Genomic DNA, 115,343 nt, shown 5'->3' on the forward strand with positions numbered 1-115,343 from the left:
AAATATCTTTACAAAAAAAACTTGTAGAGAAAAACACCTACTTTCTCTACAAGCTGAAGCTCAGTTTAACTGAGCTTTTTTACTGCATTAACTAACACAGTTTATATTTTATTAGTTTCAGAATCTGCTGCAATCAAGCAGTCTTCTCTTTCAATTGAATGGTTGTAATGCAAGTATTGTCACCTTCAAACGTGGATATCACCGACTCGGCTGATTTACCGTCCTGTGTGATGGTCACGTTGTACGTTTTTTCACGTGGTAGCCATAAATCGATAAATCCGTTGGCAAATGTTTTCATTGTTTCGTCGATAATCACATTGCCTTCCGCATCCTCAACGTATACGTCAAATTCCTCTTCCACCATTTCCCCCTGACAGCCCGTCAAGCTGTGAACGGCACACGGATGGGTCTGTTCAATGAATGGTGCGATAGAAACGAAAAACTCATCTTCAGGTAAATCATATGTTAACTCATTTGAATCGCTTTCGGTCACGATAAGCTGTTCCGAGTCAATCGAAGCGGCCTCGGCCGTTACATTGCCTAAGCTATAATCATTTACCAATTGTTTGATATCCTGTGCAGCTCCGTCATCGGAAACATTGCTTCTGCCAACTATCGTAAAGATGTAGATTCCCACCAGTACTACCGCTATGGCAATCGTAAATAGAAATATTTTCTTTTTCATATTATTCATCTCCTGTCTCTCTACGAATCACTTTAAATAGCTTTTCGTTCATTTTAACATATCCAAAATATATTCAGGGCTCAAACGATGAACATTCTATGTCGGCTTGGAATTCAATCCAACGAAAACCAAGCTAATGCGGAAAATGCCGATGTTCACTGTGTTTTTACCGTAGATCCCCTCAAATTCGCCATAGCTTAATGCTACGATGCCATAGTTCACAATTTCATCGCCATAGTTCACATTTACAGAAGTGAAATGATTGCTGCTGACAGCAAAATAAGTTGTAAACCATTGTAAAAAAGTTCAACGGCTAAATAAACTTAAAATACAGCTTTTTTCGTTGAATGAACATCGATGAATTATTATGTTCCCTTTGTTTTGCGCAAAAAAACTATCCATTTAAAAGAAATCGCTCAATTCAAGCTTCCTGGTACATTTCAATAATATCTACTTGAACCGTGGCTAACTGAATCCCCCAAAAACCCTTTCCATTTGGGAGAGAAGCCTAGGAATTCAAGCGCGTGTATCAATTTGGTAATTTACTTTTTTTATCCAGAAGAGTATATTATTCATGTAGTCCACTCTTTTAGGGAGAAATAATAATGAATATATTTACGAAGATTTTCAAAGTAAGTCATTTATCAACCATCAGAATTATTGTATTGCTGTATGTAGTAGCAGTGACATTATCTACAGTATTATTGAGTATCCCCTTCTTCCATAATGAAGGGGTAGATTTATCTTTTATAGATCTATTATTTACCGCTGTTAGTGCAATAAGTGTTACAGGACTAACAGTTGTTTCCACGGCAGATACCTTCAATGCTGCAGGGAGCATTGCCCTATCCTTTGTATTGCAGTTTGGCGGGATCGGAATTATGACCCTGGGGACTTTTGTATGGATTATATTAGGAAAAAGGATTGGATTGCGTGGCAGGCAGCTTATCCAAATCGATCAGAACAGAGCGACGTTGAGCGGTATTGTTATATTATTACTCAAAATACTTAGAACGGTCCTGCTAATTGAGTTAGTAGGCACCATTATCCTAAGCACCTACTTTCTTTCCTATTTTGATACCTGGCAGGAAGCTCTCCTTCATGGATTCTTTGGTGCTGTAAGTGCAACAACCAATGCTGGATTTGATATAACTGGTTCCTCACTAATACCTTTTGCCGATGATTATTTTGTGCAATTCGTCAATATTATTTTACTGACCTTAGGCGCCATTGGTTTTCCGGTATTACTCGAGCTTCAGGACTTTTTAAGAGGAGATTATAGTAAAGGGAACCCTAAACACAGCTTTTCCTTGTTTACTAAACTTACCACAATCACTTTCTTTGCCCTGATTCTTGTTGGCTGGCTGCTAATATTGGTAATGGAACAAAATGCACCTTTTTTTGCGGACAAAACATGGCATGAGAGATTGGCTTACAGTCTGTTCCAATCAGTTACCACAAGGAATGGAGGGCTAGCCACCATGGATGTAAGTGAATTTACCACAGCGACATTAGTCATGATGTGTGTACTTATGTTCATTGGTGCGTCACCAAGCAGTGTGGGTGGGGGTATACGTACAACGACCTTCGCTATCATGCTGCTGGCCATATATAACTTCGCCAAGGGAAGGCAGCGCATCAAAATTTTCGGGAGAGAGCTTGAGAATGAAGATGTCATCCGTTCATTTATTGTCATCACCACTGCAGGAATGGTATGTGTGACAGCAATCATACTCATGTCTTACATAGAACCTTTTTCATTGTTGCAGATCACCTTTGAGGTTTCCTCCGCATTCGGTACTACTGGTCTATCACTAGGGATAACTCCTGAATTAAGTACAGCAGGTAAATGCATCATTATCTTCTTAATGTTTGTTGGCAGGATTGGAATATTTTCATTCTTGTTCCTGATGAGAGGAAAAGTATCAAAAGATAGTTATCACTATCCTAAGGAGAAAGTAATTATCGGATAGTAAGGTGCCAATGCAGTTGATAATGGATTGTAATCTTATTAACAGTTAATTTTAATGTAAACTATGGCATTTCGGACGCTGCGGACGCCCGAAATGCCATAGTCTAAAGTATTTTAGCCATAGTTCTTCTCAAACTCACCGATGTTCACTCCAAAAATGCCATAGTTCACAATTTCCTCCCCATAGTTCACAATTACAGGCTAAAAATGCGGCGCATGCAGCGAAAAGTGCCTTCTCCCCACCGTTTTAACAGTGTAAAGCACTACGGAAAATTACCCCCAGCAATAAATTCAAATACATCAAGTTTAAATCAAAGTTTAACTACAGTTCTCCCCCGAATTTTCCCTTCCAAAATATCGCGGAGCACTTCTGGAAGCTCTGCTAGTGAAACTTCACTGACCATCTCATCATTTAATGCGGTTGGTTTCAGGTCATCACCGAGGCGATTCCATGCTTCCAATCGTTTCTCCATCGGGTACATCACAGAATCAATGCCAAGCCAGTTGATGTTTCTCGAGATAAACGGAATTACGGTTGTCGCCACTTCTATCCCGCCAGCTAATCCGCATGTTGCGACAGATCCGCCGTATTTCAATGAGGTAAGAATATATTGCAATGTTTTTCCACCGACAGGATCAATAGCAGCAGCCCATTTTTTCTCCCGTGCCGGTCGCGGTTCTGTCTCTTCTATTTCACTGCGATGAATAACTCCTTTTGCTCCCAATTGTTTTAAATAAGCTTCCTGATCTGCTTTCCCTGTACTTGCAACAACCTCATAGCCTCTGCCTGCCAGCATATTGACTGCAATACTGCCGACACCACCCGTAGCACCTGCAACTAAAACAGGTCCATCCTCCGGTTTTAAACCGGAATCCTCAAGCTTCGCGACCGACAAAGCTGCAGTTAATCCGGCTGTTCCTAAGATCATTGCTTCTTTTAAAGTTAACCCTTTTGGTAGAGGAACAACCCACTCAGCAGGAACCCGTGCAACCTCACTAAACCCGCCGGAATGTCCTGTACCCAGCTGATAACTGGTTACAATCACTTCATCCCCCTCTTTATAACGATCATCCGTTGATTCCATGACTGTTCCGGACAAATCGATTCCAGGTATTAACGGATAGGATTTTACCATCTGATTCTGGATGCCTACCAAGCCATCCTTATAGTTCACGCTAGAATAGGCAACTTTAATGGTAACTTCCCCATCTGGCAGATCATCCAGCGTTAATTTTTTCACTTCCAAATTCGTATGGTCCTCGATTTTATTCAGTACTAAAGCTTGAAATCTATCCATATTTATCCCATCTCCTCTACATATAATCAACCGTATCGTAACATATTCCCATTGGAAATTTCCGGGACGAAGGTTTGATTTCTTTTCACATATTAGGATTTATACAGTTACAGTAAGGAGGTGAAAAAAATATGGAAATAGGTTGATGGAGACCGAGTTGTGTTAAATAAAACTCAGGAAAGCACCGATTTATTTACTGAACAGCATAAGAAAAATCCTCTGCCCGTTTTCACCATCAATAAATTTCCTACTACTCAGAATTCAACACTCTACTATAATTAAAGCGAACAGTGCCAGGCACTGTTCGCTTTTTCGGTTAGCCGGACCGGCTTCCTTCCTGCTAAATTAACTTCTTCGATCATTCAGCCTAAAGTTATATCCTAACGTTTCTGACTTAGATGAAATCTTAAATCCCATTCCATTTTTGAAATCCAAAATAATCTCTTCCGGCAATGAAGCTTTTGATTGTTCAGGTACAAGGAAGTTAATCCCCTTTTCTGTGATTAGCAAATCATCTTCCTTTGCCTTCTCGATGGATAACTCTATTTCCGTTGCAATAGAGCAAGTACCTGCAAACTCAGCCAGAATTCTTATCCCTTCATTTTCAGTTAATGCTATTTTGGATATTTCTTCAACTGCATGATCGCGAACGTCTATTTTCATCATGCTTCCCCTTTCTTGTTTCCACATTTCTTATTAGTATTAGTTTACCTCATCAATCCAACAGTCAATCCTGATACGGCAGCATATCTAAAAAAATTACCTTAAGAAAATTTCTGTAAACCGGCCGATGACTGTGCACTTGCCAACCCGACAGCTTCAATGCCCTTCATAGTTGCCGGCGCCGACTTAGCGGGCAACAAGGAGCTGGTTTCCCTGGGCGAATCCCATCGTAAATACGAAATTTGTTCTAACTATTTACTGTAAATTGGATTATACAATCAGAATATAAATGCACCTATAGATTGTATACAATTTTTATATATTCTCCCCCCGTTTGCCCCAATAGTATTTACTTGATACAATAAATAAATTATCATGAGGATACAGGGTGTGATCATATGCCAAAAATAAGACATATTATCGTTTTGTTGCTGATTGCCGGAGCACTTTGGCATTTTTACGGAGATACCTTCCAGCGTTCCGGTGTAACAGGCGTTTATGAAGAAATTCAAACCAATGTCAATGAAATCAGACAAAATCCAAATGTCATTGCAGCGGTCGATACGATAAATCAAGAAATCCAATTATTGCTTGACAGGCTAACAAGCAATCAGGAAGATGACCAGCAAGCACCACAACCTGTTGCTGAAAGACCATCACTTGAAGCTCCCTCGGAACAATCGTTTTCCATCCATAATATAGAAATCGGCGATGACCGTTCCGATGTGGAAGAACAAGCAGGGGATCCAGAGCGTTCATCCATGAATGAGTATGGCACCGAATGGGTTACCTATCATGAAAATTATCAAAACTTTTTCATGGCTGCTTATGATGAACAGAATAAAGTTGTCGGGTTATACACGAATCAGGACCTGCTGACCTCAACGGTGGGAATTGACTTTAACAGCACAAGGGAGTCTGTATTATCAGCTCTGGATGAGCCGCTTAAGGCAATACGAAAAGGATTCACCAATTACCAGATTGAGGACAATGAGGAACATGATACATTTTTGATTGATAACAATTATGTAACTGTCTTTTATGATAAGCACCAAGACAATACGTTCACAGCAATTCAGATCATTCATGCCGATCTCGAACAGCAAAAAAATGCATATTATGCCGAGCCCAGTGAAGCGTTAAAGGAAGGATTGGAGTATCAATTATTCGATCTGACAAACGCCGCAAGAGTTATCCACGGGTATCCCGTACTGGAATGGCACGAGCCATTGCGAGCAACAGCCCAGGCTCACAGTTCGGATATGGCTGAAAACAACTATTTCAGTCACACAAACCTGGAAGGACAATCACCTTTTGACCGCATGGCCGAAGATGATATTGCCTTCCGAACAGCCGGAGAGAACCTTGCAGCCGGACAGCCGAGCAGCATTTTTGCACATGAAGGCTTGATGAACTCCTTAGGTCACAGGGAAAACATATTAAAAGAAGATTACGAAACCCTTGCTGTTGGTGTCTCCTTCGGGGAGGATGCCGTTCCTTTTTATACGGAGAATTTTTTGACGGAATAGCTGGGTCTTCTAAAAAAGTGCCTGTCCATGAACCGCTTTTGACAATAAAGCTGCTCATGGACAGGCATCTACTTTTTATCATTGTTGTAAAACAGATTAGACAACTTTTATTTCACTCCAGAATTTTCTATATCCTTCTTCCTCCTCTCTACTAAGATCTTTTAGTCCTTCTAAAGCATTTTTCATTAGTTTATCTAATTCTTGGGTTTTTCTTTCACTCATCGTGGTCACTTACTTTTTATGAATTATTATAAATACATCAGAATTTTTTATTTTGCTAGATTGACCGTATTACCAGCCAAATTTATATTAAAAACATCCATTGGAGTTTATAATTCCCAAAACGATCCTTTTCTCCTTTAATATGTTATATACCACTCCATACCTTTATAGTTTGCCAAGATTAAAATCTATCTTTGATAATCGAAAGGCCAAGCTAACAAAAAGGAATAGCTCTTAATCAGTTTTTACAATAAAATAAATATGTAAGCTGTTATTCATATAAGGGGGAGCTAGCAATGTATGACACAATTGTAATCGGAGCTGGTCAGGCAGGTCTTTCAACAGGATATTATCTAAAACAGACCAATCAGAAGTTTATCATAATTGATAAAGGCAGCGAGGTTGGAAATAGCTGGAAAGATAGGTACGACTCATTAGTTTTATTTACACCTCGTATATATAGTTCCTTACCTGGAATGCCCATTAAAGGAAAAAAACACGGCTTTCCTACTAGAGACGAGATTGTATCTTACTTTAAAACATATGTTAACAGATTTAAAATCCCAATTCAATTTAATACAGAAGTTATAAGTGTTGAAAAAATGAACGGTAATTTCTTTCTTAAAACAAATAAGGATGAATATCAGGCGAAAAATATCGTAATAGCAACTGGAGCTTTCCAGACGCCCAAAATCCCTTCATTTTCAAAGAATTTGCCAAATAATATCCATCAGCTTCATTCGTCTCAATATAAGAATCCAAATGAGATAAAAGATGGAAATGTTTTGGTTGTAGGCGGAGGAAATAATGGTGCACAGATAGCTGTTGAGTTGTCTAAAGAAAGGGATACCTATTTAGCTTGCAGCAAGAAACCAGGATTCTTACCCCTCGTATTTTGGAATAAAAGTATCTTCTGGTGGTTTGATAAATTAGGAATTCTAAATGCAAATAATACTTCGTTATTTGGAAAGCTCATCCAAAAAAAAGGAGATCCCATATTTGGATACGAATTGAAAAATGCAATAAAAAAGAAAGAAGTAACCGTTAAAAAAAGAGTAATTGGCAGCGAGCAAAACAAAGTGATCTTTGAAGATTCAACTGCATTGGAAGTTAGTAATATCATATGGGCTACAGGATTTAAAACTGTTCTACCTTGGTTAAAGATAGATGGTGTTTTGGACGAAAAAGGAAAAATAATGCATCATCGAGGTGTCTCAAACATAAAAGGAGTATATTTCATTGGCTTACCCTGGCAGTACCGGCGTGGGTCGGCATTAATACAAGGGGTGGGATTTGATGCGAAATATATTGTAAGGCAAATAATGAACAATGAATAACTTCTTGAACGAGAGCGCCCCCCTTCAGGAAGACGCCTATAGTAATCATATTAATCTTTTTTGTTTGAAGCTGATGCTCTGGTAATCGATTGTTCCTGAGACTCATGTTGTTTCTGGTTGCATTGACTGGCTCTGAAGGGAGTCTTCCTTACTCAGGAAACATAATAAAGTGAGATAGCTTAATTACATTCCTTTTATGTAGAGAAGTAACCATTTAATAAACGCGTCAGGTATTTTCAGTTAATCGTATAAATTCCTTTACATCTTTAATGCATAATCTAAGCCCCTTCTCCCAAAATAGCTCAGAAGTAATATCTTCTTCCAGATATTTCATTACCAAATTTTCTGTTGACATTCTCCCTGAATCACGTAGTAAAGCAAGGTATTCCCTTTCAAACTCTTTCCCTTTTTCCTTTGCCTTTGCATAGATACATAGAGAAAATAAATATCCGAATGTATAAGGGAAGTTATAAAACGGAGATTTGGTAATATAATAATGTGGCGTCCAGACCCACGAATAAGCTGAGGCATTTCCAAGAGAACCATTATAAGCCTCATTTATCGCTTCCTTCATTAAAGTATTTAATCGCGATGGTGTTACAAATCCCTGTTTTCTTTCCTGGTAAAAATTTTGCTCAAATAAAAACCTGGAATAGATATTCATAAAGTTCATTACACTGCGTTTTAACTTTTCATCTAATAAAAAAATCTTCTCTTCATTAGAAGTTGTCTTTTCAATCGCTGCATCTAATACAATCATCTCTGAAAAAGTAGAAGCAGTTTCCGCCAAACTCATGGGATAATGCCTGTTCAATCCATCAACATCTTTCATAGCATAATTATGGTAAGCATGTCCTAGCTCATGAGTAAGAGTTAATACGTCATTTATAGATCCACCATATGTCATGAATATTCTAGACTCTTCTATTAGAGGGAAGCCTGCACAAAATGCAACAGCCGATTTATTTGAACGGTTTTCTGATTCAACCCATCCCTTTTCAAACGCATTTAAAGTGAAGTTTTCTAATTCTGGTCCAAATTCACTAAGGTGCTTAATTACAAAATCTACAGCTTTTTTATAGTCGATCTGTTGCTTATTTTCTGTTATAGGAGCCCAGAAGTTATACGCGTTTAGTTTTGTTTCACCAAGCATTTCAGCCTTTTTATCTAAGTAATCAGTAAAAGTTTTTTTGTGTTTATTAACCGCTCCCCACATTGCATCCAAAGTATCTTCTTCTATTCGATTATCTATTAACGGCTCTTTTAATACATTTTCAATTCCTTTATTTTTATACACTTGGAGTCGAAAACCAGCAATGTGATTCAGAATTCGTGAAAACAAATCCTCTTTCTCTTCCCAAGTTTTCTCTAATGCCTCGTGTGATTCTTTGCGCACTTCTACATCTGAGTGTGACCTTAATTTTATTGCCTGACCTACCGATAATTCATTTATTGTACCGTTGATTGAGACATGAACTTTTAGTTCACTTATAAGCGCATTGTAAAACTGCCCCCAAGAATGATAACCATCAATCATTAGATCAGAAACTAATTTCTCTTCATTTTCATTTAGCTGATATTCACCTTGTTTCCTCCATTCGTTTAATATGAACTTATAATTACTTAGCAAATTAGAATCTAACAATTCCTTCCAAAACTTTCCCTCTATACTTTGAAGGATTTTTTGTGTTTTATGAACAAGTGATTCAAAACTAGCACCAATGTGTCCAATTTCACTTTGAAGTGATGTAGCTTTTCGTTCTTTCGGGTTCTGTGCTAACAAGCATATAATAAAAGAATTAGCTTGTGATAAATGAATTCTAAGGGTACCTATATATTCCATTAACTCTGCAACCTTTATTGAATCAGCAACATTGTGTGGAGGCTGAAAGTTACTTACTTTTCTATGTAATTTATTAATTTTAATTTTCAATTCTTTTATGTGTTCAAGTAATTGATGTGATTCACTACCACCAGGAAATAATTTATCTAAATCCCATACCTCTTGATACTTAGTGTCTTCCATTCTTTTTCTCTCCCTCAAAATCGTCGTATATGGTCACTTTCTAAGTGTGACAAATAATAATTTGTTCTTTCACTAAACGTCTCCTTGGAGAAATAGTATCCTATGTCATTGATATATTTATTGCTATTAAAAGGGCTAAATTAATGATAGCCCTTCAATAATAACGCAACAACCAAAAAATGTTTAAAAAAATAAAATATTCTTGATAGTCGCATTTTGAACTCTTGACACAGTGTGCTCAACCAGAATTTTTTATCTGAAGTAAGAAACATTTCGTTCTGTAAAGTTGTACCTCATACATTTCTTCCATACTTCTTAAATAACGTGTCTTTACACTCATCCCAATCAGGAATAGTTTCTGCATCCCAATTCACTGATTCTAATTCATCTGCAATATTTCGTGATATTTTCATTGCCTTTAAATGATTGCCATTATTTCGAAATACTTTCATATGTTCCTTACTTTCCCATACTGTCAATGTCCAATAGGTAACCCATCCTTCTTTATTAAAAGAAGAAAATTTTAATCCATCTGCTTTTCTTGACTGAATGATTGATTTAATTGTATAAACAAAAAAGCGTGGTAACTTTCGCTTCCCTTTTAAATGCAACCTAGTAACTGAAATAAACAATTCGCATTCCTCCCTCCACATAAAAACATATAATAGTTATATTCCACTTATATGTTTGAAAATCCTTTGTACATGTTTATGACTTTCGCCCTCTGCCATTTATGTACTGATGACCACATTGTTGTGTTATAACACCCGTTACGTGAACGATTAAAAAGTTTGGTTATTGGTATGATATTGAATTGGATGCAAGATAAAATATCATAAAGAAACTAAAAATAACGTAGTATGCTTGTAACGTTTGAACATTGAGTTGCAAATGTCACCCGTACTATTAACCTTTAATAATCATACGGATCTTTTAGATTAAATGTTTCATTAAATTCTCTTTGTTTGCTTATTAAAAATTTACTTTGACAAACGTTGGGCCAAAGATTCGATTATTTTGCTGCTGGACAGGAGAGGAGAAAAAAAATTCAATAAAACTATAAAAGGACTCCCATATAGAGAGTCCAATGCATGCCAAAAATCTGGAGATGCTTTTACTTAATTCTAATCTCTTGCCCTGGAGTCATGATTGTTGTCATCAACGGTTCCTTTTCCATCCTTGTTCTCTACCGATTCGTCACCAACAGCACCTACAGCAGTACCAAATGGATCTAGAGCAGTAGCTATAGTGTCTCCAGGAAAAGCACCTACACCACTTCCTACTGACTTGCCAGCATTGTTACCGCGACGTTTGCGTTCGTTGTTATCAGCCATCTATTTCACTCCCTCTTTTTATTAGGGAAGTGCTTTTTTTAACAGCACTGTCCCCTAACATATTTTGTCCAATAGGAACAATTTTACGAGGAGGGATTGATAGTCAGCATCAGTAAGTATTTTCTTCCTTCTACTCTTCTGTATGCATAATGGGAGAGAACCCTTTCCAGGCGGGAGAGAATACGCTTCACTCGAGACACAGACTCTGCCGGGCGGGAAAGACCAACATCACTCGGGAGAAAACCACAGTGAGAAGGTTATAGTGACCGGAGATTTCGAAAATCTACTGTCTAATTCCTTTGCCTTCAGCCAGTTAAAAAACCGAACAGTGTCTGGCACCGTTCGGTAATAAGAACTATTCCCAGCTCATTGTCGGTAAAACTACTGTCCTTCCAGAGTTGCTTCCGCTTCTTCTGTATGCTGAAATTGGGGTGTGATGGCGATTGTCTTCCCGATTTCAAATTTTTTATCCAGTGGAAGGTGAGCAACGATTATGCTACCATCGTGTTCAATGGAATAATGATACTCCTTCCCTTGAAATTGTCTCGTCATAATTTTTCCGAGAATCTGATTTTCTCTTGAATCTGGTATGGAGAGAGAGATTTGCTCGGGTCGAATCGGGAAGAAATTCGCTTCTTTTAATTGCTGTGAAATCCCGTAATCTTTCCAGGTTACCCCTGTTGGCGAATGCTGGAATGTGGAGCCGTCCCAAGACCCTTTAAAGAGATTTGCCTTTCCAACAAACGTTGCTACAAATGGCGTCTTGGGATGGTAATAGATTTCCTCTGGTGTTCCAATCTGTTCAATTTCCCCTCTGTTCATCACGACAATTCGATCTGCCATAGCCAGTGCCTCTCCCTGATCATGGGTTACATATAATATGGACGCCTTTGTCAGTCGATGCAGCTTTTGGATTTCATGGCGCATTTCCATCCGTAATTCTGCGTCCAGATTGCTCAATGGTTCATCCATCAGCAGCAGCTTCGGTTCCGGTGCGATTGCCCTTGCTAACGACACGCGCTGCTTTTGTCCACCGGAAAGTTCACCAGGCATCCTTTTTTCAAAGTCACAGAGCCCAACAGTATGTAACACATCATCGATTCGCGCAGCTGTCTTTCCTTTTTCTTTCCAAGAAGGATCAACAAACCGGTGATGGTCCATCGCAAATTGAATATGTTCCCGCACATTTAAATGCGGCCAGAGTGCGAACGATTGGAAAACCATGCTAACATTGCGCTGTTCCGGCGGTGTAACTTTTCTTGAGTTGGCAACCTCCTTCTGATCGATTTCAATCGTTCCATCTGTAGGAGACTCAAAGCCTGCAAGCAGACGAAGCAAGGTTGTTTTCCCACACCCGGAAGGTCCAAGGATAGCCAGGAATTCTCCCTCTTTGATGGTTAAATCTATATTCTGAAGTGCCTGAAATTTTCCAAATCGCTTGTTGACTTTAGCTAAGGTCGTACTCATCCTTTATTCATCACCTTTCTCTTCCATAGTGCTTGACCTGCAAACAGGGTAAAGTAACCGACGATAATCAGTCCTACAATTAAGCTGGAAAAGGCTGTGGAATAGAGCGTATATCCCGATTGCTGGAAGCTTAAAATAGATACACCGATAGTCTCCGAATCCGAAGAATACAAGAGAGAAGATACGGTCAGTTCCGTCAAGGCACTTAAAAAGACCAGCATCGCACCACCAAATATTCCTGGGGCAATCAGCGGTACCATGATTTTCTTCCATTTTCCGAATCCGTTTGTCCCATTGATTCTCGCTGCTTCTTCCACCTCGATATCCACCTGCTGAAAAGCCGTTATTCCGCTACGCACCTGCAAAACAAGGAATCTCGTGACATAAGCGATGTAGAGAATTGCTGCTGACCCATAGATTCCTGGGTTCCAGCCGGGAATAGGCTCCATCCAGGCAAATATCATCGCGAGAGCAAGTACCGTCCCAGGTAATGCATATGGAATCGTTATCGCATTTTCCATTAACTTGATTGCTGTATTCGCCCTTCTGACGCGGAAATAAGCAAAAACCGTCCCTGCAGCGATTCCAATGATGGTTGTGACACCAGCCAGTTTCACACTGGTCATGATCGCATCCAGAGTCGAATCCCTTGTTAATATATACGAATAATTCTTCAAAGAAAAATTCTCCCAGACAAAATCAAGTCCATAGGCCTTTAGGAAAGACGTCATAACCATGGATAACAATGGGAAAATGCTTGTCATGATGAAAAACAGCCAAATGATGGTTTCAACCAGCCATTTCTTTTTCCCTAAATAATAGCGCGGCTGATGATCCACCTTCATTGTTTCAATCCGTTTTGATTTTCGCAAAACCAGCCATTGCAGACTGATTCCGATTATGGCAATAGAGCCAAGGATAACAGAAAGCACTGCAGCCTCATTGAATGCAGACGTTCCAAAGCCGATCACCTTTTGGTAAATATATGTCGACAACACGGAAATATTGGCTGGGGTTCCTAAAAAGGCAGGAATTCCGAAATTATCCAACCCACCGAGGAATGCGATGAAGGAACCTCCAACAATTCCCGGTAACGCCAGAGGTAATACAATCTTGGAGAACGATGCCCACCTTGAAGCACCTGAAACCCGTGCTGCCAGTTCCATTTCCCGTGGGATTTGCCGGAACACATTTACTGTGAATAAGTAAACAAGCGGAAAATGACTGATCCCCATGACGAAGATGATTCCCGACATACTGTATAAATTCCAGCCAGTGATCGGAATCGACAGGGAATCAAATAAGCTTTCCAATAATCCTGTTGGACCGAAAAACTGTACCCAAGCCAAGGAAGTTATGTAAGACGGAATAATGAATGGTAAAAAGATGAATAGCTGGATAATCCTTTTCAGCCGGATATCTGTATACGCAACAATCCAGGCAAAAGCAGTTCCTAAAATCAATGAAATAGCCGTTGAACCAATTACAACTAATAACGTGTTTTTCAATACCCGCCAAGTTCTGCTATCTGTCAAAATATCTCGATAAAATTGCAGACCAAATCCTTCACCAAAAGCTATGCTCATTAGCACCAGTCGGATGATTGGAATGACAAAAAAGATAACCACCAGAACTATTGCAATTATTTTATAGAGCATGGGATGAACGAATAGAGAGGAAATGGCGCTTCGCGGCATTTCCTCCTGTTTCAACTCATGATTTTTGTCTTTGTTCATAACTAGTATCACCCTACAGTCAAGTTAGACGTTATTCTGAAAATAGTGCCTCGAATTCTTTTTTATCTGCTTCCCGGTTTTGATATAAATCTTCAATCGGAGCTTGAAGGACATCGAATTCATCCAAAGCTTTCAATCCTTCTGGTGCTTCAACACCTTCACGGATCGGGGTATAGCCAATTTCTGATTGCAGCTGCTGTCCTTCCTCGGAAAGAACGAAATCAACGAATGCTTTTGCAATAGCTTCCTCTTGTGTGTTTGCCATAATACCAATCGGTTCTGTTATAACTGGAACACCCTCTTCCGGATAAACCAGTTCGACTGGGGAACCATCATTCGCAGCACGGGATGCGAGATAATCCACAACCATCCCATATGTCTTCTGACCGGAAGCCACATTCTCGATTACTGCACCGTTTCCTTCTGTAATCATCGGATTGTTTGCTTTGATACCTTCATAATATTCCCACCCAAAAGCTTCATTTCGCGTAATGACACCAAGATTATATGCCGCTGCACCAGAGTATAGTGGACTTGGCATAACTACTTGATCCGCAGCTTCTTCAGATGCCAGCACATCCCATGAAGCTGGCATTTCAGAGACATTTTCAGTGTTGACCGCAATACCGGTTGCCATGATCTTAGTTCCTGTATACGTTCCATCTTCATCAACAAACTCTTCTGGAATCGCTTCTGTCTCTGGAGAAACATACTCCATCAGAAGATCCTGTTCCTTCAATCCTTCAAATGTTACAGCATCAGCAACGAGCAGTAAGTCTGCAGCAACTTCTCCGGCCTGATTTTCCGCATTGATCTTACTGATTACTTCCTCTGTACCTGAACGGAAAATATTTACTTCAACTTCTGGGTAAATCTCATTGAACGCATCTACCAGCTGCTCCGCATCCACATCCGGCTGAGATGTATAGAATTCAATTTCCCCACTTGATTCGGCGGATGACCCGGCTTCAGCATTCCCTTCATTCGTTGAACCAGAGGAATTTGTCTCCTCCTCAGAACTATCCCCACAAGCACTAAGTGCAATAAAGACAATCGAAAACATAAGCGTTAACAGAACTTTTTTCATTTAAATTCCCTCCTGAGTATAATTGATCTTATGGAACCAACGGCTGATCTGATCGATTTTCCTTTTTTGTGTAAGCTTTATATCGATTGGCGAAACCGTGACATAGCCTGCTTTCAGCAACTCATAATCTGATCCTTTATTTACTTTCAGTTCTTCATAATTATCCTTCAGCCAATAATAATCCTGTCCTTGTGGGTCTATTAATGGAACAAAATTATAGCGTGAAATGGACAAATCCATCGGGACTACACGAACACCTTTATAGAGTTCTTTGGACGTATACGGCAGGTTCACATTGAGCATGACATTTTTCGCTATTTTATTTTGCAGAATCACCTCCACAATCTGGTAAAGCAGCTGTTTCACAATATCGAATTTTATTTTTGACGTTTTGAATGTTTCCAGTGAGACCGATACGGAGGGAACCTCATACAGCATGGCTTCCTGTGCTGCGGCAATTGTTCCTGAATAATACATATCCCTCCCCACATTCGGCCCGGCATTGATACCGGAGAAAACGATATCAGGCTTCTCCTTCAACAGTACTTCCATAGCAATTTTCACACAGTCAGCAGGGGAACCATTGACCGCGTATGCCTCAACATTGTTCTGTATGAAATCAACTTTTTTAGTTTCAATGGCTGTCGTAGTGTGATTTTATGACTATAGGCACTTTTTTCCGTATCCGGGCAGACGAGGACAACCTCTCCAAAATGAGAAAGTAAATCAGCCAGTGCCTCCACACCCGGTGCAAAGATGCCATCGTCATTTGTAATCAATATTTTCAAGCGTGAGTCTTCCTTTCTGTCCAACCAGCCTCCCGCAAAAAGCTCAGGTGCTGTTTTAAAAATGATAATTCATGACCGGTATCCATCCCTTCCAGCACAACAGGCAGATTTGTTTCAGAAAGGTCATTAAGTACGTGTGGTATGTCAATGGCTCCCTTTCCAAGTGGCACATGGAATTGATCCCTGTTCGAGTCACTCAGATGGATACTGTTCACCCGCTCCAGCTTGTCCATATAAGCCAGGCTGCTTTCCGACAGGGGTGTGTGCGCAATATCCAGTGTTACATATAAACCTTCGCCAACTTGGGATGTAAAAGCATTCATTGTATTTGGGTCGGTAAGCATTTCCTTCGGTATCTCCTCCATCAATTCCTGGGAGATGATGACCTGTTTCCCCTTCGCATAGTCTACGAGTTCTTTTGTGTTCCGTACTAAAAGGTCTCGATGCTCATCCTGCAAATAGCTTTTTACCGTGAAGCGACCAGGATGAAATGTCATATGCTCCACCTGAAGTACCTCTGCCAAATCAACCGATTTCTTCAATTCTGCCAAGGATTGTTCGCGAATCCCTTGATTGAGCGAGCAAATATTCAAGTCCCAACTGGAAGCATGCAGCGTAAGCGCAAGCCCTTTTTCCTCCGCAAGAAGACGTATTTCCTCTGGATTTGCATGATGATAAAAGATATGCTCTGCCCATAGTTCCACACCCTGCAAACCCTCCTCTTCGGCGATAGCCACTGCTTCTAGCGGATGGAAACTCCAGCATAGTGTGGAAGCCATGTAGAATCTCACAATGACACACCCACCCTTTCAAGCCAGTGCTCCTTGGTCTCATCATCCGGTTGAATGCTGCCAATCGGAAAGGGATTCCGAGACTTAGGTCCATGAGAATCCGATCCACCTGACTTCAGCAGCCGATGTTTTTCGGAGAATTCCATCCAATAGCAGACATCATTCTCGCTATGCTTCGAATGATAGACTTCTATTCCGTCAATCCCGTATGCCAGAATAGCTCTTTCATCGAAAGAAAAAGAATACGCCCCTGGATGGGCCAGAAAAGCCTTCCCGCCACATGCATGGATCAAGAAAACCGCATCTTGTGCAGAGAAGGCCTCCCGGTTTACGAATGCAGGCTTTCCTTTAACCAATAAGTTATGATAGGCATCTTGCGCAGAATGGAAATAACCTTTCTCTACCAATGCCTGTGCAATATGGGTGCGGACGATAATATCACCAGGGGCCTTTTTCAGAACATCAGTAAACGTCACATTATAATTAAGCATCTGGAGTTTTCGGGTAATCTCCTCAGCCCACATCTTGCGTTCTTCCTTACGCCATTCGATGTGTCTGACCATTTGTGGGTGATCCGGATCAAAAAAGTATCCAAGTATGTGCAGCTCCCCATCAACACCATCTGTATTCAATTCAATCCCGGGTATTAAATGAATCCCAAGCTCCATAGCCAATTCCCGAGCCTGATGATAGGCGCCAATTTCATCATGGTCTGTAAATGCAAGCAAACGTACTCCTTTCAATTGTGCGGCTTGTAAAATTTCCTCAGGCGTCTGCTCCCCATCGGAAAATGTTGAATGTATATGTAATTCCATTAGGCTCATCTAATCCCTCCCTCTTTACCTGACTCCATTATAAATTACGTATGTTAAGGAAGATTAAACTCGGATTGAAGAAACGTTGGAAGTTTTGTAAATTGGCTTTACAATGGATGATTTTGCTAAATTTCTAATTTCTATCTGATAAGTTGATAGAGAGTCTATGTTAGCGGTTACTTTCCAATTGGGAAAATATGTATGTAAATAGAATGTGTAGATTTTACAGGGAGTTAATATAAAGTGAGGGTTTGGGGTAGTAATTCGCATAGGTGCCTGTCACTCCCCGGTTTTTGTTGAAATTTGTCGAATAACAGAGTGACAATCATTCTTAAAACATCAATAATTAGAGACTTTTCAGTGTCTCGGGGACCGGCCATGCTGTCTGGAAATCAGGTATCTTTATTATCTTCAAAGCAATTAAACTCAATAAAATTTGAAAAGAAGCAAGGGAAACGTCCCATGCTTCCCTATGCGAAAAAGTTTTCGGCTTTTTCCAGTTGTTCTTCCTGGTCTGGAGTCAGGTCATGTTCATCGACGATTGCATTGATTGGGCAGGCTGCAACACAGGCACCGCAATCGATACATATGTTGGGATCAATAAAGAATTGATCAGGTCCTTCTTCAATACAATCTACCGGGCATATTTGTGTACATTCAGCTGCTTTTTCATTACCACATGGTTCTAATATGACAAAAGCCAAAGTAATCCTCTCCTTTTTTTATTTTTACCGCCGTTTCGATGATGGGAACTCCTCACCTATTAAATAATAGGACCGGTCCCCCCCTGCTTCCTGCTATAAAACGTTTGACAAAGGAAGCAGGAGAACCGTCTCCGTTACTCTATATTTAAAAATTTCAGTGCATTAAGTCCGTGGATTTTTGCTTTTTCTTCTTCATTTAATGTTGTTAATTGATCAACAACGTTGCCTGATGGAATCTCCCGCAGCAGGAAAGGGTAATCCGATCCGGCAATGATGCGGTCTGATCCAAATCTATCAATCATAAACTGCAGGTTATTTTCATCATAGACAAGCGAATCATAGTAAAGCAGTTTCGCATAATGACTTGGAGCTTTCTCGGTCTTCCTGATCTGCGGCCATACATTCCAGCCCTTATCCATTCTGGGCAGTAAATACGGTAACGAACCGCCTCCATGCGCAAAGCAAACTTTTAAATTCGTGTTTCTGTCCAGCATACCGCTCATAATGATGCTTCCTGCTGCCAAAGCGGTTTCAGATGGCATTCCGACCATGTACATGAAGTTATGGCGTGGCATTCGCTCTCTTCCAAGTGTTTCCCATGGATGTACAAACAATGGCACTCCTCTTTCATTTGCAGCTTGGAAAAATTGCTCCAAGGTTTCATCATCCAGATTCTTGCCGTTTACATTACTCCCTATTTGAATCCCTTTTAATCCTAGCTCGTCCATGGCTCTTTCCATTTCTTTTATCGCCAGGCTTATGTCCTGCAAAGGAACCGTGCCCAGCCCAATAAACCGCTTAGGGTTTTCATTGGTAATCGATGCAATAAAATCATTTTGGAATCTTGCCAGTTCCAGGCCTTTTTCGGGATCTGACCAGTAACTGAAGGTAACTGGGATCGGTGATAAAACCTGGATATCAATGCCTTCTTTATCCATATCACTTAATCTTTTTTCTGTATCCCAGGCCTGATCAGTTATTTCCCTGAATTTCTTTCCCTTCACCATAATATTGGCACCGCATTCACATGTTCTTTCCAAAATTGGCCAACGGTCATCTTCATATTTTTCCGCTAAATCCAAAAATTCCTCTGCTATGATATGGGTATGAAAATCTACTTTTAAATTTCGCTGCACAAGTGAACTCTCCCACCATTCCGAATTTTTATTTTCCCTGCAATCATTATTCTCCTATTTTCGCCCCATACGTTAAATAGGTTTCCGGTGGCGTGCTTCCCCACATTTCCAGTCCCAATTGACCAATTTCAGAAGACCAGCCAATAGGTTCCCAATCCGGTGAAAACATGAGAAATCCTCCAGTCCAGATTTCCACCCGATGTCCCGATGGTTCGAACACATAGATGAATTGTGCTCCACTAGTTCCATGCTTACCAGGACCCCACTCAATTTTTATATCATTCTCTGCCATGATATTTGCAGCACGAATCAGTTCATCACCAGAATCCAGGTAATAGGCTAAATGGTGGAATAGGGCACCATTCTGATTGGAGTTTCTCATCAAAGCAATTTCGTGGGCAATATTCGTTCTGCTTAACCATGACCCCAATCGGACATCCTCTTTATTCTGAATATAGTATCGATGGTGAATACCAAGCAAATCCGTCCACCATTCCTGTTCCTTACTCACATCATTCACCATTATATTTACATGATCAAAACGGCGCGGAGCCACTCCTCTTGCCGGATATTTGCTTGGATGGCTGGGCAGTTTGGAAATCAGTTTTGGATCGTTTGTTACAAATTTATCCTTTTCCCAATACAATTCAACAGGCAATCCGGCAGGGGATTTAAAATGAATGGCGTCCCCCAGCGCTTTCTTTTGGCCGCCTTCTACCCATTTAAAATCAATATTCATTTCCTTTAATTGTTTTTCAAATAGTTTAAGAGATTCTTCGGAGCTCACACGCCAGCCTATGCGGTTTACCTCGGATTCATTGGATGCTTTTAAAACAAGTGTGTGATGATCAAAATCCTGCCATGCTCTTAAATAAGCGCGGTCGCCCTCTTCTTCTGTGAGCACAAGGCCCAGAACCTCTGTAAAAAACCACAATGATTTTTCAAAGTTCGTTACACTGATTTCCACATGCCCGAGATGTGCCACGGTACGCAGTAATTTTTCCAGTCTTACCTGTGTTGATTCCTCACTTAAACTAAAAATATCTTCCTTCACCTTAGACATACCATTTCCTCCTAATTAGCTGTATATTTTTCATTGCATTTATTCTTTAATACGATACTGCCTCTTTTTTATTCCGTTTTTCCTTCCTGCTCATAATCGAGGTGCTATGCGCGCCATGCAGGGATTCATCCGGATTAATGTAAACCTTTGCATTACTGACCGCAATAGGTGCCTCCCCAAAACCGGTTGCCATTAATTTAACCTTCCCCCCATATGTGGAAATATCTCCAACGGCATAGATGCCCTCTATACTTGTTTCGGCTCTGGAGTTTACCAGAATCGAATTGTTCTCAATATTCAGTCCCCAATCACTGATCGGCCCTAAATTGGAAACAAACCCATAATTCACAATATAATCATCTGCAGCGAGCTCCACCATCTTATCGCCTTTGGTTTCTTTCAGTTTAATGGTCTCAATGGTTGACTCTCCCACTATTTCATTGGGAACGTAAGGTGTTAAAATTTGCACCGAAGAATCCTTCAGCTGTTGAACACTATGCTCATGCGCCCGGAATCGGTCCCTGCGATGCACAATGGTAACGTTTGAGGCGATTCCATCGAGCATCAATGCCCAATCCACCGCTGAATCTCCTCCACCGAAAACAACCACGTCCCTATTTTGGAAATCATCCAAGCTTTGAATCCGATAATGCAGATTCGACCCTTCGTATTTTTCCTCGTTCTCCAGTTTCATGGTTCTTGGCTTAAACGCTCCGTTTCCAGCTGTTATGATGATTGTTTTCGAATAGTGTATTTGACTATTGGTCTTGATGATGAAAATATCTTCTTCCTTGGTAACCTCTTTTACTTCTTCATTCAAGCAAACTTCATTTTCGAACTGGCCCATCTGTTCAGTCAGCCGGTTCACTAAGTCGATTGCCTTTATTTTTGGGAATCCAGCTACATCATAAACGTATTTCTCAGGATAGATTGCCGCAAGCTGGCCGCCGAGCTCAGGCAGACTTTCTATAATTTTCACACTTGCCTGGCGCATACCTGCATAAAAAGCGGTAAACAACCCCACTGGACCACCGCCAATGATGGTTATATCATAAACTTTTCGTTCCTTATTCATCCTGCATACCTGCCTTTCCGTAATCCTCTATAAAATCAAGCTGATCTTTCCTTGAGGTCTTAAGCTGTCTAAGTGCAGGATCACTTTTTTGCTTTTAATCGCAAGCTGACCATTCTGCTGTACGATTTCAAATTGCTGTCTCCCAACAAAACTGTCCAGCACTTCCCTTTTTGTTCGGTATGTTGTAAAATTGCATTCCGCTTCAATAACTTCCTGATCCAACTTATCAACGATAATATTATGATAGTTTCGGATGGTAGTAGAGTGCGGGTATTCTACATGCGCTTCCTTCTTCAGTAGCCTTTCTGCCCTGTCCTGCAGTCTTGTGCGGCTATCATGGATATAGAACAACGAATTTACCGGACTTGCTTCCGGTTCACCAATCGGCGGTACAATATAGGTCCCATCGTCGGTAAACAATTCCGCCCACTCTGTCAATTTCCATTCATCCAATAATTTCGCTTCTTTATATAGAAAGTCAACTACATCTTGGCGTGTGACTGTCATTTATGTGCAACCTCCTTTTGAAGGACTGGCTTTAGTATCTTGTTATATTGCCTCCAGAAGCTTCTCATTTGCAGTTCATCTGTTGCCAAAGCACCATCTTCCCTTCCCATTCCTTTGGAAATATCATTCCATTCAACTTCCTGATTGTTGTTGTAAGCTTCCTGGCATAGTTCCAGTGCTTCATTATCGTCCGGCGTAGCGAAACCGCCTGGTCCTAGGAACTCTAGGAAGTTGTTGTTTCTGGCCAGTCGATGTCCTTCATCTTCTCCCTTAGGTGCCAGTGCATAACCGGAAACCTCCATATAACCCGGAGAAGAAGGGTAAAAGGTTCTTGCCGTAACAGCCATAATGTCATTAATGACCAGGTTAGGGAAAATAAGAATATTACGGTTGTAGTTAGCAATCCGTTCTGCTCGCTGCTCCCCATACCGTTCAATTAACCTTGCTTTCATATTCTCCATATCTCTTTTCAGATTTTCATCCCATATTGGTGTCCATTGTGCAACTGGCCTTCCCCATGGAGCCACATATTCGATGACTGCATGCCCATTGCCTAATTCAACGCCTTTTCCTTCCAATTGTACCCGCTTGAGATCAGGATCCTGAGATTGCTTAATATCAAAATACGTCTTGTGTGTAGGCATTCCATGATATAAATCAACACTATTTTCTGCCAGAAGCTTCCAATTGGCTCTCACACTGTATTCCTGTACTCCACCCAGGACCTCCATGCCAAATTCCGACTGGTCTACTACCAGATCAATATATTCTTTTGCATTTCCTAAATATTCATCTAGAGAAATAGCGTTATCGTCAAAGTTAACAAACAAAAACCCACGATAGCTCTCCATTCGGTTAACCGCTTTCATGTTTTTCGTTCCTTCTGCATTAAAATCTTCCGGAAAACCATCTTTCCCTGGCATCCCTACCAATTCCCCATCATTTTTAAAGCTCCACGCATGATAGAAACATCGGAAAACTCTCGAATTTCCTTCGTTTTCCCGGCAAACGAGCGCACCGCGATGTGGGCAGGTATTATATAGAGCCCTGATTTCACCATCCTGGCTGTGTACAAGCAATAAGTTACGGCCACCTACTTTTTTGCGTCTGTAATCTCCTGGTGTAGGAACTTCCGTTTCGTGGCCGATAAACAACCAGCATTTGTTAAATATTTCAGCTCTCTCTTGGGCTAATACTTCGCGATCAGTAAAAACACTTCGATGAACAAGAAACTCACTTTTTTCCATATTTTCCTGAATCAAATTATTCATAAAAGCTCCTCCTCTAATTATGTGTTAAAGCATGTTGCTTCCACCATTCACACTAATAACCTGACCCGTAATAAAGCTCGCCCCATCCGTTGACAAGTACCAGACAGCATCCGCTACCTCCTCCACTGTCGCAGCTCTCCCTTTGGGAATAATTTCGATATATTTATCCACTAACCGGGAATCCCTGTCTCTTATCCTGTCCAATGCTTCACAGTCAACAGCAGGTGGTGCAACAGTATTTATCGTGATATCATCTTTCGCAAACTCCCTCGCCAGCCCGGTTGTCATTGCATGGACGCCACCTTTTGCAGCATTATATGCCGCATGGTCCCATAAACCATTTCTCACTGAATCTGCACCAATATTGATAATTCGCCCATACCCGGCATCTACCATGTGTGGCAAAACCTTGTAACAGGACCAAACCGCTGTCCACAGATTCCTATTGATTGTTGTTTTCAGAGTTTCAGGAGTCTGTTCCAGAAAAGGTAAAATGACACCTCCGCCAGCATTATTTACCAGAATATCAATCTTTCCCCAATTACTGATTGTTCGCGTAACCATTTCCTCCACATTCACTTCTTCTGAAAGGTCTCCAGCATAGTAACTGACCTCTGAATTTGTCAGCGCTTGCATTTCCTCGGCTGCTTTCTTTGTACGTTCCTTGTCCGTACCGCTTATTAATACATTTGCACCTGAATTGGCGAGCTTCAATGCAATCGCATAACCAATACCACGAGCAGATCCTGTAACAACAGCAACTTTTCCTTCTAACGACTCATTCAACAATTTATCTCCCAATATAATCCCTCCCTTTCTTCATTTTGTAAGCACTTACATGACGCAGCAGGATTTACGCCTGCTCAAAAATTCCAACCTCTGTTTTCCTGCTTACATTTATTATAAAAGTCACATTCTTCAGATACCAATAGAATTAAATTTTGTTTTAATACCCTTTTCAAAAAATATTTTATAATCCAATTTTTCTGTTATCAGAATTGACAACACCTATTTTTTTCACCTATTATTAATATAAACAAGCAAGCTCTTCCCCTAATTACAGCAGTTTGTAAACGCTTACTATATCTCTTTTCATTTAAATAATTAAAAATAGTATAATCCTGGAGGAAATAAAATGAATGAAAGCCAATTACAGACCTTCCTTACTGTAGTCAAATATAAAAGCTACTCAAAGGCGGCAGCCGCCCTCCATGTTACCCAGCCAACAGTCACATCCCGAATCAAGGCCTTGGAGGATATTTTGCAATGCGAGCTTTTTGAAAGAATTGGTCATGAAATCTTCTTGACTAAAGAGGGGAATATGCTTGTTGAGTATGCCAAAAACATTCTGATCTATATAAAACATTCCAAAGAAATTCCAAATCTGGTTAAGGACCCTGTTATAAAGGTTGGTTTTTCTCCCGGCTATGCCTATTCTTTCATTGTGGAAGTACTGAAAACAATTAAGGAAATTGGCGATATAGACATTCAGATTCTGGAAGGATACGATTCGGTAGATTTAAATGAAAGGGCTTTATCTGGAGAAGTGGATTTGATCTTTACGAGGAATGTTCTATCAAACAATCAGGACATTGTTTCTGAATATCTGTTTGATAATCACATTGTGCTTGTCCTCCCAAAAAATCATCATCTAAATCAAAAAAAGCCGATCCATCTGGAAGACTTACATGGTCAAACTGTAATAAGCTACAGACGGAATTCTGCATTGTGGAGGTTGATTGATCAACAGTTAATGGGAGTCCAAAATATCACACGAATCGATGTGGAGAATAATGAAATGCTTGTACAAGCCGCTCAAAATGATATAGGGATTGGCATCACTCCTGAACTGGGCATTGATAAACGATACAATGATGAGGTGGAAATCCGTAAGATCACTGAAATCTACAATATACCAAATCAGGTCTATGTCCAATACCGTAAAAGCTCCCAGATAAGAGACCTTGCCAAAAAAATCACCTATTCCATCATCAGCCATAAATATGGATAGAAGCATGGGGACCTCAAAGTTTCCGACAAAGGAAGCAATAGAGTCCCCATGCTTTTTATTAAAAAAAAGAAAGTATAAATTTTTGGCAGCAAATAACCTTTACACATAAACAGCCGCGTCCAGCTCCGGTTCCTAGAAACTCCTGTCATAAGCAATGGACATTCCAAGCGCCAAAACCATGCGCTTTCCAGTCCCTTGCTTATGCATGCGTTTCTGAACAGTCACCTCCGCTTTTGATCGTCCAACTCCAGCGCCTACCCCCTCGAGGTCTTAAGTAGAAACTACCTGTGGCAAAGAACGCCACTGGTAGTTTCTACTTGGGCCCACAGGACGTGGGTCAGTTCGGCGTTGCCACAGGATGTGGTGTTATTAGCCGAACTTCCTTTTTTGTCGGGGGTGATCAAGGCGCTTGCGCTTTTGTTCTATCTTCCCAATTTTTTTGCTGATGTGCCACCAATTGCCCAGTTTGTTTTTGGCACTTCAGAGACAATAACACGTATATTTTCTTTTGGAGCATCCAATGATTCACTGACGGTTTCAGTGACATTTTTCATTAGCGTCTCTATTTTCTCGGGAGACCTGCCCTCCATAATTTGGATATTTACAAGCGGCACTTGCTTTACCTCCCTCTATTAACTAATTTGGTTATTCTTTCACAAAAAAAGATACATCGCCTAAACCACCATATTTCGCCTGTACAAAATCTCCCGGTGACAGCCGAACAGCAGCTGTAATCCCACCGGTTAAAATGGGCTGGCCAGCTTTAACTTTTTCTCCTTTTTCAGCCAGCATATTGGCAAGCCTCGCTACGGAGTTAGCTGGATTTCCCAGTACCGCCGCCCCTGCACCCAATGATTTAATTTCGCCATTAATGGACAAAGTGACACCGACAACATCCAATTCCAATTCTTCCGGCCTTCTCAAATAGGTTCCAAAAACAGCTCCTGCAGCAGATGTGTTGTCTGCAACCACATCAGGCAACGTGAAATTGAAGTTCTCATAGCGGCTGTCAATAATTTCAATGGATGGGAAAACATACTCTGTCGCCCTTAATACATCAAGAGGAGTAATGCCCGGCCCCTCCAAATCCCTATCCAGAATAAATCCAATTTCAGGCTCTACCTTTGGATGGATATAGTCAGCTATGGAAATGGAATCCCCTTCTTCCACAACCATATAATCAAAGACATAACCATATATCGGGTTATCTACATTCATTTGCTTCATCTTAGCTTCACTGGTAATTCCCATTTTCGGACCAATGATTTTATGTCCTTCTTTCAATTTCTCACGGATCAGTTCCTCCTGCACGAGATAACCTTCCTCTATAGTAAGCTCCGGGTATAGTTCCGCTGTTATTTTCGTGATTTCCCGTTTTTCTTTTTCAGCATTGTGTACATAAGTGGTCAGTTCTCTAATCAGATCTTTATCCATATCCTCACTCCCCAGTATCGTGCTTCCTATTTGACAAAAACTATTTCGCCGGCGTAACTGCAGTTTTTGAAAGTTCTGCTGCCACATCGGTTATCATATCTTCCTGTCCCCCGACTATTTCCCTTTTGCCTAATTCAACAAGGATATCTCTGGAATCCACCGAGAATTTTTCAGATGCCCGTTTCGAATGCAGCAGGAAACTGGAGTAGACCCCTGCATACCCCAATGTCAGGCTGTCCCGGTTAATTTCCTGTGGTTTCGGCAGAATCGGCGCAATAATGTCCTCGGCTATGTCCATCATCTTGTACGTATCCACACCCGTAGGTATCCCCATTTTTTCCAGGACAGCAACCAGTACCTCTGTTTGTGTATTGCCGGCACCTGCCCCTAGACAACGGATACTCCCATCAATCCTCGTAGCACCTTCCTCAATCGCTGCCAATGTATTCCCCATTGCCAATGATAAATTGTTATGCCCATGAAAACCTATGTTAACCTTTAACTCCTGACGCAGCGCTTTAATCCTTTCCTTCACTTCATGTGGCAGCAGCGCACCAGCAGAATCGACAACGTAAACGGTATCAGCACCATAGCTTTCCATTAATTTTGCCTGTTCAACCAGTTTATCAACCGGTGCCATATGGCTCATCATCAAAAAGCCAACCGTTTCCAATCCTAACTCTTTTGCCGTTTCAATATGCTGCTTGGAAACATCTGCTTCTGTCACATGTGTGGCAATCCGTGCCATTTTTGCCCCCAGATCTGCAGCTTTTTTCAAATCATGGATTGTACCGATGCCGGGAAGCAGCAATACTGCAATTTTCGAAAAATCCGTAACGGAAACAGCAGCTTCAATCAATTTAAGTTCATCTGTTTTCGATAAACCATATTGTAAGGAAGAACCTCCAAGTCCGTCTCCATGTGTAACCTCGATGTATGGAACACGCGCCTCATTCAGAACTTTTGCAACCGATGTCACCTGGTCCACCGTATACTGATGGCTTATCGCATGACTTCCATCCCGTAACGCAACCTCGGTAATTTTAATCCCCGTTTCATTAGCCATATTCATCCCTCCTTAAGCCTGTTTTACTGCAGGCTTTTCACGATTTTTTGCAAACTCTTCCGCCACTTTTACAGCAGCAGATGTCATGATATCCAGGTTACCGGCATATTTCGGTAAGTAGTGTCCTGCCCCTTCAATTTCAAGGAAAACGGTTACTTTATTTCCGTCAAAAATTGGCTCTGTCCGCAACGTATATCCCGGCACATAAGCTTGAACCTTTTCGACCATTTCGTTAATCGAGTTTACGATTTTTTCTTCATCCATTTTATCTTCAGCTACAATCGCATGGACTGTATCACGCATCATGATAGGCGGTTCGGCAGGGTTAAGGATGATAATTGCCTTTCCTTTTTTGGCACCGCCAACCAGCTCAATTCCTTTAGCCGTTGTTTCTGTAAATTCGTCAATGTTCGCCCTTGTACCAGGTCCGGCACTTTTGCTTGCAATGGTGGCAACAATCTCCCCATATTCCACTTCTGCCACCTGATTAACCGCATGAATGATCGGAATAGTAGCCTGACCGCCGCAAGTAATAAGATTGACATTATCCGCATCTAAATGCTCGCCCAGGTTTACGGGAGGTACAATAAACGGCCCGATTGCAGCCGGGGTCAGATCAAGTATCCGTTTGCCAAGCTGTTTGGCGACTTTTGCATTGTGGATATGCGCCCCTGCACTTGTTGCGTCAAAAATAATATCCACCAAATCCGGCTGATCCAATAATCCTTCCACACCATTATCAAATACCTGAAGTCCCAAATGTCTGGCATGCTGCATGCCGCGTGAGGAGGCATCAATACCCATCATTGCCGTTAATTCCAGCACGTCTGATTTTGTTAATTTCACCATTAGATCAGAACCGATGTTACCTGAACCAATTATTCCAACCTTTACCTTCTCCATCCATTTTCCCTCCTTTGTTTTGTTGCAGCACAATGCTAATCCCGCTAATGCCTATATTCATACCGTAAAAGAAACGTGTACTTCACCAAGGTCGGCAAATTTAGCATAGAACTCATCTCCCGGCTCCGCTTCCACTGCAGCTGATAAAGCCCCGGAAAGGATGACCTCGCCTGCTTTTAAAGGAATATGATAGTCTGCCAGTTTGTTGGCCAGCCATACTACACATTTCACAGGGTCTCCCAAAGCGGCTGCTCCGACTCCCGTATTTAACAGCTTGCCATTTTTATAGAGTGCCATTCCCATTTGTTTCAAATCTACATCCTCAATCTTTAATGGTTTCCCGCCAAGCACATATAAACCGGAAGAAGCATTATCAGCAACCGTATCTGCCAAAGTGATCTTCCAGTCCTTAATTCGGCTGTCTACAATTTCAAGTGAAGGAACAACTGCATCGGTAGCTTTTATTACATCAAGAGAAGTAACGTTCGGTCCGACTAAATCTTCCTTTAGAATGAAAGCTATTTCCCCTTCCACCTTAGGCTGAAGGACCCGTTTAAAGGAAATGGATCCGCCATTTTCGCACTCCATCCCGTTCAGTAAATGTCCATAGTCAGGTTCATTTACACCGAGCATTTCCTGCATCGCTTTTGAGGTCAGACCGATTTTTTTGCCGGTGACCCGCTGTCCGTTTTCAAGGTTTCGTTCAACGGTATGCAATTGTACCTGATAAGCATCATCGATGGAGAGTTCAGGATCCAGCTCCGTAATGGGCTGAACCCCTTCCCCTTTATTCCAGGCATCAGCTAAGTGCTTTGCGTGGTTTTCTATTTTCGCAGTATCTTCCGTTTTCATAGATATCCCCCTAAAGTTTGACTGTAACGTTTGTTAACTCTGAATAGAAGTCAAAGCTGTGTGCGCCACCTTCACGGCCGATACCGCTATGTTTCATGCCGCCAAACGGGGTACGCAGATCACGAAGAAACCAAGTGTTCACCCATACCATACCAGCTTCAATTTGTGCAGACAAGCGGGTGGCACGTTTGATATTGCTGGTCCACAAGCTGGAAGATAAACCATAATGGGTATCATTGACCTGATGCATTACCTCTTCCTCTGTGTCAAAAGGTGTGACCGTTACTACCGGTCCAAAGATTTCCTCACTAACACATCTCGAATCATTTTCCAGACCTGTTATAATAGTTGGTTCCACGAAGAAACCTTTATCTAATCCCTCTGCGACCTTCCCGCCAATCAGAAAGTTTCCACCCTCTTCTTTTGCGATATCCAAGTAGCTGAGCACCTTCCGATAATGTTCTTCACTGACCAGTGCACCAACTTTTGTTTCGGGATCGAATGGATCGCCTACCTTTAATTCCTTGGCCCTTTCTGCAAACTTTTCCAGGAATTCATCATAAATCGGACGTTCCACATAAATTCTTGAACCGCACAGGCAAACCTCACCCTGGTTGATGAAGCTTGATTTTAAAGTGGTCTCGATCACATCATCCAAATCGGCATCGGCAAAAATGATATTTGGATTTTTGCCGCCAAGTTCAAATGACAATTTTTTCAAGGTTGGTGCAGCAGCCTTCATAATGGTACTTCCTGTCACCGTTTCACCTGTAAAGGCAATCGCGTCGACATCATCATGGGAAGTAATCGCTGCTCCTGTCTCACCAAATCCATGGACCATATTGACAACCCCATCCGGCACACCTGCATCCGAGCATATTTGGGCTAAAACGGTGGCTGTCATTGGCGTTACTTCAGATGGCTTCATGACGACTGTATTTCCCGCTGCAAGTGCCGGCGCAAGCTTCCAGGTCATGAGCAGCAGCGGAAGATTCCACGGATTAATCAATCCAACAACACCAACCGGACGACGCACCGCATAATGGATAGCAATATCATCCTGTTGGTAGGATTCCGTTCCTATCGAAGTCATATAATCGGCAAAGAAATGGAAATTATAGGCGGCCCGATCAATATCAACCTTTTTGGAAAGCCATATCGGTTTACCGGTATCGAGTGATTCCAATGCTGCCAATTCATCTTTTCTTTCCAAAATCAAATCGCCAACTTTGCGGATTATCGCCGAACGCTGTCTTAACGGCATGTTTCCCCATTCACCTTTAAGTGCCTTCCTTGCGACACGTACTGCTTGATCAACGTCTTCTTTTCCTCCTTCTGCAACGACTCCCAATACTTCTTCGGTTGCCGGATTGACATTTTCAAAGTTTTTTCCATTGTTTGACGTTACATACGTACCATTGATGTAATGTGAACAATCAATTGGTTGTACTTCTGTTCTCGTTTCAGTAGTTTCCATTGTGAAAGCCTCCTGTTTTTTTCGGAAAGTGTTTAACATTTCCGGGATTAATCCAAAGCCAAAAGGAATCTGCTTTAAAAAGATACAGTAAAACAATTCACCATCAGCTTTAACTCCATTATAAGTTTGGAAAACAACCTTCGAAAGTCCACAGTTCCTCTATACGCAACAAAACATAAATAATTTAAAATAATTTGTGAATTTTATTTAGAAAACGCATTCAATATTGTATAATTACTATAATATCAGGATATTAACCTGAATTTATATGTTCCTTTATGCAGAACTAATTAAAAAGAGGTGAAAGATATGCCAAAGAAGAAAAGTGAACCACAGACCCTTTCTTCCGTTAAAAACGCTTTACGTATTCTAAAGAGCTATTCCACGTTCGAACCGGCAAAGAAAGTCAGCGAACTCGCTGAATCACTTGGCCTGGCGAAAAGTACAGTCAGCCGCTTAATGGCAACGCTCGCCAGTGAAGGGTTTGTGATAAAAGATCCAAAGACCAACGCCTACCGTCTCGGCATTTCCGTTCTTACGCTTGGCGGAATTGTAACCAACAATCTCGAAATCCATAAGGAAGCTGCACCCGTTCTGTATAAATTGGTAAACGATACTGGAGAAACCGCACATTTAGCCATCATGGACGGGCTGGATACCATTTATATCCATAAAGAGGAATGTCAGCACCCGGTTCGTATTTTAACGCACGTCGGAAGGAGGAACCCTTCCTATTGCACCAGTTCAGGGAAAGTGCTGCTTGCTTTCAGTGAAGAACATATTGTAGAAGATGTCATTCAGAATGGATTGATTCCCTACACAGAGAATACCATTACCGATCCAAAGCGTCTGTGGGAGGAACTCAGCATAATCCGGGAACAAGGATATGCAGACAGTACGGAGGAGTTGACAGAAGGAACAAAATCGGTTGCTGCACCGATACGGGATTACACAGGAAAGGTTGTCAGTGCTGTAAACGTCGTCGGGCCCATCCAGCGTATGAAGGAGCATAAGCTTCCACATATTGCTAAAAAGGTCATGGAAGCCGGGAAAGATGCTTCAGCAAGATTAGGATATGATGCAAGGTATTTCTAGGTGCCTGTCACTTCCCGGTTTTTGTTGAAATTTGTCGAATTACTTAAAGTTTCGAACGAACAGTGCTGAACAGTGCCAATCCCTACAAAACTTAAACGAGGGGAGATTGGCACTTGAATTCTGAACTTTTACCGCATGCTCTATCCCAATGAAGATGAACAGTGCAATTAGGAAAAAAGTTTATCGAATATCATTGATAGATTAACAAGTAAAGGAGAATGAATAATATAATATTAAAAGTAATTCTTATACTCCAGTCAATTTTCTTGTTGCAATAAGATAGGTGCTTCTATTAGCTGGTTTAGCTAAAAAATAATAGTAGCTGGGACATAACTAAAAGCAACATTACTAAAAGCAGATGGTTTCAAGATAAGCAAGCTTTTAGAAAACTTGTTTGTCACCAAACCTTTGGTGACAACCTTAGTTGCACTTATGCAGGTTGGCAAGTTTATAATTTCCTACCTTCTAATAAAGAAAAATCCGAACTCATTCGAATTCTTACTGAAGAATTCTGAATCATAGTTCGGACTTTTCTATAACTAAAACCCTTTTGTCCCAGCCTCATTTTACTGATCTGATCTTGAAAGATGAGCGTCAAATAAATCTATAATTTCCAAAAATCTCTCAGCTTCTCTAAATGTATGATCTGCTAGGAGTGGATGAATGTTACTTTTAATACGACAAGCCTCAATTAAATCTCTTGCTGTTTTCTTAAAGTCTCGTAAGGAAACTACTGAAACTCTGTTTTGATCCAAAAATTGATCCAGTATTGGAACAGTTTCAGAATGCGGGCGCATGGAGTCTAAATCTACAGCTTGGAAAACCAGTTGATCAAAATCATGGCTAAATTCTCTTGCCTGTTCTACCAGCTTTCTTTCGGAAGGATCTAAAAGATGTCCGATAAATTTAGAATGGTCAGCCATAATCCTTAAGTAGAATAAATTTTCTTGAATGATGGTATCAGGTTCAGGGGCAAGTTTTCCTTCGTTGAGGTCTTTTATTCTATTGGCAAAATAAGCTGCTTCTCTGCTGATGTGGTCAACTAATAATGGAAAGTTATTTGATTGGATTTCACAACGTAAAGTTAATCCTAAAACTTTTCTTTTGTAACTCCAAATTGCAACAGCAGCTTGATAAACCTCACTGTTAAAAGCTTGAACTTGACGTAAATCCGAATTCACAGTAAACCTTGCCAACTTTTCTTCTATTCGTTCAAAAAGAGTGATGAACTGTTGGGCTTCTTCAATCAATTGGTTCTGCTCATAGGTAAATCCCAAGCTTAAAAATAAAGCGTGCTCCTTCATAATCCTAGACCAAAAATGAATTTCATCCAAGGATCTCCTAACGATTAGATTCGTCATTACTCCCCTCCTTGCTTCACACTTCCTCCCTAAATATATGTATGTGAATTTGTCCTTATTCTTGCTTTTCTATAGAACTATTTGGTATTATTTCGCTGCTTTTTCAGGTTCTTGGCCACTTAGTTAGATCATTTGAATCTAACTTACTTCTTAACCTAAATGTTTACTTTAAGTACACTTTTTCATAATATCCCATAATAATTTTTAATTATTTATATAGATTCAGTTACACGTACATAATTAAGTAAGTCTTATACACCGAAAAACCCCTTCAGATAAAAAATCCAAAGGGGCAAAGCTACGCAACTTATTTAAAAGGTCCCAACTTCATTCAAACCATCTCATCTTTTATATACAGCGTGACTTTAATTCAAACCAACGTTTAATGGTGAAAAAATACAATAGATATCCTTTCAGGTGGAAAAACAAGGGGATTATTATTAAGAGAGCTCACAAAGAATTTTTCTATATTCGCCAATACCACCTATATGTGTTCTGTTCACCACTGTTGGAATATAAACTGTCCCTCATCCTGCAACTTAATATGTCCTGAACTCCTTTTTCGCCAACCCATATCCCTTGTACGCTTTTATCCATACTCTCCATATCATTTCCAACATCTTCCTATCCACAAACTGAACTAAACTTCTCCCCGAGCTTTTTCTTAAAGGTTTATTCTACTCCTCCTACTTTAAGAATTAACGCGGTTAAAGCATCAATTGTAATCTTGTCTGGAAACAATTCAAATCCAGATGGGTCTGTCACCTCTGTAATACCTGATTCATCACTGTCAACAATTACTTTCCCTTCCCTTAAGTCATAATCAGTAAGGGTCAGTGTACGTTCTTTATCATCCGCATTGATGAAGACATAATATGCTTCTCCCCCGGACGCTTCAGCGCGGTAGCCAATAATCAAATCCTGCTCCTTTATTTCTGGAGCATCGATTTTCGTCACGTTGGCATTCACTTCATCTCTCGTACCCAATGTAAATGCATCGGTGGAACGTCGCAATTCAATGAGCCCCTGGGTATAGTTTCTTGTCTGTGTATGGATTGGGTAGGCTTCTGCATTTGTCGCTATTTCCCAATCAAACTTATTCACGGCATCCGACGAGTCATACGAATCATGAATGAAATATGGATACTCAAATGGGTTACCCTCTGAATCAGTCATAAATGTCGACTTGTATGGCGGCTGATCAACAGGTTCCTTGTAATCTTCATGCCGGAATTGCTTTGTACGTCCATATTCCTGACCGGCATGGAGGAAGGCTGTTCCTTGTGATGTCAACACAATGGTGTTCCCAAGCCGAATGCGTTTATGGATCTCTTGTTCATGGTCTTTCGGATCTTTCTTAATCGACTGCGCAATAACGTCATGCAGTGTCAAATTGTCATGTGCGGCAATATAAGATACAACATCGCCGGGGTCATCTGCCAGGAAATTATGCGGATTAGCTGTGACATTATCGAAAATCTGCTGGATATTCCTTGGCCCGCCGGTCAGAAAGCGTGGTTCCCCTTCAGAACCAAAACCAGACTTCAGTTCATTTCTTATTTCATCGGAAAATGATGCAACGCTTTCTGTATGCTGCATCCAATCCTGATCTGCCGGTATGACATCTCCGCCATTTTCATCCCCTGCATACGTTCTCCATCCCTCACCAATCATGATGATGTTCGGATTCAGTTCTTTTGCTTTGTCATATGCCAGTTGGATTGTTTCGGCATCATGGTCTCCCATCATATCAAATCGGAATCCATCCACTTTAAACTCATCCACCCAATACGTAATCGAATCAACAAGGACTTTTCTCGCCATTTCATGTGTCGTACCAAGACGTCCTCCTCCAAAACTTTCTCGCGGAGTGCCATCTGCATCCATAAAATGGTAGTAATTTGGCTCCAGATTTTCAAAAATATCCACTTTTGCTGTATGGTTATAGACGACATCAAGGACGACACCCATATCACGCTTATGGATTTCCTTAATCAAAAACTTAAATTCTTTAATTCGTTGCTCGGCATCATCCGGATCTTCCGAATACATGCCTGTCAATGAAAAATAACTATGTGGGTCATAACCCCAATTATAGTTGTTGCCAGTAGATGAATAATCAAGCAATCTCTCACGTTCATTTTCATTCACATTATAATAATTCATTACTGGGAGCAGTTGAACATGGGTAACACCTAATTCCTCCAGATAATCCAGTTTCTCAATAAATGCAGCGAACATTCCAAACTCGGAGTTCAGGTCATCCGAAATGCTTAGATCGGATGTATAGTCACGGACATGTGCCTCATAAATGATGGCATCCTCACGTTTTTCGAATCCGTCAATATCTGCGTAACGGAGTGTCGGTCCAATTTTTGATGGATCGACGATAGCTGCTTTTCCAACCGCAACTTCATCTGCCGTTTCGACATTCCATGTTGCCATTGATTTTGCATATGGATCCAGGGCGAATACCTTTTCCCCATTCCGCTCCATTTCGTAATGATAATAATATCCGGTTAGATTAGGAACACCGGTATTGCCTTTATTCAGGGTGACCTCCCAGACGCCATGATCACCTTTTGTCATCGGGACAGGATTGCCAACAACTTGATCTTGATCATTTTTATCGTACAAAATGACTGATACATCATCCGCACTTGGCGACCAAACCTTTAACGTAGCGGATTTATTTTTGTTCAAGGTCGCTCCCAGGTCATCGCCATTATAGCTGTATAACTCATCGGTAAGCTTATAGCTCTTATTCACCTGTACCGACTGGTTCATAAAAGCAGCAAGATATGGTGCATGTTCCACATCAAAAGATCCTTCCAGATGAACGGTCTTACCATCCTCATCCTTTGTAATCGCTCTTATTTCCACATCATTTCCGTCCTTATCCTTCAACGCCATTCCTTCCCTAAGTTCCTGTTCGGAAAAGTCAGCAGTAGAAGAAAAAGTCAGTTCGATTCGGTCTAAAGCAACGAGTTCACCATATTGTATTCCTTCCTCAAAGATATAATATGGATTCGTATAAACAGTATCATCCCCCTCTTTTAAGAAAATTTGGTTATGCACCTCTAGCTCGGCAAAAGACATATCTTCCGTTTGACGGCCGCCATTTTGTCTCTCCACCAACAGGAATCCGATTTCTTCTGCATGTTCAGCAAGATTAACATCGACATATGCACCGTATTTTCCTACTTGGTCATTTGAAAATGCATGGGCACCCATAGGCCAGTTTTCGCTTGGCTCGACTACATCGCCCCATGTCCAAACCCCCCATGGCTCATAGACATTTTCTCCACTCATGTAATTGATTCGCAATTTGTCCAGACCGAGATCAGCCGGTTCATATACCGATAGCTGTCCTTCTTCCGATAACCAGATTTCATTCATTTCAGGTGCCAGAATATCAACGAAAATATCAGAGGTCACATTGGAGCCATTCGAATGGTTAACAAGCATTCCAACTGTCTCTGCACCTTCTGAAAGCTTGATGTCGACATAGGCACCATAATCGGTTCGAGGATTATCCGTGAATGGAGAAGCCCCATAAGGCCAGCTCCCATTTTGATCTGATGGTGTCTCCACATCTCCCCAGAACCATAGTCCAAGTCCTGTAAAATCATTGTCTGGCCGTTCATAATGAACCCTCAGTGTGTCCTCTGGAATTTCTTCCGTTTCCTGTATTCCATCACCAATGATTTTCCCATTTGCAGCACTCAGTAGCACAGTCCCACCATCAGCCAGTGATGGCAGTGTGACGGAAATCGTATGATTACCATCTGCTCGATACACGTCACCCGAGTAATGGTCCGTCACGATGGTTTCTTCCGAGTCCACAGCCAATGTTACTTCTTTTTCATCGTTTGAGACATTCATGCCTACATACACGGAATCTTCCTGATGGGTGCGTTCAGCCACCAGAAATTGTTCCGCATCCGATCCTGCAATGTCGTCTCGTGAACCACGTGAAAGCACCTCAGAAAATTCTTCCCTGAAATCCAATACCTTTTCATAATGCGCTAAAATGGCATTATCTTCCGTAAGCGCCCAATCCATGTTGTACCGATTATCCTGGAATGGGTAGTTATGCTTCCCGCTCAAGCCAAGCTCTTCCCCATAATAGATTACCGGCTGACCTTTCGCCGTGAGTTGCAATGTGGCTGCTGCTTTTAACTTCCCTTCATCACCACCAACGGAATACAAAAATCCGTCTTCATCATGACTGCCGAGAAATTGTCCGAGCGTAGCCGTATTGGATAAGCCGCCGTTTCTGCTTTCAAGGAGTTGGTTCGCATCCTCCATATCGCCATTTACAAAATCCCTGGCAATAGTCTTGAACTCAAAATCGAGCAGGGAATCCATTTCTCCTGTCTCTAAAAAACCAAAGTCTTCATGCTGACTTGCTCCCCATGCCTCCCCAATCATTTTGAAGGAAGGATCTTCAACTGTCAGTGCGTTCTTAAATGCTTTCCATGTCGTGTGGTCGACATGCTTGACTGTGTCCACTCGGAAATACGAAATCGCATTGCCATTTTCCGTTCGTGATTTTGCAATCCAGTCTTTTTGCCAAGCAATTACCTGTTCCCGAACTGCCGGGTCTTCTGTTATAAAGTCCGGAAGCCCTGCCAGTTCCCCTGTCACCTCATCACTGCCAACATCACTTCCCTGTCTTAGAAGCGAATTGTACAATGTTCGCTCTTCATCAGACGGATATCCTGCAGGCTGTTCGGCTTCCGGAAGCTCCCCATCCATTTCCTTCAACCCATAACCGGTATGATTGAGAACAACATCAACCATAATTTTCATATCGCGGGCTGCCGCTTCATCAATCAGCTCATGCAAGTCTTCGATATCTCCAAAATGTGGATTTAAATTCTCGAAGTCACTACCCCAGTAGCCATGGTAACCATAGAATGGCTGATCCGGATAAGCATCCTGAGTATTGTAACGGACATCATATCGGATATTTTCTACAATGGGACTGATCCAAATCGTATTGACCCCAAGTTCATCCAGATAATCCAATTTTTCAGTAATCCCTTGTATATCACCACCCTGGTATGTCCCATGTTTACTTGTATCATAATTTAAACCATAGGGGGCATTGTTCGATTCATCCCCGTCAAAAAATCTATCGGTTAAAAGAAAGTAAATGACTGCTTCATCCCAATCAAAGTCTTCGCCGTCTGCAAACTGACGTGTCTCAACTTCTATCGTTACTGTCCCGTTATGTACGTTGCCGAATTCATCCACGACAGTCAGCGGGATTTCCTTTATGCCGGCAGGTACATCCTCTTTGACAGCAATTGTCATTTCATTTAGTTCTGGGTCAATTTTTAATTGCTCAGGTCCACCGAGTGATGATGTATCGGCAAAAATTTCCCGGACCCCGGCACCGGTCTCATTTTCGATATCCAATGATAGAACTGCATTTTCATTATAATCGATTGTTTGAGGAGATATCGTCCCAGAAACAGCCATATCCACTGCTAGATTTTTAATGACAGATTCCTCATCATACGGATCGGTTACTTCTTCCGTTTTACCTTCTTTCGTTACCAGAAATGAATAGGTATAGGTGCCTTCCGGAAAATCGGCATATACATATTCATAGCGTTCGTTCGCATCATCATACGTCATTTCAAATGTATCGCCTGCAACCTTCAGTTCTACTTTTCCCAAGCTATCCATCTGATCATTTAGATACAAACCGGAATCACGATAATAGAACGTTGCATCTCCATTGTTCATCTGTGCCCTTGGAATTTCAGGAACAATATGAACTTCCTCATCTCCCTGTCGGACAGATACTTTGGTGATTGCTTCCTGTTGATTCATCTGGATGAACCGATCGATATGCTGGCCGTTTGGTTCACGGTCACTCCAATCTTTTTTACGAACAATAAATCCTATTTCCTTGGTAGAAGGAGCTACCTCAATAAAAGCTGTTGCGCGTCCATTTTCAAATTCGGTAAAGTCAATATTATCCTCCAGGACCCCTGTATTCCAAACCCAAACATCCCAATCATTGTAGTTCCCATCCTCCCGATCATACGTCAGGCGGACAACCCGGGTATCCGAATTCGAATCTGCATAGGCCTGCTGAATGGGAATAAACGGCAGTGTGACACTTAATAGCATCATAAAAATTAGAATTAAGGCAGTAAATCGGCGCTGTAAATTGTTGTGCATCACATTTTCCTCTCCCTTCCTGTTTTAATTCGTTTCTATTGCAAAGCGCAATTGCGCAAACGTTTGCATTAACAAGAATAAAAGTAGATTAATATTTTTCAATTATAAGTTGCAACAATTGCAAACGCTTTCTTGTATTATTACACACTCCTTTTCCGTAATCAACATAAATTTAGTCGACTTTAGATTATTATAACTATTCAAAAAACACATCCGGATAATAAAAAGTACACTATTAAACTATCTGGCTATAAAAAGAATTTTTTCATACACTTCCAATTTATTCGGGTACTCATCAGCTTTATGAATAACCTTTCCATTGGCCAGAGGAATCAGGTCACCTTCCACAAATGTAAAATCCAACCCTGATTATTGACTTTTCTCAATACTGGAATTAATATGAAATTAGAGTATAAATATCTTTCAGTCACCAATTTCAACAGAAATGAAAGGGGTTACATAAATGTATAAAAACGACTTTTACACAAAGGAGATTCACGGCGATTACGAGATTTATAATGTAGGTGATTTTGATTTAGAAGATGGTGGGAAAATACCTGATTGTAAATTGGCATACAAAACTTTTGGAGAGCTGAATGAAGCGAAGGATAATGTGATTGTCATACCTACTTGGTTTTCTGGGACAAGCAAAGATTACGAGATTTACATTGGAGAAGAAAGAGCACTGAACCCAACAGAGTACTTCATTATCATTATTAATCAAATTGGCAATGGACTCTCCAGTTCACCACATAATAGTCCCGCTCCGATTTCCATGAGTGATTTTCCGAAAGTCAGAATAGCTGACGATGTCCGTGCCCAACATCAACTGATCACGGAGAAATTCGGAATTAAAGAAGTAGCGCTTGTAGTCGGTGGGTCTATGGGGGCACAGCAAACGTATGAGTGGGCAGTAAGATATCCAGACATGGTAAAACGTGCTGCTCCTATTGCCGGAACCGCTAAGAATACCATTCATGATTTCCTGTTTACCCAAACATTGATGGACGCCATTACCTCTGACCCCGGCTGGAATAATGGGAACTATAACTCCAATACAGAAGTGGCAGACGGTTTAAAAAGGCATGCAGATATCTGGTCAGTGATGGGATTGAGCACCGAATTTTATCAGCAGGAAAAATGGACCCTTTTCGGCGTTGAATCTGCAGAGGAATTTGTAACGGGATTTCTCGAGCCCTTTTTTCAAGGAATGGACCCGAACGCTTTACTGACGATGGCCTGGAAGTGGCAGCGTGGAGATGTCAGCAGGATGACAAATGGTAACCTTAAAGAGGCGCTTGGCAGAATTAAAGCAAAAGTATTTGTGATGCCAATCGATGAAGATATGTTTTTCCCTCCAAGAGACTGTAAAGCAGAGCAAAACATGATTCCGAATAGTGAATTAAAGGTCATCCATAGCATCGCTGGACACTTTGGATTATTTGGCGGTGAAGGCTCTTATTATCATGATCAGATTGATAAACACCTTCATGAACTGCTTGCCACTCCAGTTGCGGATGGAATTTATTAATTAAATTTACTAGTGCCTGAAAAAGTCAGTCAAACTTCGGACTGACTTTTTTAATGGCTTCAGGGTCACGGGAAGCTGATCTGTCTCGATTCAACCTCTATAAATCCCACAACAGTTGCACCACTGTGAGAGTGCTTGCTGGATTCGTAAAGCGCTGGGATACTAAAAATTCCCTTTTTCTAATAGGGGTATTACGCTGTTATAGTTTATTTTATCGTGGTGGGCGGTTGACCATCTTCCTATAGAGGGGAGGTGGTAAGATGACGACATAAGAAGCTTTAAATCTAGTAGCGCAATTTAGTCTCATATAGCGGTTCTGTCTTTTATTGTATCTATTGTCGTTTTTTTACACAAAAAGAAGTAACCGCCCACTCTGACTAAGATGGCGATTACTTCTTTGTACAACATCATAACTTGGTCTTCCGCTCATTATGCGGTTTGTAGTTGCCGGTACTGAGTAGTTACAGCTACTCAGTATCTTATTCTTATTATAGAATATATTTATTTCATTATACTGTCAATTTATTGGAAACATATAAATGCCTATACAACCGACAACGTTTTTTCAGCGATGGAGCTTTTTCGGTAAAATAAAATTCAAACCAGTTATTAATCGAATAGGCTACCCGATAATATCATTAGACAATGTCAAACCAAAACAACCCACTTATTCAATGCTCTGTTTTATTTTTCATGAAGATGGATAACCTATTCCACATATTGATCTGATTTATTATTATACTACTGCAGATCCAGATAATAATTACAAATCAGTAATCCTAACGTAGCACATTCAACTTTGAAAATAGTAATGGACCGCTTCGTCAATTAGTGACTTATGACAGGTGATCCACTGTCAAGTGTAAATTTAGCTATCTGTACAAAATTCAGACCGTCAACGAGCTTCGAAATCCTCTAGAGCTATAGTAAGATGACGCTCCATTGTGATATAAGAAGACGTGGCCATAGCGCCAATCACAAAAAAGAGCACCGCCAAGTTCCCTAATATCAGAGGGGGTTTGCACCCAACTCGACGTTTTCTTATCGAAATGACCAAGTTCCTGCAATGCTCGATACTGTTCTTCCGTTAAAAGTTCAACGCCCATGGCAGCTGACATATCCATCGCATTATTTTCTGGTTTATGTTTTTTTCTTGACTCCAGCCCTTCCCGGTCATAGCAGACACTTCGGCGACCTTTAGGACTTTCTGCTGAACAATCATAAAAAGTGTATTCGTTCTTCTTTTGATCATGATCAACTACATCCGGTTCACCGCCAGTTCTTTCCATTTCATTGAGCGACCAAAGTTTTTCCGGACTAGCTTCCAGCTTTGCCTGGACTTTATCCCATTCCAGACCTTTATGGCGATTCATGTTTTTCTCAAAACGGGCTTTCAACACGCTAAGTAATTCTTCACGTTGTTCTCGTGACAACTCCTTTTCATTGCTGATTCCGTTTCCCTCTGCCATGTTCATTTCCCCCTTATTGTTAATGGTTTAAGTATTCACAAATAATTCTTTTATAGTAAATCGTTTTCTGGTACTGCTTGGAGGGAATACGATATACCCCTCTCTATAAAAATATCTTTGGAATCCTACCATAAATTAATCTGAAGTTTTACTTGTAAAAAAACCACCTCAAAAATGAAAATCCTAATTCACAGAAGTCCTTTGTCTATCCCTTTATCTTGACGGTCTTGGCGGTTCACACACATCACATTTACGCTGGTTTTTGTTTTTGAATTTCGTAAATGTCTTTTCAAAATTGTTCCCGCATGAACATTTAAATAGCAACTTTTGGGAATAACCGTGATATTCCGTTGACAACAGCCTGCTTTCCGAATTTTTCTCAACAAAATCATTTATTTCACTGATTGTCCATCGTTTATTCATCTCTTGCACCTCCATATTTTATCCTAGACGGAGGCTTTTCTTAGCATCCGTTCAATTATGAGAAAGTCTTAATTTCCCTTAGCGCTTTATTATACCATGAACGGCTGCACAACCAAACAAATCGTTAACGTGTATGCATACGAAAGCGTTTCCGATTGAGAGCATATAAAATAAACGAAGTTTCATTTATCCATCAAAAAAATTCCAGACCCAATGCAGTACAAATCTAAAGTACTGTGGATCTGAAATTTTTATTTCATTAAATAAATTCCTCTGTGAAAAAACTGGCAACGGAAATCTTCAGCTTAAATTTGACTATAGCCGTTAGTAAGTTAGAACACTTAAAGCAATGTTATCAAGCAATGTTATTCTTCCATATTTGTAATCATCTCATTTACTTCTGGTGCTGTTTCAATTAAACCAGCCTCATACATCCAATCTCTTACTTCCTCCCAGTTTTCCTCGTCTTGTGAACCAAACGCCGCTCCCTTATCAGCCATTTTAGGCAGCAGGATTTCAAGGCTTTCCTTTTCCACCTCTTCCACTAATGGGAAGCTCGCTTCTTCTTGATTATTTAATAATATGGTCAGTGCTTCCTCCGGATTTTCTTTCATAAATTCATATCCTTTTTCAGCACCTCTCCAGAAGGATTGAATCGCCTCTTTGTCTTCTTCCCACGTTTCATCAGCTGTAACGAGGACAATTTCATTATAGGAAGGCACCCCATAATCGACAGGATTGAAATGACGGGTTTCATACCCTTCATGTTTTAACACAGGTACTTCATGGTTAATATAGGCTCCAATGACCGCATCTGTATTTTCTGTGACAACGGCAGAATTCAGATCAAATCCGACATCAATCATTTCGACTTTACTGAAGTCTCCCCCATCATGTGTAACCATTGTTTCCAGCAATACCTCATTTAACGGAATTCCTGGATAGCCTACCTTCTTACCTTCCAAATCTTTCGGCGACTGTATAGGTTGATCCTCAAGGAAGACAACATGATTTAGGGGAGAGCGGACGATTGATGCAATGGACTTGACTGGAACATTCTCATTTGCCTGAGCCATAATCACATCTGGTTGATAATACAATCCTAAAGTTACTTGACCAGCAGCCGTAAGGTTTAGCGGGTCTGTTGGATTTGTCGGGAATTGAATATCAACCTGTACACCTTCTTCTTCAAAGTAGCCTTTTTCTTGCGCTACATATAAGTAGCTGTGTACAGCATTGGGATACCAATCGAGCATAATACTTACCTCTTTTAGTTCGTTGCCTTCTGATTCCTCATTGGCACTCCCTGCAGGATCCGCTTCTTGGGAAGAATTGTTGCCTCCACAAGCAGCCAGTAATAGAATAAATAATAAACTAAAACAAATCATCATAAATTTTTTCATCGTTACCTTCTCCATTTCAAACATATTTTTTCCAAGCCTGATACAAGTAAAAATAACAGAATCCCAACGAGCGATAATAAAACAATCGGTGCAAATACAGATGCACCATCAAACTGAGTCATCATCCGACGGCTAAAATAACCAAGACCCGCCTGTGCTCCCAGCCATTCTCCGATAGCTGCGCCAATGACACTGAACGTAACAGCTACCTTTAAACCGGAGAAAAAAGAGGGAAGTGCGGTGGGTACATCCAATTTAAAGAAGATATCCTTTTTGGATGCACCCATCGTCAATAATAATTCTTTTAATTCTTTGCTGGAGGAACGCAGCCCATCAAACGTGCTTACAGTAATGGGGAAAAAGGTAATTAAGAATGTAACGACCACTTTACTCCAAATCGAATACCCAAACCAAACGACAAAAATAGGTGCTAAGGCAATGATTGGAATGGTCTGTGAAACGATGATAATCGGATAAAAGGTTTTCTCCGCAACCTTGCTCCTATTCATCCATACAGCCAGCGCAATGCCTATGATGATAGAAGCGATCAGTCCAATTGCCATAACGGATACCGTGGCCGGGAGATGTACAAACAGCAATACAGACCTTAACTCCCATAGCTTCCATAAAATATCTGTAGGCGTCGGTAATATGAAACTTCTATTATATACGCGGGCTCCAATTTCCCAAACAATCAGTATGACTACCACAAAGCTGCTGGATAATACATAGGAATGGAGATTTTTTTTCATACTTCCACCCTCGAACGAAGCTTTTCGATTAATTGTTCTTTTAATTCAACCATATCCATTTGGCTTAAATCGCGTACGCTTCGAGGACGGTCTAAAGGAATCTTGACCTCTTGTATGGACGTATTCGGCTTTTGCTTTATTATTACAAAAATACGGTCTGACAAAAATAATGCTTCATCCACATCATGCGTAATAAATAGAATCGTTTTCTTCCATTTCTTCCACTGGTCAAGTAACCACTCCTGCATGGTCAGTCGGGTGATAGCATCCAAAGCACTAAATGGTTCATCCAATAATAAAATGTTTGACCCGCTTAGGATCGTTCGTAAAAAGGATACCCGCTGTTTCATTCCTCCTGAAAGTTCACTCGGCAAAGCATTCTCCACACCTTTCAGCCCAAAATCATCCAGCAGTTTCCGTACATGGCTTTTTGCCTCTTCCCTTTTCATTCCTTTTATTTCCAAAGGCAATACAGCGTTATCCATCACCGTTCTCCATGGCATTAACAGATCCTGCTGCGGCATATAGCCGACCTTTCCTAAACGGTCTGTCATTTTCTTTCCGTTCAATAAAATATCACCGTTCACAGGTTGTTCAAGTCCTGTAACCAAACGAAATATGGTGCTTTTCCCCGAACCACTGGCCCCAATAATACTGACAAATTCACCATCTTCAACACTAAAGTCGATACCTTCCAGAATGGAATCTAATGAAGTATTGTCTTCCGATGGATAGTGAAAAGTAACATCCTTAAACTGTAAAACCTGCTTACTCATCTGTTGGCCACATTTCTTCGTTATAAGCCATCTCCCAGAACATATATTCATAGCGCGTTGTATTTAAAAAGATCTTTTCTAATTGCAGCAGTTCCCTTTCAGACTTTCCATCTGTTTCTTTATCCAGCAAATCGATGCACCACTGGGCTGACTGGCCAAATTCCTTAGAGCTGTACATGGTAATCCATTCTCCATAAAGTTCGTGGTCTTTTGCCCCGGGAATTTCGCTAAGCTCTTTCCCTATTTCCCAATAACTCCACATACATGGAAGCAGGGCAGCTAATAGGTCAGCCAGTGTTCCGTTTTGTGCGGAATGAAGCATATAGTGTGTATAGGCTAACGTAACCGGTGAAGGTTGCGCGTTTTCAAGCTCTGTATTCGAAATTCCAAAGCGGGCCGCATAGCTGCGATGAAGGGACATCTCCTCATTCATCGTAGAATGCAATAAAGCTGCAAATACAGTCATATCCTCTAACTCATTTGCTTTTACTGCACCTATTGCAAACAGCTTCGAGTAGTCAATTAAATATAAATAATCCTGAATCATATAGAAACGAAATTTCTCTTTGTCCAGGGTACCTTCACCCATTTCCTTTACAAATGGATGGGAATGATTCTTACGCCAAACAGGCTGTAATTTTTGATGCAAACGTTCTGAAAACCTCATGGATATTCCTCCGTTCTTTTAATTTCGTTTAATATGTCCTTTTATCGAACTATTTGGCTGTATGGCACCATTTATAAATAAACGTTAAGATGGATTTCGTATACTGAGCCAATTGTTCAACTGAAATTTCTTCATTGATGGCATGGGCATGCTGCAGTTTACCGGGACCATATATAGCAGCCGGTATCCCCGCATCTCCAAACCAGCCGCCGTCTGTTACAGTAGGGGAAACATCGACGATTGCCTGTTGGTTTAAGATACTTTTATGGGCATCCATCAAGGTATGGACAGCCGGGTGGTCAGCATCCACTTCTAAAGAAGGAAAGATCTCACCACGGTCTTCAATCATGGACGAACCACCCCACTCAAAGACCGGTGGATTTTCTCTTAACCATGGATCCGCATTTGCAACAGATTGAATATGGTCCTCGATTTCTTTTGTCACTTGTTCATAGGTTTCATTCGGATAAAAGTGAACGGTAATCCATAAGCGGCATTCATCTGCAATAAAAGCCGCATGTCTTCCACCTTCAATGACAGCGGGATTGATTGTGTTCGTTCCAGCCGGATACCCTGGATAACTTTTCATAACTGCCCAATGTCTTTCCAGCTCCTGCAAACCTTGAATAACCTTGGTCATTTTTTCAATTGCGCTTGCTCCAAACAGTTTTCCACCAGGATATATCATTTCTCTGCGGGTAGCATCGTGATACGTTCTTTTACTTTTAACAGTGATCCAACCGGTAATGACTCCCCCTTGGCCTTGAATATGTAAATCACTTGTATCCACAACAACCGCAAAATCAGCTGTATAGCCCCGTCTGCAACACTCCAATGTTCCTGCTTCCCCAACTTCCTCACCAATCACCGATTGAAAAATCAGATCGCCCGGCAAATGAATTCCTGATTCATGCAGTAACTGAATGGCAAATAATGCCCCTGCCATTCCGCCTTTCATGTCTGCTGCACCTCTGCCAATCACAACCCCATCTTGAACAATGGGAAGGAATGGATCTGAATTCCAATTCTCATCTTCGTCTACCTCTGCAACATCCATATGGCCATTTACAATTAAACTTTTATACTGATTCGTACGTACGCCCTTCAGAACACCGACAACATTCGGATCCCCAGGATATACATCCCATTTATCAATAGAAAATCCCTTTTCTTCTAAAAATGAAGCGATAAATTGCTGAGCTTCTTCGGTATTTCTGGCCGGTGGTGCTGGCGTTTTATACTGAATTAAACGTTCCAGCAGCTGAATCAGCTCTTCTTGACGAAATTCAACCTGTTTTACCAACTCTTTTAACCTATCTTCCATCTACAGACCTCCTTAAACATGAAAAAAACCACTTCTATTGAAAGAAATGGTTTTGAGTTTCATTGTATTGTTTAAAAAAATACCTGATAAATAAGGTATAACAATCAATTTATGTACCACTTCCCTTCGCTAGTATTACCTAGTGCAGGTTCAAGGGTTAAGACAAATGTCTCTCTCAGCTTTTAGCACCCCTAGTGTTATCGTGTATGAAATTTTCTACTATTACATGTTCACATAATTCTAACATTAAATCAAGGGTTTTATTCCGCTATCCTCTCAACAGGACTGCTCCCTGTTATGGAAACCGCATGATTTTCCTATGTTGTAAGCTAGCTCACGAAGGTCTTCGTCCATGCTGTAAGGTTGAATAAATAAAGTCAGCATTGAAAACAGCACCAGTCCCCCACCACTTAAATGCTTAGGTCGATGGGGAACTGGCACTTGAATCCTGTTGCGGTTGTATGGGCATACCTCTTTTTTAACGAGAAGGAAGCAGCTCTTTTTCTTTCCCTTTATACTGTTGAATTGCATTCCGATAAATCTTCTCCACCTTTTTTACAAAAGCAGCAGAAGAATAGTTGGAAATGATATCTAATCTAGCATTTTGGCTGATAAAATCTCTGTTCTCCAGTAACGTTTCCAACCCTTTGACAAACTCTTCGTATGAAGAAAACTGCCATCCATTAACCCCATCCACGATTACTTTCTCCAAACAGGGATCCTTTCGGCAAAGGGCAGGAATCCCGTTTGCCAATGCTTCTAAATAAGTTAATCCTTGGGTTTCGCTATTGGAGGCACTAACAAAGACATCTCCTAATTGATAATACGCAGATAGTTCTTCAGGGAGGACCATCCCTGTGAAAATCACTTTTTCGGAAAGTCCCAATTCACTAACAAACTTTTCCAGAAAACTGCGATGTGGGCCATCACCGACGATTAACAAGGTAATATTGCTCGTTCGTAAGATTGATAGAAAACGTAAAATCTCTTCCAAATTTTTTTCCTTTGCCAGTCGGCCAACGGATATAAGCACTTTGTTATTGTTCGGGATACCGATCATGTCTCGAAGTTTTTCTTTTTCAGTGCTTTCTATCTCTTTCACATATAATCCTAAATTCACTCCAGTAGGTACGACATGAAGCTGCTGGTTGACACCATACCCCTCTAACAAACAGCGTACCTTGTCCGTGGGGACGATTACACACTCGGTATTCTTGAGGATGGACTTTGTAAATCGTGCCGCCATTGCCTTGCCCCATTTTTTATTAGGTGAGAAATAATGCGTATAATCCTCGTATATGGTGTGATATGTATGTACAATTGGAATATGAAGTTTTTTCGCTATATGCCTGGCCATTTGAAATGTGCTGAATTCACTTTGCGAGTGGATAACGTCCGGCTTCCATTCCATTAGAGATTTGAGGTAAATATTTTCAGTGGTTAGGGCCACTCTTGCGCCCGGATATATTTTATCAATTCCTAAAGATCCTATATAGGTTACACCATCATTCTCAACTGAACGTAACTTTCCTGACAGTGTCAATATTCGTACGTCATGACCAAGATTATTTAATTCTTGATGTAAATTCACAACAGATGTTACTACCCCATTAATTACCGGAGAATAACATTCCGTTGTAATTAAAATCTTCATTCTATACCTCCCTTTTGTGTGAAAATTTAAGTTAATTATACAAGAAACTCCTTAATTTTTACTTAAGATAAGGTTAAAATATCTTTACAATAGGCAATTTTCCAAAATTATTAAACAATCTAAATTTTAGTCTCGCTTTTAAGCTTTATTATATCACTTTTTTAATCATAATTGAAAAACATCTTTAACCCGCCGATTTTCTTTTAGGGTGTCAATACACTAATATTTTATTTTATTCTTGAGGGGCTCTAATATCCTCTTTCTTCGTAAGTTATCCGATTATAAAAATTTCTTTTGTTAACCTTCCACAAAAAAATGAAGAGAGAACATCTTTTTTCTTCTCCCCTATGATGTTTATTTCAAAGCCAAAAGTGAAACAGTAAACTATCAATAAAAGGAGTGTTCATATGACAACCTACAATAAGCTCGTACGCGACCGTATCCCGGAAATCATCGAAAGCTCTGGTAAAGATTGTAAGACCGATACACTTAATCAGGATCGTTACATTTTGGAACTGAAGAAAAAACTGCTGGAAGAAGCGGAGGAATACCAGCAGGCAGCATCCAAGGAAGAGGCATTGGAAGAACTGGCTGATCTGCTGGAAATTATCAATACGCTCGTACAAGATGTCCATGGATCCACTATGGAAGAAGTAGAAAAGCTTCAATCTGATAAAGCTGAAAAACGTGGCAGCTATAAGGAGAAAGTCTTTCTTGTGGAGGTTGAAGATTAGATACGAATTATTCGTTTGAAGAGATTCCACTTTAATGAGTGGGATCTTTTTATGTGCTCTAAAGTGAAAAACCTTTATGTAACTTCTGTATGGATCCCCTGTCACTTTCCAGACTAACTGTGCAATACACATAATCGCTCGTGCTTACACTACTAGAATAAGTTTCTCCGTTATTTCGCCCCGCCCATACCAATCCGTGAGTTACAGTAAATATCAACACTAGAATGCACTTGAATTCTGAAATTATCTATTCAAGAAATAAAATTGTTATTTAGGAAAACGACTTTTATTTCTCCCTTTTGCTTTGAAACCAAATTTTCTTCATCTTTTATTGTCTATTTCGCTAAAACACAAGGTTTTTCTCTGTTAAAAATACAACTTTCACATGATCTACACACGCTTCCCAAACGGCTAAAAATCATTTATACTATTGATGCAAGGAGGTGAATTACGTGGAACAAGAAACTATTCTAAAAGAAATTTTAAACGTTTTAAAATTACATGGAGACCAAACGAATAACAGATTCGAGCAGATCGATCAGAGGTTCGAACAAATCGATAAGAGATTCGAGCAAATTGACCAGAGATTCGAGCAAGTCGATAAGAGATTCGAGCAGATCGACCAGAGATTCGAGCAAGTCGATAAGAGATTCGAGCAAGTCGATAAGAGATTCGAACAGATGGAAAGTAAGTTCGATCAAAGATTCGATCGGTTAGAAAAAAAAGTCGATGGAATTCGGGTTGAATTAACTGAAACCCAGGAAACGACCGATTTCATGTTAAGTAAAACTGCACAGCATGAGAAAAAGCTCCGCCAACTTTCTGAGCAACAACACCAGTAAAATTCCTCGCACTTATTCTAGAATCCAATACAATCCTATAATCATGCCGAACAATGCAGGGCAATGTTCGGTTTTTCGTTTTATATCCAATACCTTCTCGGATCCTATATACCTGTCTCCCACCTTTCCTGATTCCCTCCACTAATCCATCAACCCTTGTTGAAACGCATAGCTTGTAAGCTGTACGCGGTTATCCAAATGAAGTTTACTTAATATGTTTTTTAGGTGACTTTTAACCGTATGTTCTGAAATAAAGAGAGTGTCTGAAATTTCCCGATTGGACAAACCTTTAGCTACCAACTGGAGCACTTCTAATTCCCGGGTGGATAAAGGCGTTTTCTCCTTCGTTACTGCCTTGCTTTTCGGAAATTCCTTTAAAATTTGAAAGGCAATTTCTTTGGACATCGGGACTTCATCCACAGCAAAGGCTCTTAAATGATCACACCATGCTTCCGATTGAATATTTTTTAATAAATAGCCTTGAGCTCCTTTCTTTAAGGCATCGAACAAATCTGTAATATCATCCGAAACTGTAATCATCACAATTTTTACATAAGGGAAATTAAGTTTGATTCTTTTGGTAGCCTCTAACCCATCCATTACTGGCATTTGAATATCCATCAGAATAATATCAGGCATTAATTCTTCCGTAAGTTTAATCGCTTCTTCCCCGTTCTTCCCCTCTCCTATTATAAGAAAGTCCTCGTGTTCCTCTAAAATTTCCCGGATTGCTTCTCTTGCATGTGCATGATCATCAACGATTAGTATTCGAAAAGGCTGCACCTACTTAACCTCCTTTTTTATTTCCATAATGGTTTCATTATCTATTTCCTTTAGCGAAAATTCCCATTCCATATCTCTAGCCCTATCTTGAATAATTTGGAGTCCATAGCCTGTACCCGATTGAGTCGTATCGTTTGTAAATCCTATACCTCGGTCCTTAATTTGGCATATCCAACCGTTATCCAGTTCCTCTGCATGAATCCAGACTTGATTTGTCTTTGCATGTTTAATGACATTCATTACGGCTTCTTTTATACATGCAAACAGCTCTACTTTTTCTTTCGATGATAATGTATCTTCTCGAATTCCCCATTCTAACTGAACATCCATTAATTGCTGTCTCTTAAGTTCTGTTACATACTGATAAATCGTTTCAGTCCAGCTAAAGGCATCTTCATTGGGTACGTATTTCAAGTTTGTAATGACTTGACGCGTGTCCTCGTGCATATGCTGTAAGGTTTGCTTTATCTTTTTAAAATCCATATCCTGTTCCAGATGATTCTTTCTTCCAAATTTATTCATTTTCACAGATAATAAAAATAGCGATTGGGCAATGCCGTCATGCAGTTCCCTTGCTAACTTTTCCCTCTCTACAAGCGCCGCTTCCTTCGCCTTTGTCACCCTTAGCTCTTCTTGCATTCTTTCTAACATGGAAAACAAGTGCCTTAAAAAGACGAGTGTTACGATAAATACTAATACAGGAGAAAGAATATTTCCCATCTCCATCGAAATATATGAAAGGAGAAATTCATGTCGAATATACTCCCATAGGGCGATTGTAATCGTTGGCAGAAATAAAATAAGCCACTTAATTTGTTTATAATTCAACTCTTCACCACTTCCTATATGTAAAATGTGTCTATATTTTATCATTTAATCTAACATTTATATCAAATTTGCGTTTAAATCACTCTTTCGAGGTATTATGCACGATTGATCATTGGATATATAATGAATTACAGGTAACTGAAATTCTATTTTAATTGCAGTTACGGAAACATGTAAGGGAGGAATTAATTTGAAACGTATATTCAGTGCAGCAATAGCAATCTTGCTAGTGACGTGTTTTTCGACTAGTGCGGTTGCCCACTCACAATTCCAAGGATCAAATCCGGCAGATGGTGAGGTTGTAACAGAGCCATTGAGTGAAATCGAGCTTCAATTTGATGGTCAAATTGAACAAGGCAGCTTTATAGATGTAACTTCAACAAAGGGAGAAGCTGTAGAAATAGAAGATATCGTTATCGGTGAAGGCACATTAACAGGTACGGTTGTTGAGCCGCTTGCAAATGATGAATATCAAGTGAACTGGAGTATTATTAGTGCAGATGGGCACCCGTTGGAAGGTGAATTTTCCTTTACGGTTGATGCCGAAGTTCCTGAAGCTGCAGAAGAAGAATCATCTGAAACCGAGGTGATTGAGGATGAAGAAACCGAAGAACCATCTGAAACAGAAACAGTTGAGAATGAAGAACCAACAGAATCAGCAGAGCAATCAAATGAAGAGGAAGAGTCATCTTCTATCATGGTCATTGTCATGGTTGCTTTAGCTATCATTGTAATCGCTGGCTTCATCTTACTTACTAAAAGAAAGAGATAATACATGGACATCGTCGTAATGATCAGTCAGGTACTTTTATATGTATGCTTTTCCATCTTAGCAGGAGGTTTTCTGCTTCTGCTTATTCCTAGCACCTATCGACCGGATGTAAATATCCCAACGTATTACTTACTGTTAAGTGCCATCACGGTACCCATCTTTGCTTTTATTCCGGTTCTTGATACGACATTATTTATTGCTCAGCGCCTAGGCTTTGGGGAAGCCTTACAAACGGTTTTACTAACCTATACGGTTGGGAATGCATGGAACTTTACCTTGATTGGTTCTGCTTTGTTAGTACTCATCATTGCTTTGATGGAATCTAATGAAAAACGCATTTCCTCATTTATAGCCTTATTATTGACATTTGGGCTTATGTTAACTATTGCCTGGTCAAGCCATGCGGGCGCAATGGATCCAGCCATAGGAATTATTGGACATTTTATCCATTTAGCAGCTATCAGCATTTGGGTTGGTGTTGTACTTGTCGTTGGCTGGTGTGCGACCAATCATCATCATTGGCTGAGATTTTTAAGCTGGTTTTCAAAACTCGCAATTGGCTGTTTAGCAGCTACAGCGCTCAGTGGCATACTATTGATGGATATCATGGTTGATGGGTATATGGATTCGTGGATGGTTTCGTATGGACAAGGTTTATTAATGAAACACTTATTCCTGATTCCGCTTCTTTTTTATGCATTGCTGAACGGATTAGTTGTAAAATATTTCATATCCAAAGACGTTGCATTTAATCCGATTCCATGGATTCGTTTAGAGGGCATTATTTTATTTGCCATTTTTACGATGACAGCTATTTTCACCCAACAATCGCCACCTCATGGCAATAACTTAACAGATGATGCCGTGTCACCTTTATTCCGGCTATTTCACGATGGCATCATTGATTCTGGCAGTACAATTGGCTTGACGATCAACATCGATATCGTTTATTTCTTTTTACTGGCCCTATTATTGTTAGGATTAATGATATTCTCGATATACAAAAAAGCTTCGATTGTGATCGCTTTTCTCCTCAGTTGCCTGTTAGTGGTGAATATATACATCATGTTGATGATATCTGTAGTCGTTCGCTAAAATGCAAAAATTATAGAGACATAAAATGGTCCACGGTATCTGCCCCGGTGGACCATTTAGTATTAAAATCCTTAAGTCCAGAGGAAACAAGTGAACTAGGTGTCAGCAGTACTTTAATTGAGTTAAGCTTGTACAGAAGCTTGACTGACCCATTAATTTCTTGACTATCTCACTTTTTGTTTTCTCATCCATTGTGTGGCTACCCATTTTTCTCCTGCGATGACGGGTGCTCCGGCGTGTAATGTTTGTTCATTCAGGTGTTGATCGGTATAAAAGTATTCAAAGTACACTGCCATCCCCTTTTTCGGAGAAACGGAAAATCCGAGTTCCGGAAAGATGGTTTCCCCTCCCTGGTCGACATTGTTTAAGTACATGACCAGTGTGCTGATTCGGTTATTTTTGGAAGCTTTGCTTTCAGCTGAAAAGTAATCATAATGAGCTTTGTACTCCTGTCCGGGTGTATAGTTCAGAATTTGAAGCCCTTCTGCGTGTTCAACAGGGATGTTCATAATGCTTGCTGCCCGTTTTTCAATGGCCGTCAGAATATCATGTTTTTCATTAAAAAACATCCCGCTGCTTGTTCGGATCTCATTTACTTCCCGGGAATCTCCAATTTTTGAACGATGCATCTTATCTTTTGATAACCGAATGAGTTCGTCGCATTCTTCGTCGCTCAAAACATTCTCTAAAACTACCACGAGCGGTTCTTCCAGGCGGGCAACGATATGAATCTCCCGATCTTCTGTTTGAAATCGATTTCCGACATGATGAAAAATGGTTTGTTCCTTTACCTTTGCCAACGTAAATCGACTCCTTCAATGATTTTAATTCCGGAACGGGGTTTTGTATCTGGTGTGACGTTCTATATTATTATACTTTAATTTTCCTGTTTTTAGTAAAATAAGGTGTATTTCGAATGATTTATTCTTCTTCCAATAGTTTTATAATGTACTAAAAATGCCCTATAGCTAATTAAACACTACAGAGCACCAGATAAGTCGGAGGCTAACACCATAAGCACAGATTCCCTACGGATAACTAAAATATTCTAGTAGTTTGTATCCGCTTTCTACGTTAAGTCGCTGGTGAAGAAGCAGCTGCTTGATCGGCCTTCACACAATCAATCGCGACGACAAGTGCAATAAGGCTGGTTTCCATCTCTTCATCCACTATTTCAACCTTGTAGCTATCCCCCCATGTGAACCACTCCTTGCTCACTTTTCCGACAACTTCCCCATGCTGGTACACCTGAAAGTTCATGTCCCACCAGTTGCCCTGCACTTCAATGCCTGCCGCATCAATCGTATAGCGTGCTTTAAAGAATGAAGGCTCCTTCTTGATTGTAAACAGCTCTTGGCCACCTACCGACACAAAAAATTTAGGTAAAAAGCTGAATGTCTTTTTCGTAATAAGTGCAACTTCATCGCTTGATTCATTCATAATGGAAAAAGTCTTGGGAACCCGCATAAAACTGCCCTCCACATAATAAACATCTTTCTCCTCTTGATCCTTAACCGTAAACTTGCCACTTAGACTGAATACCTTCTGTTTTATGTATAGCTGCTTCATACTTTTCCTCCTTTGATATGTGTCTACATGAATATTTATTCTATTTAACTGCAATACATTCGAATTGAATTGATAGCGGATATTATATAATACTGAAGTCACCTCTAAAAGGTTTCATTCCTATATTGATTTTATCAAGCATGAACTCGGCTTTGGTATAAATTTCCCGTAAAGCCTAATTTATTCAAACCCGCAGAAAAAAGTCACAACGGCGTTGGAACTAAGCCTTTTGTGACTTCTGAAAAAGCGTATGGGAAAAAAATCAATGAATGATTACCCTTTATATTACGACCTCTCTTAGAAGCAGCTCCTCCATTTGCGATACAAGCCATACATCTCATCATTTCTTATTCAAAATAATGATAGCCCCACCATACCCCAATACACACCATATCAATAAGTTAATGTAGTTTCCTGCCGTCGCCTCAAAGGTGGACGCAGCCAGGGACGCCCGCATCACTTCTGCCATCGAGTAGATTGGCAGCACTTCATGAAGGGCCTGAAGCCATTCCGGCAGTCGCTCCATCGGAAAATTAACTGGCGAAAACATAAGTGCTCCGAAGACAACGACCTGTGAAATACCAAGTGATGCTGTTGGTGACAAGAGATAGGAAAATCCGTATCCGACACCAATGGAAGTTAATGCAATCATGAGTAATGCTGGAACAACCGTCCAAGAGATATCGTACCCTGGACGAAACATAAGGTGTGCGACAATCGTGGAAGCGACAATACCTGGTATGGTGATTAATAACCATAGCGCTGTATCTGCTCCAAGAATGACGGAACGTTTAACAGGCCATGTGCGCATAAACTCCATATATCCATCTGATTTTGCAGTGCCAACCTGTTGCGGCAAAATAACTAATCCCGTAAAGATTAGAATGATGGTTGGAGCTCCTGTTGCCAGAAACAGAATGGTTGCCGTGTCCGGTGATGGGATAAGATACGTAAATCCGATAACAATTCCGATCGATATCAATATCTGAATGAGGGCTATAAAAACAAAAAATCCTGCGTTTCTGAGAAATTGCATTTGAAAGACATATTTGTAATGGCTCAAAAGATTCATTTCTGCACGACCACCTTTTTCGAAGTTAATTCAATATAGGCATCCTCAATGGTAGCTGGAGACAAGGAATAGTCCAGAATAAGTCCGTTTTCCACTTGCCTCTCTGCCCATTCAATCGTTGAGGATACTTCCCTCGGATCCATAGCGAAAATTAATCGAGATCCATTTCTATGGGAGGAGAGTGCCCAGCTGGGAATTTCCAGGTCTGACTCACTAGCTAAACTAAGCTCCATTCGCATTTGGTTACTTACAGAACTTTTTACTTCTGAAGGTGTCCCCTGCGTCAGAATTTTCCCCTTATCGATAATCGCCACACGATCAACTGCCTTTTCAGCTTCAAGCACATTATGTGTCACTAAAATAACCGAAGTACCATCATTTGTCAGATTACGTATCACTTGCCAAAGATACCGCCTGCGAACCGGATCAACATCATTTGTAGGCTCATCGAGTATCACTAATTTACCAGGGGCAATCACTGCCATACAAAAAGCGGTTAGTCGCTTAGCACCACCCGATAATTTCTCACCTTCTTTATTTGCCCACTCTCCCATATCCAATGTTTCAAAAAGCATTTCCACCCGCTTCGGGTCAAACTGTTTCCCTGCACGCATTTTCCCCATAAGTGTAACTGCCTGTTTCGGGGTGAGAAAACCCAGTGGCACCTGGGACTGTGGCTGGACGGAACAAATCGAGCGAGCCCGGGCAGGTGACCCGATTACCGATTCTCCTAACAGCTGAATATCACCACGATCAGGGGTTATTAACCCTAATATTTGGTTCACCAATGTCGTCTTCCCAGCTCCATTCTGACCGAGAAGCCCATATATTTCACCTTCCTGTATACGAAGTGAGACATTATCATTGGCAACCATCTTGTTTCTCCCTCGGCCAGAGAACACTTTTGTTACAGCCTTCACGTCAAGAACCATGTGTTTCACCCTCCTTTGCAATAGCGACCCGTTTGATAAAATCAATCACATCTTTATTCATTGGATAAAAAGCGATACCTTCCTGCAGGTTTTGCAGAGCTTCCCACATATTTACAAGCAATTCTTCATCCTGCCCAAACATTTTATCTGCTTGGTCTGCCCAGCTTATAACAAGCTGCTCGGCCTTATCTGAGTTTGGATCGAGATGCAGGTTATTTCTAATATCACCAACGACCTTTAACCATTCCTTGATGTCTTCCTCACTCATTTGTGCGGCATTCATGTCCATAATCCTCTTCATTTCATCTTCGTTCAGATATTCCTCATATGGCTTCAGGGCATCTCCAGGATCTTGTTGATACAGCTTGATCATACTGAAAATGATTGGCCAATTGATTTCCCCTTCAAACTCAATGGAATATGATACGCCAAGAAGTGCTTGTTCTAACATTTTTAAACGTTCCTGTTCGCGTTTAACCAACTCCAATTGGTGCTGAATCGACTCCTGCCAGTTTGCCGTTGAATTTTCCAATATGTCTCTAATTTGTTCCAGTGAGAATCCCATATATTTTAAAGCTAAAACACGTTCTAACCGCATCACATCATCTTCACTATATAAACGATGCCCACCACTCGTTTTTGATGAAGGCTTAATCAAACCAATTTCATCATAATAATCCAATGTCCTTACTGTTACCCCTGTGCTCTTTGACAATTTCCCGATTGTATACATCCCCTCACCCCTCCTCTACTTTCTTAAGTATAAAACAACACGTTACGTGAGGTTCAAGAGGTAAATGCGGGAAATTTAAAATTTTACAATATTTTAATACAAAAAAAAGAGTAATCGTATCAGATAAGTGATGACGATTACTCTTGCTGGACTTGCAGATATGGGGCTTTGCTGTATCTATGAAAATTTTATTTGTTCAATCGGAGCTGAAACGGTCAGACCGTCTCATTCAGCTCATCCATTATACTGTAAACCATGTCCCAGTTTATAAACATTTCCATCGCTGTCTTTGTAGGCATAGCTGATTCCTTCTGGCATATATTTATCTTTATCATAGCCTGGAACATCATTTCTAGATACACAATTACCATCTTCATCGACGGCAATCACTTCTTCACTTGCTGGTAATGTCAACGGCAGGACACCTGTTGGCTGATTGTTTCCAGCAATAATTTCAAGCTGTGCTTTGAAGAATGTATCGTACCCGGCAATCAAGGCATCTGCCAATGGTTCTACATTTCCTAGAAGCCATGGCAAGATAACATTTACACTTATAATGACTTTTCCTCCGCGGTTACGGATGTTCTCTGCCACTTTATTCAAATGCTCCAACTCACTTAAAGTAGTATCTTGATATGGAGAACCATCCATCGCTTTTAATGATTTATTTTCACATAGACCGAGCTCTAACAATCCTGGTGTTGCATTAAAATAGGTGCCCGATTTCGGCTGCAGGAACAATATGGCGATATCCGCTTCTTCATACGCGTCGGTTAACTCAAATTGACCTAATTCCTTCGCATCGGCCAGTGCCTGCTCCGTATATGTCGCCGCATGTTCTGTATCCTTATGATAAGCTTTTATATACACTTTTTTACCTTCCAGCTTGTCTGCTGTTAATGGCAACGTTTCATTTGAATTTTTCAAAATGGTAACTGATTTTTTGTGTGCTTCATATGCTGCATCCCAGTGTGCAGGTGTATTTACTACCTTATCCGCATTTTCTGGTGAATTGTACGTGCGATCATCAAACAGACCTAATGCAAACATTTCTGTGAGCAATCTTTCATTTGCTTCATTGATCCGCTTTTCACTGATCCAGCCACGATCTACTGCTTCTTTCAGGTTTTCAATATCATTTGTATCTGCGATGATATCTGTTCCTGCATTAACCGCTTTAGCAAAACGCTCTGCCACACTTAAACTTTCAACGCCCCAGCTCATATTGTTAACGATACCGCTGTCACTGTTAATATAGCCTTTGAAGCCCAGTTTTCCGCGCAGAATATTTTCAAGGAAATAATGATTAAATGCAAATCCAACCTCTTCGAATGGAATATCCTTACCTTCAAATTCCTGATACACACTCTTCTTGATGCTTGGGATTGAGTAATAAGGCATGATGGAAGACGTTCCATGTTCGACAGCTGCTCTAAACGGTGGCAGATGATATTTTTCTAGACTCCCCGGAGTGGGATAAAGATTCCATTTTCCTTCTTTATAATGTGGATCAAACCCATTTTCCCTTGGTCCTCCCCCAGGGAAATGTTTTGTTGTCATCGCAATACTGTTTGTGCCTAACGTTTCCCCTTGGAATTCGTCAATAATACGGCCAATTGCGTCTGCAATAAATTCTGGATCCTCTCCAAATGTACCATATGTTCGCTGCCATCTTGGATCTGTGACCACATCCGCCATATACATATAACCTTTTCTTAAACCGGTTGCATTCCATTCATCGTGGGCAATTTTGGCAAATTCACTGATGATGGACGCATCCTTACCATTTTTAATATCACCCATCGCTGCTGCTGCAAGACCCAATGTGCCTGGCCATGTGGAAAAAATACCAATTGCATCATTCATTCCAAAGATAGATTCACCATTTTCATTTCTTGAATTGGATGTAACGATGACTGGAATACCCAAGCGTGTTTTCTCTGCTAACTCATTCATCGTATTAATCCATTCCGCTGTTTCTTGCGGGCTAAAATTATCTCGTAAAATGAAATGACGTAAATGTCTATCTTCAATGGTATGCGTCGTTCCATATACTTTGCTGGTGGCAAAGATACTTTCTCCCTTTTCCACAATCCCTTCATCTAACACACCATCATGGCTAGTTTTGCTCTTATCTTCCTGATAAAGACCCATTCTGCGCGTGTTAATCAGCATCATACCAATTTTTTCATCGATATTCATTAAAGAAACTAGATTTTTCGCGCGTTCTTCCGGGCTTAATCGCCAATCTTCATAAGGGTCAAGCTTTCCATTGTTATTTAAATCTTTAAATGTGAAACCATCTTCTTCAATAAGCTGCTTGTTTCTCACTTCCAGTTTTGGTTGTTTGTCTTCCATGCGAGTTCATCCTCCTATATTTTTTATTCTGATTGGAATACTATCCAGTTGCAAAGGTGTTACATGGCTTCAAAATAAACGGTTTCATTGTCTGTTCATAGAACCCTCCTCCAACATCCTGTTATAAAGCCAGTTTCAATAAACTGTTTTCCGATGATACGGACGTTTCTTCTGTAACATCGATATGGGCATATTCCTCTGTATTTGTAATGACGACTGATGTCGTGATGTCAAACCCAGATTTTTCAATGTTTTCCATATCGAATTCTAATAATAGATTACCCTTTTTCACTTGATCCCCTTGCTTGACATGGACATTGAAAAATTGCCCATTCAGCTTCACTGTATCTATACCTACGTAAATTAAAATCTCTGCGCCATTGTTGGAAGTGATTCCAATCGCATGCTGTGTAGCGAATAAGGTCGTAACTTCACCATCCACAGGGGCGTAGACTTTCCCTTCTGCCGGTTGGATTGCAGCTCCTCTTCCGACTGTATTTGTAGCAAATAGCGGTTCATTCACTTCAGATAAAGGGATGACATTCCCTTTTAATGGACTGGAAACTGTTTCTGGCTTGATCACCTTCAGGTCAAAGGTATCATCATTTTTACTTTGAAAGCCAAGGACAAATGTAAAGGTTAATCCTAACACAAAGGCTGCTCCGGTTCCGACTAAATGCTGACTGATAGGTGAGAAGGCAGGTATGGACAGTACACTTGGAAGTACAAAATCATTCATCACGACACCAAATGCTCCATTGATCGCCCCTCCGATTGCACCGGCAACAACGACATAAATAATCGTTTTTCTGTAGCGCAAGAGAATTCCGTAGTAAATTGCTTCTGTCGTACCAGCAAGTGCACCTGGCAGGATCCCGCTTGCGGCAAGTGACTTCAGTTCATTGTCTCTCGTTTTGAAAAATATGGCTATTGCGACCGCAATTTGAGCAAATACAGCTGGTGCTGCCATGCCGATAATTGGATCAGGGCCATTTGCCAGGTTGGCAATAGCAAGTGGAATGATTGTCCAGTGCAATCCTGCAATGGTAAGGAATGTCCACGCACCGCCGAGAACCGCTCCTGCCAATAGGCCGCTTTTGTCACTAAGAAAAGTTATAATGGCACCAAGACCTTCTCCAACTAAATTTCCAAAAGGACCAAAGAAAAGCATCGTTAATGGCACCAGGATAACCAAAGATATAAGCGGGTTGATAAACATTTGGATATCTTTATATATAATTCTTTTCAAAAACTTCTCTAACCCTGCATAAACAAACATTGCAATAAAAATCGGAAATACGGTTGAGGAATAGTCTGCCAAATTAACAGGTAGACCTAAAAAGCTGATTGTTTCGACACCCGCGTCGACAAGGTTAATTATTTCAGGAGTTAAAAGAGCTGCTCCAATTGCTCCCCCGACATAGCCATTCCCGCCTAGCTTTATTGCGATTGAAATACCAAGAAAGACAGGAAGGAAATAAAATATAGAATTCCCGGCAGCAGATAAAACAATATAGGTACCGCTTTCACTTGAAAGCCAGCCAAGCTGACTTAAGACAGATAAGGCTGCTTTTAACAGACCTGCACCAGCAAGTACGCCAATGATTGGGGCAAAACTCCCGGAAATCACTTCGAGAACTTTAGAGAAGTTCGACTCTTTTTGTTCGACATCATTCTGACTCATTATAATGTTCCTTTCTTTTTTTCTTGAATGGAGATGCAAGAATTTCTGCTATGCTATTTTCTCCACTCAATTAATACGCTTACAAATTAAATTGTATTATTTTCTGTGAAATACAATGGTAATAAATTAAATTGTATTTTATTTTGAATATATCTCTATATTAAATTGATTTTTTGTTTATACATAGGATAAAATTAACGTTAATCGGATAAAAACTACATATTTGACAAATTTCGCATTATGAAAGGAGATGATAATTGTGTACTCAAAAATAGTTTCTACTGCAATAAAGATTTCACACCTTACGCAATTAAATACATATGTAGTTGATAAGAATGGAGATGTTGTCTACCACGACGCAAAAGTCTCCGTACCAGACTACATGCCCGGAGCTAAGCATATGGATGTCTTGGAGTTTTTTCATAAAATGAAAGAAACAAATCAAGTCTATACCTATATCAATCCTTGGGGACTATCCTATTTAGGTTATTCTTTTTTGGATCAGAGAGAATTTTACGCAATCATCATTGGCCCCTATTTTGAAGTAATTCCGGATATATACGGTTTAGTAATGCAATACAATCTCACCATTCAACAAAGCGCTGATTTAAGAAGTGTTATCGAAAAAGTAAACGTTGTAACCGCTGAGCAAATAAGCAGTTATGAGGCAGTGCTTCAGCTGTTTGACTCGATGAAAGAAACAGAGACTACCCCTTTGATGATTTACTCGAGTGAAACTAAAGAAAGCAAAGATATGGATGCTAAAGTGGATGATGAGGCTGATCTGGTGAAATGGAGGTACAGTATTGAAAAAGATTTTATGCATGCAGTTGAAAAGGGGAATAAAGACGAGGCATTGAAACTGATTAGTTCAGATAATACGCTATTCTCTTTTTCCGAACGATATCCAAATCAGCCCCTCCGCCGACTGAAAAATTTAACAATCGTTTTGAATACATTATTGCGCATTGCCGCGAGAAACAGTAATGTTCCCGCGATATTAATCCATCGTATCTCAGAAAGATTTTCCTTTGAAATTGAAAACGGCGAAAATATTGCAGCGTTACGTCGAATTCAGGATTATATGATTGGAGAATACTGTGACTTAGTAAAGTCAAACTCTCTACAAAATTATTCTCAGATGATACAAAGAGTAATCGAACATTTAATGAGCTATTATGATCAGCAAATTGATAAAACAGAATTAGCTGCATCTTTTCATACCCACCCAGGAAATCTATCAAGAAGATTTAAGAAAGAAACGGGGATGACGATTACCGAATATCAACAAGACCTTCAAATCAACCAAGCGAAACATTTATTAAAAACAGAAAACCTCCCCATTGATGAAATTGCCTGGATAGTCGGATATAAAGATCCCTCCTATTTTGGAAGAGTATTTAAAAAAGCAACAGGTTATTCCCCTTCTGTGTATAGGGAGAATGCTTTTGAAAATATGTAGACTTCGGGGCCAGAACCCGAATAATCGAAAGTTTAAAGGGAGGAGCATTCCAAAATTTGGTGCTCCTCTACTTCAGTACTTTTGCTGATTGACTCTGGTGGCTTTTGGGCTCTAGGTAAGATGTCTTCCTCATAAATTGGTGCCTGTCCCCCCCCAAGCGCTTTACAGCATTAAAGCGATGACTAGATCTACAGTAAAAAATGTTCACTCTCATTATCATGTTTTTTCGTTGCTTCTTCTATAATATCATCTAACCTGCTGCCATTTACTATTAAAAAAATGTTCTTTCCCAACTCATCATTAACAGAAATGACACTCTATTTCCTTCTCAATTATTATCTAATAACTAAACAGTAACCCAAGTATTTAGCCATAGAGACATTCCCGAAAGTTTAACTTTCTACTGTTCGGACTGGCCAATTCTCACATACTTTCGTAAGTCTGCAAGCAGTTCACCCCTACAATGGGCTACGTGACCAAAATTATTCCTCTTTCTCTGTTCCGTTATCTTTGATATAAAACAAGCGGGATAAAACGATACCCAATACACCAATACCCATAAATAATCCAGCACGGACAATGAGGTCAAGGAAGGCTAGATCGATAACTACAAGCTTAACAAGTGTCAGAAAAAGTAGCCCAATGCCCAAAAGACGGACAGATTTCTTCTGATAGACAAACCCTGCAATCAAACAGCCTGTTGCATAGAGAGCCCAGCCAATCGATATGGACATCACTTCAATACTCACTGATTGATTGACGGTCAGTGCTGTAATAAGTTTTGTAATAAAGGTCAAATGAATCGTTACGTTTACTGCTACCACTCCCATATGAAAGTAGCGATTGATTTCTGTCCGTACCAATTGATACAAAATATATAAAGAAATAATCACCCCAATCCATAATAAGGTTTCCAAACTGATAGCCTGATAGAGGATTGGTATTTTCATTAAAAACAGGACATGTGCAGCAAGCAGGACACCTGTCAGTATTTGCTTCACATGATTTTCTATAAACGGTTTTAAGAGAATATGCATGGCATAAAGGGTTCCAATCAATAAAAGCATGTTGAATAAATCCCAACTCCATAGGTCATACAGCGGATCCGCAACAACCATGAATGCGGTTGAAAAATAAATGATCAGTCCGATAAACCTTTGTGCGAAAACATGGAAATAGTACCCGATATACGTGGCGAATAAACCTACAATCAAATACATGGAAAAAATCATATCCGGATTATTCAAGCCTTCAAAAATGATGCAAGACAGACCAATTGTTGCCAGGACAATGGACAGCGAAAATAATTCTTCCCTTTTCCGCAGATGGGAATAATAGGCAACGGTCCCATATCGAATGGTGGCAATGACCAGATAGAGCAGATAATACAGGTCTTGATCGATGGCACCAAAACCGCCTTTTGTCCATAGCAATGTCGCTATAAAACTGGTAAACAGAACTGGAAATGTCCCTCTATTATTTATCTTTTTTAAATAGAGGGTCCCAAAGATCAATTCATGTTGGATCAACATACCGACTGCCATCCAGACGAAAACAATCGAATCATATTGGAAAGCAGACACGGACAATGTTAGAAAGACAAGATGAAGCAGTACTGCAGCAATATAGAAAAGCTTCTTATATTGCATGCGAACGGCGAAAATTAATAATGCAATATAGAAAAGCAATTCATAGCCAATCACAAGAAGAATCTCATTTGTATCTGTCTCTCCCTGTACAAGAAATGGGATTAAATAGCCAAATACCGACATCATAATCCCCATTGCCTCTGATTTATGCCGGTGGGCTAAGTAAATTCCCATGGCAACCCAGAGAACATTCAGGAAAAAGGCTAACCCGGCTGGAATCATGCCATATAAAATGTGCATTGCAAATGTTGACAACAGAAGAATCGCAACAGAACCGGATACAAGCACCTTTCCTAATGCATGATGATTGCGCTTGATTTGTTTCTCGCCGATGTATAAAAATAAAATTGCAGCAAGAAAACCAATAATAACCCGATTCGTCTCATTTAATATTCCTGCATCGACCGCTACTTTAAACCCCCAAATAACTCCTAATAATAGAATGAAAATAAAAATTCTTGGCAGCCAGACCCTGCCAATCAGATTTTCCCAATCAACCGGCTCCTTTCTAGGATCCATTGCAGTTTTCTTCGATGTTTCAAAAGATTTGGGCGGTTCGGTGGTTCTTGGCTTTAAAATCGGTTGCTTATATTCAGTTGTATGAAGCGTATCCTCTGATTTTGGCTCATGCTTCGGCTTAATTGGTTCTTTCTCAACCAAACGTTGCTCTTTCAGTAACTGAACATCCAACTCAAGTTGCCTGATTCTCTGCTCTAGCTTCATAACTTTTTCATCTTCCATGAGCTTCCCCCCCTGACAGTTCCTGTCACCACCCGAATATCGGTGTAAAATGTCAAATGATATTGAGAATTGTGATACATATTTTTAACTGTATTTTTAGAATTTACTGATCAGTTATATTTTACCACCTTAGCATATACATTCATAGGTACAGCAATGAAACATAAAAAAGATCAATAAAATAATCTACTGCTCAATCAAGATTATCAAAACAGCAACATAATCTATGTTGAAAATCGTTTAAGGAAAACAAAGGAAGAGCTATGAGCAGGTAAGGTGAACTTTGTGATTACAACCGACGGGATAGAAAATGCGAGCAGGGGATTTATGTATGAGAAAGTGGATAGTCTGATAAGAAACAAGCAGGAAACGTATAACTGGGAATTTATATTTCCAGGGGCAAACATCGATGCAGCAAAGGAAGCAACCAGTCTCGGAATCAGCGTGGAAAATGTTTATGACTTTGAAGCATCCAGTGATGGTGTGGATAAAATGTACAGCCTCGTTCATGAGGAAATAGCTGTTAGAAGGAAGAAATGGAAATAGATCGAATTTCAAGTGTGATGACAGACGGATACTCTGACATCTTCTGCAATTGTCTTACTGATATGAATAAGGCATTGGATAATTTTAACTTAAAGCCACTGCTGGGTTAAATGGGATAGCTGTTCATTAAAAAATAATTAAAACAAAAACAAGAAATTCTTCCAATATATAATCATTTAGACACCATTACAACAAATATTTATAAATACTTACACCATTTTAAAAAATTCTGCATCCAGTATTCAGTGCCTGTCCCCCACCGCATTACAGTATTAAAGAGATTGGGGACAGGCACTTGGATCCCCGGGGCCAGACCACGAATCTACCAAAGTTTAAAGGGAGGAGCATTCCAAAATTGGGTGCTCCTCTACTAGAGTACTTTTTGCTGATTGACTCTGGTGGCTTTTGGATCTAGGTAAGATGTCTTCCTGGGCTTGTTGGCAAAACTGAATTATACCGAAGATAATGGAAATACGATATGGCTGTTGTATTTTCAAAAAGATTCTCATCAACTCAATTTCCTAGTATATCTGCATTTCGGATAACTACTACATCCCATAAAATCCCCATACTTACCTTTTCTTTTTATTAGATCTGAATGGCATTTCGGGCATTTAGTTTTATCATAATAGGTTGCTTTTCTTTTGACTGTATCCAATTTGACTGTATTAACATGCCCTTTACTTATTTTTCTTTTAACCTTTTTATCAGTAATTATTAGCTTCTCCAGCTTACTGTTTATTTCCTGTAATTGATCGTTGCTAATTATTTTAGATTCCTTCTTTTTAATTGTCTTAATCAATTCTGTAAAATGAATAACTTTTGCTCGTGTAAAGACTTCCTTGAACTTAAATGTGGATTGGTTAGAAAAAGCAATAATAGAACTAAACAACTGCTTGTCTATTTCAAGGTAATTTTCTAATGACTTGATATGCCCAGCATTTTGCCATATTGGATTAAACAGTTTTTCTTTTCGCTTATAAATTACTTGAGTCCAGTATCTATTCTTTTCATTCCCAAATATCCATCCATTGTAATGCTTTGTTTCTATTACAAAAATACCGTACGGAGATGTAACGACATGGTCTATCTGTGTTGTTTTATTTTCACCTGTAGGAATGTACAGATCATGATAGATTTTGTATTCATTTTCATCCAATTTAGCGAGTATTTTATTTACACGTTTCTCACCATAACTCCCCTTGATATTTGCGAAATTCAACTGGACATAACCCAGAAATAAGAAAAGCAATATTAAAATTATGTATATTAACATCTATGATTACCGCCTCATCCAATATTTCTTGTAAACCTTCGAAACTAATAACCAAAAAACTCAAATGCCGCGCCGACAAGACTGTATAATATAATCTAGTACGCCTGTATTCCAAACTTCAACAACTTCTTAGGCAAGATATCATCCAAGTTCTGTATATCTGCATCTTGCAACTCGATTAAATTAAAACCATATTTTTGGTAAATCTCCAACTTTTTCTGTTTTCTTTCCGCATATTTGGGATCACTTTCCAATCCCCAGTATTCTATGTAAACTTTTCCTACTGGTAAATAGAAGTCTGTATAAACATCTTCTTCAATTGGTAGCTTTCTTTCATATGCATGAGCAATCTCAGACATGTATAACCAATTATCTATCAGCATTTCAGCTCTGGATCGCACATAGTGACCATCAGCACTTCTGTGGTTAGCTATAAATTTTTCTCGAAATCCTAATGATTTACTCTCTTCAGAAGCAGTTGATGGTTCAGTGGTTTCTGTACCCTGTAACTCATTTATGGTTTCTACTAATCTTTTATTTTGTAGAATGCTTTTGGGCCAATTAACATAAGGTACACCTGTTTTATCATATTCTAATTGTTTACCGCCTATACTTAACCCAAGCTTTGTCACTACCCAGCCTTTTACCGATTTTTGTACAAATCCCAATTCAGAAAGAATAGGATTCATTTTAAATTTAGAAACGCCAAAATGAGTACTTAATGCTGTAGCGTTTAATAATGGTTCACTACTAGATTGAAACATGTTATCTGTCTTTATTTCTTCATTCCAAGCTATATACTCTCCTATTCTTGGGTGTTTCTTTGTAATGCCACCCAATTGTTTGCCCCTTTCAGTTAAAATCCAATTATCATTAATTCTTTCTATATAGTTGTTATCCAGTAAAATTTGAAATACATCTTTAACTCCCATTTTTAATTCTTTAGAAAGCGCGGTGGTTGATAAATATTTTGTTTTGTTCGTTATAGCCATGAACATCCCCCTATTTACAAAAATTTCCTCATTTTATATTACTTCTTATTCTGTTATCGGACAACCAACTAAGAAAATTAACATGAATTCTACTGTTTTACATTTCATAGTTACAATTTGACTGTCTTCAATTGTCTAAGTTCTTGCTGCTCATTAACAAAATAACAAAGCAATAGTTTTATAATCTACTAAAAATGCCCTATAGCTAATTAATCGCTATAGAGCACCTATAAAATATATACCTTCCTTATAAATTCCGATAAAAAGGACTCAAATTCATAAACATTTCTTTCAAGTTTTCTTCATCTACTTCACGATTAAACAGATATTCCAGTAGTTCTTCTTGTCTTGCCTGACCGAGACTCAACCTATACAATTGTAAAATTTTCATTAAGCGATTATATTTGTCTCCATCTTTACTATAAGGATACAAAGGTACAATTCTTTCAATCTTAATATCTTGACTATCTGGCAGTGACCAGAATGGTACTAATTCAGATGACCTCTCATCCCGTTCGGTTTGATTAGCATGGTCAAACATTTCGCCCCAGATATCCGAACCAAACGCTATATTCCCATATTTATTGGCGATATTCTGGCGAATTGCAAACGATTTATAACGGTTAATTCTTCCCTCACGTTGTTCGAGATCAATTGGATTGGATGGTAAATTCCAATGAACGATTTTTCTACAATAGTAATGAAAATCCAGTCCTTCTTGCCCGACAGATGTTGTGGCCAGTACAAAAGGGCGAAATGGAGAATTAAACGCCAATCTAACATTTTGTTTTCTGTCATGTGCTTTTGCTTCATTACGATTATTCGAGAAACCTACTGCATAGCTCGTTCGCATCTTAAATGATGACGAATCATTATTTCTTTTTGGAGTGGTAACTGATATCCGATTTTTAAAATCTGAATAAGTATCAACATTATAGCTTGCTGTATGCGTTTCGAATGCCTCACTCATAACGAGTAATAATTTTTTATCACGGAAAGCTTTTTCTTCCTTCTTTAAACCGCCTTCTTCTAGTAGCATGTGGGCGTACTCATCAAGCATTGCTTGAATATTCCCATCCACACAATATTTTAAGACGTTTTTCCAATGGGATGGATTAAAGTCTTTCTTCTTTCTTCCATACTGTAAATCTACTATCGCAATTGCTTCCTGTGAATTGAATCTATCCATTATAGTTTTTGCGAGACCCACAGCATATGAAAGCGAGTCATGATTTACACCATCAAGCATGCGGATGCTGCATATAGCAGGAGAACCCAATGTCATGTGAATAAGAACTTCTACTAGATCATCAGGTCGCTTTCCGAGTACCGGTATTTCTTCTTGCTGATATATACGTTGTAACTCTTTGAAATGCTGTGTAATAGATTTATCATCGTTTTGGTTGTCATCATTTTCTTCTAAAGAAATAAACTTTCCATTTTCAAACCATTCCTGTATTATTGGCTCTTCTAAATCAAACAAAAGAGGAGCCATGTAATACCATCTTTCATCGTAGCGAGTATCTGCATTCTCCGGCAGTCTTTCTAACCTTTGTATAATACTTTCTTTAATCTCTTCCTTTATTTCAGCTAACGTTAATTGTCTATCAAGTACTTCTACCGGTTTAAAAAGTTTTGCTAAAGATATGGAAGGATATAAAAGTGTTAAATGATTCATATTGGATGGCGAATTTTTCCTCATAACAAATTTTAAACGTGGCTGAGGGAAACGCCTTTCAGAAGTATATTGGTAATTGTTATTTTTACGCTTTTTCTTTTTGCTTATCCTTTTAACAAGTTTACCTACAGTTAGACGTTCTGACTCATAAGAGAGAAGTGTAGCGATTGCCCTTGGAGCCATTTCCCATGCGGAAAATACAAGTACTTTTGAAAACCTGGCATGACCAAAATAGCATCCACCAAATTCATAATAAGGAAGTGATGGTGGAATCCACATTAAATTCTCAGCACCGTCAGGTATAGCAACCTCCTTTAACTTAGTAAGCCTAGCATTTGTTTCTGGAAGCTTGTTATATCTATCAACAATTTTTCTGTCAACCCAAAGATTCGGTTTATTGGCTACAGTAATTTTTGAAGGATTATTTCTAAAATACTGCGTAACTTTCTGCTTCAATTTGTATTTTTCCATATACGACATAAGGAATGGTGCTGATTTCACATAATCTACCGGGAGTTTATCCTGTATATCTGATTCCTGCAGAAGGCTATCCACATTGATGTAAGACAATATGTCCTCTTCAGTGATTTTCAATGTCTCCGCCTGTTCTGCTATTAACTCCCCAGATCCATCAACCAACATTCGTTCCGTCCTTGCTACGCCTTTATATAGATTCTCTTCCGCTTCTTGTTTCTGTGCACTAAGTACCGCAAAGTCCACATTGGTAAATTGGCTTAGTGATACAGAATAATCCCCCCACACTTTTTTAAACTTTTGTTGCTGATCAGGGTGGTTTTCAAATAAAAAGTTAATTACTTGGAGGAATTCATCATAATGGTCATCTGTCCCTGATTCAGATATTTCCTCCAAAGTAGAATATAGCTTATAAGGTGTAGCTGATAGCAAAAGTATTTTTACTTTATCCTCGATTGATTTCGGGCTATTGAAGAACTTTCTGGCAAGTATGGCAGTTTCACTCTCTCCCTCAGCATTAACGAGTTCTGGGAAACGCTGAAACTCGTCCATTATGACAAGGTCTGCATCCATTATTTCCACACTGATTTCAGCCATCATTCTTCTTAATAGATAAATGACATCATTTGCGCCTTGGACTCTTTTTCCCGGCATATCTATCTGCCCAATTCGCTCAAAAACTTCATACATTTTCTTTAACAATTGTGGATTCGCAGCAAAAAAATTATCTATCTGTTCTAACATGGATCGAAGGTACTGACCATTACTCAACTCATTTACAGATACAACCTTTTTTTCATAATAATTCTTATGCCATCCCCAGCTCTTTGTTGCTGTATCCATCATTAATAAATTCATCTGTTTTTGATATTCTTGAAGTGGCTCATAGCGTTTCATGAAAGCATAAATTAATGCTCTCTCATTTACACTTCCACATCCTGATGTCATATCAAAAGAAGTCATCGGAGTTAAAGGAATTAACTGAATATAACTCTCTTTTAATAATGGATCATTATTGTTCTCATAAATCTTTAAATGTTGCATGGAGAGTCTTGAATCTGATCCATCTTCAACAGAAACTCTTTGATCGATTTTTAATTTACCTAGATTTTGCCGAGCAATGCCCTGGTTAGAACATACATAGACAACTTTGAATAAAGGATCCTTTAATTCTTCTTGATGATACCTAGCAATTTTTGCGATTACACCTCGAGCAATCAACGTCTTGCCAAGGCCAACTTCATCAGCAACCAGTACACGGCTAAAGTCATTAATAAACAATTCATAGATTCTATCAACGGTTGCTTTTTGAAAATCTTTTAACCCAGAAAGGATTTCCTCTTCTTTTTCGATTAAATTAATCATTTTTTCCACCTTTTCTGATCCGCGCTTTTGAAGGTTCTATATAAATGCTCAAAATCATCAGGAATAATCTCTTCATCGTCTATCACTTCGATTATATGTTCAACATCAGATAATTTTTCAGGTGTCCTTGAAACTGCTTTTAACATGTTCTCATATAGTACCGGACCATGATTAGCATCAAACTCCCAGGATCCATAAGTTGAATTTCTATTTTCAAATTGTTCGAGGGCTGCAAGCAAAAAATCGTCAGCTAATAAAAATGCGACATATTTCAAGAACGTGGTCGGATCTTTTATGACTGATCGGTAGATTTCACTGTTTCTAGATATTGGGATACCTTCTGTGTTTATTTTAACAATACGTTCAACTTGTTCTCCATCTATTTCTGCTATAACTCTATAAAACTCTGTCAGTTCGGTAAGCCCGAGATTATCAAATGTGGTTTTCTGCTCTAGTTTCTTTTGCTGCTTACTCAATAACGGACCAATGGTAAGGCTAACTTCTTCAGGAATATTTTCAAAATCAATAGATAGTGAATAAGAATCATTATTGTTAATCACCGTTGCCGTGGAATCAATTCGACAAAGCTTTTTTATGAATTTTTGCAGCTGATCATTTAAATCAGTTTGCTTTTCTTCCCTCTCTGGAAGTGCTGTTATTTGTTCAAAAGGATTGTCCTCTTCATCTTCACCAAAAAAATCCTCCAATAAATGGTAGAGTCGGAAACCATACTTTTTATATTTCAGTTTTAAAAGAAATTCAACATTTCCATGGAAGGCATAATGCGAGCAATTAGCGGAACCTATATAGAAATGGTGGTTATTATATTTACTTCTGGCAAATAGCTTAGCATGAATATCCTGAAGCTGCGCCATTTCCTCCTCATACTCTCTCTCTTCCTCACTGATAGTCTCTTCCCCTTCAACAATCATTTCCTTTAAAACATAGATTTTAAAATTATCTAATATGCTCTCACTCAGTTTATGCAGCTCCGTTCTTCTTGTAAGAAGCACACCTTTTTCATCAGAAAGTCTATGGATTTGCAACTCTTTTAAGGTACTTTCACTTATAAATGGTGACATAACAATTAATTGATGATAAGAAAAATCGAAAATTCCTGTATTTTCTTTTCCATAACCGTCTATCCCAATTGGAAGAAAATCAAAGTCCGGAAAATTCTTTCCTGGTTCAAAATGAATATATTCTATTTCAGAAATAAGATCTCTTATCTTTTCCGTCCTATTTTGATTTGTTGCGTATTGTGTTAGATAGTTTAGAAAATCAGCCAATGGCTTTGATTTATCACTTAACTCCTCTCTCTTCTCTCCTTCCAATGCCAAGGCAATATCCCAGCTGCGATCGAAAGTGAGATTACGGGTCAAAACAAGTAGTCTATATAACTTATTACCATCTTCATTCTGATACTTTACAAGCCAAATTTTAGGATGAAAGGACCGTTCATTTTTCAAAGCTACTTCAAAAACACTGTCTTCAAGCAAAGCGAAAATTGAATTTCCGCTTTGAGGCACTTTAATTTGACCTGCTTCACAAAAGATAGCGTATTTGTCAGAAGTCCTGCGTAAAGCTTCCAGAATATAAATTGGTTCCTCTCTTAACGTCTGATCCATTTCTTCTGAAAGTCCTAAAGCAAGTGGCACACCTATAAGCGCTTCCAAATCAAGAGAATAGGTTGTACCAACTGCAAAGTCTACTTCAAAACCGGCTGGAGGCTTCAGCATGTCACTATAGTTAAGCCGATTTTTATCAGGTTTAAGCATATTGTTCCTCCAATCCATTAAAGATATCGTTAATTAGAATTTTCGCGTTACTGAAGCGATAATCAAGCTTTGGTGTTCCAACCCAGTTACCATCATAAGAATAAGCCTTAGTATTATTCAGCTTTGCCCGATCTCTTGATTTCAGTTCGATTTCCCGCTTTATGATTAATTGATCTAATTCATTTTCATCGCCCTTGACTACCGCATCCTGCCAACCCTTTAAAAAACGCCCTAAACGAACATTTTTTATTTCAAGCAGACGAAGAACTTCCTGGTAAGGAAAATATCGAAATTGTTCTTTTACAAATGAGCTATTAATCCATTCAGTCCACCTATTAACCGCTCTCTCGTTTTCTCCATTGGAAAGAATCATGTTATAACGTATATTAGCACCAGCCATGAATTTATTGAATGAATTGGCAAGGTAAAAATCGTTTCTTATATGTTCCGGAAGTGTGAATACTTCTCCAATACTTGCAAATTCTTCAATTTTATTAACGTCTGCAAGATTCTGTTTTAGCAGGAATGCAAATAAACTATCCTCTGAATTTGGTGATAGTGTAATTCGATCCTTTAAAAATTCCGCTTCCTGTTGATTTAGTTCAATTGTCAAATTTTCTTTCCAATCCGACTCCGGGAATATACAATGCCAAAAAACACCAGCATATTCTGTACTCCCAGTTTCTAACTCATCCGTCTCATCAATGCCTAATCTTGATGCAGAATTCTTATTTTGTTTAATTGCAATTAATGACTTTGCATAATTATTCTGGGTCAGATTTCCATATTTGAAAATCTCAAAAGTTCGAAAGCCATTCCAATAGATACTGGATGGTTTTCTTTTAAGTTTTTTACCTGAACGTCCCCCAATCACACCGTCGAAAGTCCCCTTCTTTAATACATCTATTAATTCGACCTCTATTTCAAATAATGTATCGAGGAATCTTTGAGGATTACTGAACGCTCTTTTTTCCAACTCCATTAAAATATAAGGTACGATAAAAAAATACTTCGCTCTTGTTTGAAGTGTTGATGTTCCAGGAAAGAACTTATCTGCAAAACCATCTCTAATCAAACCAATACCCAGTTCGTCCACAGCACCTTTTTGTGAAAGTAAGTCAAGGACTGCCATCGCTTTGTTTTTATGTTCGTTTGAATAATCAATCCAGCCGATCTGTAAAGAATTCATATTCGCAGGAAAACTCCTTTAGTATATATTAGTGTTAGTCCGGCGATTAATCTTCGCCTTGTCTTTTTAAGAAGTTCAAAGTCTTACCCTGTTTGTTCTTCTACTCTAGCCAGCCGTTCGCCGTCTGGCTAATACGTTTCCTGGTGCAGCACTTGGCGAATTAAAAATGTAATTTTCAGTAAAGCTTAATACTTTTCCATCTACCACTAGGGTACCATTTTCAATTAATTCTTTTCTAATATTTCCAATCGTAGGACCAACTGTTTGGGATTCAATTAAATTACAGACAGAGTTCTTCAAGACAACAAATCCCTCATCTGTATATTCGCCTTGTGCACTGGCATCTTTACCTTTACAAATAAAAAATCTCTTTCTTTTCATTACTCACTACTTTCTCGAAAATGGGGTAACCTAAAGTAGACAGCAGAGTCTTCATTGTTTCAAAGTTGTCCATTGCCATCATTGGTTCTGGTAAGTATGATTGAGATGGAATATTTCCATTTTCAAGTTCATATCTTCAAATCTGTAACGCTTCTTTTCATCTAGTTATATAGTACTTCTTATTTATCGGGCGTACAACTATCCTTCTTGTACTAAAAGTGTACTTTTCTTATTTGCTAGACAATATCTTTTTCTATAAAATAAAACTAACAAACAACAAAGGAGTTCCTACATGCCAACTTACAATAAACTTGTTCGTGACCGTATCCCGGAAATTATTAAAAACTCTGGTAAAGACTTAAAAACAGAAACACTAAACCAAGATCGTTACATTCTGGAACTTAAGAAGAAGCTATTTGAAGAGGTAGAAGAATATCAGGCAGCAGCTACGGAAGATGATGCCTTGGAAGAAATGGCTGATGTGCTTGAGTTGGTGCATGCTTTAGTTCATGTTCATGGTTCTTCAATGGAAGAAGTGGAAAAAATCAGAGCTGAAAAGGCTGAGAAACGAGGAGGCTTTGATGAGAAAGTATTTCTAATAGAGGTTGAAGATTAATGACTGATATTTCGTTACACACATCTAACCTACATAAGCAATTATTAGAAGATATACAAAATTCCTCTACGATTTACGTCCTGACTTCATTTATCATGAAGTCAGGTGTAGAGGTTATGTTTAACGCTCTTCAAGATGCACTTGCTAAGGGCGCAGATGTAAAGATATTAACTGGTGATTACTTATATGTAACCCAGCCTATAGCATTAAAGAGATTGTTAGATTTGCAAGGTGATAATCTAGAAATAAGATTATGGCGCAGTAATGGAATCGCATTCCATCCAAAAACATACATTTTCAAACATCAGGAAGATGGAGCGATTATAGTAGGTTCCTCTAACCTATCACGTTCCGCTTTAACAAGCGGTGTTGAATGGAATTTGAGAATGCAGCGGAATGCTTCAATCCATACTTTTAACGAAGCAATAGATCTCTTTATTGAATCTTTTTATGACAACCAAACAATTGAAATAAATCACGAATCACTTAAATATTACCAAAAGTACTATGATGATTTTCACGTTAAGCACGCTAACCTAGTTTCAACGTGGACCAAACAGGAAGAAATAGAGTTGACGTTACCTGCAGAAGATGAAGTATTACCACAGGAAATCTCGGATAATCCTGTTCCATACACATCTGAACTTGTACCTCGCCAGGCTCAGTTGGAAGCTTTACAGGGGCTAGAACATACGTTGGAAGAAGACTATAACAAAGCGATGGTAATTATGGCTACTGGTCTTGGTAAAACCTATTTGGCTGCTTTCTTTGCACAACGATTCAACAAAATATTATTTATTGCCCACCGTGAAGAAATACTAAGACAGGCAAAGAAAAGCTTTGAACAGGTCCTCGGAAAATCTGGTGGACTCTATTACGGTTTAGAGAAAGACCCTAAGAACGATATGATTTTTGCATCCATCTTCACCCTTAGTATCCAGGAACAATTGCAACTATTTGATCCACGAGAATTTGATCTGGTGATTGTCGATGAATTCCATCATGCTGCTGCAAAAAGTTATCAAAAAGTAATCGATTATTTTGAACCAGACTTCCTTCTGGGCCTAACAGCAACTCCTGAGAGAACAGATGGACAAGATGTGTTCGCCATTTGTGATGGTAACGTCGCATATGAAATAACTTTCATCGAAGCCATACAACATGGATGGTTAACACCATTTATTTACCAAGGGGTAAAAGATGATATTGACTATTCCCAAATTAAATGGCTCGGAAAACAATACGATCAGCATGAACTAATGATTCAGCAATTGCAAACTGATCGTGCAGAGCAAATATTTCAAAAGTGGAATAAATTTAAGCAAACGCGGACGCTAGCATTTACATCTTCCATTCAACAGGCAAATTTTCTATCAAACTATTTCAATGAACAAGGATTTAATTCTATTACATTAACTTCAGCCACAAAGGACTTATCCCGTTCAGAAGCAATACGGATGCTTGAAACAAATGAAATTGATATTATTTTCACCGTTGATTTATTCAATGAAGGTGTGGATATTCCATCTGTAGATACATTGCTTTTCGCAAGGCCAACAGAATCTCTCGTTGTATTTACCCAGCAGATTGGACGGGGCTTGAGAAAATATGCGGGCAAAGAAACTTGTGTCATCATTGATTTAATCGGAAATTATCGCAATGCAGACACAAAGCTGCATGTATTTAATGAACAGCTACCAACGGAAACAAGAACTAGCCCAAGTGTTGAACCAGTAGTACCTGCATCCTGTGAAATTCATTTTGAAACAGAGGTTATCAATCTACTAGAGGAAATGAGAAAGAAGCGCAGTTCAAGAAAAGAAAGAGTTTTTCTAGATTATCTTAAAGTAAAAGAGAAACTGGGCAGAAGACCAGCATATAAGGAAGTACATTTACTGGGTACCATTAACTCTAAAGAGTATCGGCAAGCATTCAGTGGCTACTTTGCCTTTTTAAATGAATATGGTGAACTTACCGATCATGAAGCAGAGGTTTACAAGAAACATTACCGTTGGTTGAACAAAGTAGAAAAGGAGCAAATGTCCAAATCTTATAAAATGGTGGTATTGCAATATCTGCTAGATAAAGGGCCTGCTGATTGGCTTAAAAGCGTAACTCCAGAAGAAGTGGCTCCCTATTTCCACCGTTTTTATATGGAAAAAAAATATCGGAGAAATGCTGACTTTTCCAATAAAAACACGAAGAAGCTTTGGGATTATGATGAAGCAAAGGTAGCAAGATTAATTGCTGATATGCCTATGTCTAAATGGGTTGGAAAGGATGAGCTTGTTTATTTTGAGGATAATCAGTTCGGAATGAATTTTGAAGTTGATGAAAGTGATCGGGAAGTTGTGCATGAAATGACTGGTGAGATATGCGAGTATAAGATGCATTGGTATTTTGAAAGGAAAGTAGAGAATAAGTAATAAATGGCTCAATTCGGGAACTGAGGCATTTATATCGTTTCAGAGTTCTACTCCAATCCATTCACAATATAATTATAAAGCTTACTTTCAACCGGTTGTTCCATTACCATATTCATGTGAACTACTGGCTTATTATCTGCCATTTTATCCTGCTGCACTGTTTCTTTATCTGGTTTTACTTCACCCATATAATAAAATCCAGTTCCCTCATCATCATCTTTTTTAACAAACAGATGAACGTCTATGTTGTTTTCCTCTGCATGAATAATTTTTTGGACTTCTTCTGATTGCAAGGTTCTATTACTTCTTGTATACCATTTAAATAATTCAGGACTAATGAATTCATCTCCATAATCAACACTTGCTTCCACTTCACTATTTTTATGATAGGTTACAAATATTGGACATGTTTGGTGTTTTGGTTTGTAGCCATACATGGTGGAACTTTCATCATTATCCCAGTTTAATAACTTACAAGAATCTTTTCGAGAGTATTTCTTATACAATGTTAGAGACTTATCAGAATCATACTTTTTACTCTTTTCAATTCCTGTTTTAATAACATCTTCAATTAAAAGCTTAAAGTAACTATTGTTTTCAAGGCTTTCTTTAATCTTGCTGTTAAATGAATAGCTTCCATCAATGAATTCTACAATTGGATCTAGACCGTACTTTTTTTGATCATTTTGTGAAAAGAAAGATAAACTAAGGATTCGATGTACTGAATGTAGCGTTACTTGATCAACGATACAGTTAGACTTCTCGAGTGTATGCAGATAATCCTTGTTCGTAGTTTTCTTATGACGTACTAATTGATCGAGTAAAATTAATTCGTGTTTTCGTTTACCTGGAAGAATTTCAATAGAAAGCATTGTTAAAACACTATTTTCATAACCATTGAGACTAGGCACTTCTTCTTTTAGCTTAAGCAAAAACTGATAATAGTTTTTATATTTATCCGCAATAACAACTGGATCAATCGAATGGTTCTCTATAAAGTCATAAAGATATGGTACTGTACCTATTCTATTTTTTAATTCTGTATAGGCATCTTTCAGCACTTTCATCGCTGTTAAATTACTATTATTAATCGATTTAAAGATCTGCTTTTTAGCAATTTCTTCAAAATTAATTGTGGAAATACCTTTGATATAACTGGTTTCTGCGGTAGCCTTTCGAATATTATCTTTGTTCTGTGTTTTATCCCCTGAAAGAGCTACTGGAATTAAATAGTTATTTTTGTAGTTCCCTATAAAATCAATGACGGTAACAAAATCTTTTGAGTCATGCTTTCTAAGTCCTCTTCCAAGCTGTTGAATAAAAATAATACTCGACTGTGTTTGACGTAGCATTACAACTTGGTTAATACTCGGTATATCAATTCCTTCATTGAAGATATCTACCGTAATAATATAATCGAGACTACCGTTTTCTAAACGACTTACATGAAGCAACCTATCTTCTTGGGAATGATCTCCAGTTAGGGCAACTGTGCGGAGTCCTTTATTATTTAAAGCCTCCGATAACTGTACAGCTTCCTCTTTTCGACTACAAAATATTAATCCTTTTACACGCTCACCTGAAAAACCATAATAGTTAATCTTGTCCATGATATGATTTACCCGTTCTTCCGTAACAAGATGAGAAAGAATTGTTGCATCATCAATTAGCTCGCCATTGTATTCTAAGTCAGTTACCCCAAAATAATGAAATGGACAGAGCATATCTTCTTCGAGAGCTTCTTGTAATCTAATTTCATAGGCAATGTTGTAATCAAATAGCTCGAAAATATTAAAGTCGTCTGTCCGTTCTGGCGTTGCTGTCATTCCCATCAAAAACATTGGTTTAAAATACTCTATTACTTTTAAATATGATTTTGCACCTGCTTTATGAACCTCGTCGATAAGGATATAATCGAATTCTTCCGGATCAAATTGATCGAGCATATTTTGCTTAGAAATCGTTTGGATTGTTGCAAATAAATATTTTGCATCTGTCTGCTTGGTGGATCCTGATAATATTCCAAAATCCTTATCGATACCGCCCGTAATGAGTTGAAAATCTGACTTAGCTTTGTGCAATATTTGTTCTCTATGTACAATAAAAAGCATTTTCTTAGGCGCGAATTTTCTTACATCAAAAGCAGAAAGATAAGTTTTACCTGTCCCAGTTGCAGAGATAACTAATCCTTTATTATTTCCACCATCACGAACCTCCTGGATTTGTTCCAGTGCAGCAATCTGCATTTTGTTTGGTTTGATTTCTAAAGCCTCTTTTAGTGGATTCGCCTTGTATTCAGCAGGTAATTCAATAACTTTCTCTGCCTTTTGGAAGTTCACTGGCGTATAGATAGTCTCGTAGTTTTTAATCCATTGGTCTGTTAATGGTTGTGCCTCATTCCAAACATCTTCAAACTGTGACTTAAAATGGTTGATTACTTCCCCATTTTCATGAGATGAAAGCTTTACATTCCATTCATGGTTGACTTGTAATGCATGGGCAGTTAAATTAGAGCTTCCCACAATTAACGAATAATGATCACTATGTTTAAATATATACCCTTTGGAGTGAAATCCTGGTATATCTGTCATTCTTACTTCTACATTCGTAATCTTCATTAATTCCTTAAATATTTTTGGTTGATTAAAATTAAGAAAGGTAGATGTTAATATTCTGCCTTTAATTCCCTTTCTATTTAAATCAAGTAAATGCGATTTAAGGGTAGCTAGCCCACTTTCCGTGATAAAAGCAACCGAAAAGAGAAATGAATCGCAGCTATCTAGCTCCCCTAAAAGCGTTGTTAGTACATTTTTATTCTGACTAGTATTATTTATCAATAATTCCGGTACGTATCTGCTAGACTTGTTGTGTTGTTGATCGATAAAACCTTTATGTAATGAAGCCTTTAAATCTTGGATGATGTCCTCCATAATTACCACCAATCATTTCCAATTTATAGATTAATTTTACTACTCGATCAATTAAACTGCAAATCTTTCCATTATTATTCAAAAACCTACCTCAAATTGAAGTAGGCTTTCTAATATATTTAAATTATTCTGCTGTAAGTTTCTCAATCGCTGGTATATCCGCTGGGGCCCATTCCAAGGATGGAAGTTCTTTTGACGGTAACCATTTGATAGCAGCATGTTCCGTTAATACAGGATTTCCCTCCAGCAACTTACATTTATATGTAGTCAAATGAACAATACCAAAATCATATTCATATACTGTATGTTCTACTTGCTCCCCTATTTCAATCTCACAATGCATTTCTTCATTAATTTCCCTTTTCAAAGCATCTTGAGGAGTTTCTCCAGCTTCTATTTTTCCACCCGGGAATTCCCATAAATACGGCAATGATTTATCTGGGCCTCTTTGGGCACATAGAATTTTATTTTCTTTTATGATTACTGCTCCTACCACGTGTATATCTTTTTTCATGAGTTTCTCCTTTGTTAGAATCTTAATTAGTGACTCTTGATTCTATTACATTTCATTGATTTCTTCAAACAAATATCCCATTAGCATCTCAATTTCCTTTTTCAGATAAAACATTCCTTATGAGAAACCGCGCATAGTACCAATAGACTCCAGACCTGGACTTATTACCTACTTGCATTCACTCGTAGAATTGCTATATCTTCACACACTTATTTATCAATTGATACACAGGTATATCCCATTATGTCTATAGTAAGTTTGATACAATAAACCTAATATCTTCGCTTCCCAGCCGATTTGTAAAAAGTTCATACTCCCCGTTAAAATTCCTTTAGTATATTATTGTGTTAATCCGGAGGTTAGGGGATTTAATCTTCACCTTGTCTTTTTAAGAAGTTCAAAGTCTTCCCCTTTTCGTCCTTCCACTCGAGCCGTTTGCCCGTCTGACTAATACGGTGCCAGCCGCAGCACTTGGCGAATTAAAAATATAATTTTACATAAATCTTAATTCTTCTCCATCTACCACTAAAATATCATTTTGGGTTAATTCTTTTCTAATATTTCCAATTGTAGGAGCAGCTGTTTGGGATAAAATTAAATTACAGACAATTACAGACAGAATTTTTTAAGACAACAAAGCCCACATCTGTATATTCGCCTTGTGCACTTGCATTGTTCTGGTAAGGATGATTGTGGTGGAATATTTCCATTTTCAAGTTGGTATCTTCCAATCTGTAACGCTTCTTTATAACATATATGGAATTTTGTAAGCTTCCCGTTCTAGAAATTGCGACTAAAGGGACATTCCAAAAATCTTTCTCTGAATCCAGATTATGCTGGTCTTTCCAAGCAACTCTCAACTTTACTTATACACTTTTGCTTTTTACCAAACAAAAAATTAACCCCCTACATTATTAACCTCTTCACATTCACTGACTTCCTTTAATTTATTTCTTCGAAATAATATTAATTGCACTATTCTAGTAGTTACTTCTTCAATTTTTATACTAGTTGGTGATCCATTTGGCATGTATATTTGTATTGTCTTGCCTAACATTTGAATACTTCCTTCCGTATCTTTAACTTCTTAACTGCATAAGCTATTAAAAGACGATGGCTATCTCACATTAACATAACCTTAATGGTGGAAGGAGCCTGGAATTGAGTATAACAATTAATGCTAACAATTATCTACAGCTAACTCTATTGTTCTCTCTAACCTTTTTATCGCTTCTATCTCCCTTAAAACATTCATTTTTTCGTGACAATTAGGACACAAAGCAACCGTATTATACACAGAATCTAGACCACCTTGAGATAATGGTTTAAGATGATGTGCGATTAAGTAAGGCTCACCCTCTTCATTTAAGAATGGAGCAGGCTGCTCACATAATTGGCATTGACCATTTGCCCATCTTTTAGCAAACTGTGAAACGTATGGATCAAACTCATATGTGAATGTAGTTGTTTTTCTCTTTGATATTTTTTTATTTGCTGCTTTAGCTCTAATTGCTAATTGATCTTCACTTACATTTTGTACTTTCTTCATTTTTTGCTCTTGTTTTTTCTTAACAATTTTATCAGGTAAAAGAATTTTTCTTTGTTTTGCTTCTAACTTTATAGGAAATACCCAAACTAAGCGTAGGAAGCCTTTATTATCTACTTGCTCTTCCTGATAAGGTTTTTCCGCCAGGTATACTTTACCAATATAAATATATTTTTGAGGAACGAATACTTCGAATAAGTAGATTTCTATACTATTATTTCTTGATTCAGCTAATGTCTTGTTTTGAGATGTTAGTGTTTGATTACCTACTTGTCCCATACCTGTGTAATGGAAAATATTACCTTCCCATCTATCTTCGTACAACGCTTTGGTATGATTAGAAACCAGTACAAGTGAGTTCGTTTTATAAGACCTTCTCATGCCACCTTGTGGTGAACAGCCAAATACATCAGTAATATCATTATTTGAAAATGTAATCCCGGGCTTCATCTCTTCTATTTCCAAAATATACCACCTTTCTATACCTATCATAACAAAATATTCAAGTGAAAGGACTAATTTGTATAAATGAATCAATTATAATTATTCTTGAATCCTTATTTCTTCCAATTCTGCAGAAAAGGAGATGAAATACTAAAGAAATTCACAAAACCATCGCCTCCCCCAATACTCAGCCAACCTTCTCTCCACCCCCTCCTTCAACACTGCCAAATTCCCCTGCCTATCCATACCTTGCTTCTGCCCACTCATCATCTTTTTCTCCCGCTTCCGCTCCCTAAACCAATCCGTAACCACCTCAACAGCCCCCTTACCACCACCATCGTTATAGTTTACCGATCCACGTGATTTCTGACTATATTCCCGTCGATACTCCGCTTCTTCTCCCTTAGCAACGTCCACACACAAAATACCCCTTCTTCCTCCAGGCATCAAGAATCGCTTTTACATATCCCCAGTTCGTTCTTCGAAGTTCCAATGCACGTTTCAAGGCATACAAAACTAGCGACTCGCCTAAATCATTGATCCAATGAATGATGTCTTCCGCTACATACGGGGTTACCACACCAAAGTTCTCCTGGAAAAATTGAATCGCGTCGGGTGCATTTATTGTATTGTTTTGTTTAAATAATGGGTCAGCATTCTGGCTCACATAGTGATCATTATTGTGGTTCAAATTGTGGTTCACACAATAGACTGCACTGCTTTCCTCACTATTATCCATTTCGAAAACCTCATCAATTTCCTCACTCACCATCCTATCCAACGAAACAATGTGATAAGAAGCTGCTCGATTTCCCACCCGCGATTTCACACGAATATATCCCTTCTCCTGCAGTTCTCTCCGCGCCCGTTTAAACGTGGTGCTGACTGTCAAATTTGCTTTATAACAAAGCAAGGACATCGCAGCAGTAAACTCCTTTCTCCACCCTGTACGATTATTGACATGCATTAGTACATGCCAAAGATTCGCTGCCGAAGCTGACAGCGGTTTCGTTTCCAAATGATTATAAAAAGCATTGACTTGTTTGATGTAGTTCATCAATTCCACCCTTTCAAATTGATTGATTTTTTATGTGCTGCTAAATTTTTGATCTACTAAATCCGTAAACAACATTCGATAAGAACCCGTAGTGCCAAACTGGTTATTTCCTTCGCGCTTCCAGTAGTATATCGGGGATAATCGGTATTGAGTTTGACATATGACTCTTGCGGCTATATTTGCCGCTCTACAGTTGCTTCTTCGATTGGTTCGTGGCTTTTGTCTTCTTCTTGGAGTGTTCTTGATTTCTTTCGCAGTAAATCGATTAATCGATTGCGGATGGTGTAGTTGAAGTAGGTTGCGAGCGGGCCTTTGTCTGGTTGGTACTTCTTGTAAGCAGCCCACATGGCATATAATCCTTCCATATGATGTTCCATTGAAGGACCATGGGCTCCCTCCTAATCGTTGCATCTGGTAATAGATCCTTCGTTCATTCCGCTTGAAAATTTACTCAAACAATTGGTCATTAACCTTCTTCACTTGTTTCATATCCCATCTTACGCATAAAGTTACTCTTTACCCCTTAAAGCCAATTGATAAATATATTCTACCTAACAGCTCAAAAATCTGCATCTAGCCTAACTTGTCAATTCTATTCTCAAAATTGAATTTTCCTCTAGGCAAAATAATGAAATACGCAAAAAACCCCCCTTGAAAAATCAATTTTTCAAGGGGGGTTGCAAGTTAGCTACTTTTTACAAAAATAAACGTTACGTATATGCGTACCACCTTATGGTTTGATATATGCTATTTTTATTTATTAACCATGACATCTCACCATGATTGTTCCTGGGGGAAATAGCTTCCCTCTTGACGGGAATCCTAGCAAGACCTCCCCGGGTAAGAACTATAACTTTCCTCCCATGTGACTGTTGTATGTATAGAGTTCGAGTAGTATTGGACTTTGATTCGTATGGCAAACTCGTCCGTTCCAAGTGTAAAGTTTATTTCACCTTTACGTAAAAAAACAGGCGCAATTCATATAAATGCACCTGTTTTAAACTATATTTACTTACTATCCTCTTAGTCCTGATCAAACCAAAGTAGTTCTTTGTCATCGACATCCCCATTATAATTGATTAGAATCTCTTCTCCTGCCTTTATATTGTGAAAGCATAAAAGTTAAATGTGTAATTTCTAAATTTAATTTCATACGTTGCATTCGGTTCATAGGAATGGTTAAACAACATTCCATAACCAAGAAGGATAGCCGTATGATTTAGGCCATATTTAAAGGCGTAATCTGCGAGTAAGGTTTGCTCAATGTATGGATGCTGGTCATTTGGATAAGCAATGACAGGTGCTTCATGTAAAAGCTCCCCTTTTTTGATAGCACGTGTAGCAAATACTCCTCTATTTAATCCCCCATCACTTAGTGAAGATGTTTTTATCTCAATCATGTTGTTAGCCTACTGTAACATTAATTTTAAAGTTGTGCTCATTTTAATAAGCAAAAATCAATACCTGCCCCCCTACTTGGAAGCTAAAGGCGGATTCGTTTCCAAATAATTATAAAAAGCATTGACTTGTTTGGTGTAGTTCATCAATTCTACCTTTCAAATTGAATGTTTAATATATGATTTCTTTCATTCTGCTACTAAAATTGATAGGCTTATAAAAATAACACTCTTAATCTCTTATTTTCACTTCATCTCCAATTTCAATAGTCATCAAATCTTCCCCGAGTACAACCTTCCCATCGTAAATTTCCTTGGTCCTATCTACTATAGTAGCTTCATGTTCAGGTAAGAAGGTTGCAATATGAGTATATACAGCAAGTTTAGGGTTCACTTCATTAAATATTTCTCCTGCTTGTTCCGGAGTGGTGTGATAGGCCTCAATGTTTTTATGAGCTTCTGATTGATATTCTTCTTCTGGACCTTTTACTACCACGACTTCCTGAATTAGTAAATCAGTACCCTTTGCATATTTAATTAGATTTTCAGTATATGTGGTATCTCCAGAAATAACGACTGAATGTTCATTGTAATTAATTCTATAACCCAGTGCCGGCTTCATGAGACCGTGGTCAACATTAAAAGCAATAACTTCCACACCATTACTTTCGTATACTACCCCTTCTTCGACTTCATTGACTTCTGCATCCAATCCTGTTGCACCTTCCACCTTTTTTCTGGTTTGGATATCTACTTCAAATGCTTGGATTGTGCTATTTACCATATTCTCGGTTCCTTTTGGCCCCCAAACTTTAAAGTCACCTTCTCTATTTCCCCTTGGGTCAGGCACGGCAGCTGTTATTAGTAAATCCGCAAATCCAACTGTGTGGTCATGATGCAGATGAGTAACAAATAATTTATCAATCATTCCTGGGGCAATATCAATCTGATCCAATCTGAGGGCAGCCCCTCTTCCAACATCAAAAAGTAACCTTTCGTCTCCAGCTTCTACTAAAGTGGCACTACCAAAACGATCCATAGATAAAACTGGTGATCCAGTTCCAAGAAGCGTTACCTTTATATCTGCGTTTCCTTCTGCCCCAAATGTCCCGTTATTATTCTTGGCCGTATCCTCATTTTGTTCTGATTGGGAATTACTCTCCTCGGCCGATACTTTCACCTGTTTTTCTTTGCCTTCCGTTTGACTCTCTGTTACACAGCCACCTAACCAGAGGAAAGGAATAATGCAAATTACCATCAACCATCTATATTTGTTTTTCATCTGTTACACTCCCATCAAATTTTGTATCCCAAAATCAATAAATGGATCAAGCCAACTCTTTAGGATTAATGAACTCTCACTTCCAATGTCTCTTTAAATTCCACAAATAACTGGATAGACTCCGGATTTAATAAGGAATCGATGTTAACTGCTTCTTCCTTTGGTACACCCATTAAAATCTTCTTGATTGGTACTTCTATTTTCTTTCCGTTTAAAGTCTTTGGTAGATCTTCAACCTTAATTATTTTATTTGGAATATGTCTTGGTGAGCAGTTTTGTCGTATGGTTTGTTTAATTCTGGTTTTTAAATCGTCGGTAATTTTCACTCCATCTTGTAACACAACAAATAAAAGCATGAATGATTGCTCTGGACTTATCGGAATATCCAAAATTAAACTATCCACTATTTCCGGCACACTATCCAGAGCACTATATATTTCACTCGTACCCATTCTAATGCCGCCTCGGTTAATGGTAGCATCGGAACGGCCAAAAATGATTCCTGTACCCCTTGAAGTAATTTGAAGGAAATCACCATGTCTCCAGATTCCAGGATAAAGATTAAAATAACTATTCCTATACCTTTCTCCATCCTGATCATTCCAGAAATAGATAGGCATGGATGGCATTGGCTCTGTGATTACAAGCTCACCAATTTCATCTATGATTTCGTCTCCTGCATCATTAAATGCCTTCACTGCTACGCCAAGTGCACGAGCTTGTATTTCACCAGAATATACTGGTAACAGTGGGCTTCCACCTAAAAATCCCGAACAAATATCCGTACCGCCGCTGGTGGAATAAAGCCATACATCTTCTTTTACCTGCTCGTAAACCCAATCAAAGCCAGATTCCGGTAATGGAGAGCCTGTTGACCCAATGGCTCTTAAGTTAGAAAGATCATAGGTTTCTTTAGGTTTGATCCCTTCCTTGGAACTAGCCATTAACAGGCTGGCACTCGCACCTAATACGGTCATTTTGCTGGATTCTGCAAATTTCCAGAGGGTCTCATAATTTGGATAGCCCGGATTACCATCATATAAAAGTATGGTTGATCCTGTTAATAGACCACTTACAACAATATTCCACATCATCCATCCTGTTGTGGTATACCAAAAGAATCGATCACTTTCCTGCAAATCATTTTGCAGTCCGTGGAATTTTAAATGCTCAAGCAATATGCCCCCATGCCCTTGGACAATCCCTTTTGGTTTTCCGGTTGTTCCAGAGGAATACAAGATCCAAAGCGGATGATTAAATGAAAGCTGTTCAAAGTTTAATGATGCTTCACGGTTTTCTTTTAAAACTTGATTCCAAAGTATTGTAGAATGATTCTTTGTATCTACTTCCCTTAGATCCTCACGTAAATAAGGGATGATAACCGTTTGTTCCAATGTAGGCAATTCCCCTTGAATTTGTCGTATATACTCAAGACGGTCATATTGCTTTCCATTATATTGATAGCCATCAACAGCAAACATTGCTTTTGGCTTTATTTGTTTAAATCTATCAATGACACTCTTCACACCGAATTCAGGTGCACAACTGGACCAAACGGCACCTATACTCGCACATGCCAAGAATGCTGTGATGGTTTCATGAATATTAGAAGAATAAGAAACAACGCGGTCACCTGGTTTGATTCCGATTGATTTCAAATAAGCCGCGATAGAAGCTGTATTTTGCTTCAATTCTTTCCATGTCTTTACTGATTCTGGTCGTGTTTCTGATTGATATATGATAGCTTCTTTATTAGGGTTCTGTTTTCTAAAAATATGTTCTGCATAGTTTAAGGTTGCATTTGGGAACCATGTTATGTCAGGCATTTCTTCACCTGATAAAACAATATCATCTTTTCTTTCTCCTTTAATTTCAAAATAATCCCAAATTGCTACCCAAAAATCTTCCTTTTCATTAACCGACCATTCCCATAATTGGTTGTAGTTTTCAAAGGTTAATCCCTTCGCTTTCCGAAGCCAAGTCATAAATTTATTCATATTGGACCTTTCTTGCATTTCTTGTGAGGGCTGCCAAAGTACTCGTTGCTGTACTTCTTCAGTCACTTTCATTACCCCTTCCTAAAAAAAGAAAATCTATAAATATACTCTGAATAGCTTCACTATGAAACTTACTTAAAGATTGTGAGAAGCTTTTTAAGTCCCCTCCAACCGAAAAAGTACTTCCTTCACCTGTAATTGCTATTGCACAGATGTTTTCACTCCCAGAACATCCAATAGCAATATTCATCGGTTCTTTCGCCATTTACAGATCAATCGCGTTCCCTTTATTCGGGCGAGTTAAGGGTCACAATTCCTACATAATTATTTACTGTTAAATTAACATGGTTATTTTCCACAATATAACTCCTAACGTGCACATAATTTTATTACTACTACTAATATTTAGTTCGATACATTCTCGATGGTCATTGCAATGCCTTGGACTCCACTAATACAAAGGTAGTAAGTGTTCAATGATTTAATGAGCGCAATTATATATAAACTAACTAGATTACCTTTTCATAATGCTGTACTTTCGGAACACTCAAATAAAAAGGGCCGAGAATCTTCTTCATTTCCTCGAATTCTGATGTGTTTTTAAAGTCAATTACATGATCTTCTACAGAATTCCAGGAAACAGATACCAAATACTTATTTTGCTGCTCCACGCAACGATTTAGTTCCGCACCATTGTAACCCTTAGCTGTTGTCATGAATGCCGTTGCTTGTTTAAATGCCTTTTCAAATTCTTCTTCATTCCCTGATTTTACTTCAAGCATGAAAATTTCTTGTACCATTCAAACCATCCCCTTAGATTTTTGCTAAATCTAACTGAAATTCCGTTCCCCAAACACTTAAACCTTCCCACACTTTTGGTTTATACGGCATTTCTGTATGCCAAGGCCGAGGCTCGAAAATACCGAGTTCTGGAACAAACACATCCATATCGGTGTATAATTCCACAACATTATCTTCTGGATCCCGATGATAGGTTGCAATATTACTCCCAGCTGTATGACGAGAAGGTCCCCATATGATTGGAATTTCGTGTTTAGCTAGTAAATCAGATGCAGCATATTGATGACTAGCATCCTTTACTTGAAAGGCAATATGATGTAATCGTGTATCATTTGCTGCAATAATGTTTATGACATGATGATCTGTGTTACAAGTCAAAAAATTAGCAAAATTTTCACCGATTTTATCTGTAAAAGTAAATCCTAAAACATCATGGTAAAAAGTAATTGTTTCCTCATAATTATTTGCTAAAAAGGCTACGTGGCCTAATTTTAATGGATTGATTCCGAGTCCGGAAAAACCGACTGCTGGTTGATTAATTTCTGTAAATAACTCAATTGTATTACCTGATGGATCATTCAATTCTATGAATCTTGATACTCCCGGTTTTACATCTTCTTGTATTCTTGATTCTATACCTGTTGCTATTAATTTTTCTTGTACTTCGTCTAATGACAATCCTCCATCTAATTGATATCCATAGCTTCGAATCGCCTGCTTGTCAGAAGGAGTAATCACAATATTGTGATGGTCGTAACCATTACTTAGATAGGTAATTCCATTCTGTTCTTCTGTAATGCGATATCCCATGATTTCTGAATAATATTCCACCATATGAGCAGGATCTTTTGAAAAGAAATCAACATAAGCTAATCTAAATACATTAACGGACATACATAATTCCTCCCTATTTATACATTTTTATTTGCTATCTAATTTCAATTCATTTAATATTAATGATAGGTTTCCAAGACCTGTGTGCATGAACTCGTAACGTATACTTTTTTATTGGAAAGTTACGATGTTCATGTATTTTTTAGATGATTAGATACGTCTTTCATGTTGTTATAAGGTGCCAACTGTAGATTCCTTATGGTCGAGAGATGCTTTTAAACTAGCTATGACATTTGGTAATTCTTTTGCCTGGGAAATGCACCCAAAAATATTGAAATCTGGTCGAACAACAAGAGCCTCTATATCATTATTCTTAAAGTAACTTTCATAGTTTCCTTCAATATCAATTACCTCTTCCGTAGATTCCACATTGTTAGTGATATTTACAAACTTTGCTCCAATTTTCTCCATAAATTGAATTTGTTCTTCACTCAAGTATTGTTTTAGATCTTGTTTCCATCCCATCACCATCCAACCATGACCTACTACGTTATCATAAAGATCTGTTTCACCTTTATATTTCACGATATTCTGCAAGGATAATTGGCCGGTTAAGCTACTCTCCTCAGCTTTATAGAGTATTCCGTCCGTAATAATTGGGAAATCGGGAAATGGAGGAATGTTTCCAGTTAGAAACGCTTCATCTCTCTTTTTTGCTTCTTCTTCATCTGTTGTACAAATCATTTTCCCTAAATAAATGGCAGCTTCAATAAGTTTTATCATATGCGGTTTTCTTTCTTCTGTATAAGTATCTAGCAATGAGTCATCTGTAATACCGCGTAAGACCAGATCCAACTTCCACGCAATATTATTGGCATCTCGAATTCCTGATGATAATCCTTGCCCCATAAATGGTGGGGTTAAATGCGCAGCATCACCTGCTAAAATTAATCTTCCTTTTCTCCATTCATCTACCCATTTCGCTTTAAAGGTATAAACTGTATGTCTTTCTAGAATCGCGTTATCAGGGGTAACATTCCATGGTTTTAAAAGTTCCCAACAAACTGCTTCCTCTTGGAACTCTTCTTTCGTTTCTCCTGGAAGTAACATAAATTCCCATCTTCTTCTACCAGGACCACCGGAAACCCTGGTAGTTGGCCGTTTAGGATCACAAATTTGCAGATTCATGGGGGTAAATTTCATTTCTCCCTTTGGAATAATATCAACTACAAGGAAATCATTGTAAAATCCTAAATCAGTAATGGAGTGTTCCATATTTTCCCTGACAAAACTGTTTGCGCCATCACAACCAATGACATAATTTGCAGATACTTTTACGACTTCCCCATCTTTAGTTTTGAACATAGCTTCAACATGGTCATCATATTCGTTAAGGTATACTCCTTGCCAACCTAAGCGGATATCAACTGTAGAATATGATTTACAAGACTTATCCATCAATTCTTCTAACTCTGCTTGATTAAAAAGCATGTCTGCAGGCCAACCAGAAATTCCATCTTGAGACCAATCAATTTCTAGGAGAGTTTTACCTTCACCGTTACACCAAACATAATTATCTGGTACTTTTACAGATACTTTCTTTATCTCTTCATCTGAAGCTATCGTCTGAATTGCTCTTGTAACTTCATGATCATATTTTACTGCTCTAGGTAATCCATAAGACATGTCATATTTCTCAAAAATGCCTACATTCCATCCTTTTTTTCCAAGTAAGCAAGAAACCAGCTTTCCAACCGGACCATATCCAATTACGACCACATCATACTCCAATGTTTTCATCTTCTTCCTCCTAATCTTTTTTTACGTATGACAGCGCATACATTTTAATCATAGGTGCTAGTGTAAGCCACCTATCTGTATCTTTTAGTAATCTGCTGTAACCAGAGAATGAGATACAATTACGTTTCTTTGTTCACCTAGGTTTATCTTGCCATCTTTGCTCTTTATGGAGGCTCGAACGACATCTCCATCTTTTAGATATTTATTCTTGCTACTTAATTGATTTTCTACAAATGTAGTTAGTTTTTCCTCAGCAGGAAAAGTTGGATCAGATACAAGCTTTAATATATCTGGCGTAAGATTCATTGCTACCCCACCTGTAGTACCAGATAATACCAAGTCACCTTTAGATAAATCCATAATTTGAGATAGCTCTGTCATTGTTTCTGCTGGTTTAAATAGTAATTGACCGGTATTTGCTGATTGACGAAGTTCATCATTTACCCACAGATTTAATTCAAGGTCATGAATAAGAGAAATATCTTCTTGGTCAAGTAGATATAGAATGGGCCCTGTTGGACAGAAGGTACGGTAACTTTTCCCTTTAAGCCATTGTCCTTGGACTAACTGTATATCACGAGCAGATACATCATTTGTTAAAACAATTCCTGCTATATATTCATGTAAATTAGCATCCGTTACTTCTACCGCTTCACTAATATTAGAACCAATTACTAGTCCTAATTCGATTTCATAATCTAGTAATTCTACATTAGATGGACGAACAATATTGGAGTATGCACTACTTAAAGAACTATCCGCCTTACTAAATATCATATTAAATGGAGGTCGCTTGGCTTCCATTCCGGATTCTGCTCGGTGGGTAGAGTAATTCGCCCCTTGACATACAATTCTTGCCGGTTTGGTTACAGGACTAAGTAGAGTTACATCATTAAAAGATACTAGTTCAGCAGATGAATCTTCTAGCAACTTTTTCGCTTCCTCTTGACCTTCCTCTAAAAAGTCTGACAGTGTTAAGTAATTACCGCTTAAAACTTTGATTTGATTATCCGATACTACTCCCCATTTTTCCGTATTATCTTTTTCAAAACGAACAACTTGAATTCCCATATAAACTTCTCCTTCTTCTTTTTATTTTTTTTGATGAAATAACGTTTTTTCAAATAATTGTTGAACTCGTAATATCATATTAGTCATGACTAACCTAGAATTCTCTTCATCTCCAGTTATGATTGCGTTGTATAATTCTTGATGCCTTTTTAATACTTCTGACGTTGGTTTATCCTGTTGTAATTCTGGATTACTATTTAGTGCAGCTATACTTTTCTCTCTACTGATTATTAACCCTTTATGAAGTAATTTTAATAAGCTAATCATCAATGAATTATGGGAAGCTTCAATAATTCTTAAATGAAATTCATAGTCAGCTTTTGCCCACTCTTTCGTATCATCTATGGTTTTTTCTAGATTCCTAAAGCAGATCGTTAAATTTTCTTTATCTTGGGTGGTTGCGTTTCTTGCTGCCAATCCCGCAGCAATGGGTTCGATTCCTAACCGTACATGTGTCATTTCAAGAAAAAATTCTCCATCTTTTCCTTGATAATCACTTATCCAAGTCATGACGTCCAAATCCCACCATTGCCAATCATTACGTGGTAATACGATCGTACCTGATCGTTTAGTCGATCTAATAATTTTCCTTGCTGATAACCCTTGGAGAGCTTCTCTTATAACGGTACGACTTACACCATATTCCTTACCCAGATCTTCCATTTTTGGAAGTGTTTCTCCAGACCTAATTGAACCGCTTACAATTTTCCTTCCAATTTTACCTATAATCTCGTTACTTCTATTTTGCATTTCTCAGACCTCTTTTCGAATAAGGAATTAAATCCCTCCTTACAAAAGTTTTACACAAGTAATACTTATTTATATTTTCTGATAAGTATTACTTGTGTAAATAATACATTTAGCTGATACGATTTGTCAATATATTTATAATACTTTTCTTATCTAAATTTTGAATACCTAACTAAGGCTTTCCTCTAACGTATAAGCCTGATGTGGCTAAAGAAAAATACCTGTCCCCTTTCACTGTATTCCTGATTCCAATAATAGAAAGAAGGCAGAATGAAGCATAACTACATTGGAAATCATCCAAAGATAGAACCACACTTATATACATGTTCTCTCAGCAAGAAAAAGGATGCGTTCCCCACTTCGAGAGCGCATCCTACTAGTAAACTAATACTATCTCTTACTTAAAATCATCAAACATTAGAACAGCACGACCATGAACTTTACCGTTACGTAAATCTTCTAGAGCTGATATCGTTTATCTGAATGAATATTTATAAACTTGTCATGGAAATCTGTCCTAGTCTAGCAAGTGCAACAATTTTTTAAAATCTTGTAGCGTTCCACCATTAGATGTAATTAATTCTACACCAGCTTTAAAATCTTCCCAACCGAATGAATGGAAGCGAACCGCCACCTATGCCAATTTAATACAACACCGCCATTCTTTGTTACTTCTACCGCTGTTATCAATGTCGGGTGAAAGCCTACAAAATCGAAGAAAGCATTGATGCCTTTATCAACCAGTAATTTCATCATGTTTTCAGTAGCGTTCTAATCAGATTTAACACAAACATTGGCACCATCTTCTTTCATTTCTTCCATGCGAACCTCATCAACTTCTTGTATAAGAATACGCGCTGCAGTTAGGGATTTTAAAAATCGAACTCCGAAGAATCCAATTCCAACAATACCACAAACAGAAAACGCCAACGAACCTAATCATTCTGGCTATTTTTCCTTATTCTTCTATAAATGAAAAATCCAATCATTGCTATAACTCCGAGCAGGATAAACACAGGCAGATTACCTATAAAGAAAACAAAAATGCCTGAAAATACTGTGAGGAGAAAATTAATACTGTTCAAAAATTGCTTTTTCGTTTTTTCCCAGGTATCCAGCTCCCCTTCATTCATTCCTGAGATTGTCACATTGTTTTCCTCCATATAGATCGTAACTGTTGCCAAGTCTGTTCTATTTTCTAAGTAATTCATTCTCCCTGTTATTTCCTCTATTTCACCTTGAACCTCGGCTAAGTCGGCTGAAATGGTTAACAGGTCTTCTGTTTTTTCTGCTTGTTCCATAAATGAGAGCAGCCTTTCTTCTACCACACGCTTCGATTTCAGACGTGATTCCAAATCAATAAATTCTTCTGTCACATCCTGTCCTGAAATGGAACTTTCCAAAACTTTACTGCTGTCATCTTCCACGATCTGGATAAACTCACGAAACTGGCCCTGAGGAATTCTTACGGTCACATGTCCGTTGACTGAATCATTTTCAGCATATCCTTGCATATTCGAATCCACAATATATCCTCCACGATTTGCAACCTGTGACTGAATCGTATTTAATGTTTGTTGGTAATTTTTTACCTCAATATGGAGATTGGCAGTGTAAATTATTTTTCGGTCTGACTGAATGATTTCTCCTTCTTGTGATGAGACACTTTCTTCTCGTGAATCACTTACTTCCTGATCTGTGGCACTATCACTTCCTCCACTAATTGAATCGCTGCTTTCCATCTCTACGTTCTCTGCACGTTCCTCCGTGCCAAAATCAGCCCTATCACTGCTTGTAGCACTATTTTCAGTATCATTACTGCAGGCAGTTATCAGGACGCCAATCCAAAGAACAATTGAAATAAACAAACCTTTCTTCATTGAGAACCCACCCTTCCATTTCTAACAGCTTTTCTTTCATTACAGACGTAATTTACTGAAAAATGTTACATCTTTTTTCAAATAAAAAAAAGACTTCCAAACGGATGGAAGTGTGATGGACTATTATCAATCCTACCAGAAGAAGCATTCAAGCTATGCCGCCTTTTTACACAAATTCATCCCGTATCACAATTTAGTGACACGGGATGAATAATGGTCCTATTAATTCAAAACAGCCTCTTTAAGCTAATGCTTTTTCAACTTCATCTTTTAATTGCACGGCGTCAATTTCAACAGGGTATTGAAATTCTTTGTCGTTAATGAAAACAGTTGGCACCATCTTCACTTGACGTTTAATGGCTTCAGCTGTAACTTTTAAACTCAACTCAATTGTAGCAGGTTCTTCTTTTAAGCCATACTGTTCTGTTAGCATCTTCTTAATGGCGTCGCTATCCAGTTCACTCCATTGGCTTTGGTTTTCGAATAGTTCTTTCATAATCTCGTAAATGCGTTGTGGGTCATTATAGTCCAGAAATAAATTTACTAACGTTCCATATAACAGCATTTCACGAGGTTTGTCATAATGTTTAATGACATATTGTACCTGGCCATCGTTAATATAAGATTTCAAGCTTTGATCAGCCGCTTCGAAAAATGTTGCACAATAAGGACATGCCAGATTTAAAAATACTTCAACTTTTACAGGTGCATCTGGATTACCATAACTTAAGAATGCATTTTCAACTACTTTTGTCATATGAATCCCTCCAATTTTATTCTATGTTACTAGGAATGAGTGCTTCATCGATGTTAACGGCTTCTTCAATGCTTATTTCCGTTTCAAGGAGCCCTGCTTCATGGAACGTATCTGCTAAATGTTGCTGACTCGCAATGATTTCTTCTTCGATTTTTTCAACTCCAAATGTACGACGATCGTTTGCCTGCTGGAGAGGAGCTATATCCAAACCTAATTCCGCCGCTAAAATCTCAGCAACTTCTGTTTTATTATCATTTGCCCATTGATCAGCATTTTGCAATTCTTCCAAAATAAGTTTCACCACTTCTGGTTTCTCTGCAATAAATTCTTCTGTACCAAAATAGAAGGTACGGTTTTCAGTCAAATCAGAACCATTAATAATTGTCCGTGTATCAACTGTGTTCTCTACGATTGCCAAGTACGGATCCCATGTGCCGTATACATCAAACTCATCTTTCGTAAATGCTGATAAACCTTCTGCAGCATCTTTATAAAACTTAATATCTACCTCATCGAAAGGAATACCTGCTTCGTTTAATGCTACTAATAATAAATAGTGCTGGTTACCTCCTCTGGTAACACCGACTTTCTTACCTTTAAAATCTTCAACTGTTTCAATATCTGAATCTACTTTAGTAACTAATGCAACACCTTCCGGATAAGGTGATTCAGAAGCGAGATAGTTTAATTCGTGACCACCAGACTGCATAAATACAGCGTTGCCATCAGATGCGTGTCCAAAATCGATGTTATCCGTGTTAAGTGCTTCTAATAACACGGTTCCAGTAGTAAATACTTTCCAATCAATTGTATAACCAGCTTCATTTAGTGCTTCATCCAAATTACCATGCTCTTTTAAAATATTGATTGTGTTACCTTTCTGATAACCGATTGTAATCACTTCTTTTTCTCCCTCGCTGTTTGTTGCGTCAGCACTTGGGTCACTCCCACAGGCAGCTAATACTAGTACGAATAAAGCTGTCATTAAGGTTAATAGTTGTTTTGACATTTTTTATCCTCCTAAAATTTCGTTTAATATTTTTCTTTCATAGTAAGTAAATTTTTCGTTGCGAACGCGCGGTCTAGGCAAATCGATTGTTTCATCCAATTGGATTCGTCCACTGTCAATGACAATGACGCGATCCGCTAATTGTACTGCTTCTGTTACGTCATGGGTAACGAGAAGGGACGTGAATTGCTGTTGCTTCCATAGTCCTTCGATTAACTTCTGCATTTCCAGACGTGTAAGTGCATCAAGCGCACCAAGCGGTTCATCAAACAGAAGGATATCAGGATTGCTCGCTAATGCTCGAGCAAGAGCAATACGCTGCTTTTGCCCTCCTGATAATTGATCAGGCCAATCGCCTTGCTTATCAATCAATCCTACTTTTTCAAGTGATTCTTTTGCTGCAGCCAGATTAACCGCCCCGAGAGCAATATTTTTTAAATTATTTTTCCAAGGGAGAAGACGGTCATCCTGGAACATAATACGAATTTTTGGTTCATTCGCTTCCTCACCGGAAAACGATAGCATTCCTTTTGAGACATCCTCTAGTTTGGCGATAAGTCGTAAAAGCGTGCTTTTACCACAGCCGCTCTTTCCAACGATTGCGGTGAAACTCCCCTGTTCAATCGATAAATCGATGCCACGCAACACTTCATTGTCGCCATAGCTTTTCCTCACATCTTTTAGTTCAATATTAAACACACTATCACCCCAATCTCCCTTCCGAGCGTCCGTTACTTCTTACTAAAGGCAGCATTCCATTTTAATAAACGCTGTTCGAACAGCTTTGCAATAACATCGGATAGCTTACCTAAGATTGCGTAAAGAACAATCGTTAAAACGACGATGTCCATTTGCATAAATTCACGAGCGTTTGTTGCCATGAAACCAATCCCTGAGTCTGCGCCAATTGTCTCTGCTACGATTAGTGACATCCACATTACTCCAAGTGCATAACGAATTCCGACCAAAATCGAAGGCAAGGATCCCGGAAGGATAACGTTCGTAAATAACTTCCACCTTGATAATCCATAAACAGAACCCATCTCAATTAACTTGCGGTCCACATTTTTTATGCCATTAAATGTATTTATGTAAATCGGGAACATCACCCCTACGGCAACTAAAAATATTTTTGCGCTTTCTCCAATTCCGAACCATAAAATCACAAGTGGTATTAAAGCCAGATGGGGAATCGTACGTATCATTTGAATGGTCGTATCTGTCAATTTTTCGAAAAATATAATGGTACCGTTAAATAGTCCGAGTACAAAACCAATTATCCCTCCAATAAAAAAACCGATCAGCGCACGCTGTGTACTAATTAGGACATGTTCTTGGAGATCTCCAGTATTAAATAATCGAATCGCTGCTTGGAAAACCTCCAATGGAGTAGGCAACAATGTGGAGGTAATAATTTTGTAATGACCAAGCACTTGCCAAAGCAGGACAAAAACGATTGGTACCATCCAAGGAAAAAATCTGTTGTTATACCACCCTGTATTTCTTTTCAATTTCTCACCTGCTTTACATAAAATTTCAAAAATTTATTACAGTTCTTTAATTATATTAATCCCTATCGGTTTTGTAAAGATTAGAATACTATTATTTCAGATTATTTATTTGAATTGCAAAAGTTCTTTTTGAAGTTGGGTAAAATCAGCAGCAGCACGTAATGATATAATTCTGTGATGGACGCAGGGAAATGGTCACTATTACCAAGAGAACAAAAAAGCACAAATCCTAAATAATAGATTTGCGCTTTTTACAAGATTAAAAGTTAAGTTAAGCTATTCTATTAAACTAACAAACCACTATCAACTGGTACAACCGCTCCAAGCATAAAACGAAGAATCATCTGAGGCATGGATTAATGCAATATTGACAACCTCTTCGTCTTGCGCGTAACGTCCAGGTGGCACAGAATTTACCGAATCCACCATTTCTTTTGAACCTTCAGCAAAGATTTCCTATCGTCATACCGGTTCCTATTGCACCTGGTTATATGTGATTAAAAGTAGATACCTTGGTAGAAAAATAGGCCAGAAGTGAGTTGACTGCTCCTCGGGCTTTTTGATGATTATAACTAATGGGCTTTTACTCTCACATTCAACAAATTCCCCAACCTCTCTTTCATCTTCTCCGTAGTCACAATACAGTTCAACGTGCTGAACCTCGTTTTTATTTTTAACTCATATTGATCATTGACTTCACTTGAAACCCCATAATAATTATGATTCATATCAATTCGTACAAATTCAAATGATTTAATATTCTTCCAAGGTGCAAAACGAGCGCCACATAGTATTCCATCCTTCGTTACAGCAAATAAATTTTATTCAATTTAATGACGAGGAAAGAACAACAGTCAGCATCACACAACAGTTACTGATTTATTAAAATACTCAAATGAAATTAAAGAAGTTGTTAGGAAATTTCTATAAGTATATTAAAATGAACAGAAAAATTACCCTTTCATCTTATTTAATAAAGTGCTAGCTGTTACTGAATTCTCCTCAAGTGAACCTGTCTGTTCCCAAAAATAAAGATGGCTCTCCTCATTTTTTGAGAAGAACCGTCTTCTAGTTAATTCAATGCAATACAAATATTTTTCGCTTCGGTAAAGAATTCCATACTGTGCTGACCGCCTTCTCTACCCATACCACTTTTCTTGAATCCACCGAATGGAGCGCGGAGGTCACGTACGAACCAACAGTTTACCCAAATCGTACCAGCACGAACATTATGAGAAATACGATGTGCTCTTTGAAGGTTTTCTGTCCAAACTACACCGTTTAATCCATAGTCCGTGTCATTAGCGATTTGAAGAGCCTCTTGTTCCGTATCAAACGGAATAATCGTTACAACTGGCCCAAAAATCTCTTCCTGACAAATACGAGCTTTCGGATTGTCAATTAAATAGATAGTAGGTTCAAGATAGAACCCATTGCTTAGATGTTCTGGAAGGTCTGGGCGTTTTCCACCACTTATGAGCTCTGCACCTTCTTCTTTCGCAATTTCAAGGTAGCTTGTTACTTTATTATAATGAACCTCACTAACCAATGGCCCCATATCTGTGCCTTTTTGTTGCGGATCTCCTACTTTTAAAGCCTGTGCAGCTTGCTTGAATTTCTCTAAGAATTCATCCAAAATGGAACGCTCGACTAGAATTCTTGATCCAGCAAGACACACTTGACCTGAGTTAAAGAATGCTGCACGAATGGAATCTGGTACAGCTTTTTCAAGATCCGCATCTTCAAAAATGATGTTTGCTGCCTTACCACCAAGTTCAAATGATACTTTTTTCAACGTATCTGCACCGCTTTTTAGGATTCGTTTACCAGTTGCGGTGGAACCAGTGAAAGAAACTAAGTCAACTTCTGGATGTGTAGTCAATGCATTACCAACAACTCCACCTTGCCCTTGTACGACGTTTACTACTCCATCAGGAATTCCTGCTTCTTTTGCAATTTCTCCTAAAAGAGAAACAGATAAAGGAGTGTTTTCAGCTGGCTTAATAACAGCCGTATTCCCTCCAGCTAGACATGGTCCCAGTTTCCAAGTCGTCAACATAAACGGAACGTTCCAAGGTGTAATTAATGCTGCAACACCAACCGGCTCATACCTAGTATAGTTGATGAAGTTCTCACCCATTGGGTATGTTTCTCCACCTTGTTTTTCGGCAAGATCTGCAAAGAAACGAATATTATTTGCTGCACGTGCAACTTCATGAGCTACTGTAGCTTCATAAGGTTTACCAACATCTATTGCGTCGTAACGAGCAATCTCTTCTTTTCTTTCTAAAATGATATCTGCCATTTTTCTTAGTTTAACAGCACGTTCTTCTACAGACATTTGTCTCCAAGGACCATTCTCAAAGGCATCTCTAGCTACTCGACATGCACGGTCTACATCTTCTTCCGTAGCCTCACTAACACGTGCAATCAGTTCTTGGTTAGCTGGGTTCATTACATCAAATGTATTATTATCACTAGCAGGTACATATTCACCATTTATATATATCCCGATTTCTTTTACATCTGTTTTTACAGTCGCCATTTTATTTTTCCCTCCGTTTTTTCACTGATTCACCAGCAATACCCCAATGTTCAGGCGGTAGTTCATTAATCATCACTCGAACATTTTGTTCAGGCGCATCAAAAACCTCTGAAGCCAAATTTGTTACTTCACGAATGAAGCGCTCTTTTGTTTCTGGTGTTCTTCCTTCTAAAATATTAACTTGAATAAATGGCATTTTTTTCACCTCTCTATTTATTTATTCTGTAAATATCGCATGAACGGAACCGATTCCATCAAAACTAGCAGTATATTGGTCTCCCGCTGCAATTTCAAGAGCAGCAGATAGAGATCCACTTAATATCACTTCACCTGGTTTTAAACTTTTCCCTACTTTATAAAGTCTATTAGCAAGCCAAGCAATTGCTCTTGCAGGGTGTCCCATTACTGATGCTCCAGCACCAGTTGCTGCAACTTCCCCATTTTTTCTATAAACAAATCCCATTAATTTTAAATCCAAGTTTTCTGGATTGTAAAAACGTTCTCCAATAATAAATCTGGAAGAAGAGGAATTATCACTTACCGCATCAGCAAGTGTAAATTTAAATCCATAAAATCTACTATCAATAATCTCGATAGCTGGTGCTACATATTCCGTTGCAGCTAGTACATCTGCCACACTTACATGTGGACCTTTCAACTCCTTTTTTAAAACAAACGCAATTTCTGGCTCTGCTTTTGCATGAATAAAAGGAGCAATGGAGATCCGTTCTCCTTCATTTAATTGCATGCTTTCTAGTAAGACACCATAAGAAGGCTCATGAACACCAATCATTTGCTGTTTTGCTTTACTCGTTAGACCTAATTTCCATCCAACTCTCTTCGTATTTTCTTCCTTTTCTTTCATTTCTACTAATCTATCTTGAATTTGATATGCTAATGCCTCATCTAATTCAGGATATTTATCTGCAAACTTATCCACTGCAGTTTTATTTTTTTCTGCATCAAACAATTCCTTTGCAATAACATCTACTACATCTGTTTTAATCATGATCTCACCTCTCTCCTTCTATCGTTTAAACGTAACACTAATAGAACCAATATGATCAAATTCTGCTGTAAATGTATCTTGATCATTTATCTCCACTGCAGCGGTTAATGCACCAGATAACACAACTTCACCAGCTTTAAGCAAAACATCATATTTGCCTAAAGAGTTTGCTAACCAAGCAACAGAACGTAATGGATTGCCTAACACAGCAGCTCCTGCTCCGGAATCAATCATTTCACCATTTTTATAAGCAACCATACCAATATGGGTTAAATCGATACCATCTAATTTAGTTGGTTTTCCACCGATCACAGCCGCTGCTGATGAACCATTATCTGCTACCGTATCTTCAAATTTAATTTTCCAATCATCAATTCTACTATCAATAATCTCTATCGCAGGAGCAATATAATCCGTAGCCTCGATTACATCCATTATAGTGACATTTGGACCCTTTAAGTCTTTCTTCAGCTTGAAAGCAATCTCAAATTCTGCTTTTGGTTGAATAAAGTCTTCTAACGGGATATCCTCCCCTTCTACATACATCATGTAGTCTAGTAAATGTCCATAATCTGGTTGATTGACGCCGAACATATTCTGGATTGCCTTACTAGTCGCTCCAATTTTCTTACCAACAATGATTACGCCCTCATTTTCAACTTTGTGACGAATGATTTCCAATTGTGTATGGTATGCTTCATCAACTGTAATACCTGGATAAGTATCTGTTAGTGGTTGGATAACTTTTTTTGATTTTTCCGCTTCCAACAATTTTGTTGCCGCTTCTTGTACTGTCATTTATACCCCTCCTTAATCATTTAATAGTCTCTCGAAATTCAACGAATCGGATGGAGCAATGGATTCACCACCAATCCAAATGGTGATATCTCTTATTTTTTTATTGAGTTATTTTTGAATGTTGTACCATTTTCACTTTAGAAATTCCGAGAGTCTATTTGTTTACCTACTTTACACTCTGAAGATCTTTTTTCTTCTCCGCTAGTTCAAGGGCTATATCTAAAATCCAATCTTCTTGACCTGCAATGGCTTGACGTTTTCCTAGTTCTTCCATAATTTCAGTAGGATTCAAATCAAATTGCTCTGCTGCTTTTCTTACATGTAATAAGAAACTATTGTATACCCCTGCATATCCACTAGCTAAATTATCTCGGTCGATAACAATTGGACCTGGCATGATTGGTGCAACTACTTCTTCAGATAAATCCATCAATCCAGCTAAACTAATAGCTGTATCAATTCCCATTTTACTTAATGTAGCTACAATCACTTCAGTTGGAGCATTACCAGCACCAGCACCTAAACCTCTTACTGTTCCATCGACTTGATCTGCCCCTGCTTCAAGTGCCGCTACCGTGTTACCAATAGCTAACCCCAAGTTATTATGCGCATGGAATCCTACATCGATGGATAATGCATCTTTTAGAGCAGAAACTCTTTCCCTTACATCTTGTGGAACAAGCGCTCCCGCTGAATCTACTACATACACACAGTCTGCTCCATAAGACTCCATGAGTTTCGCTTGACGGGCAAGTACTTCAGCTGGTTGTGTATGAGACATCATTAAGAATCCAACAGCCTCAATATCTAATTCTTTTGCCAAACGGATATACTGTTCTGTTACATCAGCCTCTGTACAATGAACAGCTACTCGAATTGCTTTGATTCCAATTTCTACCGCTTCCCTTAATTCTTCACTCGTACCGATTCCAGGAACAAATAAGGAAGCAACTTTTGCTTGTTTTACTGTTTCAACAGCTGCTTTAATAAGTTCAAATTCTGGGGTTTTAGAAAACCCTTGTTGAATCGTGGAACCATTTAAACCAGCACCATGACTTACTTCTATCACTGGAACACCAGCTTCATCTAACCCACGTACAATATCTTTCACTTGTTCAATAGTATAACTATAACTAATAGCGTGCGAACCGTCTCTTAACGTTGTATCCGTAAGTCTAGGTATACTCACTTTCGTACCTCCTCTTTTTGTAAGGAATGACTGGCGTATAATTCTCCGACTTTCCTTGCAGATGCTGTCATAATATCTAAATTCCCGGCATATTTAGGGAAATAGTCTCCCGCACCCTCAACTTCATTCATAATGACAACAACTGGTAAACGTCCCCATGGAGTGTCACGATAGTCAATGATTGGTTCCGCTTTTAAACGGTAACCTGGTACATATTCTGAAACATCCTCAATCATATCATTGATAGATTTCTTGATTGCATCGAAGTCAAAATCTTTCTCGTTAATTGCTGCATAGACCGTATTTGCCATCATAATCGGTGGTTCTGCTGGGTTAAATACAGGTATTGCTCTAGCAGTTCTAGCCCCGCCAACTTTCACTAGGGAGTTTGCCGTTGTTCTTGTAAACTCATCCACATTTTGTCTTGTTCCAGGACCAATCGCACGACTCGCCACCGTTGCAATCATTTCTGCATAGTGAACAGGAACAACTCTTGAAACTGCATGAACAAGTGGTGTAGTTGCTTGGCCCGCACAAGAAACCATGTTGACATTCTTTGCTTCAATATGATCATTTAAATTAACGGGCGGCACGAGATATGGTCCTACCGCTGCAGGAGTTAAATCAACTGCCATTTTTCCAGCTGCTCTTAGTTGTTCAGCTGCTTTAATATGCGCTTTTGCACTAGTTGCATCAAAAACAATCTTGATTTCTTGATCTTCTAAAATTTCCTTAATCCCCTCATGGCTAGCCCCTATTCCCGCTTCCCTCGCTCTACGTAAACCATCCGATTCAGGGTCAATACCAGCCACTAAGGATAACTCCATCGTTCCATCATTCTTTAAGATTTTATACATTAGGTCTGTACCTATATTTCCAGATCCTAATATTGCCACTTTCATTTTTGACATGATCTTCCACCTTCCTCTCTATGGTTCTTTCATCTTCTCTTTTCATCTTATTACTTACCAAAATTTCAAACAATAAAGGTGTCCCTGTATAATGGACATTTTCTGAATACTTTTATATAATCAACCCCAAAGGAGGGTCATTTGATGAATCAGCGTACACCAAATAATTTACTTTCTTCAGTGAACAACTCTCTTCGAATACTACGCGCCTTTACAATGGATCAACCACAAAAAGGAGTTCGTGAACTAGCATCTGAACTAGGCATCAGCAAAAGCAGTGTACAAAGAATTCTAGTAACACTGACCGCACATGGATTTGTACGAAAAAATGAAGAAACGAATAAATATGAACTTGGTATATCTGTTTTAGAATTAAGTTCTATCTTTTTAGAACATATTGACCTTCACCATGAAGCACTTCCTACCGTTACAAAACTTGCACATACTCATAAGGAAACATCTCATCTTGCTATTTTGAGTAATATGGAGGTTGTTTACTTATGTAAGGTGGAAAGTCCTTATTCCGTTAAATTACACTCCCACTCTGGACTTCATAATCACTCACATTGTACAAGCTCGGGTAAGCTTTTACTTGCTCACAGCGATCCATATCTAGTAGACACCATCCTACGTAATGGTCTTGTAAAATTCACTTCTACAACGATTACTGAAAGGGATAAATTTCATAATGAATTAAATAAGATTCTTAAACAAGGTTATTCTGTAAGCAGAGGCGAATTTCGCAGGGATGTAACCTCTGTTTCTGCACCTATTCGGGACCACTCTGGAAAAGTAATTGCCGCCATTAATCTAGTTGGTCCAAGCACCCGGTTTACGAACCCTAGAATCCAATACTTTGCACGAGAATTAATTCATGCTGGTGAATTAATTTCCGAAAAACTCGGTTACTGGAAGAGATAAAAAAGCATTTTTTTAAATGAGAAGATTTCTTTAAAAAAGAACCAGTCTTTTTTAAAGAAATCTATCACTCTCATTATATTTTAGTGATTTCAGGTACAGATAGAGGAGTACCTTGGTTCCACCATGAATCAGGGAAAGCAGTTCCAATCCATGTATCCCCATACCCGGGTGTATCTTTCATTTCCCAAGTAACAGTTTTCCAAGTTGGGTCTGTGATTATATAGCCAGCGTCACCAAATAACTCAATACGGTTTCCGCCTGGCTCGAGTACATACATACAGAACGCTTGACTAATACCATGTTTATTTGGTGGTACTTCAATGAATATATCATTTTCTTTTAATAGGTCTGCAATATCATATAGGTTTTGCGGAATTCCATACCAGTAGCATAGATGATGCAATTTACCTGGAATTTGATTTGGTTCTTGCATAAATGCGATTTCATGAACCAAGTTAGAAACACTCATCCAACTTCCAAGAACATTTCCTTCATTTTGGATTTGTTCTCTTATTCTAAATCCAAGCGCATCCACTAAAAAGTCTGTGTTTTTACCAGTATTTGAAGTCATAAGATTAATATGATCTAAGCGACGTACAGGTACACCACGATCTGGTCGTTTTACGTTACGGTTTAAAAGTCTTGTTTTTTCTTCTTCTTTTGGCTGATAATATTCAACATCAAATAGTAATTCCATATTATGTCCATCAGGAGTTGTGAATTGATAAGAAGGCCCATGTCCGATATCTCCATCAATCCAGCCTTTACCCAATCCTGTTGCCTTTACTGCTTCGACTCGACGCTCTAATGCTTGTGGAGAGATAGTACGCCAAGCTAAATGACCTAAACCAGCATCATTAGATTCAGTGATTTTTAGCGTGTTTTGATACGTATCTTCATATGCTTTCAAATAAACGGACTGACCAGATCGTGCTGTAACATTCATCCCTAGAAATCTAGTGAAAAATTCTACACTTTCCTCTGGCTTTGGAGATAAAAGCTCCACATGCGCTAATTGTGCTACATCAAAAATTGGCTCTTTAAATTGACTCATTACTAATTCCTCCCTGTAATTAATTGATTTAGAAATCGCTTTCATTTTTTTGCTTAAACCAAACTTGTTGTCTAAAGCTATTAACTTTATAATAATCCGGTTTCAAATAGATTTAAACACCTACGTCCCACTATGGAGGACGAAATGTTAGTATATTTATAAAAATTAAATAACTATTTTCAAATATGACCATTCATTCAATGATATAGAACGAATGATTATACCCAAATCAATTTACAGTACTACTTTCGTTCTTTCTATAGAGCGATATTTCCCTTTATAGAAAAGCAATGGATCTGAACATTCCTGATTCTGAAGGTCAACTACTCTTCCAATAAAAAGTGTGTGATCTCCTTCTACGTGTTCCTTTACAACCTCACAAGAAATTTGGGTAGAAGCTCCCTTAATTACCGGTAAATCCGCTAGTCTCTCAAATGAAACATCTCTATCTTCTTTAATTTGCCCTGCAAATATCATTGATAATTCCTTTTGATCCTGCGAAAGAATGTTGACAGCATACTTTTTACTCTTTTTTATTTTTTCTAGCATGCTTGCATTCTCCCCAATAGAAATCACAACTAACTTCGGATCTAATGAAACGGACATGAATGCATTCGCTGTCATTCCATGAACATCTCCATCTACTTCCGTTGTAATAACATTTACACCAGTTGCAAATTTTCCCATCGCATTTCTAAATTGACGATCATCCATTATAAATCCTCCTCCTTAGAAGTTTATTGCTTTACCAAATCTCCCATGTTAGATGGATTGATCCAAGTTTCATTCGTCCATCCATTCAAGTCATAATCACTCATGGCAGATTCTGCAAGTGCTCTATAAGAATCTGCTTTACCTGCAAATTCAGCCATTTTCAATGCTTCAATACGAATGTTTTCCGTATTACCAGCATAGTTCACTTCATAAAGCTCATGGCGTCCCCCAAATTCAGAACCAATCGCATCCCAAACCATCTTCAGTAACTTAACGCGCTCTTCAGCAGAAATACCTGTTCCACGATAGTATTTATCAATGTGTGGTCTTAAATCTTCATTCAGAAAATCCTTTGAACTAGATGGTAACTGAATTAATCCACCAGCAACTACTTGCTCAAAGATATTTTTAACTCGAACCCAAGTGCTCGGTGCCAATACACGATAAGCAGTGGAAGCAGACGTGTTTGGAATAGCTACACCATTCATTCCTACATCAGGATCACTAGCCATTGCTGTAGATAGAGACCAAATCATATTGCGAAGAGCTATTACTTCTCCAATATTAACTTGAACTCCTCTAAATTGCTGTGTACCTGCACCCTCTGTAGCTTTAAGCAATAACCCTGCCATAAAATCAAGTTTTACAGCTAAACGAGTCGAACCATGTATCGAGAATCTGTTAACAAAATTCATTCCAGGTACAAAGTTATTAGATACTTCTACATTCTTATAAGCTAATACATCTTCCCACGGAATAAATACATTATCTAAAACAATTACTGCATCATTTTCATCGAAACGGCTTGAAAGTGGATAATCAAATGGCGTACCATTTGTTGCAGCATTTAATTCATAGGATGTACGACTAATCATCTTCACTCCAGGTGCATTCATTGGCATGATGAAAATAAGAGCATGACTTTGATCACCGTCGCCTAAATCTTTTGGTCCGTAGTTGGCCACAAAATTATAATTTGTTAATGGTGCAGCTGTACCTACCATTTTAGCACCGCTTACAACAATACCATCATCTCTCTCATCAACCGCACGTACAAATACATCCTTATTTTCATGAAGTGGTTTCGAGCGATCCACTTGCGGATTAATGATTGTATGGTTAATAAAAGATACTTCTTTTGATGCCTTTCTGTACCACCTTCTTGCATTATCCTCGAATCCCTTAAAGAAGTCTGCATATCCATTTAAGTGTCCCATGAACGAAGCCTTATAATCTGGAGTACGTCCCATAAATCCAAAGTTTAACTTAGACCATTCTGCAATAGCATCCCTAGTATGAAGTAAATCCTCAGCATTTTTTGGTGTTTTAAAGAACCAATGCGTTTTGTCTCCAAATTCATTTTCCGTTACTAACTTTTTACTTGCTTCCGGATCATGTAGGGTATCATACATTCTTGCGTAAGAACGAGCCGCATTACGAAATGCTGGATGTGTGGTTACATCCTCTACTTTTTCCCCGTTCAAATAAACTTCTCTACCATCTTTTAAGCTTTCCAAATATTCTTTGCCTGTTAACATTTTTCAGCCTCCAGTACTTTTTTTATTTTAATTATTGTTTCATTTCTTAATTTAATTTTATTTAAAAGCGCTTACATAAACAACAACAGGAAATGTTTGAATATTAGGTATTATCAAACATGAATTGTTAGTTCGTAAACAAAAAAAATCTCCCTCTAAGGAGACTCTATCATTCAACAATTTTCTAAATCTAATTTTCCAATTGAAATTAACGCCTGAATGGATAACAATAATTTGTAACTTACTTCCGGATTCCTTATATCTTGTTCAAGTAACTTTTCAATTTTCCCGATTCGATATCGTAGCCCACTTAATGACAATGCTAAGTCGGAAGCTGTTTGTTCCAAATTCCCACCGTTAAGCAAATAAACATACAAGGTTTTAATTATTTCTAATTTTTTATGATCATCGAAGTCATCAAATAGAGGATTCATTGTATATATTGCCATTCTTTCCACTTCTTTTTTGTTATTGGAATTAATTAAAGGTCCTAATATCCCTAATGATTGAAAATCCATAATATTATTTGCTTTTGTTGTCATTCTCATGGCAGTAAGTGCTTCCTTATAACTATCGGAAGCCTTTTCAATCTCTTCCGATTGCATACTAATTCCAGCCCGAAACTTTACAGATGCATGTGTTTTAGAAAGATTGTGTAAGTAGTTTAAACATGTAACTTGAACCCCTTTTTCCTTGATTTCACTTTTTAAGAATAAAAGAACTAAATCATTCGCTTGCTGCCCCATCAATATATTTATTCCTTGCTTTTGGAAATAAGTAGATGTTTCATTCATCACTTCATCCAAGAGAGCTAATTGTTCCTTGTAATTTTTATTGGGCATTTGAAAATGGATCACTGCGATATAATAAGGTTGAAATAGATCTAACCCAACAAAGCTACTTCGCCTTAATATCTCTTCTTTTGTATTTTCTTCATTTAGAATCTGGTCCAAAAATCGTCCCTTCATTCGATCTTCTGCTTCCACCTCTGTTTTTTTATTTAATATATATAAAGCGCAAATAGAAGAAATTCGCTCAATAATCATTTGGAGAAATCTAGTATTCTCTTTTTCCAATTTTTGATATACAAATGAACTATATCCAATCGTTTTCCCTTGTAGGAATATAGGAGTAGTGATCCTGTTATGATCATCTAATTTTAATGTTTTCGTGTGTTGGAAGTTTTTTTTCATGGATTCCTTACATTGAACATATCCTTTAAATGATTGGTTAAAAACAACCAATTTTTCTTCAGGAATTCCACCAAAAGCAATAGGTTGTAATTCGTCACTTTCAATTAGAATAGCTGTATTCGTTAAGTTGTATACGATTTCCATAATAGAATGTAAATCTTTCCCTTTTAAGATTTCCTCTGTTAATTTGTTATATATAATAGAAACATTTCGTAAGTGGTTTCGTTCTTCCAGCAATTTTTCATATGTTAATTCCAGTTCTTTTACAATGGGTTCTTCATTATAAATTTTAAGTTCATCCCTCATTTCATCCGTCCAATAATCTACCGTTCTTCCCACGAATTCACATACCTTATCTCCCTTTCCTACACAGGCTACTTCTTTAAATAACACGGTTTGATTACAGACTTCTGTTAAAAATCCACTTGCATATCCAACTAGTGTGTTACAAACCGGTTCATCAGCTAGCCCGAATTGTTTAATATGTTCCTCCGCTTCATAGGAATGTTCCCATATACCTTCTATATAAGTAGATATTTTATCCCCCTGATCCTTTACTTTAATATCGGTGACTGTTGGAATAACATGTCCATGCAACTGATGATAAACGGGCCCTTTTTTAATAATGGTCTTTATCGGTTCATCTTTGAATTTTTTTTTGATAATCCTTGCATCTTTACGTCCAAGATCAGATCCGTAACGGATTAAGAAACCTTTAACCCTTTCCTTACCAATGTTCGTATACAAATCTTTTCTTAAAATACCAAACGAAGATGTTGGCACCAAGATTGCTCTGCTTTCCTCCGTATAAATTAACCCATTATCCGCAAATCTTATATCACGTTCCAGCTGCAGATATTTTTCCAAACATTCTTCACCCCTTTTAAATAATTAATTTAGACTACACAATCGCAGTTGCAATCGCTTTCATTTAATTTTATAGTATTTATAATAAAAAGTCTTATATTAAAACAACAAAAACAGATTAAAGTTCATCTGGGTTGTGCAGTTTACTGTTTTGAAAAAGAAAAGGAGCAGCTAGGAATTATTACTCAATTATAACACGGTCAGCTTCTTCAAAATCGCATTGAACCTTCTCAATTTCATCTGGGAAACTTCCCCCCTCCGTATATTCGGGATATAGTAAATCTTTTCCAATATCTAACCATTCAAAGACCGCTTTTAGCGATAGTGTTTGTATTTCTATATCTCACACCGGTTCTTCATTATGAGTAGTGTACCTATAATCAAATCGTGGTATATTGGCATTAATCGTTCAACCATAAAAACTCACTCCTTTTATAATAATGCTGATGGCAACGATTAAATTTCATAGCTGTATAGCAAAATGAGTTTGTATAATCAGAATATTACTTATTGACTTATTATACAAGGCTGCTGTCCCTTTATGATGTACAAATTTTTATTTTTTTCCGATTAACCCTTCCGATCCCTATCACACCTGTTCGTATAAAAATCAGCAGCCCTGCTGTTTTTATATCTAACACGACCTGCCTTCCCAGTCGTACATTCATTTCCGAGAAAATGTATTACAAAAGTTAAATACACTTGGTTTGGTCAATATTCAGATTGGAGAAAGCATATTCTGTACAGAAAGGAGATAAATTTCGTTAATTTAATGACACTTTAATTCCCATATCTCTATTGATCTTTTACTTTCCCCTCCCCAACAAATCCCCCAACTTCTCTTTCATCTCCTCCGTAGTTACTATACAGCTTAACGTACTAAACTTCGTCTTTATTTTTAACTCATATTGATCATTGACTTCACTTGAAAACCCATAATAATTATGATTCATATCAATTCGTACAAATTCAAATGATTTTATATTCTTCCAAGGTGCAAAACGAGCGCCACATAGTATTCCATCCTTCGTTACTGCAAATAAATTTAGAAAGTTTGACATATGAAAAACTGGAATCATGACCAGAAAATAGAACATGAAAACAACGTCATCCAGAAATATCCAATTCAAAATAAACATCCCGA

General features: G+C 38.7%; 98 protein-coding genes, 2 pseudogenes and 1 riboswitch (1 of these 101 running past the window's edge). Of the genes and pseudogenes, 15 read left to right on the forward strand and 85 right to left on the reverse strand.

From position 1 onward, the window contains the following. Positions 1-133 precede the first annotated feature (133 nt). Positions 134-685, reverse strand: coding sequence for a CueP family metal-binding protein (locus A4245_RS06230; RefSeq protein ID WP_067726778.1), 552 nt, complete (start codon positions 683-685; stop codon positions 134-136). 605 nt (positions 686-1,290) lie between these two features. On the opposite strand from A4245_RS06230, the gene A4245_RS06235 reads away from it, so the two are divergent. Then, positions 1,291-2,658, forward strand: coding sequence for a TrkH family potassium uptake protein (locus A4245_RS06235; protein WP_067726779.1), 1,368 nt, complete (start codon positions 1,291-1,293; stop codon positions 2,656-2,658). Positions 2,659-2,968: 310 nt separating this feature from the next. Here the strand turns inward: A4245_RS06235 and A4245_RS06240 are convergent, their stop codons facing one another. Together A4245_RS06240 and A4245_RS06245 are read right to left on the reverse strand one after the other, a co-directional pair. Further along, a complete protein-coding gene (locus A4245_RS06240) occupies positions 2,969-3,955 on the reverse strand; it encodes an acrylyl-CoA reductase family protein (protein ID WP_067726781.1) in 987 nt (328 codons plus the stop codon). A 345-nt stretch (positions 3,956-4,300) separates the two neighbouring features. Continuing rightward, positions 4,301-4,618 (reverse strand): iron-sulfur cluster biosynthesis family protein, encoded by a 318-nt coding sequence (locus tag A4245_RS06245; RefSeq protein WP_067726783.1) that lies wholly within the window; start codon positions 4,616-4,618, stop codon positions 4,301-4,303. 398 nt (positions 4,619-5,016) lie between these two features. Between A4245_RS06245 and A4245_RS06250 the strand changes: the two genes are divergently transcribed. After that, positions 5,017-6,147 carry a CAP domain-containing protein gene (locus tag A4245_RS06250; RefSeq protein WP_067726787.1) on the forward strand — a complete coding sequence of 377 codons (1,131 nt, stop codon included), beginning with the start codon at positions 5,017-5,019 and terminating at the stop codon, positions 6,145-6,147. A 96-nt stretch (positions 6,148-6,243) separates the two neighbouring features. Here the strand turns inward: A4245_RS06250 and A4245_RS20765 are convergent, their stop codons facing one another. Then, positions 6,244-6,369 carry a hypothetical protein gene (locus A4245_RS20765; protein ID WP_267886902.1) on the reverse strand — a complete coding sequence of 42 codons (126 nt, stop codon included), beginning with the start codon at positions 6,367-6,369 and terminating at the stop codon, positions 6,244-6,246. A gap of 296 nt (positions 6,370-6,665) precedes the next feature. Between A4245_RS20765 and A4245_RS06255 the strand changes: the two genes are divergently transcribed. Next, positions 6,666-7,706: a flavin-containing monooxygenase gene (locus A4245_RS06255; protein WP_067726789.1), complete on the forward strand. Its 1,041-nt coding sequence runs from the start codon at positions 6,666-6,668 to the stop codon at positions 7,704-7,706. Between the two features lie 226 nt (positions 7,707-7,932). Here the strand turns inward: A4245_RS06255 and A4245_RS06260 are convergent, their stop codons facing one another. The 16 genes and pseudogenes from A4245_RS06260 to A4245_RS06335 form a co-directional block, all read right to left on the reverse strand. After that, positions 7,933-9,732, reverse strand: a complete 1,800-nt coding sequence (locus A4245_RS06260) for a M3 family oligoendopeptidase (RefSeq protein ID WP_067726792.1) — start codon at positions 9,730-9,732, stop codon at positions 7,933-7,935. Positions 9,733-10,025: 293 nt separating this feature from the next. Next, on the reverse strand, positions 10,026-10,364 hold the full coding sequence (locus A4245_RS06265) for a hypothetical protein (protein ID WP_067726794.1): 339 nt from the start codon (positions 10,362-10,364) through the stop codon (positions 10,026-10,028). A 492-nt stretch (positions 10,365-10,856) separates the two neighbouring features. Beyond that, entirely contained in the window at positions 10,857-11,066 is a 210-nt protein-coding gene (locus tag A4245_RS06270) for a hypothetical protein (RefSeq protein WP_067726796.1), read from the reverse strand. Between the two features lie 381 nt (positions 11,067-11,447). Beyond that, positions 11,448-12,533 (reverse strand): ABC transporter ATP-binding protein, encoded by a 1,086-nt coding sequence (locus A4245_RS06275; RefSeq protein ID WP_067726799.1) that lies wholly within the window; start codon positions 12,531-12,533, stop codon positions 11,448-11,450. Beyond that, positions 12,530-14,269: an ABC transporter permease gene (locus A4245_RS06280; protein ID WP_067726800.1), complete on the reverse strand. Its 1,740-nt coding sequence runs from the start codon at positions 14,267-14,269 to the stop codon at positions 12,530-12,532. The genes A4245_RS06275 and A4245_RS06280 overlap by 4 nt, the downstream gene beginning before the upstream one ends. A 31-nt stretch (positions 14,270-14,300) precedes the next feature. Next, the gene (locus A4245_RS06285; RefSeq protein WP_067726802.1) at positions 14,301-15,356 is read right to left on the reverse strand and encodes an ABC transporter substrate-binding protein; all 1,056 of its coding nucleotides are present in this window, start codon (positions 15,354-15,356) and stop codon (positions 14,301-14,303) included. Beyond that, a pseudogene (gene surE / locus A4245_RS06290) lies at positions 15,357-16,099 on the reverse strand (5'/3'-nucleotidase SurE). Positions 16,100-16,140: 41 nt separating this feature from the next. Beyond that, the gene (locus A4245_RS06295) at positions 16,141-16,935 is read right to left on the reverse strand and encodes a sugar phosphate isomerase/epimerase family protein (protein WP_067726804.1); all 795 of its coding nucleotides are present in this window, start codon (positions 16,933-16,935) and stop codon (positions 16,141-16,143) included. Then, positions 16,932-17,759 carry a PHP domain-containing protein gene (locus tag A4245_RS06300; RefSeq protein ID WP_067726806.1) on the reverse strand — a complete coding sequence of 276 codons (828 nt, stop codon included), beginning with the start codon at positions 17,757-17,759 and terminating at the stop codon, positions 16,932-16,934. The genes A4245_RS06295 and A4245_RS06300 overlap by 4 nt, the downstream gene beginning before the upstream one ends. 461 nt (positions 17,760-18,220) lie before the next feature. After that, positions 18,221-18,454 carry an indolepyruvate ferredoxin oxidoreductase subunit alpha gene (locus A4245_RS06305; RefSeq protein WP_067726808.1) on the reverse strand — a complete coding sequence of 78 codons (234 nt, stop codon included), beginning with the start codon at positions 18,452-18,454 and terminating at the stop codon, positions 18,221-18,223. Between the two features lie 134 nt (positions 18,455-18,588). Next, positions 18,589-19,590 carry an amidohydrolase family protein gene (locus A4245_RS06310; RefSeq protein ID WP_067726809.1) on the reverse strand — a complete coding sequence of 334 codons (1,002 nt, stop codon included), beginning with the start codon at positions 19,588-19,590 and terminating at the stop codon, positions 18,589-18,591. Between the two features lie 46 nt (positions 19,591-19,636). Then, positions 19,637-20,653 (reverse strand): VOC family protein, encoded by a 1,017-nt coding sequence (locus A4245_RS06315; RefSeq protein ID WP_067726811.1) that lies wholly within the window; start codon positions 20,651-20,653, stop codon positions 19,637-19,639. A gap of 46 nt (positions 20,654-20,699) precedes the next feature. Further along, positions 20,700-21,728, reverse strand: coding sequence for an NAD(P)/FAD-dependent oxidoreductase (locus tag A4245_RS06320; RefSeq protein ID WP_067726813.1), 1,029 nt, complete (start codon positions 21,726-21,728; stop codon positions 20,700-20,702). Positions 21,729-21,755: 27 nt separating this feature from the next. Then, positions 21,756-22,235 carry an aromatic-ring-hydroxylating dioxygenase subunit beta gene (locus A4245_RS06325; protein WP_067726815.1) on the reverse strand — a complete coding sequence of 160 codons (480 nt, stop codon included), beginning with the start codon at positions 22,233-22,235 and terminating at the stop codon, positions 21,756-21,758. After that, entirely contained in the window at positions 22,232-23,506 is a 1,275-nt protein-coding gene (locus A4245_RS06330; protein WP_067726817.1) for an aromatic ring-hydroxylating oxygenase subunit alpha, read from the reverse strand. The genes A4245_RS06325 and A4245_RS06330 overlap by 4 nt, the downstream gene beginning before the upstream one ends. A 24-nt stretch (positions 23,507-23,530) precedes the next feature. Then, positions 23,531-24,307, reverse strand: a complete 777-nt coding sequence (locus A4245_RS06335; RefSeq protein ID WP_084268707.1) for an SDR family NAD(P)-dependent oxidoreductase — start codon at positions 24,305-24,307, stop codon at positions 23,531-23,533. Positions 24,308-24,641: 334 nt separating this feature from the next. Between A4245_RS06335 and A4245_RS06340 the strand changes: the two genes are divergently transcribed. Next, entirely contained in the window at positions 24,642-25,517 is an 876-nt protein-coding gene (locus A4245_RS06340) for a LysR family transcriptional regulator (RefSeq protein WP_067726818.1), read from the forward strand. A gap of 422 nt (positions 25,518-25,939) precedes the next feature. Here A4245_RS06340 and A4245_RS06345 read toward each other — a convergent pair whose 3' ends face one another. Genes A4245_RS06345 through A4245_RS06370 form a run of 6 tightly spaced genes read right to left on the reverse strand, consistent with a single transcriptional unit; the run spans position 25,940 to position 31,249 of the window. Continuing rightward, positions 25,940-26,131, reverse strand: a complete 192-nt coding sequence (locus A4245_RS06345) for a 4-oxalocrotonate tautomerase (RefSeq protein ID WP_067726820.1) — start codon at positions 26,129-26,131, stop codon at positions 25,940-25,942. 31 nt (positions 26,132-26,162) lie between these two features. Next, on the reverse strand, positions 26,163-26,951 hold the full coding sequence (locus A4245_RS06350) for a 2-keto-4-pentenoate hydratase (protein ID WP_067726823.1): 789 nt from the start codon (positions 26,949-26,951) through the stop codon (positions 26,163-26,165). A gap of 40 nt (positions 26,952-26,991) precedes the next feature. Further along, on the reverse strand, positions 26,992-28,017 hold the full coding sequence (gene dmpG / locus A4245_RS06355) for a 4-hydroxy-2-oxovalerate aldolase (protein ID WP_067726825.1): 1,026 nt from the start codon (positions 28,015-28,017) through the stop codon (positions 26,992-26,994). Positions 28,018-28,029: 12 nt separating this feature from the next. Beyond that, a complete protein-coding gene (locus tag A4245_RS06360; protein ID WP_067726827.1) occupies positions 28,030-28,920 on the reverse strand; it encodes an acetaldehyde dehydrogenase (acetylating) in 891 nt (296 codons plus the stop codon). Between the two features lie 57 nt (positions 28,921-28,977). Beyond that, the gene (locus A4245_RS06365; protein WP_067726829.1) at positions 28,978-29,772 is read right to left on the reverse strand and encodes a 2-keto-4-pentenoate hydratase; all 795 of its coding nucleotides are present in this window, start codon (positions 29,770-29,772) and stop codon (positions 28,978-28,980) included. Positions 29,773-29,782: 10 nt separating this feature from the next. Further along, the gene (locus A4245_RS06370) at positions 29,783-31,249 is read right to left on the reverse strand and encodes an aldehyde dehydrogenase (protein ID WP_067726831.1); all 1,467 of its coding nucleotides are present in this window, start codon (positions 31,247-31,249) and stop codon (positions 29,783-29,785) included. A gap of 309 nt (positions 31,250-31,558) precedes the next feature. On the opposite strand from A4245_RS06370, the gene A4245_RS06375 reads away from it, so the two are divergent. Beyond that, positions 31,559-32,344: an IclR family transcriptional regulator gene (locus A4245_RS06375; protein ID WP_067726833.1), complete on the forward strand. Its 786-nt coding sequence runs from the start codon at positions 31,559-31,561 to the stop codon at positions 32,342-32,344. 566 nt (positions 32,345-32,910) lie between these two features. On the opposite strand, the gene A4245_RS06380 is transcribed toward A4245_RS06375, so the two are convergent. Continuing rightward, a complete protein-coding gene (locus tag A4245_RS06380) occupies positions 32,911-33,705 on the reverse strand; it encodes a DUF2935 domain-containing protein (protein ID WP_067726835.1) in 795 nt (264 codons plus the stop codon). A 672-nt stretch (positions 33,706-34,377) separates the two neighbouring features. Further along, positions 34,378-39,906 carry a pullulanase gene (locus tag A4245_RS06385; RefSeq protein ID WP_067726837.1) on the reverse strand — a complete coding sequence of 1,843 codons (5,529 nt, stop codon included), beginning with the start codon at positions 39,904-39,906 and terminating at the stop codon, positions 34,378-34,380. Positions 39,907-40,369: 463 nt separating this feature from the next. On the opposite strand from A4245_RS06385, the gene A4245_RS06390 reads away from it, so the two are divergent. After that, on the forward strand, positions 40,370-41,437 hold the full coding sequence (locus A4245_RS06390; protein WP_067726839.1) for an alpha/beta fold hydrolase: 1,068 nt from the start codon (positions 40,370-40,372) through the stop codon (positions 41,435-41,437). An 887-nt stretch (positions 41,438-42,324) separates the two neighbouring features. Here A4245_RS06390 and A4245_RS06395 read toward each other — a convergent pair. The 8 genes from A4245_RS06395 to A4245_RS06430 all read right to left on the reverse strand — a co-directional run bounded on the left by A4245_RS06395 (position 42,325) and on the right by A4245_RS06430 (position 49,905). Then, positions 42,325-42,906: a DUF4256 domain-containing protein gene (locus A4245_RS06395; RefSeq protein WP_067726841.1), complete on the reverse strand. Its 582-nt coding sequence runs from the start codon at positions 42,904-42,906 to the stop codon at positions 42,325-42,327. A 213-nt stretch (positions 42,907-43,119) separates the two neighbouring features. After that, the gene (locus A4245_RS06400; RefSeq protein ID WP_067726843.1) at positions 43,120-43,329 is read right to left on the reverse strand and encodes a hypothetical protein; all 210 of its coding nucleotides are present in this window, start codon (positions 43,327-43,329) and stop codon (positions 43,120-43,122) included. 365 nt (positions 43,330-43,694) lie between these two features. Beyond that, entirely contained in the window at positions 43,695-44,732 is a 1,038-nt protein-coding gene (locus A4245_RS06405; protein WP_067726845.1) for an ABC transporter substrate-binding protein, read from the reverse strand. Between the two features lie 2 nt (positions 44,733-44,734). Continuing rightward, positions 44,735-45,484 carry an ABC transporter permease gene (locus A4245_RS06410; RefSeq protein WP_067726847.1) on the reverse strand — a complete coding sequence of 250 codons (750 nt, stop codon included), beginning with the start codon at positions 45,482-45,484 and terminating at the stop codon, positions 44,735-44,737. Further along, positions 45,481-46,260 carry an ABC transporter ATP-binding protein gene (locus A4245_RS06415; RefSeq protein WP_067726849.1) on the reverse strand — a complete coding sequence of 260 codons (780 nt, stop codon included), beginning with the start codon at positions 46,258-46,260 and terminating at the stop codon, positions 45,481-45,483. Before A4245_RS06415 ends, A4245_RS06410 begins: the two co-directional genes overlap by 4 nt. After that, a complete protein-coding gene (gene tenA, locus A4245_RS06420) occupies positions 46,253-46,927 on the reverse strand; it encodes a thiaminase II (protein WP_067726851.1) in 675 nt (224 codons plus the stop codon). The genes A4245_RS06415 and tenA overlap by 8 nt, the downstream gene beginning before the upstream one ends. A gap of 49 nt (positions 46,928-46,976) precedes the next feature. After that, complete coding sequence (locus A4245_RS06425) at positions 46,977-48,251, reverse strand: acetylornithine deacetylase (RefSeq protein WP_067726853.1); 1,275 nt, start codon at positions 48,249-48,251, stop codon at positions 46,977-46,979. A gap of 104 nt (positions 48,252-48,355) precedes the next feature. Then, positions 48,356-48,454: riboswitch (TPP riboswitch) on the reverse strand. 275 nt (positions 48,455-48,729) lie between these two features. After that, positions 48,730-49,905 carry a glycosyltransferase family 4 protein gene (locus tag A4245_RS06430; protein WP_067726855.1) on the reverse strand — a complete coding sequence of 392 codons (1,176 nt, stop codon included), beginning with the start codon at positions 49,903-49,905 and terminating at the stop codon, positions 48,730-48,732. Between the two features lie 407 nt (positions 49,906-50,312). Between A4245_RS06430 and A4245_RS06435 the strand changes: the two genes are divergently transcribed. Both A4245_RS06435 and A4245_RS06440 read left to right on the forward strand, forming a co-directional pair. Next, entirely contained in the window at positions 50,313-50,639 is a 327-nt protein-coding gene (locus A4245_RS06435; RefSeq protein WP_067726857.1) for a nucleoside triphosphate pyrophosphohydrolase, read from the forward strand. Positions 50,640-51,091: 452 nt separating this feature from the next. Further along, positions 51,092-51,481: a hypothetical protein gene (locus tag A4245_RS06440; protein ID WP_067726859.1), complete on the forward strand. Its 390-nt coding sequence runs from the start codon at positions 51,092-51,094 to the stop codon at positions 51,479-51,481. 141 nt (positions 51,482-51,622) lie between these two features. Here the strand turns inward: A4245_RS06440 and A4245_RS06445 are convergent, their stop codons facing one another. Together A4245_RS06445 and A4245_RS06450 are read right to left on the reverse strand one after the other, a co-directional pair. After that, entirely contained in the window at positions 51,623-52,264 is a 642-nt protein-coding gene (locus A4245_RS06445) for a response regulator (RefSeq protein ID WP_067726861.1), read from the reverse strand. Beyond that, positions 52,265-53,092: a sensor histidine kinase gene (locus A4245_RS06450; RefSeq protein WP_067726863.1), complete on the reverse strand. Its 828-nt coding sequence runs from the start codon at positions 53,090-53,092 to the stop codon at positions 52,265-52,267. 190 nt (positions 53,093-53,282) lie between these two features. Here A4245_RS06450 and A4245_RS06455 point away from each other — a divergent pair, with 190 nt between their 5' ends. Both A4245_RS06455 and A4245_RS06460 read left to right on the forward strand, forming a co-directional pair. Further along, positions 53,283-53,864, forward strand: coding sequence for a copper resistance CopC family protein (locus A4245_RS06455; protein ID WP_067726865.1), 582 nt, complete (start codon positions 53,283-53,285; stop codon positions 53,862-53,864). Between the two features lie 3 nt (positions 53,865-53,867). Further along, on the forward strand, positions 53,868-54,959 hold the full coding sequence (locus A4245_RS06460) for a copper resistance D family protein (protein WP_067726867.1): 1,092 nt from the start codon (positions 53,868-53,870) through the stop codon (positions 54,957-54,959). Between the two features lie 164 nt (positions 54,960-55,123). On the opposite strand, the gene A4245_RS06465 is transcribed toward A4245_RS06460, so the two are convergent. From A4245_RS06465 to A4245_RS06495, 7 genes are all read right to left on the reverse strand, one after another. Continuing rightward, positions 55,124-55,759 carry a 2OG-Fe(II) oxygenase gene (locus tag A4245_RS06465; RefSeq protein ID WP_067726869.1) on the reverse strand — a complete coding sequence of 212 codons (636 nt, stop codon included), beginning with the start codon at positions 55,757-55,759 and terminating at the stop codon, positions 55,124-55,126. Positions 55,760-56,033: 274 nt separating this feature from the next. Beyond that, on the reverse strand, positions 56,034-56,561 hold the full coding sequence (locus tag A4245_RS06470) for an LURP-one-related/scramblase family protein (RefSeq protein ID WP_267886906.1): 528 nt from the start codon (positions 56,559-56,561) through the stop codon (positions 56,034-56,036). Between the two features lie 307 nt (positions 56,562-56,868). Then, on the reverse strand, positions 56,869-57,600 hold the full coding sequence (locus tag A4245_RS06475; protein WP_067726873.1) for an ABC transporter permease: 732 nt from the start codon (positions 57,598-57,600) through the stop codon (positions 56,869-56,871). After that, positions 57,597-58,532: an ABC transporter ATP-binding protein gene (locus A4245_RS06480; protein ID WP_067726875.1), complete on the reverse strand. Its 936-nt coding sequence runs from the start codon at positions 58,530-58,532 to the stop codon at positions 57,597-57,599. The genes A4245_RS06475 and A4245_RS06480 overlap by 4 nt, the downstream gene beginning before the upstream one ends. Beyond that, a complete protein-coding gene (locus A4245_RS06485; RefSeq protein WP_067726877.1) occupies positions 58,522-59,265 on the reverse strand; it encodes a MerR family transcriptional regulator in 744 nt (247 codons plus the stop codon). The genes A4245_RS06480 and A4245_RS06485 overlap by 11 nt, the downstream gene beginning before the upstream one ends. 234 nt (positions 59,266-59,499) lie before the next feature. Continuing rightward, positions 59,500-61,623, reverse strand: coding sequence for a glycoside hydrolase family 3 protein (locus tag A4245_RS06490; RefSeq protein WP_067726879.1), 2,124 nt, complete (start codon positions 61,621-61,623; stop codon positions 59,500-59,502). A gap of 121 nt (positions 61,624-61,744) precedes the next feature. Beyond that, a complete protein-coding gene (locus A4245_RS06495) occupies positions 61,745-63,307 on the reverse strand; it encodes a glucose PTS transporter subunit IIA (protein WP_067726882.1) in 1,563 nt (520 codons plus the stop codon). A gap of 259 nt (positions 63,308-63,566) precedes the next feature. Between A4245_RS06495 and A4245_RS06500 the strand changes: the two genes are divergently transcribed. Next, complete coding sequence (locus A4245_RS06500) at positions 63,567-64,769, forward strand: helix-turn-helix domain-containing protein (RefSeq protein ID WP_067726884.1); 1,203 nt, start codon at positions 63,567-63,569, stop codon at positions 64,767-64,769. A gap of 482 nt (positions 64,770-65,251) precedes the next feature. On the opposite strand, the gene A4245_RS06505 is transcribed toward A4245_RS06500, so the two are convergent. Then, a complete protein-coding gene (locus tag A4245_RS06505) occupies positions 65,252-67,159 on the reverse strand; it encodes a DUF2339 domain-containing protein (RefSeq protein WP_067726886.1) in 1,908 nt (635 codons plus the stop codon). Between the two features lie 276 nt (positions 67,160-67,435). Between A4245_RS06505 and A4245_RS06510 the strand changes: the two genes are divergently transcribed. Next, positions 67,436-67,705, forward strand: coding sequence for a hypothetical protein (locus A4245_RS06510; RefSeq protein WP_157087667.1), 270 nt, complete (start codon positions 67,436-67,438; stop codon positions 67,703-67,705). Positions 67,706-68,213: 508 nt separating this feature from the next. On the opposite strand, the gene A4245_RS20565 is transcribed toward A4245_RS06510, so the two are convergent. The 6 genes from A4245_RS20565 to A4245_RS06540 form a co-directional block, all read right to left on the reverse strand. Further along, complete coding sequence (locus tag A4245_RS20565; protein WP_067726890.1) at positions 68,214-68,981, reverse strand: NERD domain-containing protein; 768 nt, start codon at positions 68,979-68,981, stop codon at positions 68,214-68,216. A 95-nt stretch (positions 68,982-69,076) separates the two neighbouring features. Then, the gene (locus A4245_RS06520) at positions 69,077-69,973 is read right to left on the reverse strand and encodes a glycerol kinase (protein ID WP_067726892.1); all 897 of its coding nucleotides are present in this window, start codon (positions 69,971-69,973) and stop codon (positions 69,077-69,079) included. A gap of 247 nt (positions 69,974-70,220) precedes the next feature. Next, on the reverse strand, positions 70,221-73,490 hold the full coding sequence (locus A4245_RS06525) for a helicase C-terminal domain-containing protein (protein ID WP_067726894.1): 3,270 nt from the start codon (positions 73,488-73,490) through the stop codon (positions 70,221-70,223). Next, entirely contained in the window at positions 73,487-75,268 is a 1,782-nt protein-coding gene (locus tag A4245_RS06530; protein ID WP_067726896.1) for a phospholipase D family protein, read from the reverse strand. Before A4245_RS06530 ends, A4245_RS06525 begins: the two co-directional genes overlap by 4 nt. Continuing rightward, positions 75,261-76,457 (reverse strand): DUF6361 family protein, encoded by a 1,197-nt coding sequence (locus A4245_RS06535; protein ID WP_067726898.1) that lies wholly within the window; start codon positions 76,455-76,457, stop codon positions 75,261-75,263. The genes A4245_RS06530 and A4245_RS06535 overlap by 8 nt, the downstream gene beginning before the upstream one ends. Positions 76,458-76,562: 105 nt before the next feature. Then, a complete protein-coding gene (locus A4245_RS06540; protein ID WP_067726900.1) occupies positions 76,563-76,838 on the reverse strand; it encodes a DUF4357 domain-containing protein in 276 nt (91 codons plus the stop codon). Between the two features lie 292 nt (positions 76,839-77,130). Here A4245_RS06540 and A4245_RS06545 point away from each other — a divergent pair, with 292 nt between their 5' ends. Together A4245_RS06545 and A4245_RS06550 are read left to right on the forward strand one after the other, a co-directional pair. Next, positions 77,131-77,454, forward strand: coding sequence for a nucleoside triphosphate pyrophosphohydrolase (locus A4245_RS06545; RefSeq protein ID WP_067726902.1), 324 nt, complete (start codon positions 77,131-77,133; stop codon positions 77,452-77,454). Next, positions 77,454-79,880: a DEAD/DEAH box helicase family protein gene (locus tag A4245_RS06550; RefSeq protein WP_067726905.1), complete on the forward strand. Its 2,427-nt coding sequence runs from the start codon at positions 77,454-77,456 to the stop codon at positions 79,878-79,880. Before A4245_RS06545 ends, A4245_RS06550 begins: the two co-directional genes overlap by 1 nt. 47 nt (positions 79,881-79,927) lie before the next feature. Here A4245_RS06550 and A4245_RS06555 read toward each other — a convergent pair whose 3' ends face one another. The 28 genes and pseudogenes from A4245_RS06555 to A4245_RS06685 form a co-directional block, all read right to left on the reverse strand. After that, positions 79,928-82,810, reverse strand: a complete 2,883-nt coding sequence (locus tag A4245_RS06555; RefSeq protein WP_067726907.1) for a DEAD/DEAH box helicase — start codon at positions 82,808-82,810, stop codon at positions 79,928-79,930. A 124-nt stretch (positions 82,811-82,934) separates the two neighbouring features. Continuing rightward, positions 82,935-83,324 (reverse strand): (deoxy)nucleoside triphosphate pyrophosphohydrolase, encoded by a 390-nt coding sequence (locus tag A4245_RS06560; protein ID WP_067726909.1) that lies wholly within the window; start codon positions 83,322-83,324, stop codon positions 82,935-82,937. Positions 83,325-84,504: 1,180 nt separating this feature from the next. Continuing rightward, positions 84,505-85,335: an HNH endonuclease gene (locus A4245_RS06570; protein WP_234402365.1), complete on the reverse strand. Its 831-nt coding sequence runs from the start codon at positions 85,333-85,335 to the stop codon at positions 84,505-84,507. 129 nt (positions 85,336-85,464) lie between these two features. Further along, positions 85,465-85,731, reverse strand: a complete 267-nt coding sequence (locus A4245_RS06575; protein WP_067726913.1) for a hypothetical protein — start codon at positions 85,729-85,731, stop codon at positions 85,465-85,467. Further along, entirely contained in the window at positions 85,718-86,371 is a 654-nt protein-coding gene (locus tag A4245_RS06580; RefSeq protein WP_067726915.1) for a DnaD domain-containing protein, read from the reverse strand. The genes A4245_RS06575 and A4245_RS06580 overlap by 14 nt, the downstream gene beginning before the upstream one ends. Before the next feature lie 173 nt (positions 86,372-86,544). After that, positions 86,545-86,718, reverse strand: a complete 174-nt coding sequence (locus tag A4245_RS20570) for a sigma factor (protein ID WP_234402366.1) — start codon at positions 86,716-86,718, stop codon at positions 86,545-86,547. A 676-nt stretch (positions 86,719-87,394) separates the two neighbouring features. After that, positions 87,395-87,771, reverse strand: a pseudogene (locus A4245_RS06590) (SET domain-containing protein). Positions 87,772-88,000: 229 nt separating this feature from the next. Beyond that, on the reverse strand, positions 88,001-89,050 hold the full coding sequence (locus A4245_RS06595; RefSeq protein ID WP_067726919.1) for an MBL fold metallo-hydrolase: 1,050 nt from the start codon (positions 89,048-89,050) through the stop codon (positions 88,001-88,003). A 65-nt stretch (positions 89,051-89,115) separates the two neighbouring features. Continuing rightward, positions 89,116-91,119 (reverse strand): acetoacetate--CoA ligase, encoded by a 2,004-nt coding sequence (locus A4245_RS06600; protein WP_067726921.1) that lies wholly within the window; start codon positions 91,117-91,119, stop codon positions 89,116-89,118. Further along, on the reverse strand, positions 91,106-91,297 hold the full coding sequence (locus A4245_RS06605; RefSeq protein ID WP_157087668.1) for a hypothetical protein: 192 nt from the start codon (positions 91,295-91,297) through the stop codon (positions 91,106-91,108). The genes A4245_RS06600 and A4245_RS06605 overlap by 14 nt, the downstream gene beginning before the upstream one ends. Before the next feature lie 259 nt (positions 91,298-91,556). Further along, entirely contained in the window at positions 91,557-91,847 is a 291-nt protein-coding gene (locus A4245_RS06610) for an antibiotic biosynthesis monooxygenase family protein (protein WP_067726923.1), read from the reverse strand. A 13-nt stretch (positions 91,848-91,860) separates the two neighbouring features. Further along, positions 91,861-92,742: a VOC family protein gene (locus A4245_RS06615; RefSeq protein ID WP_067726924.1), complete on the reverse strand. Its 882-nt coding sequence runs from the start codon at positions 92,740-92,742 to the stop codon at positions 91,861-91,863. Positions 92,743-92,913: 171 nt separating this feature from the next. Further along, the gene (gene mhpA / locus A4245_RS06620) at positions 92,914-94,482 is read right to left on the reverse strand and encodes a bifunctional 3-(3-hydroxy-phenyl)propionate/3-hydroxycinnamic acid hydroxylase MhpA (protein ID WP_067726925.1); all 1,569 of its coding nucleotides are present in this window, start codon (positions 94,480-94,482) and stop codon (positions 92,914-92,916) included. An 84-nt stretch (positions 94,483-94,566) separates the two neighbouring features. Further along, positions 94,567-95,553 carry a fumarylacetoacetate hydrolase family protein gene (locus A4245_RS06625; protein ID WP_067726926.1) on the reverse strand — a complete coding sequence of 329 codons (987 nt, stop codon included), beginning with the start codon at positions 95,551-95,553 and terminating at the stop codon, positions 94,567-94,569. 21 nt (positions 95,554-95,574) lie between these two features. After that, positions 95,575-96,303: a FadR/GntR family transcriptional regulator gene (locus A4245_RS06630; RefSeq protein ID WP_067726928.1), complete on the reverse strand. Its 729-nt coding sequence runs from the start codon at positions 96,301-96,303 to the stop codon at positions 95,575-95,577. A gap of 582 nt (positions 96,304-96,885) precedes the next feature. Next, complete coding sequence (locus tag A4245_RS20035; protein WP_157087669.1) at positions 96,886-97,059, reverse strand: hypothetical protein; 174 nt, start codon at positions 97,057-97,059, stop codon at positions 96,886-96,888. Positions 97,060-97,074: 15 nt separating this feature from the next. After that, positions 97,075-97,233, reverse strand: a complete 159-nt coding sequence (locus A4245_RS20040; protein ID WP_157087670.1) for a hypothetical protein — start codon at positions 97,231-97,233, stop codon at positions 97,075-97,077. 5 nt (positions 97,234-97,238) lie between these two features. Further along, entirely contained in the window at positions 97,239-98,183 is a 945-nt protein-coding gene (locus tag A4245_RS06635) for a DUF4349 domain-containing protein (RefSeq protein WP_067726930.1), read from the reverse strand. A gap of 241 nt (positions 98,184-98,424) precedes the next feature. After that, a complete protein-coding gene (locus A4245_RS06640; RefSeq protein WP_067726931.1) occupies positions 98,425-98,940 on the reverse strand; it encodes a thioredoxin domain-containing protein in 516 nt (171 codons plus the stop codon). Positions 98,941-98,956: 16 nt separating this feature from the next. Further along, the gene (locus A4245_RS06645) at positions 98,957-99,949 is read right to left on the reverse strand and encodes an aliphatic sulfonate ABC transporter substrate-binding protein (RefSeq protein ID WP_067726933.1); all 993 of its coding nucleotides are present in this window, start codon (positions 99,947-99,949) and stop codon (positions 98,957-98,959) included. A 3-nt stretch (positions 99,950-99,952) separates the two neighbouring features. Further along, complete coding sequence (locus A4245_RS06650; protein WP_067726935.1) at positions 99,953-100,648, reverse strand: ABC transporter ATP-binding protein; 696 nt, start codon at positions 100,646-100,648, stop codon at positions 99,953-99,955. A 32-nt stretch (positions 100,649-100,680) separates the two neighbouring features. After that, positions 100,681-101,415 (reverse strand): ABC transporter permease subunit, encoded by a 735-nt coding sequence (locus tag A4245_RS06655; RefSeq protein ID WP_067727043.1) that lies wholly within the window; start codon positions 101,413-101,415, stop codon positions 100,681-100,683. A gap of 1,117 nt (positions 101,416-102,532) precedes the next feature. Beyond that, the gene (locus A4245_RS06660; RefSeq protein WP_067726936.1) at positions 102,533-104,005 is read right to left on the reverse strand and encodes an aldehyde dehydrogenase; all 1,473 of its coding nucleotides are present in this window, start codon (positions 104,003-104,005) and stop codon (positions 102,533-102,535) included. Position 104,006: 1 nt separating this feature from the next. Next, a complete protein-coding gene (locus tag A4245_RS06665; protein WP_067726937.1) occupies positions 104,007-104,201 on the reverse strand; it encodes a 2-hydroxymuconate tautomerase in 195 nt (64 codons plus the stop codon). Positions 104,202-104,222: 21 nt separating this feature from the next. Beyond that, positions 104,223-105,014 (reverse strand): 2-keto-4-pentenoate hydratase, encoded by a 792-nt coding sequence (locus A4245_RS06670; RefSeq protein WP_067726938.1) that lies wholly within the window; start codon positions 105,012-105,014, stop codon positions 104,223-104,225. An 18-nt stretch (positions 105,015-105,032) separates the two neighbouring features. Then, positions 105,033-105,812: a 2-keto-4-pentenoate hydratase gene (locus tag A4245_RS06675; RefSeq protein WP_067726939.1), complete on the reverse strand. Its 780-nt coding sequence runs from the start codon at positions 105,810-105,812 to the stop codon at positions 105,033-105,035. Between the two features lie 166 nt (positions 105,813-105,978). Further along, positions 105,979-107,001 (reverse strand): 4-hydroxy-2-oxovalerate aldolase, encoded by a 1,023-nt coding sequence (dmpG, locus tag A4245_RS06680; RefSeq protein ID WP_067726940.1) that lies wholly within the window; start codon positions 106,999-107,001, stop codon positions 105,979-105,981. Continuing rightward, on the reverse strand, positions 106,998-107,912 hold the full coding sequence (locus tag A4245_RS06685) for an acetaldehyde dehydrogenase (acetylating) (protein WP_067726941.1): 915 nt from the start codon (positions 107,910-107,912) through the stop codon (positions 106,998-107,000). The genes dmpG (A4245_RS06680) and A4245_RS06685 overlap by 4 nt, the downstream gene beginning before the upstream one ends. A gap of 144 nt (positions 107,913-108,056) precedes the next feature. Between A4245_RS06685 and A4245_RS06690 the strand changes: the two genes are divergently transcribed. Beyond that, positions 108,057-108,833, forward strand: coding sequence for an IclR family transcriptional regulator (locus A4245_RS06690; RefSeq protein WP_067726942.1), 777 nt, complete (start codon positions 108,057-108,059; stop codon positions 108,831-108,833). A gap of 73 nt (positions 108,834-108,906) precedes the next feature. Here the strand turns inward: A4245_RS06690 and A4245_RS06695 are convergent, their stop codons facing one another. From A4245_RS06695 to A4245_RS06715, 5 genes are all read right to left on the reverse strand, one after another. Then, complete coding sequence (locus A4245_RS06695) at positions 108,907-109,887, reverse strand: catechol 2,3-dioxygenase (protein WP_067726943.1); 981 nt, start codon at positions 109,885-109,887, stop codon at positions 108,907-108,909. A gap of 234 nt (positions 109,888-110,121) precedes the next feature. Beyond that, on the reverse strand, positions 110,122-110,601 hold the full coding sequence (locus A4245_RS06700) for a flavin reductase family protein (protein WP_067726944.1): 480 nt from the start codon (positions 110,599-110,601) through the stop codon (positions 110,122-110,124). A gap of 23 nt (positions 110,602-110,624) precedes the next feature. Next, positions 110,625-112,139 carry a 4-hydroxyphenylacetate 3-hydroxylase family protein gene (locus tag A4245_RS06705; RefSeq protein ID WP_067726945.1) on the reverse strand — a complete coding sequence of 505 codons (1,515 nt, stop codon included), beginning with the start codon at positions 112,137-112,139 and terminating at the stop codon, positions 110,625-110,627. 173 nt (positions 112,140-112,312) lie between these two features. After that, complete coding sequence (locus A4245_RS06710; RefSeq protein ID WP_067726946.1) at positions 112,313-114,199, reverse strand: XylR N-terminal domain-containing protein; 1,887 nt, start codon at positions 114,197-114,199, stop codon at positions 112,313-112,315. An 806-nt stretch (positions 114,200-115,005) separates the two neighbouring features. Continuing rightward, positions 115,006-115,343, reverse strand: the 3' portion of a protein-coding gene (locus tag A4245_RS06715; RefSeq protein WP_067726947.1) for a hypothetical protein. Its footprint extends 217 nt past the window's final position; the window shows 338 of its 555 coding nt (coding positions 218-555); its start codon lies beyond the right edge, outside the window — the gene reads right to left on this strand; its stop codon occupies positions 115,006-115,008.

Origin of the sequence: Oceanobacillus damuensis (assembly GCF_001618145.1) — a bacterium.
In the GTDB taxonomy this organism is placed as follows: Bacteria; Bacillota; Bacilli; order Bacillales; family Amphibacillaceae; genus Oceanobacillus; species Oceanobacillus damuensis.

What these genes read in the sequence shown, in the direction of transcription:
- A4245_RS06325 (WP_067726815.1), bottom strand. Translation starts at nt 22,235, where the DNA reads ATGACAGTCACACGCCAAGATGTAGTTGACTTTCTATATAAAGAAGCG.
- A4245_RS06675 (WP_067726939.1), bottom strand. Translation starts at nt 105,812, where the DNA reads ATGACAGTACAAGAAGCGGCAACAAAATTGTTGGAAGCGGAAAAATCA.
- A4245_RS06520 (WP_067726892.1), bottom strand. Translation starts at nt 69,973, where the DNA reads ATGGCTATAACGAACAAAACAAAATATTTATCAACCACCGCGCTTTCT.
- mhpA (WP_067726925.1), bottom strand. Translation starts at nt 94,482, where the DNA reads ATGAAAACATTGGAGTATGATGTGGTCGTAATTGGATATGGTCCGGTT.
- A4245_RS20765 (WP_267886902.1), bottom strand. Translation starts at nt 6,369, where the DNA reads ATGAGTGAAAGAAAAACCCAAGAATTAGATAAACTAATGAAAAATGCT.
- A4245_RS06280 (WP_067726800.1), bottom strand. Translation starts at nt 14,269, where the DNA reads ATGAACAAAGACAAAAATCATGAGTTGAAACAGGAGGAAATGCCGCGA.
- A4245_RS06690 (WP_067726942.1), top strand. Translation starts at nt 108,057, where the DNA reads ATGAATCAGCGTACACCAAATAATTTACTTTCTTCAGTGAACAACTCT.
- A4245_RS06435 (WP_067726857.1), top strand. Translation starts at nt 50,313, where the DNA reads ATGACAACCTACAATAAGCTCGTACGCGACCGTATCCCGGAAATCATC.
- A4245_RS06670 (WP_067726938.1), bottom strand. Translation starts at nt 105,014, where the DNA reads ATGATTAAAACAGATGTAGTAGATGTTATTGCAAAGGAATTGTTTGAT.
- A4245_RS06250 (WP_067726787.1), top strand. Translation starts at nt 5,017, where the DNA reads ATGCCAAAAATAAGACATATTATCGTTTTGTTGCTGATTGCCGGAGCA.
- A4245_RS06480 (WP_067726875.1), bottom strand. Translation starts at nt 58,532, where the DNA reads ATGGTTCTTGACGTGAAGGCTGTAACAAAAGTGTTCTCTGGCCGAGGG.
- A4245_RS06530 (WP_067726896.1), bottom strand. Translation starts at nt 75,268, where the DNA reads ATGCTTAAACCTGATAAAAATCGGCTTAACTATAGTGACATGCTGAAG.
- A4245_RS06255 (WP_067726789.1), top strand. Translation starts at nt 6,666, where the DNA reads ATGTATGACACAATTGTAATCGGAGCTGGTCAGGCAGGTCTTTCAACA.
- A4245_RS06320 (WP_067726813.1), bottom strand. Translation starts at nt 21,728, where the DNA reads ATGAATAAGGAACGAAAAGTTTATGATATAACCATCATTGGCGGTGGT.
- A4245_RS06665 (WP_067726937.1), bottom strand. Translation starts at nt 104,201, where the DNA reads ATGCCATTTATTCAAGTTAATATTTTAGAAGGAAGAACACCAGAAACA.
- A4245_RS06635 (WP_067726930.1), bottom strand. Translation starts at nt 98,183, where the DNA reads ATGAAGAAAGGTTTGTTTATTTCAATTGTTCTTTGGATTGGCGTCCTG.
- A4245_RS06395 (WP_067726841.1), bottom strand. Translation starts at nt 42,906, where the DNA reads ATGGCAGAGGGAAACGGAATCAGCAATGAAAAGGAGTTGTCACGAGAA.
- A4245_RS06375 (WP_067726833.1), top strand. Translation starts at nt 31,559, where the DNA reads ATGCCAAAGAAGAAAAGTGAACCACAGACCCTTTCTTCCGTTAAAAAC.
- A4245_RS06350 (WP_067726823.1), bottom strand. Translation starts at nt 26,951, where the DNA reads ATGGATAAAGATCTGATTAGAGAACTGACCACTTATGTACACAATGCT.
- A4245_RS06705 (WP_067726945.1), bottom strand. Translation starts at nt 112,139, where the DNA reads ATGTTAACAGGCAAAGAATATTTGGAAAGCTTAAAAGATGGTAGAGAA.
- A4245_RS06560 (WP_067726909.1), bottom strand. Translation starts at nt 83,324, where the DNA reads ATGAAAAAAGATATACACGTGGTAGGAGCAGTAATCATAAAAGAAAAT.
- A4245_RS06640 (WP_067726931.1), bottom strand. Translation starts at nt 98,940, where the DNA reads ATGACAAAAGTAGTTGAAAATGCATTCTTAAGTTATGGTAATCCAGAT.
- A4245_RS06370 (WP_067726831.1), bottom strand. Translation starts at nt 31,249, where the DNA reads ATGGAAACTACTGAAACGAGAACAGAAGTACAACCAATTGATTGTTCA.
- A4245_RS06330 (WP_067726817.1), bottom strand. Translation starts at nt 23,506, where the DNA reads ATGAATAATTTGATTCAGGAAAATATGGAAAAAAGTGAGTTTCTTGTT.
- A4245_RS06285 (WP_067726802.1), bottom strand. Translation starts at nt 15,356, where the DNA reads ATGAAAAAAGTTCTGTTAACGCTTATGTTTTCGATTGTCTTTATTGCA.
- A4245_RS06540 (WP_067726900.1), bottom strand. Translation starts at nt 76,838, where the DNA reads ATGAAAAGAAAGAGATTTTTTATTTGTAAAGGTAAAGATGCCAGTGCA.
- A4245_RS06490 (WP_067726879.1), bottom strand. Translation starts at nt 61,623, where the DNA reads ATGGAAGACAAACAACCAAAACTGGAAGTGAGAAACAAGCAGCTTATT.
- A4245_RS06580 (WP_067726915.1), bottom strand. Translation starts at nt 86,371, where the DNA reads ATGAACTACATCAAACAAGTCAATGCTTTTTATAATCATTTGGAAACG.
- A4245_RS06605 (WP_157087668.1), bottom strand. Translation starts at nt 91,297, where the DNA reads ATGAATATTGCTATTGGATGTTCTGGGAGTGAAAACATCTGTGCAATA.
- A4245_RS06425 (WP_067726853.1), bottom strand. Translation starts at nt 48,251, where the DNA reads ATGGAAGATAGGTTAAAAGAGTTGGTAAAACAGGTTGAATTTCGTCAA.
- A4245_RS06390 (WP_067726839.1), top strand. Translation starts at nt 40,370, where the DNA reads ATGTATAAAAACGACTTTTACACAAAGGAGATTCACGGCGATTACGAG.
- A4245_RS06610 (WP_067726923.1), bottom strand. Translation starts at nt 91,847, where the DNA reads ATGGTACAAGAAATTTTCATGCTTGAAGTAAAATCAGGGAATGAAGAA.
- A4245_RS06625 (WP_067726926.1), bottom strand. Translation starts at nt 95,553, where the DNA reads ATGGGAATTCAAGTTGTTCGTTTTGAAAAAGATAATACGGAAAAATGG.
- A4245_RS06380 (WP_067726835.1), bottom strand. Translation starts at nt 33,705, where the DNA reads ATGACGAATCTAATCGTTAGGAGATCCTTGGATGAAATTCATTTTTGG.
- A4245_RS06365 (WP_067726829.1), bottom strand. Translation starts at nt 29,772, where the DNA reads ATGAAAACGGAAGATACTGCGAAAATAGAAAACCACGCAAAGCACTTA.
- A4245_RS06385 (WP_067726837.1), bottom strand. Translation starts at nt 39,906, where the DNA reads ATGCACAACAATTTACAGCGCCGATTTACTGCCTTAATTCTAATTTTT.
- A4245_RS06230 (WP_067726778.1), bottom strand. Translation starts at nt 685, where the DNA reads ATGAAAAAGAAAATATTTCTATTTACGATTGCCATAGCGGTAGTACTG.
- A4245_RS06315 (WP_067726811.1), bottom strand. Translation starts at nt 20,653, where the DNA reads ATGTCTAAGGTGAAGGAAGATATTTTTAGTTTAAGTGAGGAATCAACA.
- A4245_RS06415 (WP_067726849.1), bottom strand. Translation starts at nt 46,260, where the DNA reads ATGAGTAAGCAGGTTTTACAGTTTAAGGATGTTACTTTTCACTATCCA.
- A4245_RS06495 (WP_067726882.1), bottom strand. Translation starts at nt 63,307, where the DNA reads ATGAGTCAGAATGATGTCGAACAAAAAGAGTCGAACTTCTCTAAAGTT.
- A4245_RS06485 (WP_067726877.1), bottom strand. Translation starts at nt 59,265, where the DNA reads ATGTATACAATCGGGAAATTGTCAAAGAGCACAGGGGTAACAGTAAGG.
- A4245_RS06275 (WP_067726799.1), bottom strand. Translation starts at nt 12,533, where the DNA reads ATGAGTACGACCTTAGCTAAAGTCAACAAGCGATTTGGAAAATTTCAG.
- A4245_RS06340 (WP_067726818.1), top strand. Translation starts at nt 24,642, where the DNA reads ATGAATGAAAGCCAATTACAGACCTTCCTTACTGTAGTCAAATATAAA.
- A4245_RS06405 (WP_067726845.1), bottom strand. Translation starts at nt 44,732, where the DNA reads ATGAAAAAATTTATGATGATTTGTTTTAGTTTATTATTTATTCTATTA.
- A4245_RS06700 (WP_067726944.1), bottom strand. Translation starts at nt 110,601, where the DNA reads ATGGATGATCGTCAATTTAGAAATGCGATGGGAAAATTTGCAACTGGT.
- A4245_RS06660 (WP_067726936.1), bottom strand. Translation starts at nt 104,005, where the DNA reads ATGGCGACTGTAAAAACAGATGTAAAAGAAATCGGGATATATATAAAT.
- A4245_RS20565 (WP_067726890.1), bottom strand. Translation starts at nt 68,981, where the DNA reads ATGTTAATATACATAATTTTAATATTGCTTTTCTTATTTCTGGGTTAT.
- A4245_RS06695 (WP_067726943.1), bottom strand. Translation starts at nt 109,887, where the DNA reads ATGAGTCAATTTAAAGAGCCAATTTTTGATGTAGCACAATTAGCGCAT.
- A4245_RS06300 (WP_067726806.1), bottom strand. Translation starts at nt 17,759, where the DNA reads ATGAGCCTAATGGAATTACATATACATTCAACATTTTCCGATGGGGAG.
- A4245_RS20035 (WP_157087669.1), bottom strand. Translation starts at nt 97,059, where the DNA reads ATGATGAAATTACTGGTTGATAAAGGCATCAATGCTTTCTTCGATTTT.
- A4245_RS06595 (WP_067726919.1), bottom strand. Translation starts at nt 89,050, where the DNA reads ATGAAAAACAAATATAGATGGTTGATGGTAATTTGCATTATTCCTTTC.
- A4245_RS06475 (WP_067726873.1), bottom strand. Translation starts at nt 57,600, where the DNA reads ATGAATCTTTTGAGCCATTACAAATATGTCTTTCAAATGCAATTTCTC.
- A4245_RS06525 (WP_067726894.1), bottom strand. Translation starts at nt 73,490, where the DNA reads ATGATTAATTTAATCGAAAAAGAAGAGGAAATCCTTTCTGGGTTAAAA.
- A4245_RS06655 (WP_067727043.1), bottom strand. Translation starts at nt 101,415, where the DNA reads ATGGTACCAATCGTTTTTGTCCTGCTTTGGCAAGTGCTTGGTCATTAC.
- A4245_RS06260 (WP_067726792.1), bottom strand. Translation starts at nt 9,732, where the DNA reads ATGGAAGACACTAAGTATCAAGAGGTATGGGATTTAGATAAATTATTT.
- A4245_RS06555 (WP_067726907.1), bottom strand. Translation starts at nt 82,810, where the DNA reads ATGGAGGACATCATCCAAGATTTAAAGGCTTCATTACATAAAGGTTTT.
- A4245_RS06550 (WP_067726905.1), top strand. Translation starts at nt 77,454, where the DNA reads ATGACTGATATTTCGTTACACACATCTAACCTACATAAGCAATTATTA.
- A4245_RS06645 (WP_067726933.1), bottom strand. Translation starts at nt 99,949, where the DNA reads ATGTCAAAACAACTATTAACCTTAATGACAGCTTTATTCGTACTAGTA.
- A4245_RS20570 (WP_234402366.1), bottom strand. Translation starts at nt 86,718, where the DNA reads ATGTGGGCTGCTTACAAGAAGTACCAACCAGACAAAGGCCCGCTCGCA.
- A4245_RS06460 (WP_067726867.1), top strand. Translation starts at nt 53,868, where the DNA reads ATGGACATCGTCGTAATGATCAGTCAGGTACTTTTATATGTATGCTTT.
- A4245_RS06535 (WP_067726898.1), bottom strand. Translation starts at nt 76,457, where the DNA reads ATGAATTCTTTACAGATCGGCTGGATTGATTATTCAAACGAACATAAA.
- tenA (WP_067726851.1), bottom strand. Translation starts at nt 46,927, where the DNA reads ATGAGGTTTTCAGAACGTTTGCATCAAAAATTACAGCCTGTTTGGCGT.
- A4245_RS06630 (WP_067726928.1), bottom strand. Translation starts at nt 96,303, where the DNA reads ATGCAAAATAGAAGTAACGAGATTATAGGTAAAATTGGAAGGAAAATT.
- A4245_RS06410 (WP_067726847.1), bottom strand. Translation starts at nt 45,484, where the DNA reads ATGAAAAAAAATCTCCATTCCTATGTATTATCCAGCAGCTTTGTGGTA.
- A4245_RS06505 (WP_067726886.1), bottom strand. Translation starts at nt 67,159, where the DNA reads ATGGAAGATGAAAAAGTTATGAAGCTAGAGCAGAGAATCAGGCAACTT.
- A4245_RS06685 (WP_067726941.1), bottom strand. Translation starts at nt 107,912, where the DNA reads ATGTCAAAAATGAAAGTGGCAATATTAGGATCTGGAAATATAGGTACA.
- A4245_RS06430 (WP_067726855.1), bottom strand. Translation starts at nt 49,905, where the DNA reads ATGAAGATTTTAATTACAACGGAATGTTATTCTCCGGTAATTAATGGG.
- A4245_RS06600 (WP_067726921.1), bottom strand. Translation starts at nt 91,119, where the DNA reads ATGAAAGTGACTGAAGAAGTACAGCAACGAGTACTTTGGCAGCCCTCA.
- dmpG (WP_067726825.1), bottom strand. Translation starts at nt 28,017, where the DNA reads ATGGCTAATGAAACGGGGATTAAAATTACCGAGGTTGCGTTACGGGAT.
- A4245_RS06245 (WP_067726783.1), bottom strand. Translation starts at nt 4,618, where the DNA reads ATGAAAATAGACGTTCGCGATCATGCAGTTGAAGAAATATCCAAAATA.
- A4245_RS06235 (WP_067726779.1), top strand. Translation starts at nt 1,291, where the DNA reads ATGAATATATTTACGAAGATTTTCAAAGTAAGTCATTTATCAACCATC.
- A4245_RS06270 (WP_067726796.1), bottom strand. Translation starts at nt 11,066, where the DNA reads ATGGCTGATAACAACGAACGCAAACGTCGCGGTAACAATGCTGGCAAG.
- A4245_RS06400 (WP_067726843.1), bottom strand. Translation starts at nt 43,329, where the DNA reads ATGAATAAACGATGGACAATCAGTGAAATAAATGATTTTGTTGAGAAA.
- A4245_RS06545 (WP_067726902.1), top strand. Translation starts at nt 77,131, where the DNA reads ATGCCAACTTACAATAAACTTGTTCGTGACCGTATCCCGGAAATTATT.
- A4245_RS06360 (WP_067726827.1), bottom strand. Translation starts at nt 28,920, where the DNA reads ATGGAGAAGGTAAAGGTTGGAATAATTGGTTCAGGTAACATCGGTTCT.
- A4245_RS06240 (WP_067726781.1), bottom strand. Translation starts at nt 3,955, where the DNA reads ATGGATAGATTTCAAGCTTTAGTACTGAATAAAATCGAGGACCATACG.
- A4245_RS06615 (WP_067726924.1), bottom strand. Translation starts at nt 92,742, where the DNA reads ATGTCCGTTAATGTATTTAGATTAGCTTATGTTGATTTCTTTTCAAAA.